The 115,343-nt window shown below is 59.4% G+C and carries 102 protein-coding genes (2 of these 102 cut by a window edge); 37 read left to right on the forward strand and 65 right to left on the reverse strand.

The window, feature by feature from the left end; genetic code table 11:
• The 14 genes from ACR3E0_RS14175 to ACR3E0_RS14240 all read right to left on the reverse strand — a co-directional run.
• Window positions 1-40 carry the start of a hypothetical protein gene (locus tag ACR3E0_RS14175; protein WP_480479456.1) on the reverse strand. 110 nt of this gene lie to the left of the window's left edge, so the window shows 40 of its 150 coding nt (coding positions 1-40); it begins with the start codon at window positions 38-40; its stop codon lies beyond the left edge, outside the window.
• Window positions 40-174: a hypothetical protein gene (locus ACR3E0_RS14180; RefSeq protein WP_480479457.1), complete on the reverse strand. Its 135-nt coding sequence runs from the start codon at window positions 172-174 to the stop codon at window positions 40-42. The genes ACR3E0_RS14175 and ACR3E0_RS14180 overlap by 1 nt, the downstream gene beginning before the upstream one ends.
• Window position 175: 1 nt before the next feature.
• Window positions 176-349, reverse strand: coding sequence for a hypothetical protein (locus tag ACR3E0_RS14185; RefSeq protein ID WP_170433422.1), 174 nt, complete (start codon window positions 347-349; stop codon window positions 176-178).
• Complete coding sequence (locus ACR3E0_RS14190) at window positions 349-954, reverse strand: NADH-quinone oxidoreductase subunit C (RefSeq protein WP_480479458.1); 606 nt, start codon at window positions 952-954, stop codon at window positions 349-351. Before ACR3E0_RS14190 ends, ACR3E0_RS14185 begins: the two co-directional genes overlap by 1 nt.
• A gap of 11 nt (window positions 955-965) precedes the next feature.
• Complete coding sequence (locus tag ACR3E0_RS14195) at window positions 966-1,499, reverse strand: NuoB/complex I 20 kDa subunit family protein (RefSeq protein ID WP_480479459.1); 534 nt, start codon at window positions 1,497-1,499, stop codon at window positions 966-968.
• Window positions 1,490-1,855 (reverse strand): NADH-quinone oxidoreductase subunit A, encoded by a 366-nt coding sequence (locus ACR3E0_RS14200; RefSeq protein WP_480479460.1) that lies wholly within the window; start codon window positions 1,853-1,855, stop codon window positions 1,490-1,492. The genes ACR3E0_RS14195 and ACR3E0_RS14200 overlap by 10 nt, the downstream gene beginning before the upstream one ends.
• A 151-nt stretch (window positions 1,856-2,006) precedes the next feature.
• Window positions 2,007-3,089 (reverse strand): hypothetical protein, encoded by a 1,083-nt coding sequence (locus ACR3E0_RS14205; RefSeq protein ID WP_480479461.1) that lies wholly within the window; start codon window positions 3,087-3,089, stop codon window positions 2,007-2,009.
• Between the two features lie 3 nt (window positions 3,090-3,092).
• A complete protein-coding gene (locus ACR3E0_RS14210) occupies window positions 3,093-3,881 on the reverse strand; it encodes a crotonase/enoyl-CoA hydratase family protein (RefSeq protein ID WP_480479462.1) in 789 nt (262 codons plus the stop codon).
• Window positions 3,882-3,890: 9 nt separating this feature from the next.
• Entirely contained in the window at window positions 3,891-4,745 is an 855-nt protein-coding gene (locus tag ACR3E0_RS14215; protein WP_480479463.1) for a hydroxymethylglutaryl-CoA lyase, read from the reverse strand.
• 31 nt (window positions 4,746-4,776) lie between these two features.
• Window positions 4,777-5,442 carry a glutathione S-transferase family protein gene (locus ACR3E0_RS14220; protein ID WP_480479464.1) on the reverse strand — a complete coding sequence of 222 codons (666 nt, stop codon included), beginning with the start codon at window positions 5,440-5,442 and terminating at the stop codon, window positions 4,777-4,779.
• The gene (locus tag ACR3E0_RS14225; RefSeq protein ID WP_480479465.1) at window positions 5,435-7,372 is read right to left on the reverse strand and encodes an acetyl/propionyl/methylcrotonyl-CoA carboxylase subunit alpha; all 1,938 of its coding nucleotides are present in this window, start codon (window positions 7,370-7,372) and stop codon (window positions 5,435-5,437) included. The genes ACR3E0_RS14220 and ACR3E0_RS14225 overlap by 8 nt, the downstream gene beginning before the upstream one ends.
• Entirely contained in the window at window positions 7,372-7,800 is a 429-nt protein-coding gene (locus tag ACR3E0_RS14230) for an ASCH domain-containing protein (protein ID WP_480479466.1), read from the reverse strand. The genes ACR3E0_RS14225 and ACR3E0_RS14230 overlap by 1 nt, the downstream gene beginning before the upstream one ends.
• 1 nt (window position 7,801) lies before the next feature.
• A complete protein-coding gene (locus ACR3E0_RS14235; RefSeq protein ID WP_480479467.1) occupies window positions 7,802-9,409 on the reverse strand; it encodes a carboxyl transferase domain-containing protein in 1,608 nt (535 codons plus the stop codon).
• Window positions 9,410-9,757: 348 nt separating this feature from the next.
• Window positions 9,758-11,299, reverse strand: a complete 1,542-nt coding sequence (locus tag ACR3E0_RS14240) for an AMP-binding protein (protein WP_480479468.1) — start codon at window positions 11,297-11,299, stop codon at window positions 9,758-9,760.
• A 134-nt stretch (window positions 11,300-11,433) separates the two neighbouring features.
• Here ACR3E0_RS14240 and ACR3E0_RS14245 point away from each other — a divergent pair, with 134 nt between their 5' ends.
• The gene (locus tag ACR3E0_RS14245; RefSeq protein ID WP_480481051.1) at window positions 11,434-12,039 is read left to right on the forward strand and encodes an OmpW/AlkL family protein; all 606 of its coding nucleotides are present in this window, start codon (window positions 11,434-11,436) and stop codon (window positions 12,037-12,039) included.
• Window positions 12,040-12,092: 53 nt separating this feature from the next.
• Here ACR3E0_RS14245 and ACR3E0_RS14250 read toward each other — a convergent pair whose 3' ends face one another.
• From ACR3E0_RS14250 to ACR3E0_RS14260, 3 genes are all read right to left on the reverse strand, one after another.
• Entirely contained in the window at window positions 12,093-13,256 is a 1,164-nt protein-coding gene (locus ACR3E0_RS14250) for an isovaleryl-CoA dehydrogenase (protein WP_480479469.1), read from the reverse strand.
• A 170-nt stretch (window positions 13,257-13,426) separates the two neighbouring features.
• Window positions 13,427-14,617 (reverse strand): DegT/DnrJ/EryC1/StrS family aminotransferase, encoded by a 1,191-nt coding sequence (locus ACR3E0_RS14255; RefSeq protein WP_480479470.1) that lies wholly within the window; start codon window positions 14,615-14,617, stop codon window positions 13,427-13,429.
• 39 nt (window positions 14,618-14,656) lie between these two features.
• A complete protein-coding gene (locus ACR3E0_RS14260) occupies window positions 14,657-15,328 on the reverse strand; it encodes an HAD-IA family hydrolase (RefSeq protein ID WP_480479471.1) in 672 nt (223 codons plus the stop codon).
• 133 nt (window positions 15,329-15,461) lie between these two features.
• Here ACR3E0_RS14260 and glmU point away from each other — a divergent pair, with 133 nt between their 5' ends.
• From glmU to ACR3E0_RS14285, 5 genes are all read left to right on the forward strand, one after another.
• The gene (gene glmU / locus ACR3E0_RS14265) at window positions 15,462-16,817 is read left to right on the forward strand and encodes a bifunctional UDP-N-acetylglucosamine diphosphorylase/glucosamine-1-phosphate N-acetyltransferase GlmU (RefSeq protein ID WP_480479472.1); all 1,356 of its coding nucleotides are present in this window, start codon (window positions 15,462-15,464) and stop codon (window positions 16,815-16,817) included.
• Between the two features lie 3 nt (window positions 16,818-16,820).
• On the forward strand, window positions 16,821-18,644 hold the full coding sequence (glmS, locus tag ACR3E0_RS14270) for a glutamine--fructose-6-phosphate transaminase (isomerizing) (protein WP_480479473.1): 1,824 nt from the start codon (window positions 16,821-16,823) through the stop codon (window positions 18,642-18,644).
• A 16-nt stretch (window positions 18,645-18,660) separates the two neighbouring features.
• On the forward strand, window positions 18,661-19,023 hold the full coding sequence (locus ACR3E0_RS14275) for a hypothetical protein (protein ID WP_480479474.1): 363 nt from the start codon (window positions 18,661-18,663) through the stop codon (window positions 19,021-19,023).
• 66 nt (window positions 19,024-19,089) lie between these two features.
• Window positions 19,090-19,632, forward strand: a complete 543-nt coding sequence (locus ACR3E0_RS14280) for a pyridoxamine 5'-phosphate oxidase family protein (protein ID WP_480479475.1) — start codon at window positions 19,090-19,092, stop codon at window positions 19,630-19,632.
• Between the two features lie 6 nt (window positions 19,633-19,638).
• Window positions 19,639-20,325: a DNA alkylation repair protein gene (locus tag ACR3E0_RS14285; RefSeq protein WP_480479476.1), complete on the forward strand. Its 687-nt coding sequence runs from the start codon at window positions 19,639-19,641 to the stop codon at window positions 20,323-20,325.
• Here the strand turns inward: ACR3E0_RS14285 and ACR3E0_RS14290 are convergent.
• The gene (locus tag ACR3E0_RS14290; RefSeq protein WP_480479477.1) at window positions 20,313-20,726 is read right to left on the reverse strand and encodes a hypothetical protein; all 414 of its coding nucleotides are present in this window, start codon (window positions 20,724-20,726) and stop codon (window positions 20,313-20,315) included. The genes ACR3E0_RS14285 and ACR3E0_RS14290 overlap by 13 nt on opposite strands.
• Window positions 20,727-20,816: 90 nt before the next feature.
• On the opposite strand from ACR3E0_RS14290, the gene moaA reads away from it, so the two are divergent.
• On the forward strand, window positions 20,817-21,824 hold the full coding sequence (gene moaA / locus ACR3E0_RS14295) for a GTP 3',8-cyclase MoaA (RefSeq protein ID WP_480479478.1): 1,008 nt from the start codon (window positions 20,817-20,819) through the stop codon (window positions 21,822-21,824).
• 1 nt (window position 21,825) lies between these two features.
• On the forward strand, window positions 21,826-23,154 hold the full coding sequence (locus ACR3E0_RS14300) for a 3-deoxy-D-manno-octulosonic acid transferase (RefSeq protein WP_480479479.1): 1,329 nt from the start codon (window positions 21,826-21,828) through the stop codon (window positions 23,152-23,154).
• A 52-nt stretch (window positions 23,155-23,206) separates the two neighbouring features.
• Here ACR3E0_RS14300 and ACR3E0_RS14305 read toward each other — a convergent pair whose 3' ends face one another.
• From ACR3E0_RS14305 to ACR3E0_RS14325, 5 genes are read right to left on the reverse strand one after another with little or no spacing between them, the layout of a single operon-like run.
• On the reverse strand, window positions 23,207-24,370 hold the full coding sequence (locus tag ACR3E0_RS14305; protein WP_480479480.1) for a M20 aminoacylase family protein: 1,164 nt from the start codon (window positions 24,368-24,370) through the stop codon (window positions 23,207-23,209).
• A gap of 19 nt (window positions 24,371-24,389) precedes the next feature.
• On the reverse strand, window positions 24,390-25,553 hold the full coding sequence (locus ACR3E0_RS14310) for a M20 aminoacylase family protein (protein ID WP_480479481.1): 1,164 nt from the start codon (window positions 25,551-25,553) through the stop codon (window positions 24,390-24,392).
• Window positions 25,554-25,568: 15 nt separating this feature from the next.
• The gene (locus tag ACR3E0_RS14315) at window positions 25,569-26,735 is read right to left on the reverse strand and encodes a M20 aminoacylase family protein (protein WP_480479482.1); all 1,167 of its coding nucleotides are present in this window, start codon (window positions 26,733-26,735) and stop codon (window positions 25,569-25,571) included.
• Between the two features lie 43 nt (window positions 26,736-26,778).
• Complete coding sequence (gene argE, locus ACR3E0_RS14320) at window positions 26,779-27,945, reverse strand: acetylornithine deacetylase (RefSeq protein WP_480479483.1); 1,167 nt, start codon at window positions 27,943-27,945, stop codon at window positions 26,779-26,781.
• Between the two features lie 5 nt (window positions 27,946-27,950).
• Window positions 27,951-29,771, reverse strand: coding sequence for an ABC transporter ATP-binding protein (locus tag ACR3E0_RS14325; RefSeq protein ID WP_480479484.1), 1,821 nt, complete (start codon window positions 29,769-29,771; stop codon window positions 27,951-27,953).
• 283 nt (window positions 29,772-30,054) lie between these two features.
• Between ACR3E0_RS14325 and ACR3E0_RS14330 the strand changes: the two genes are divergently transcribed.
• From ACR3E0_RS14330 to ACR3E0_RS14340, 3 genes are all read left to right on the forward strand, one after another.
• Window positions 30,055-31,761 carry a peptide ABC transporter substrate-binding protein gene (locus ACR3E0_RS14330; RefSeq protein ID WP_480479485.1) on the forward strand — a complete coding sequence of 569 codons (1,707 nt, stop codon included), beginning with the start codon at window positions 30,055-30,057 and terminating at the stop codon, window positions 31,759-31,761.
• Between the two features lie 96 nt (window positions 31,762-31,857).
• Window positions 31,858-32,865: an ABC transporter permease gene (locus ACR3E0_RS14335; RefSeq protein WP_480479486.1), complete on the forward strand. Its 1,008-nt coding sequence runs from the start codon at window positions 31,858-31,860 to the stop codon at window positions 32,863-32,865.
• Window positions 32,858-33,838: an ABC transporter permease gene (locus ACR3E0_RS14340; protein ID WP_480479487.1), complete on the forward strand. Its 981-nt coding sequence runs from the start codon at window positions 32,858-32,860 to the stop codon at window positions 33,836-33,838. Before ACR3E0_RS14335 ends, ACR3E0_RS14340 begins: the two co-directional genes overlap by 8 nt.
• 8 nt (window positions 33,839-33,846) lie before the next feature.
• Here the strand turns inward: ACR3E0_RS14340 and ACR3E0_RS14345 are convergent, their stop codons facing one another.
• From ACR3E0_RS14345 to ACR3E0_RS14365, 5 genes are all read right to left on the reverse strand, one after another.
• A complete protein-coding gene (locus tag ACR3E0_RS14345; RefSeq protein ID WP_480479488.1) occupies window positions 33,847-34,983 on the reverse strand; it encodes an MFS transporter in 1,137 nt (378 codons plus the stop codon).
• A gap of 70 nt (window positions 34,984-35,053) precedes the next feature.
• On the reverse strand, window positions 35,054-36,331 hold the full coding sequence (locus ACR3E0_RS14350) for a DUF3422 family protein (RefSeq protein WP_480479489.1): 1,278 nt from the start codon (window positions 36,329-36,331) through the stop codon (window positions 35,054-35,056).
• Between the two features lie 295 nt (window positions 36,332-36,626).
• Window positions 36,627-38,081, reverse strand: coding sequence for an NAD(P)(+) transhydrogenase (Re/Si-specific) subunit beta (locus ACR3E0_RS14355; RefSeq protein ID WP_480479490.1), 1,455 nt, complete (start codon window positions 38,079-38,081; stop codon window positions 36,627-36,629).
• A gap of 13 nt (window positions 38,082-38,094) precedes the next feature.
• Window positions 38,095-39,666 carry a Re/Si-specific NAD(P)(+) transhydrogenase subunit alpha gene (locus ACR3E0_RS14360; RefSeq protein ID WP_480479491.1) on the reverse strand — a complete coding sequence of 524 codons (1,572 nt, stop codon included), beginning with the start codon at window positions 39,664-39,666 and terminating at the stop codon, window positions 38,095-38,097.
• A 129-nt stretch (window positions 39,667-39,795) separates the two neighbouring features.
• Complete coding sequence (locus ACR3E0_RS14365) at window positions 39,796-40,245, reverse strand: methyltransferase family protein (RefSeq protein ID WP_480479492.1); 450 nt, start codon at window positions 40,243-40,245, stop codon at window positions 39,796-39,798.
• A 171-nt stretch (window positions 40,246-40,416) separates the two neighbouring features.
• Here ACR3E0_RS14365 and kynU point away from each other — a divergent pair, with 171 nt between their 5' ends.
• On the forward strand, window positions 40,417-41,610 hold the full coding sequence (gene kynU, locus ACR3E0_RS14370) for a kynureninase (RefSeq protein ID WP_480479493.1): 1,194 nt from the start codon (window positions 40,417-40,419) through the stop codon (window positions 41,608-41,610).
• On the opposite strand, the gene ACR3E0_RS14375 is transcribed toward kynU, so the two are convergent.
• A complete protein-coding gene (locus tag ACR3E0_RS14375; protein WP_480479494.1) occupies window positions 41,603-42,181 on the reverse strand; it encodes a TetR/AcrR family transcriptional regulator in 579 nt (192 codons plus the stop codon). The genes kynU and ACR3E0_RS14375 overlap by 8 nt on opposite strands.
• Window positions 42,182-42,279: 98 nt before the next feature.
• On the opposite strand from ACR3E0_RS14375, the gene ACR3E0_RS14380 reads away from it, so the two are divergent.
• Complete coding sequence (locus ACR3E0_RS14380) at window positions 42,280-42,744, forward strand: (2Fe-2S)-binding protein (protein ID WP_480479495.1); 465 nt, start codon at window positions 42,280-42,282, stop codon at window positions 42,742-42,744.
• A gap of 3 nt (window positions 42,745-42,747) precedes the next feature.
• On the forward strand, window positions 42,748-44,988 hold the full coding sequence (locus tag ACR3E0_RS14385; protein WP_480479496.1) for a xanthine dehydrogenase family protein molybdopterin-binding subunit: 2,241 nt from the start codon (window positions 42,748-42,750) through the stop codon (window positions 44,986-44,988).
• Window positions 44,989-45,028: 40 nt separating this feature from the next.
• Here ACR3E0_RS14385 and ACR3E0_RS14390 read toward each other — a convergent pair whose 3' ends face one another.
• From ACR3E0_RS14390 to ACR3E0_RS14400, 3 genes are all read right to left on the reverse strand, one after another.
• Entirely contained in the window at window positions 45,029-45,808 is a 780-nt protein-coding gene (locus ACR3E0_RS14390; protein WP_480479497.1) for a gamma-glutamyl-gamma-aminobutyrate hydrolase family protein, read from the reverse strand.
• Between the two features lie 206 nt (window positions 45,809-46,014).
• A complete protein-coding gene (locus ACR3E0_RS14395; protein ID WP_480479498.1) occupies window positions 46,015-46,440 on the reverse strand; it encodes a GlcG/HbpS family heme-binding protein in 426 nt (141 codons plus the stop codon).
• A gap of 72 nt (window positions 46,441-46,512) precedes the next feature.
• Window positions 46,513-48,648, reverse strand: a complete 2,136-nt coding sequence (locus tag ACR3E0_RS14400) for a malate synthase G (protein WP_480479499.1) — start codon at window positions 48,646-48,648, stop codon at window positions 46,513-46,515.
• Between the two features lie 217 nt (window positions 48,649-48,865).
• Between ACR3E0_RS14400 and pepN the strand changes: the two genes are divergently transcribed.
• The 6 genes from pepN to ACR3E0_RS14430 all read left to right on the forward strand — a co-directional run bounded on the left by pepN (window position 48,866) and on the right by ACR3E0_RS14430 (window position 56,685).
• Window positions 48,866-51,418: an aminopeptidase N gene (gene pepN / locus ACR3E0_RS14405; RefSeq protein ID WP_480479500.1), complete on the forward strand. Its 2,553-nt coding sequence runs from the start codon at window positions 48,866-48,868 to the stop codon at window positions 51,416-51,418.
• A complete protein-coding gene (locus ACR3E0_RS14410; RefSeq protein ID WP_480479501.1) occupies window positions 51,415-51,843 on the forward strand; it encodes a hypothetical protein in 429 nt (142 codons plus the stop codon). Before pepN ends, ACR3E0_RS14410 begins: the two co-directional genes overlap by 4 nt.
• 129 nt (window positions 51,844-51,972) lie before the next feature.
• A complete protein-coding gene (locus ACR3E0_RS14415) occupies window positions 51,973-53,232 on the forward strand; it encodes a hypothetical protein (protein WP_480479502.1) in 1,260 nt (419 codons plus the stop codon).
• A gap of 100 nt (window positions 53,233-53,332) precedes the next feature.
• On the forward strand, window positions 53,333-54,844 hold the full coding sequence (gene gatB, locus ACR3E0_RS14420) for an Asp-tRNA(Asn)/Glu-tRNA(Gln) amidotransferase subunit GatB (protein WP_480479503.1): 1,512 nt from the start codon (window positions 53,333-53,335) through the stop codon (window positions 54,842-54,844).
• Window positions 54,845-54,931: 87 nt separating this feature from the next.
• Window positions 54,932-56,188: a peptidase T gene (gene pepT / locus ACR3E0_RS14425; protein WP_480479504.1), complete on the forward strand. Its 1,257-nt coding sequence runs from the start codon at window positions 54,932-54,934 to the stop codon at window positions 56,186-56,188.
• Window positions 56,189-56,268: 80 nt separating this feature from the next.
• Entirely contained in the window at window positions 56,269-56,685 is a 417-nt protein-coding gene (locus ACR3E0_RS14430) for a DUF4177 domain-containing protein (protein WP_480479505.1), read from the forward strand.
• A 108-nt stretch (window positions 56,686-56,793) separates the two neighbouring features.
• Here the strand turns inward: ACR3E0_RS14430 and ACR3E0_RS14435 are convergent, their stop codons facing one another.
• Window positions 56,794-57,714 (reverse strand): hypothetical protein, encoded by a 921-nt coding sequence (locus ACR3E0_RS14435; RefSeq protein ID WP_480479506.1) that lies wholly within the window; start codon window positions 57,712-57,714, stop codon window positions 56,794-56,796.
• A 209-nt stretch (window positions 57,715-57,923) separates the two neighbouring features.
• Between ACR3E0_RS14435 and ACR3E0_RS14440 the strand changes: the two genes are divergently transcribed.
• From ACR3E0_RS14440 to ACR3E0_RS14470, 7 genes are all read left to right on the forward strand, one after another.
• On the forward strand, window positions 57,924-58,529 hold the full coding sequence (locus tag ACR3E0_RS14440) for a methyltransferase family protein (RefSeq protein ID WP_480479507.1): 606 nt from the start codon (window positions 57,924-57,926) through the stop codon (window positions 58,527-58,529).
• Window positions 58,530-58,677: 148 nt separating this feature from the next.
• Window positions 58,678-59,664 (forward strand): cobaltochelatase subunit CobS, encoded by a 987-nt coding sequence (gene cobS, locus ACR3E0_RS14445; protein WP_480479508.1) that lies wholly within the window; start codon window positions 58,678-58,680, stop codon window positions 59,662-59,664.
• Between the two features lie 13 nt (window positions 59,665-59,677).
• Window positions 59,678-60,379 (forward strand): aspartate/glutamate racemase family protein, encoded by a 702-nt coding sequence (locus tag ACR3E0_RS14450; RefSeq protein ID WP_480479509.1) that lies wholly within the window; start codon window positions 59,678-59,680, stop codon window positions 60,377-60,379.
• The gene (cobT, locus tag ACR3E0_RS14455; protein ID WP_480479510.1) at window positions 60,376-62,253 is read left to right on the forward strand and encodes a cobaltochelatase subunit CobT; all 1,878 of its coding nucleotides are present in this window, start codon (window positions 60,376-60,378) and stop codon (window positions 62,251-62,253) included. Before ACR3E0_RS14450 ends, cobT begins: the two co-directional genes overlap by 4 nt.
• A gap of 304 nt (window positions 62,254-62,557) precedes the next feature.
• Window positions 62,558-63,724 (forward strand): alpha/beta hydrolase, encoded by a 1,167-nt coding sequence (locus ACR3E0_RS14460; RefSeq protein ID WP_480479511.1) that lies wholly within the window; start codon window positions 62,558-62,560, stop codon window positions 63,722-63,724.
• Between the two features lie 77 nt (window positions 63,725-63,801).
• Window positions 63,802-65,592: an aminopeptidase P family protein gene (locus ACR3E0_RS14465; RefSeq protein ID WP_480479512.1), complete on the forward strand. Its 1,791-nt coding sequence runs from the start codon at window positions 63,802-63,804 to the stop codon at window positions 65,590-65,592.
• Between the two features lie 63 nt (window positions 65,593-65,655).
• Window positions 65,656-65,997 (forward strand): DUF427 domain-containing protein, encoded by a 342-nt coding sequence (locus tag ACR3E0_RS14470; RefSeq protein WP_480479513.1) that lies wholly within the window; start codon window positions 65,656-65,658, stop codon window positions 65,995-65,997.
• A 204-nt stretch (window positions 65,998-66,201) separates the two neighbouring features.
• On the opposite strand, the gene ACR3E0_RS14475 is transcribed toward ACR3E0_RS14470, so the two are convergent.
• The 3 genes from ACR3E0_RS14475 to ACR3E0_RS14485 all read right to left on the reverse strand — a co-directional run bounded on the left by ACR3E0_RS14475 (window position 66,202) and on the right by ACR3E0_RS14485 (window position 69,523).
• Entirely contained in the window at window positions 66,202-67,452 is a 1,251-nt protein-coding gene (locus tag ACR3E0_RS14475; RefSeq protein ID WP_480479514.1) for an alpha/beta hydrolase, read from the reverse strand.
• A 179-nt stretch (window positions 67,453-67,631) separates the two neighbouring features.
• On the reverse strand, window positions 67,632-68,378 hold the full coding sequence (locus tag ACR3E0_RS14480) for an outer membrane protein (RefSeq protein WP_480479515.1): 747 nt from the start codon (window positions 68,376-68,378) through the stop codon (window positions 67,632-67,634).
• Between the two features lie 71 nt (window positions 68,379-68,449).
• Window positions 68,450-69,523: an AraC family transcriptional regulator gene (locus tag ACR3E0_RS14485; protein ID WP_480479516.1), complete on the reverse strand. Its 1,074-nt coding sequence runs from the start codon at window positions 69,521-69,523 to the stop codon at window positions 68,450-68,452.
• 422 nt (window positions 69,524-69,945) lie between these two features.
• Between ACR3E0_RS14485 and ACR3E0_RS14490 the strand changes: the two genes are divergently transcribed.
• The 5 genes from ACR3E0_RS14490 (at window position 69,946) to ACR3E0_RS14510 (ending at window position 75,434) form a co-directional block, all read left to right on the forward strand.
• Window positions 69,946-71,004, forward strand: a complete 1,059-nt coding sequence (locus ACR3E0_RS14490) for a DUF1214 domain-containing protein (protein WP_480479517.1) — start codon at window positions 69,946-69,948, stop codon at window positions 71,002-71,004.
• Window positions 71,005-71,033: 29 nt separating this feature from the next.
• Window positions 71,034-72,920: an alkyl sulfatase dimerization domain-containing protein gene (locus ACR3E0_RS14495; protein ID WP_480479518.1), complete on the forward strand. Its 1,887-nt coding sequence runs from the start codon at window positions 71,034-71,036 to the stop codon at window positions 72,918-72,920.
• A gap of 166 nt (window positions 72,921-73,086) precedes the next feature.
• The gene (locus tag ACR3E0_RS14500; protein WP_480479519.1) at window positions 73,087-74,091 is read left to right on the forward strand and encodes a DUF1254 domain-containing protein; all 1,005 of its coding nucleotides are present in this window, start codon (window positions 73,087-73,089) and stop codon (window positions 74,089-74,091) included.
• Window positions 74,092-74,131: 40 nt separating this feature from the next.
• Complete coding sequence (locus ACR3E0_RS14505) at window positions 74,132-74,920, forward strand: transporter (RefSeq protein ID WP_480479520.1); 789 nt, start codon at window positions 74,132-74,134, stop codon at window positions 74,918-74,920.
• A 49-nt stretch (window positions 74,921-74,969) separates the two neighbouring features.
• On the forward strand, window positions 74,970-75,434 hold the full coding sequence (locus ACR3E0_RS14510) for a phosphate-starvation-inducible PsiE family protein (RefSeq protein ID WP_480479521.1): 465 nt from the start codon (window positions 74,970-74,972) through the stop codon (window positions 75,432-75,434).
• A gap of 461 nt (window positions 75,435-75,895) precedes the next feature.
• On the opposite strand, the gene ACR3E0_RS14515 is transcribed toward ACR3E0_RS14510, so the two are convergent.
• Window positions 75,896-77,134, reverse strand: coding sequence for an IS91 family transposase (locus tag ACR3E0_RS14515; protein WP_480479522.1), 1,239 nt, complete (start codon window positions 77,132-77,134; stop codon window positions 75,896-75,898).
• Between the two features lie 9 nt (window positions 77,135-77,143).
• Entirely contained in the window at window positions 77,144-78,016 is an 873-nt protein-coding gene (locus ACR3E0_RS14520; RefSeq protein ID WP_480479051.1) for a tyrosine-type recombinase/integrase, read from the reverse strand.
• A gap of 378 nt (window positions 78,017-78,394) precedes the next feature.
• Here ACR3E0_RS14520 and ACR3E0_RS14525 point away from each other — a divergent pair, with 378 nt between their 5' ends.
• Window positions 78,395-79,231, forward strand: coding sequence for a class I SAM-dependent methyltransferase (locus ACR3E0_RS14525; RefSeq protein WP_480479523.1), 837 nt, complete (start codon window positions 78,395-78,397; stop codon window positions 79,229-79,231).
• A 168-nt stretch (window positions 79,232-79,399) separates the two neighbouring features.
• Window positions 79,400-80,767 carry a DUF3179 domain-containing protein gene (locus ACR3E0_RS14530; protein WP_480479524.1) on the forward strand — a complete coding sequence of 456 codons (1,368 nt, stop codon included), beginning with the start codon at window positions 79,400-79,402 and terminating at the stop codon, window positions 80,765-80,767.
• Between the two features lie 4 nt (window positions 80,768-80,771).
• Here the strand turns inward: ACR3E0_RS14530 and ACR3E0_RS14535 are convergent, their stop codons facing one another.
• The 16 genes from ACR3E0_RS14535 to ACR3E0_RS14610 form a co-directional block, all read right to left on the reverse strand.
• Entirely contained in the window at window positions 80,772-82,457 is a 1,686-nt protein-coding gene (locus tag ACR3E0_RS14535; protein ID WP_480479525.1) for a chloride channel protein, read from the reverse strand.
• A 90-nt stretch (window positions 82,458-82,547) separates the two neighbouring features.
• A complete protein-coding gene (recN, locus tag ACR3E0_RS14540) occupies window positions 82,548-84,197 on the reverse strand; it encodes a DNA repair protein RecN (protein WP_480479526.1) in 1,650 nt (549 codons plus the stop codon).
• A gap of 36 nt (window positions 84,198-84,233) precedes the next feature.
• Window positions 84,234-85,097 carry an outer membrane protein assembly factor BamD gene (locus ACR3E0_RS14545; RefSeq protein ID WP_480479527.1) on the reverse strand — a complete coding sequence of 288 codons (864 nt, stop codon included), beginning with the start codon at window positions 85,095-85,097 and terminating at the stop codon, window positions 84,234-84,236.
• Between the two features lie 127 nt (window positions 85,098-85,224).
• Window positions 85,225-86,145, reverse strand: a complete 921-nt coding sequence (gene lpxC / locus ACR3E0_RS14550) for a UDP-3-O-acyl-N-acetylglucosamine deacetylase (RefSeq protein WP_480479528.1) — start codon at window positions 86,143-86,145, stop codon at window positions 85,225-85,227.
• A gap of 213 nt (window positions 86,146-86,358) precedes the next feature.
• Entirely contained in the window at window positions 86,359-87,966 is a 1,608-nt protein-coding gene (gene ftsZ / locus ACR3E0_RS14555) for a cell division protein FtsZ (RefSeq protein WP_480479529.1), read from the reverse strand.
• Window positions 87,967-88,313: 347 nt separating this feature from the next.
• A complete protein-coding gene (locus tag ACR3E0_RS14560; RefSeq protein ID WP_480479530.1) occupies window positions 88,314-88,733 on the reverse strand; it encodes a hypothetical protein in 420 nt (139 codons plus the stop codon).
• Window positions 88,720-90,054 (reverse strand): cell division protein FtsA, encoded by a 1,335-nt coding sequence (gene ftsA / locus ACR3E0_RS14565; protein WP_170433634.1) that lies wholly within the window; start codon window positions 90,052-90,054, stop codon window positions 88,720-88,722. Before ftsA ends, ACR3E0_RS14560 begins: the two co-directional genes overlap by 14 nt.
• A gap of 8 nt (window positions 90,055-90,062) precedes the next feature.
• Window positions 90,063-91,070 carry a cell division protein FtsQ/DivIB gene (locus tag ACR3E0_RS14570; protein ID WP_480479531.1) on the reverse strand — a complete coding sequence of 336 codons (1,008 nt, stop codon included), beginning with the start codon at window positions 91,068-91,070 and terminating at the stop codon, window positions 90,063-90,065.
• Window positions 91,058-91,975 carry a D-alanine--D-alanine ligase gene (locus ACR3E0_RS14575; RefSeq protein ID WP_480479532.1) on the reverse strand — a complete coding sequence of 306 codons (918 nt, stop codon included), beginning with the start codon at window positions 91,973-91,975 and terminating at the stop codon, window positions 91,058-91,060. The genes ACR3E0_RS14570 and ACR3E0_RS14575 overlap by 13 nt, the downstream gene beginning before the upstream one ends.
• A gap of 111 nt (window positions 91,976-92,086) precedes the next feature.
• Window positions 92,087-93,016 carry a UDP-N-acetylmuramate dehydrogenase gene (gene murB, locus ACR3E0_RS14580; protein ID WP_480481053.1) on the reverse strand — a complete coding sequence of 310 codons (930 nt, stop codon included), beginning with the start codon at window positions 93,014-93,016 and terminating at the stop codon, window positions 92,087-92,089.
• Window positions 93,017-93,805: 789 nt separating this feature from the next.
• Window positions 93,806-94,054: a DUF2484 family protein gene (locus tag ACR3E0_RS14585; protein WP_480479533.1), complete on the reverse strand. Its 249-nt coding sequence runs from the start codon at window positions 94,052-94,054 to the stop codon at window positions 93,806-93,808.
• Window positions 94,051-94,299, reverse strand: a complete 249-nt coding sequence (locus tag ACR3E0_RS14590) for a DUF2484 family protein (protein WP_480479534.1) — start codon at window positions 94,297-94,299, stop codon at window positions 94,051-94,053. The genes ACR3E0_RS14585 and ACR3E0_RS14590 overlap by 4 nt, the downstream gene beginning before the upstream one ends.
• A gap of 76 nt (window positions 94,300-94,375) precedes the next feature.
• Window positions 94,376-95,785: a UDP-N-acetylmuramate--L-alanine ligase gene (gene murC, locus ACR3E0_RS14595; RefSeq protein WP_480479535.1), complete on the reverse strand. Its 1,410-nt coding sequence runs from the start codon at window positions 95,783-95,785 to the stop codon at window positions 94,376-94,378.
• Window positions 95,782-96,879 (reverse strand): UDP-N-acetylglucosamine--N-acetylmuramyl-(pentapeptide) pyrophosphoryl-undecaprenol N-acetylglucosamine transferase, encoded by a 1,098-nt coding sequence (locus ACR3E0_RS14600; protein ID WP_480479536.1) that lies wholly within the window; start codon window positions 96,877-96,879, stop codon window positions 95,782-95,784. The genes murC and ACR3E0_RS14600 overlap by 4 nt, the downstream gene beginning before the upstream one ends.
• Window positions 96,879-98,042 (reverse strand): putative lipid II flippase FtsW, encoded by a 1,164-nt coding sequence (ftsW, locus tag ACR3E0_RS14605; protein WP_480479537.1) that lies wholly within the window; start codon window positions 98,040-98,042, stop codon window positions 96,879-96,881. The genes ACR3E0_RS14600 and ftsW overlap by 1 nt, the downstream gene beginning before the upstream one ends.
• A 136-nt stretch (window positions 98,043-98,178) precedes the next feature.
• Window positions 98,179-98,865, reverse strand: a complete 687-nt coding sequence (locus tag ACR3E0_RS14610) for a hypothetical protein (protein WP_480479538.1) — start codon at window positions 98,863-98,865, stop codon at window positions 98,179-98,181.
• A 191-nt stretch (window positions 98,866-99,056) separates the two neighbouring features.
• On the opposite strand from ACR3E0_RS14610, the gene ACR3E0_RS14615 reads away from it, so the two are divergent.
• The gene (locus tag ACR3E0_RS14615) at window positions 99,057-100,250 is read left to right on the forward strand and encodes a BaiN/RdsA family NAD(P)/FAD-dependent oxidoreductase (protein ID WP_480479539.1); all 1,194 of its coding nucleotides are present in this window, start codon (window positions 99,057-99,059) and stop codon (window positions 100,248-100,250) included.
• Here the strand turns inward: ACR3E0_RS14615 and ACR3E0_RS14620 are convergent.
• The 10 genes from ACR3E0_RS14620 to mraZ form a co-directional block, all read right to left on the reverse strand.
• Entirely contained in the window at window positions 100,232-100,606 is a 375-nt protein-coding gene (locus tag ACR3E0_RS14620; RefSeq protein ID WP_480479540.1) for a glycine zipper family protein, read from the reverse strand. The genes ACR3E0_RS14615 and ACR3E0_RS14620 overlap by 19 nt on opposite strands.
• A 108-nt stretch (window positions 100,607-100,714) precedes the next feature.
• On the reverse strand, window positions 100,715-102,112 hold the full coding sequence (gene murD, locus ACR3E0_RS14625) for a UDP-N-acetylmuramoyl-L-alanine--D-glutamate ligase (protein WP_480479541.1): 1,398 nt from the start codon (window positions 102,110-102,112) through the stop codon (window positions 100,715-100,717).
• Window positions 102,109-102,654: an AAA family ATPase gene (locus ACR3E0_RS14630; RefSeq protein ID WP_480479542.1), complete on the reverse strand. Its 546-nt coding sequence runs from the start codon at window positions 102,652-102,654 to the stop codon at window positions 102,109-102,111. The genes murD and ACR3E0_RS14630 overlap by 4 nt, the downstream gene beginning before the upstream one ends.
• Window positions 102,651-103,733: a phospho-N-acetylmuramoyl-pentapeptide-transferase gene (gene mraY / locus ACR3E0_RS14635; protein ID WP_480479543.1), complete on the reverse strand. Its 1,083-nt coding sequence runs from the start codon at window positions 103,731-103,733 to the stop codon at window positions 102,651-102,653. The genes ACR3E0_RS14630 and mraY overlap by 4 nt, the downstream gene beginning before the upstream one ends.
• 36 nt (window positions 103,734-103,769) lie before the next feature.
• Window positions 103,770-105,164, reverse strand: a complete 1,395-nt coding sequence (locus tag ACR3E0_RS14640) for a UDP-N-acetylmuramoyl-tripeptide--D-alanyl-D-alanine ligase (RefSeq protein ID WP_480479544.1) — start codon at window positions 105,162-105,164, stop codon at window positions 103,770-103,772.
• The gene (locus ACR3E0_RS14645) at window positions 105,161-106,642 is read right to left on the reverse strand and encodes a UDP-N-acetylmuramoyl-L-alanyl-D-glutamate--2,6-diaminopimelate ligase (protein WP_480479545.1); all 1,482 of its coding nucleotides are present in this window, start codon (window positions 106,640-106,642) and stop codon (window positions 105,161-105,163) included. The genes ACR3E0_RS14640 and ACR3E0_RS14645 overlap by 4 nt, the downstream gene beginning before the upstream one ends.
• 22 nt (window positions 106,643-106,664) lie before the next feature.
• Window positions 106,665-108,452: a peptidoglycan D,D-transpeptidase FtsI family protein gene (locus tag ACR3E0_RS14650; protein WP_480479546.1), complete on the reverse strand. Its 1,788-nt coding sequence runs from the start codon at window positions 108,450-108,452 to the stop codon at window positions 106,665-106,667.
• A complete protein-coding gene (gene ftsL, locus ACR3E0_RS14655) occupies window positions 108,449-108,817 on the reverse strand; it encodes a cell division protein FtsL (protein ID WP_480479547.1) in 369 nt (122 codons plus the stop codon). The genes ACR3E0_RS14650 and ftsL overlap by 4 nt, the downstream gene beginning before the upstream one ends.
• Window positions 108,814-109,809: a 16S rRNA (cytosine(1402)-N(4))-methyltransferase RsmH gene (rsmH, locus tag ACR3E0_RS14660; RefSeq protein ID WP_480481055.1), complete on the reverse strand. Its 996-nt coding sequence runs from the start codon at window positions 109,807-109,809 to the stop codon at window positions 108,814-108,816. Before rsmH ends, ftsL begins: the two co-directional genes overlap by 4 nt.
• A gap of 4 nt (window positions 109,810-109,813) precedes the next feature.
• On the reverse strand, window positions 109,814-110,281 hold the full coding sequence (mraZ, locus tag ACR3E0_RS14665; RefSeq protein WP_480479548.1) for a division/cell wall cluster transcriptional repressor MraZ: 468 nt from the start codon (window positions 110,279-110,281) through the stop codon (window positions 109,814-109,816).
• 946 nt (window positions 110,282-111,227) lie between these two features.
• On the opposite strand from mraZ, the gene ACR3E0_RS14670 reads away from it, so the two are divergent.
• Window positions 111,228-111,452, forward strand: a complete 225-nt coding sequence (locus tag ACR3E0_RS14670; RefSeq protein WP_480479549.1) for a DUF1127 domain-containing protein — start codon at window positions 111,228-111,230, stop codon at window positions 111,450-111,452.
• A 404-nt stretch (window positions 111,453-111,856) separates the two neighbouring features.
• Here the strand turns inward: ACR3E0_RS14670 and ACR3E0_RS14675 are convergent, their stop codons facing one another.
• Entirely contained in the window at window positions 111,857-114,253 is a 2,397-nt protein-coding gene (locus ACR3E0_RS14675; protein ID WP_480479550.1) for an ATP-dependent helicase, read from the reverse strand.
• 236 nt (window positions 114,254-114,489) lie between these two features.
• On the opposite strand from ACR3E0_RS14675, the gene ACR3E0_RS14680 reads away from it, so the two are divergent.
• Window positions 114,490-115,343 carry the 5' portion of a sensor domain-containing diguanylate cyclase gene (locus tag ACR3E0_RS14680; protein WP_480481057.1) on the forward strand. The gene runs 886 nt beyond the window's last position, so the window shows 854 of its 1,740 coding nt (coding positions 1-854); it begins with the start codon at window positions 114,490-114,492; its stop codon lies off the right edge, out of view.

Raw genomic sequence — 115,343 nt, forward strand, 5'->3', positions numbered from 1 at the left:
CGGTCACAAGCTCGACAATTTCAACCCCAAAAGGCAGCATCAACGCCGTCCCCGTTTCTTCTTCGCATCGGCCCGAACCCGGACCTTTTCAGCTTCCGCCGCTTTGGCGGCCGCTCCGGCCAGCAGGACCCCCAGCGCACCCAAAGCGATCAGTTCCCCCAGCAGCATCAGCATCTCAGCGGCGCTCCAGCTCTTGCAGTTTCAACCCGACCCACCACAACAACGCGATCGTGCCAAACGGGATCAGGCACAGAAGGCACCAGTATTTGTTGATTCCGAAGAACGGCAGAATTTTTACCATCGGGATGATGGTCAGAGCGGAAAGGATCAGCCACCAGATACCACCCATTACTCGGCCTCCTGCTTTTCGTCCCCCGGCAGAATGTAGGTCGCACCTTCCCAAGGGGACATGAAGTCAAACTGCCGGTATTCCTGGACCAGCGAAACCGGTTCGTAGACGACCCGCTTCTGCGCTTCGTCATACCGGACCTCGGTGTAACCCGTGGTCGGGAAGTCTTTGCGCAGCGGATAGCCGCGGAACCCATAGTCGGTGAGGATGCGGCGCAGGTCCGGATGCCCCGAAAACAGGATGCCGAACATGTCGAACACTTCCCGTTCGAACCAATTGGCCGAGGGGTGCACGTCGGTGATCGACGGCACCATGTCTTCTTCGCGGATTGAGACCCGCAGGCGGATGCGCTGGTTCTGGTACATCGACAGGAAATGATACACCACGTCGAACCGCTTGGCGCGTTCCGGATAATCAACACCGGTGATGTCCACCAGGGTCGAGAATTTGCAGCTCGGGTCGTTCTTGAGGAATTCGATGAACTCCACCAAGTTCGACAGGGCGACATCGACGTTCAACTCGTCATGGGTGACGTCCCAGGACAGAACACAATCCGTCCGCTTGATCTCAAGTTGCGCGCCGAGTTCGTTGAGTGCTTCGTTCATCTGCCCTCTCCTCAGCGCACGATGGTGCCGGTGCGGCGGATTTTGCGTTGCAACTGCATCAACCCGTACAACAGAGCCTCTGCCGTCGGCGGGCACCCGGGGACATAGATATCCACTGGCACGATGCGGTCACACCCGCGCACAACCGAGTAGGAATAGTGATAGTACCCGCCTCCATTAGCGCAGGAGCCCATCGATACAACGTAGCGCGGCTCGGGCATCTGGTCGTAGACCTTGCGCAGCGCTGGCGCCATTTTGTTTGTGAGCGTGCCGGCCACAATCATGACGTCCGACTGGCGCGGGGAGGCTCGCGGCGCGATCCCGAACCGTTCCGCATCGTAACGCGGCATCGAGGTGTGCATCATCTCAACGGCGCAGCAGGCCAGACCAAAGGTCATCCAGTGCAGCGAGCCGGTGCGGGCCCAGTTGATGATGTCCTCGGTTGAGGTCAACAGGAAACCCTTGTCCTGCAACTCGGCATTCAGGGCCTGCGTGGCGACCTCTTTGTCAACGTCGGCGGTGTTTGCCCCTGTCATCACTCCCATTCCAGCGCCCCTTTCTTCCACTCATAGGCAAAGCCAATGGTCAGAACGCCGAGGAACACCATCATCGACCAGAAGCCCACATCGCTGATGTCCTTGAAGCCGACGGCCCATGGAAACAGGAAGGCGATTTCCAGATCGAAGATAATGAAAAGGATTGCGACCAGGTAGAATCGAACGTCGAATTTCATCCGCGCATCGTCAAACGCGTTGAACCCGCATTCATAAGCACTGACTTTTTCCGGGTCAGGATTGCGGACGGCCAGGACGACAGCGGCCAGAATCAGTACGCTTCCAAGGCCAACAGCAACGGCCAGAAACACCAGGATCGGGAGGTATTCCCGCAGCAGGTCTTCCACTAGTAGCTCCTTTCCTGCGCGCCTCTTGTCCGAGTGCGCCGTCAATTGGCGAGTTGACTGGACATTCTCTATCCCCGCGGGGTCAGAGGGTCAACGGCAACCAGCCGTTCAAAAAAGGTTCATTTTTGATTTAGCTTGAAGACGGCACAACTCAAACGGTACTGGCACTAACCGAGACCGAGTAGGGTTTGGTCTCATCTGCCCTGTAGTAAACTTCAAAAGACATGCCATAGGCCATCAATGAGAAGACTTGTCCAAGTGGCGTCTTTGCGTGATACAACGGGGTGTAGATATAGGTGTCACCTTCCGATCTCCGGACTGTTCGCCCCGCACTAATGCGGAAATCGCCATCTCTTCCTTTGTTGAATATCGTTAGGGTGCCGTCAGCGGTGTCTCTGCTTACTCTCAATCCTTGTAGGACAAGCCAGTCCGCCGCTTGTTCGATATCATTCGTCAGTTGCAAGATGCGGAAGATGCATATTTTGGCCTCGTTAGAATTGCGGATGCGGGACCAGTCGATATCGGGCACTGCCTGATCAGCCTTTCCGGCGTCCGCGCAAGTCTCGACTGTCGTAAAACGGCGCGTTGCTTTTAGCTCTGCAGAGGACAATGGGCGAAAGAACTCATCCTGAAAGGCGGGATTCGCGCGATCTTCGGTGAAGACCATGTTTTCAACCCGGCCTATCAATGCGGTGCCGAGAAAAAGCAGCCCAAAGACTACAAATGCCGTAGAAATCAGTTTTTCCGACCGCTGACTCGCGAGAAAATCTGGGCCGCCAACATCCGACGAGCGTCTGACCCGCCCGAGCAGAAACCAGAACGTCAGCCCTGCAAGCGCACCAATTGCGGCCGCTATCACGATAGTTTGAACGCCACTTCGCAAGCCCAGCATACCCACGCTGAGGAGCGTCCATAAGACCAAACTCCCCGGCAACGCCCAACTGGTTCCGCGAAACACGCCCCCCACCAGGAAAACCGCGACGCAAAAGCCGATCACCGGAACAAAATACAGAAAGAAAGCCACAAAGATGCTGGATGTCATGGACATTATGGCTTGCCCGGAATCCGGCATCACCCACAAGGCCCCGGCTGCAACGATGTTGAGGCACAAAAGCGTTGTCAAAACAGTGCGGTTGACAACAACAAATGCTCGAAACGCCAGCCTCAAGGGTGCTGTTGGCATGATCCTCTCCTGATGGGCGCATTCAGGATAAGTGGTTACTTTTGTTGCCAATAGTCAGGAATTCTGTACCCATACAGGTTTTCGCTTTTCAAAGAATGCGGCTATCCCTTCACGCGCTTCTTCGGTTTCCCAGCGCGCAACCAACGACTGAATAGTTTGGTTGATAACAGCGTCATCAACCCGCGGCCCAAGCGAGCGAACCAGTTCCTTGGCGGATGCCACGGCCCCAGGCGCGCAGGACAGATAGGGCAGAGTTTCGGTCTCGACCGCGTCCTCCAATCCATCCCGGGACACTGTCTTGGACAACAAACCAAGCTCGACGGCCTCTGCCGCGTCGAACAGTCGCGCAGACATGAAGACACGGCGGGCCCGTGCCTCACCCATGCGCGCAATCACATAGGGACCGATGGTGGCCGGGATCAGGCCCAGCCTTGTCTCGGTCAGCCCCATTTTCAGGCTGTCGACGCCGATTGCAACGTCACAGACCGATGCCAGCCCGACGCCCCCACCAAATGCATTGCCCTGCAGCGCGCCGATCAGGGGTTTGGGCAGCGTGTTCAGGGCCTGCAGCATCTCAGCCAGCTTGCGGGCTTCTTTGAAACGGGTGGCCGGCTCTGCCGCCATCTGGTCCCGCATCCAGCCCAAATCGCCCCCGGCGCAAAAACTCTTGCCACTGCCGGTCAAAACAACGGCGCGTACAGCCGCGTTGTTGCCGAGTTGATCTGCGGCTTGTGTCAATTCTGCAATCATCTGGGCCGACATGGCATTGTGCTTGTCTGCGCGGTCCAGCAAGAGCGTGGCAACGCCGCGCGTGTCAGTCGTCACTTTGATCGTTTCAAACATGCCTGCCTCTTAGCCTTTTCGCATGGCTCGCGCCATTTGCGCCGCTTGGTCCAGAATGTCGGCATCCAAACCGGTTTCATATCCCAGCCGCTCCAGATGTGCGGTCACGACCTCGGTCGCCACATTGCCTGCAGCACCCGGTGCGTAGGGGCAGCCGCCCAGACCTCCGACCGCCGCATCAAACACCCGAACACCCAGCGCCAGCGAGGCGTCGATGTTATCTATGGCGCGGCCATTTGTGTCATGAAAATGCCCCGCCAGCCGGGTGACGGGAACCCGTTCCCGCACTGCCAGCAGCATATGAGCGATCTTGTCCGGAGTGCCCTGCCCGATCGTGTCCCCCAACGAGATCTCATAGCAGCCGTGGGCAAACAATGCGTCGGCCACCTCTGCCACTTTCTCGGGCGGCGTCGGACCATCATAGGGGCAGTCGGTGACGCACGAGACATAGCCGCGCACCGGCAGATCGATATGCCGCGCCGCTTCGAGGATCGGCACAAACCGTTCAATGGATTCGGCGATGGTCGCATTGATATTTGCCTTCGAAAACCCTTCGGAGGCGGATGCAAACACAGCAACCTCATCCGCTTTGGCAGCCAAAGCATCCTCATACCCGCGCATATTTGGGGTCAAAGCCGCATAGCGCACATGATCCGCGCGCTTGATCCCGGCCAGAACCTCGCCGCTGCCTGCCATCTGCGGCACCCATTTTGGCGACACGAAACTGGCCACTTCTATACGGTTAAACCCTGCCTTGCTGAGGCAATCGACCAGCGCCACCTTCTCGGCCACAGGAATCTCGCGCTGTTCGTTCTGCAGCCCGTCGCGCGGCCCAACTTCGAATATCTCTACACGATCCGTCATAGAAACCCTTCCCTGCACTGTCGCTGATGTCTCAATTCCGCGCGCCCTTCGATGATCCTTCACCGCCCTCATCAAGGGATGTGAACGTGTCCGACACCGTGCGCCGCGTGGACAGGGCTGTCCACCAATCATTCAGCGTCGGTCTGGATTGAAGCACCGCCTGTGCACCCGGCGCTCGGCGAAACGCATCGATCATTGGGAACAAGAGCCAATCCGCCGGTCCAAAGCTTTTGCCGTTGAGCACCACGGCCTCGCACGCAATCTCTTCCAATGCGTCCAAAACCCGATCCGCGCGTGCGAAACCGGCGACGATCTCATCCGGGATTGGTGTTTCGCCCTTTGCCGGAGCAAACACAGCATTTACGTAAACCTGCCGCACCAACGGCCAATACACGTGGGCGTTGACGATGCCTGCCACCTGAGCGGCTCGCGCAAGACGCAGAGCCTGATCGGGGTCGGGTTGGGATTGAGTATCACCGTAACAGGCATCGAGATAGATCAGGATGGCCCAGGTTTCGTAGATCCGAAGACCATCAGCCACCAGAACCGGAACCTGCCCGAACGGATGCAGCGCAACCTCTTGCTCAAACGGGTCTGCCTCTTGCCAGTGATAGTCCAGCGCCAGTTCGGCTAATGCAATCCGCACCGCCCGCGTATAGACGCTGTGGCTATACCCGATGAGGAGGAGATCACTCACTTCCTTCTTCCAACCGAACCAGTGCGACCCCGGCCTCGACCTGTGCGCCCGCCTCAGCCAGCACCTCGGCCACAACGCCATCCCGGGCGGCCAGCAAGGAGTGCTCCATTTTCATGGCCTCCAATATGGCGAGCCGGTCGCCTTCCTTGACCGCTTGGCCGGTCGTGGCAAACACCGCTTTGACAAGCCCTGGCATAGGCGCTTCAACCACGTTCGTATCACCAGCAGCGCTGGCATCGCGGTCCAGCGGGTCGGCGATTTCAAAGACCTGCCCATAGTCTTCGAACACGGTGATCTGCGTACCGGCAATGGCCACACGCGGCATCGGTTTGCCATCGATGGTCCATGTTCCGCCGCGGTGCTGCGCCAGGATTTGAGTGTCCTTTACCTGCCAAACCTGCCGATCTTGTCCTTCGACCTGTACATCCAGGTCGATGGCCTCGCCGTTTCGGATCAGTTGCACCGCCCGGTGCAGCGGCGCCCACAGTGTAAAGCCGGTCTCGGGCTTGGTCCCGACCAGACCGAGTGCAGTCATCGCCGCCGCGACAAACGTGCGGGGGCTCGGGGCGGCGTCCCGAACCGACCCGTCGAGATCCCGCCCGATCAGACCGGTATCGACATCGCCCGAGGCAAATCCGGCATGCCGCGTCAGAGCCCCAAGAAACGACAGATTGGTGACCGTCCCGGCAACCTCGGTCTGCCGCAAGACCCGGTGCAGGTTTTCAAGCGCTACGGCGCGCGTTGGCCCATGCACCACAACCTTGGCGATCATAGGATCGTACCAAGGGCTGATCGTATCCCCTGCCCGCACGCCACTGTCGGCACGACATTGGGATGGAAACTTTAAATGCGTCAGTGTGCCGGTTGCTGGCAAAAATCCTTTGGGCACGTCCTCGGCATACAACCGGGCCTCGAACGCATGGCCGTTGATCGTCAGGTCGCCTTGCTGCTGCGGCAAGCTCTCCCCAGCGGCCACACGCAATTGCCATTCCACCAGATCAATACCGGTGATCGCCTCGGTCACAGGGTGCTCGACCTGCAGCCGTGTGTTCATCTCCATGAACCAGAACCGGTCCGGCCGCAGCCCGTCCGACGCATCGACGATGAACTCAACCGTTCCTGCGCCCTTATAGCCAATCGCCTCGGCCGCCCGAACACCGGCCTGCCCCATCGCCGCGCGCATCTCGGGCGTCATGCCGGGGGCCGGAGCCTCTTCGATCACCTTCTGGTGGCGGCGCTGCAACGAACAGTCGCGTTCGAAGAGATGCACGGCATGGGTGCCGTCACCAAACACCTGCACTTCGATATGACGCGGTTTGGCGACGAATTTCTCGACCAGGACAGCATCATTCCCGAATGCGGTGCGCGCTTCACCCCGGGCACTTTCCAGCGCCTCGGCAAAGGTATCGGGTGTGTCGACCAAGCGCATCCCCTTGCCGCCGCCGCCAGCAACAGCCTTGATCAGTACCGGATAGCCGATAGTGTCCGCAGCCCCCGCCAAATGGTCAGGGTCCTGATTGTCACCATGATAGCCCGGCACCACCGGCACACCCGCCTGTTCCATCAGCACCTTGGCCGCGTCTTTGAGGCCCATCTTGCGGATCGCATCCGCCGATGGCCCGATGAAGGTCAGGCCTGCGGCCTCGACGGCATCTACAAAATCAGGGTTCTCTGACAGGAACCCGTACCCCGGATGGATCGCCTGCGCGCCCGTATCCAGCGCAGCCTGAATGATCACATCGCCCTTCAGATAGCTCTCGACCGGGGCAGCGCCTCCGATGTGAACGGCTTCATCCGCCATCTGTACATGCTTGGCAGTGGCATCCACATCCGAATAGACGGCCACGCAGGACACACCCATCTTTTGGGCCGTTTCCATCACCCGACACGCGATCTCGCCCCTGTTGGCAATCAGGATCTTGTTGAACATCAGCGCTGTTCCTCCGCCAGATCTTCGACCATACGAAACCGTTCACACACCAGCTCCATTTTCAGATCGAATCCGCCATTTCGCTCGAAATACCGGCGGTGATCTTCGCGCCATCCCTCAAGCGTCTCGTTCTCGCCCTCGGCCAGCGCAAACTCTTCGGTCACATCGCAATATCGGCAGATGGTGACCTCGACGGTTTCAATGACCAGAGCCGGTGAATCATCCCAGTTCAGTGCAATGTCGCGACGGCCAGGTTCCGGCATTCCCGCGCTGCCTTCGGGATAATCCCGCAGCGCGCCGCAGGTGGCGGTTTTAACTCCCGCACGTACCAATGTCAGCAACTCTGCACTCAGGACTGCATTATCGCCAAACTTGAAAGTCTGCGCACCGGGGTATCGGGTTTTCACTTTTTCGAGAATGCTGCTCATCTCACATCCTGAACACGCCGAAACGTGTCTCCTCGATCGGGGCGTTCAACGCGGCACTAAGAGACAGGGCCAGCACATCGCGCGATTTGCGTGGGTCGATGATCCCGTCGTCCCACAACCGCGCCGACGCATAGAGGGGATGCGATTGCTCCTCAAACATATCCAGCGTCGGGCGTTTGAACTCAGCCTCTTCTTCGGCCGACCACGAGCCACCCTGCCGCTCAATGCCGTCGCGTTTGAGTGTCGCCAGAACGCCCGCAGCCTGCTCTCCGCCCATCACAGAAATGCGGGAATTCGGCCAGGTCCATAGGAACCGCGGCTGATAGGCGCGGCCTGCCATGCCGTAATTCCCGGCCCCGAACGAGCCGCCCACCAACATGGTGATCTTGGGCACCGAGGTCGTGGCAACCGCCGTGACCATCTTAGCCCCATGTCGAGCGATGCCTTCGTTCTCGTATTTCCGACCGACCATGAAGCCGGTGATGTTCTGCAGGAACACCAGCGGGGTTTTGCGCTGCGAACAGAGCTCAACAAAATGCGCGCCCTTCTGTGCGGCCTCAGAGAATAACACACCATTGTTGGCGATGATCCCGACCGGGCAGCCTTTGACGTGGGCAAATCCCGTCACCAGCGTTTCGCCAAAGCGCGGTTTGAACTCGTCAAAGCGCGAGCCGTCGACCAACCGCGCGATCACCTCGCGGATGTCATAGGGCGTGCGCAGGTCAGCGGGGACAACGCCGAGGATTTCATCGGGGTCATAAGCCGGCTCTTCCGGCGCTTCGAACTGCAGGCCAGGCTTCGGCCCTGCCCCGCCCAGCGACCCGACCGCCCGACGCGCCAAAGCCAGCGCATGGGCATCATCTTCGGCCAGATAGTCCGCCACGCCGGACAGGCGGGTGTGCACGTCGCCACCGCCCAGATCCTCGGCAGTCACGACCTCGCCTGTCGCGGCCTTGACCAGCGGTGGACCAGCCAGAAAGATTGTGCCCTGCTCTTTCACAATGATCGTCACATCCGACATCGCGGGCACATAGGCCCCGCCCGCCGTGCACGAGCCCATCACGACCGCGATTTGAGCGATCCCCTTCGCGCTCATCCGCGCCTGATTGTAAAAGATGCGGCCAAAGTGATCTCGGTCGGGGAAGACCTCATCCTGATTGGGCAAGTTCGCACCGCCGCTATCAACCAGGTAGATACAGGGCAGATGATTTTCCTCGGCAATCTCCTGCGCGCGCAGGTGCTTCTTGACGGTCATCGGATAGTACGTGCCACCCTTCACGGTGGCGTCGTTGCAGACCACCATGACCTCGCGCCCCTGCACCCGGCCAATCCCCGCAATGACCCCGGCACAGGGCGCGGCATCGCCGTACATCCCATGCGCCGCCGTTGCCCCAATTTCAAGGAATGGGGAGCCCGGGTCCAGCAGGTTCGCCACCCGTCGCCGCGGAAGCATCTTGCCGCGCGAGACATGGCGGTCCCGAGATTTCTCACCGCCCCCCATGCGGGCGGCCTCGGCAGCGGCTGAGATTTGCGCCAGCGCGCCGAGATGAGCCGCACGGTTTGCCTTGAAGCCCTCGGAGGTGGACATAGCTTTGGAAGCGAGTTTCATTTGCATACCTCTATTTTCAAGGACCGATTGGCAACTGGAAGCGCAATGAAAACCACGGCAATACCAAACAATATTGATTTTCCCAATAATCCGATCGGCACCCAACTTGGGAACAAAGACACCCCATCGACGCCGAACAATCCCATCATTCCAAAGGCGAACCAAAAGACGGTCACGAGGGTGCAAGCTACTATTGCATGGATGAGACCAGAACCGCTCGCAACTCTGAGCTTCTCATTGCATTTTCCACATTCAACGAAAGGTATGTAGCCCTCACTGCCCTTCGCTGTATTTGCGACATTCCACGTGACAGGTGCGTCGCAACAAGGGCATCGGAGCCCACTAATCTTATCGAATATTTTCATTCCCCAACACCTCCCCCGCCGCTCGCGCCTTAAGTTCTTTCCGGATCACCTTCCCCGTCACCGTCATCGGCAATTCCTCCAGAAACGCCACTTCACGCGGGTAGGAATACTGCGCCAGACGGTCTTTAACCCAATCCTGCAGCTCCGGCCCTGTCGCCTCTGCCTCCGGTTTCAACACCACATAGGCCTTCACGATCTCGGTTCTCAACGGATCGGGCTTGCCGACCACGCCCACCGTTGCCACCGCCGGGTGGGTCAGCAGACAATCCTCGATCTCGGCGGGGCCGATGCGGTATCCGGCAGAGGTGATCACATCATCATCGCGGCCCACGAAGCGTAGATAGTCGCCCTCCCAGACGCCCCGATCCCCGGTGATCAGCCAATCGCCCCGGAATTTCTCAGCCGTGGCCTCCGGCCGGTTCCAGTATTCCAGCATCATTGAGGCCGAGCCACGTCGGATGGCCACATCGCCTTCGTCGGTCGTAGGCGTGCCCTCTTCATCAACTACAGCCACCTCATGCCCCGGCACCGGTTTGCCGATACAGCCGGGCCGGACCGGGAAATCCTCAGCACAGGAAGAAACGACCATATTGCATTCGGTCTGGCCGTAAAATTCGTTGATCGTCAGGCCAAATGCCTGTTGCCCCCAGGCCAGCATCTCGGCCCCCAGTGGCTCCCCGCCGGACGCAACCGAGCGCAGGCCCGGTATCCGCTGATCCGCCGCCTTGAGCATGCGCAGCGCCGTCGGCGGGAAAAATACGTTCCGCACCGCTCCGCGTGCAACGATGTCGGCACAGGCTTCGGGTGTGAACTTGTCCAGCCGGGCTGCCACGACGGGAATACCCAGCGCCAATCCGGGCATCAGCACATCGAACAGCCCGCCGATCCAGGCCCAGTCTGCGGGGGTCCAAAGGCAATCGCCGTCACGCAGGTGGTTGTGGCTGATCGAGACCCCCAGCAGGTGACCGGTCAAAACCCGATGACCATGCAGCGCGCCCTTGGGGCTGCCGGTGGTCCCCGAGGTGTAGATCAGGACTGCCGGATCCTCCGGCCCTGTTTCCATATATGGCAGCGGCGCACCGGGCTCACCGATCTCGGACGCAAGCAATGGCAAGGCAAGACCGCCGAGAAGCTCCGATCCTTCGGTATCTGTCAAAACGACCTGTGCGCCCGCATCCTGGATGCGCGACCGCAGCGCATCCTGTTTGAACAGCTTGAACAGCGGCACCGAAATCGCGCCGATCTTCCAGATGGCCAGATGCGCGGCGGCGCACCATGGTGACTGGCTGAGCAGGACCCCGACCCGATCCCCGGCTTGCACCTTTGACAAGAGCACGCGGGCAATCCCATCGGTCATATGCACCAATTGCCCATACGTGACGTTTTGCCTCTGACCTCCTGTGAGATCAACCAGAGCCACCCGATCCGAGGGATGCTCAAGGCACTGACGCGCCATATTCAGGCGGTCTGGCAGGTCCCAGCCACAATCAGGACGCAAACCCGGTATGCGTCCGGCGCCTAGCACGGCAAATTTTCCTTGTTTTCGGCACGTTTCCCGGCGGTTCGAGCGGCGGGTTTCACGGAAATTTGATGCAGATCAGTGTGAGCACGATCCGGGTCTGCGAAACGGGAGGCATCAACACAACAGAAGGCACGACAATGACCAAGACACTCGCCGCTTTGACTCTTTCCACTGCTTTGGTGGCGCTCGCCGCGCCCGCTTTTGCACAATCGCAGGGTGATTGGACCCTGGGTATCGGTGTTGGCTATCTGGACCCGAAGTCCAATAACGGCACGGTTGCGGGCTTTGACGCGGACGTCGATTCCGACACCCGCCCGATTTTCACCGCCGAATACTTCATTCGCGACAACCTGGGCATCGAATTGCTGGCCGCAACCCCGTTCAGCCACGACATCACCCTGGGGGGCAGCGTGGATGCCGGCAGCACCAAGCACCTGCCGCCGACCCTGTCGCTGAACTACCACTTCCCGACCAACAGCGCCTGGAAGCCTTATGTAGGTGCCGGTCTCAACTACACGATCTTCTTTGACGAGCAATCGCCCCTGGGTGATCTGGAGCTCGACAACTCCTTCGGCGTCGCATTGCAGGCCGGTCTGGACTACATGGTCACGGACAAAGGTGCTGTGCGTCTGAACGTCCGCTGGTTCGATATCGACTCGGACGTGACGCTGAACGGCGCCGATATCGGCACCGCCGAAATCGATCCCTGGCTGATCGGCGTATCCTACGTCCATCGCTTCTGATCCTTATAATCAAACGCCCTGCAGGTCATTTGACGGCAGGGCGTTTTCTGTGTTCAGAGCATTTCGTTCATCATCTCACGACCCACCAGCATCCGGCGGATTTCGCTGGTTCCTGCTCCGATCTCCATCAGTTTCGCATCCCGGAAGATCCGGCTGACCGCCGAATCCGCAAGGAACCCCGCCCCACCCATGGCCTGAACGGCCTGATGCGCCTGCACCATCGCCTGTTCCGAAGCATATAAACAGCACGCTGCCGCATCCTGTCGGGTCACGTCGCCACGGTCGCACGCCTTGGCGACCTCGTAGACATAGGCCCGGGCCGAATTCATCGCGGTGTACATATCCGCGATCTTGCCCTGCATCAGTTGAAAGCTTCCGATCGGTTTGCCGAATTGCTTGCGCTCGGCCAGATACGGCATGATTTCGTCCAGGCAGGCGGCCATGATCCCGGTTCCGATCCCGGCCAGCACAACGCGCTCGTAGTCCAGCCCCGACATGAGAACGGCAACACCCCTGCCTTCTTCGCCCAGCACGTTTTCAAAAGGGACTTCGACGTCTTCAAAGATCAGCTCGGCGGTGTTCGAGCCGCGCATACCCAGCTTGTCGAAATGAGGTGAGGTCGAGAACCCGGTCATCTCTTTCTCGATCAGAAAGGCCGTGATCCCCTTGGAGCCGGCATCGGGATCGGTCTTGGCATAAACAACCAACGTGTCCGCATCGGGCCCATTGGTGATCCAGTACTTGTTCCCGTTCAATCGGTAGTGATCGTTCCGCTTTTCGGCCCGCAACTTCATCGAAACAACATCGGATCCGGCGGACGCCTCGGACATGGCCAACGCGCCAACATGATCCCCGGATATCAGGCGCGGCAGGTATTTCCGTTTTTGCTCGTCGGTCCCATTCAGTTTGATCTGGTTGACGCACAGGTTCGAATGCGCCCCATAGGACAAAGAGACCGAGGCAGAGGCGCGTGCAACCTCTTCGACCGCGATCGTGTGCGCGAGATAGGACATCTCCGCGCCGCCATATTCTTCAGGGACCGTGACCCCCAAAAGGCCAAGCTCGCCCATCTCTTTCCACAACTCGTTCGGAAAGGCGTTGGACTGGTCGATTTCGGCGGCCATCGGTTTGATCCGCTCCTGCGCCCAGCGATGCACCATCTCGCGCAGCGCGTTCACATCTTCACCCAGATCGAACTGCATCGTCGCCGTGAACATACGCGCTCTCCTCCTTCGCGTTAATGAACAACTGTTCAATAACTAAGTAGCAGCGAATCTCCACCCGGTCAATCATTGCTGGCGACTGCGGACAGAAACGCAAAACGCCGCCCGGGTCGGGCGGCGTTTTCCAAACTGTCGAGCGTGCGCCACAGGCGCACTCATTTGGATTACGACTGATACACGGCTCCGACCTCTGCACGGATGATACGCGCGATCAGCCCGCAGTCGGCCAGAGAAAAAGTCAGCGGGACACGCATGTCCATGATCCCGGCCAACACACGATCACTTTTCGGCATCCTGTCGCTGTCGACGTAACGCCAGCTGTCATAGCGAGACGTGAAGCCGGTGGGTTCAGCACCACCAAACCATTTCAGTTCCACACCTCGTTTTGCGCAGCGGGTGATGACCTCGGCAATGCGCGCGGGTGACCAATCCAGCAACAGGAACTGAATCGACGACCCGACATAGGTCTCAGCTTCGGGCCGCTCGACAAGTGTCAAACCGGGCGTTCCGCGCAGGCCGCTTTCAATCTCGTGATACCGCTCATTCCAGCGCTGCACCTGGCGGTCCAGATCCTTCAACTGTGGGCGCAGGATTGCGGCGCGCAGATTGTCCATTCGGCCCGATACATTGGGCGTCGTGTACTTGATCTGTTCAAACACGTCCGGCCCGGGCGACGCCAGATGCCGTTCAAACAGCATGTATGACCCGGACAGCATGGTTGCCTTGGCCGCCAGTATCTCGTCATCCGTGACCAGCAAACCGCCTTCGCCCGAGTTGACATGCTTGTAGGTCTGGCAGGAATAGCACCCAATCGCTCCCTGACATCCGGACAGCTGCCCTCGCCATGCCGCACCCATCGTATGCGCGCAATCCTCGATCACCGTCACGTCGGCCGCGTCGCACATCTCCATCAGCCGATCCATGTCGCAAAGATGACCGCGCATATGGCTGAGCATCAGCACGCGGGCCTGATCCAGCTTGGCCCGAAGATCGTCGAGATCGATGGTAAGGTCCTCTGTTACCCCGACAAAAACCGGTTTTGCCCCTACGGAGGCAATCGCGCCCGGCACCGGTGCAAGGGTGAAGGCATTGGTCAGCACCGGTTCGCCCGGCTGAACATCAAGCGCCCGCAATGCCGTAGCCAACGCATAGCCGCCCGACGACACGGCCAGACAGTATTTCGCGCCCATTTGCGCGGCGAATTCCTGTTCCAGCAATGCAACCTCGCCCAGTTCCCCCGGCGCAACGTTGTACCGGTGCAACCGCCCGTGGCGCAGAACGGCCACAGCGGCCTCGATTGCCTCTTCGGGGATGGGTTCCTGCTGCGTGAAGCTGCCAGTGAATGTTTCGGTCATGGCTTTGTTCTGGGTCTCTCAAAGGGTCAGGTCAAGCGGTCACGCTGCCGCTCCGATTAACTCGGATACAATCTCGGGCAAATCACCAAAATGATGCAGTAATGCGTCTGGCTCCAAGGCCGCCATGTCTGCGCCGGACGGACCAAACGTGACCAATACGGACGGCACGCCCGCCGCCCGGGCTGTGTTGCGGTCCGTATCCGAGTCGCCAATCAGGACACACATCTCGGGATGACCCCCTGCCCGCCGTGCCGCCTCGCGCAAGGGTTCGGGATCCGGCTTGCGCACCGACAGCGTGTCTGCGCCCACGAGCGAGGCAAACCGGTTCCGCACACCCATCCGCGTCAGCAGCAGATCGGCAAGCGCCTCAGGCTTGTTGGTACAGATGCCTATGCCATAGCCAGCGTCTGCAAGCACCTGAACCGCTTCCAGCGCACCCGGGTAGAACTGAGTGTGGGTATCGATGTCCTGGGCATAAGCCTCCAACAGCATGGGATAGTAGGCTTTGATTGTACGTTCGTCATGTGCGCCGACCCGCTTCAGACCGTGGCTCAGCATCATCCGCCCGCCGCGCAGGGCCACGGCGGCATCCTGTTCCTGAACCAGCACATCGCCATGTCCCATGTCCCGGAAACAGTGGTTGGCCGCAGCCAGCAGATCACCGGATGTATCCGCCAAAGTGCCGTCCAGATCGAAGATGACCGTGCGCATTCTGTCTCCTTGCTCGGCAGGATTCCGCCATATCGTGTTGCAAACGGCAATCTTGTTTGATTGGCGAACCGCTTGCGCCTTTGCCCTCAGCGGATAAAACGGACGACAACAAAACAAAAGAGAAAATGATTTCATGACCACTGCCCTTGTCATCCTTGCCGCCGGAAAAGGCACCAGGATGAATTCGGATATTCCAAAAGTGCTGCATCCTATCGCGCAAACACCGATGCTGGTGCACGCCATGCGGGCCGGTGCGGCGCTGTCGCCTGAACACATCGTCATTGTGACGGGCCACGGGTCCGAGGCGGTGGCCAAGGCCGTTGCGGAAGAGGATGAAACGGCGCAGGTCGTGGTTCAGCAAGAGCAACTCGGTACGGCGCATGCGGTCGCACAGGCCCGCGACGCTCTGTCGGGTTTCGACGGCAACGTGATTGTCCTCTACGGCGATACGCCCTTCATTGATCCTAAAACCCTGCAACGAATGACCGAGGCCAGAAAGTCATTTGATCTGGTCATGCTGGGTTTTGACATTGCCGAAGTTCAGCCACGCTATGGCCGGTTGATCATGGACGGTGAGCGCCTGGTGGAAATCGTCGAGTACAAGGACGCAACAGAAGAACAACGCGCCATTCGGTTTACCAACAGCGGTCTTCTGGCCTGCGACGGGAGTCTTTTGTTCGATCTGATCGATGAGGTCAGCAATCAGAACGCATCAGGCGAATACTATCTGACCGAACTGCCCGCATTGGCCAATGCGCGTGGGTTGTCCGCGACGGCAATCAAGTGTGACGAGGCCGAAACGCTCGGCGTCGACTCGCGCGTTGATCTTGCGGCCGCAGACAAAGCCTATCAGTCCCGCGCCCGCACCGCATTGATGCGGCAGGGTGTGACACTGATGGCGCCGGACACGGTGTACTTGTCAGCCGACACAGTGATCGGGCGGGATACGGTGATTGAACCCAACGTTGTGTTCGGACCCGGAGTGACCGTGGAAAGCGGCGCAACGATCCGGGCGTTTTCGCATCTGGAGGGATGCCATGTCAGCCGTGGCGCCATCATAGGCCCCTACGCCCGGCTGCGCCCCGGCGCGGAACTGGCCGAGAATACCCGTATTGGCAACTTCGTCGAGATCAAGAACGCCGAGATTGCCGAGGGCGCCAAGGTCAACCACCTCAGCTATATCGGCGATGCCTCCGTTGGTGCGGCCACGAATATCGGGGCCGGTACAATCACCTGCAACTATGACGGGGTGATGAAGCACCAGACGACGATTGGCGAGAACGTGTTTATCGGCTCGAACACCATGTTGGTGGCTCCGGTCACGCTGGGCGACGGCGCGATGACTGCGACCGGAACCGTCGTGACCCGCGACGTTGAGCCCGATGCGTTGGCGGTTGCCCGTGCGCGTCAGGACAACAAGCCGGGCTATGCACGCAAGCTGTTTGACATTTTGAAGGCGAAGAAGGCTCGCCGGGACAAAGGAGCCTGAACCATGTGCGGAATTGTGGGCGTTCTGGGGCAGCACGAAGCAGCCCCCATTCTGGTCGAAGCGCTGAAGCGGCTCGAATACCGCGGGTACGACAGTGCGGGGATTGCAACCGTCAACGATGGCGCGCTGGGCCGTCGGCGTGCGGTCGGCAAGCTGGTTAACCTAAGCGATCTGCTGGTGCATGATCCCCTGCCCGGCAAGTCCGGCATCGGCCATACACGCTGGGCCACCCACGGGGCACCGTCGGTCAACAATGCGCACCCGCACAAGGCGGGCCCGGTTGCCGTCGTGCACAACGGCATCGTTGAAAACTATCGCGAATTGCGGGCCGAATTGTCTGAACACGGGATCGGGTTCGAAACCGAAACCGATACGGAAACCGTGGCCTTGATGACCGAGCACTTTCTCAACTCCGGGCTCTCACCGGTCGAAGCGGCGTTCAAGACCATCGACCAGTTGCAGGGTGCCTTTGCGTTGGCTTTCCTGTTCGATGGCCAGGATGATCTGATCGTGGCCGCGCGCAAAGGGTCGCCGCTGGCCATCGGACACGGTGACCAGGAAATGTACGTGGGGTCCGACGCCATCGCACTGGCTCCGCTTACCGACAGGATCACGTATCTCGAAGAAGGCGACCGGGCTGTCCTGACCCGCACCTCGTTGGAAATTCGAAACGAATCCGGCGAGCTGGCCAATCGTGAAATGCGCAAGATCAAACTGGACCATGCGCGCACGGACAAAGCTGGCCACAAGCACTTCATGGCCAAGGAAATCACCGAGCAACCCGTCGTGGTGGCCGAAGCGATCCGGTCCTACCTGCCGGCTGCCGGGGACCGGGTTGTTCTGCCTGACACCGATCTGGATTTTGCCAAGCTGGACCGGCTGACAATGGTGGCCTGCGGCACGGCCTTTTATGCCTGTCTCACCGCCAAATACTGGTTCGAACAACTGGCGCAGATGCCCGTCGAAGTCGACATCGCCAGCGAGTTCCGCTATCGCGAACCTCCGATCTCGGACCGTACGCTGGCCCTGTTCGTCAGCCAATCAGGCGAGACTGCCGACACGCTGGCGGCGCTGCGTTATTGCGAAGGCCGGGCGGACAAGATCGTGTCAGTCGTCAATGTCCCCGAAAGCTCGATTGCCCGGGAAAGCGATATCGCCCTGCCGATTCATGCGGGTGTGGAAATCGGCGTCGCGTCGACCAAGGCGTTCACCTGCCAACTGAGCGTGTTGCTGATGCTCGCGCTCAAAGCCGCTGCGGACCGCGGAACCCTGAGCGAAGAGGAGCTGGCCGATCATGCCGCCGCGCTGCGCGGCTTGCCTTCTGTGCTGAACACGGCCCTAGATCAGAACCGGGCCATCCGCAGAGCCGCCCAGCGCCTGTCCGAGGCCCGGGATGTTCTGTTTCTTGGGCGCGGCCTGATGTATCCGTTGGCTATGGAAGGCGCGCTGAAACTCAAGGAAATCAGCTACATCCACGCCGAAGGGTATGCGTCAGGCGAGCTGAAACACGGCCCCATCGCCCTGATCGACAAACACATGCCGGTGGTGGTCATGGCGCCGCGCGACGCGGTGTTCGACAAGACCGTTTCCAATATGCAAGAGGTTATGGCCCGCAAGGGAAAGGTCATCCTTGTCTCGGATGACGATGGCATAGCCGAGGCCGAAGATGGTGTCTGGAGCACAATCCGAATGCCGCATGTCCATCCCAACCTGGCCCCGATCCTCTATTCGGTTCCGGCACAGCTGTTGGCCTACCATACGGCAGTTGCAAAGGGCACGGATGTGGACCAGCCGCGAAATTTGGCAAAATCCGTCACGGTAGAATAGCAGCGGAGCGCCCAGGGTGAGCACACGCGAGATAGATGGCGAAATGCGGCGGCTGCTGCTCCTGCTGCAGGGATCGAAAGAGCGTTATCAACTTTACTTGGCGAACGGCAAAACGTTCCGCCATGCAAAAACGCTGCGAGAGAATAATCAGAAAATCCTAGACCTCATAAACGGGGCGGATTTTGATACGGACCCGGACCTGACTTCGGCCCTTCGGGACCTTGCCGACCATTTGCGGGATTGGTCCGGTTGCTGGGACAGAGAAAGTGATGCCCGATCGCCAGAAGATGACGATGTATTCGTGTTCACAGGTTACAAAACCTACCCCAGACATCTCGACCCGTTGCTGCAAGCCCACATGACTTCGAACGACACGTGAGACTGGACCCGGCACCAGTGGCACCGTAGATTCTGCCGCAATGCACAACAGTTCTTGGAGCCATGCATGGCCAAGCAATTCTCGGAAATCGACCCGGCACACCAGAGCTTCATCGAAGATCAACACATGTTCTTCGTCGGCTCGGCCGCAAAAGATGGCCGCGTCAACATCTCGCCCAAGGGAATGGATTCGCTTCGGGTTTTGGGGCCGAACCGGATAGTCTGGATGAACCTGACCGGCAGCGGCAACGAAACAGCCGGACACCTGCTCGACGTCAACCGCATGACCCTGATGTGGTGTTCCTTCACCACCCGCCCCCTGATCCTGCGCACCTATGGAACCGCACGCACGATCTATACCGAAGACAACGATTGGAACACGCTGAGTACACTTTTTCCAAGCCATCGCAGCGCTCGGCAAATCTACGATGTCGACATCGATCTGGTGCAGACGTCCTGCGGCTACGCCGTGCCTTTCATGGAGTACCAGTCGGAGCGTGACACCATGCAGAAATGGGTGGATGGAAAGTCGGACGATGAAATCCGCAGCTATTGGACGGGCCGGAACCAGCATACCATCGACGGCAAACCCACAGGCGTGCCGGTCTAGGTCGCCATGTTGCAGGACTATCTCGATCAGATCAAAGCGCATGCTGACCCCGAACGCGCCACCCAGATGGCGTCTTATCACAAGGCAGATCGCCCATACCTCGGAGTGCCAAACCCGGTCCTGAACGATCTGACCAAAGCGTGGCGGCGCCAACTTGACGTGCCCGGCCGGGTCAGATTGGCGGACGCTTTGTGGCGGACGAACATCCACGAGGGGCGTCTGGCCGCGGCAAAACTGCTGACGCAGGCCCGCATCCGGCCCGATATCGCGGTCTGGGATCTGCTGCAAAGCTGGCTGCCCGATTTCGATGCATGGGCGGTGGCGGATCACGCGTGCATGGCGATGCAAAAACGGTTGTCCGCCGACCCGTCGCGGCTGGATCAGGTCGAAACCTGGACAACATCAGACCATATGTGGACCCGGCGCGCTGCGTTGGTGGCCACCCTGCCCTGGACCAAGCAAAACCATCCCAAGCCCGAGGACCTGCAGCGCCGCGACCGGATACTCGGCTGGGCCGCCGGGTACGTACCGGACCGCGACTGGTTCATTCAGAAATCCATCGCATGGTGGCTGCGCGAACTGTCAAAGCATGATCCCGAACGCGTCCTTGCGTTTCTGGCAGCATACGGAGACGCCATGAAACCGTTTGCGCGCAAAGAAGCGGGCAAATACCTCAAAGGTCAGTTGGCGTAGACCTCAACCTCGACCAACTCGTCAAACGGTATCAACAAAGCCCGCATGGCATCCAGCGACAACCGGCTGCCGCCACCCTCGGGGCCCGACGCCGGTATCAGTGTGATGTAGGCCTGCGCGCCGGTTCTGGGCACGACTACGCGCCCCGTGAATTCGGTATCGACCAGTGGTGTCTGCATCCACCGCCCGGGCGTCGTCGGATCGCCCAATCCTGCAACCGTTGTCTTGGCGCCGGCCCATCCCGCACCCGCCGCAACGGGCTCGAGCTCCGGGGTTTCGTCGACAACCGCGGGCTCGGTCTCGGCGGGCGCCCTAGCGCCGCCAAACACGCGATCCGTCGTTGATCGTACAGCATCGCAGCCAGCCACCAGAATACACATGATCACAAGCACATATCTCATGGGTCGAGCCTATAGGCCTGCGCGCATCTGCACCAGCCCAAAGCACAGTTCACCCTTGTCGCGGGCCTGTTCCAGCTTTACCTATGTCGCATGACAGCCCCGCTTATCGATCCATTCGCCCGCGCCATCACGTATCTCCGCGTTTCCGTTACGGATCGCTGTGATTTTCGTTGTGTTTACTGCATGTCCGAGAACATGACGTTTCTGCCCAAAAAAGAGCTGCTGACGCTGGAAGAACTGGATCGGATGTGCTCGACCTTTATCAAAATGGGTGTCGAAAAGCTGCGAATTACCGGTGGCGAACCCCTTGTCCGCCGCGACATCATGACGTTCTTCAATGCGATGACGCGGCATCTGGACAGCGGCGCGCTGAAAGAGCTGACGCTGACCACAAACGGGTCACAACTCAGCCGGTTCGCCGACGACCTGTATGCTGCCGGCGTGCGCCGGATCAATGTCTCGCTGGATACACTGGACGAAGACAAGTTCAGCGCGATCACCCGGTGGGGCCGCCTGAAACAGGTGCTGGCCGGTATCGATGCGGCGCAAAAGGCAGGTTTGCGGGTCAAGATCAATGCCGTTGCCCTGAAAGACTTTAACGAAGAGGAACTGCCCCGGATCACCGAATGGTGCGCCGAACGGGACATGGACCTGACCTGGATCGAGGTTATGCCCATGGGGGATATCGGCAACGAGAACCGGCTGGGCCAATACTGGTCGCTCAAGGACGTGCGGGCGGAATATGAAAGCCATTACACGGTCACGGATCTTGCTGAACGCACAGGTGGGCCCGCGCGCTATGTCCGCCTTCATGAAACCGGACAAAAGATCGGGTTCATCACACCGCTTTCACATAACTTCTGCGAAAGCTGCAACCGGGTGCGCCTGACCTGCACCGGCGAGTTGTATATGTGCCTAGGGCAAGAGGATATGGCCGATCTGCGGGGCCCGCTACGCGATCACCCGGACACTGAAGAACCGCTTGAGAACGCGATCCGCGCTGCGATCAACCTCAAACCCAAGGGCCATGATTTCGACTATTCCCGCCAACAGATCGACGGTCAGGTCAGCCGTCACATGAGCCACACAGGCGGCTGACATGCCGGACCAATCTGGCCGTCCGACGCTGCTGTACCGTTTGTACTGCGGCCTGGCAGCCATTGCCGCGCCGATTGCCTGGCGCGCGGTGCAGAGAAAGCTGGCGGCCGCAGATGTGTCGGACATTCGGCAGAAGGAAAGGCTGGGTCATGCCAGCCTGCCGCGACCATCCGGGCGGTTGATCTGGTTTCACGCTGCGAGCGTTGGTGAAAGCCTGTCTGTACTCAGCCTGATCACACGTCTGGGCGAGCGCTTGCCGGATGCCGAATTCCTGATCACCTCAGGCACGCCCACGTCTGCCGCCTTGATCCAAAAGCGATTGCCGCCCCGCACACGCCACCAGTATCCGCCACTGGACACGGCTCGCCCGGTTTCCCGGTTCCTGAGACACTGGAGGCCGGATGCCGGGATCTTTGTCGAAAGCGAAATCTGGCCCCGCCTGATCGTCGAAAGCGCCAACAGCGGCGTTCCACTGGCTCTTCTCAACGCGCGCCTGTCCGACAAATCCGTCGCTGGATGGAAAAAAAGACCCCGAACCGCACGGTTCATTCTGACTCATTTCCGGCTGTTTCTGACCCAAAACGAAAGAACCGCCACAAATCTGACTGCCATGGGCGCACCTGCCGACCGGGTGCATCCCGGCACCAATCTGAAGGCAATGTCCGATCCTTTGCCGGTGGACGCGGCGACGCTTGAAGAGGTCCGGAAACAAGTCCCCAATCGGCCGGTCTGGGTTGCCAGTTCCACCCACGCTGGCGAAGAGGAAACCGTTCTGAGCGCGCACAAACGACTGTTGGACCGCTGGCCCGACCTGCTGCTGCTGCTGATCCCGCGCCACCCGGACCGGCGCCGGGACGTTGCGGCGGTCCTGGACAGTGCCGGTCTGGCGGCTGCTTTTCGCGCTGCAGGTGATCAAATCTCCGGGGACACGCAGGTCTATGTGGCTGATACTCTTGGGGAAACCGGCACATGGTATGCCTTGAGCCCCATTGTTTTTCTGGGGGGATCCCTGAAAGAGATCGGCGGCCACAACCCCTTTGAACCTGCACAGGCCGGGGCTGCCGTGATCACCGGGCCGGGTTACTTCAATTTTGCCGAAACTTTCGCGCCGCTGATCACAACCGGCGGCGCTATTGAAGTCCGCTCGGCACAAGACCTGGCCGAGGCCGTCCAAACCTGGCTGGCAGATGACACCGCCCTGGCGCAAGCGCGCAGCGCGGCCCGATCCTGCGTTACCACTCAGAAAGACGCACTGAACACGGTCACAGACACGCTCTGCAGGTCTCTCAACCTCGCCGGATCGACATCGGATCCCTCTTCATCTGGCTAAAAATACCTCGGGGAGCGCGAGGGGCTGGCCCCTCGCCCGTAGACGCCCTTAATCAGGCTGCAGGCATCCGTTGCTCGACGATCTCAGCCCACCAACTGCACCCCGCCGGAATGGTCTCGTCATTAAAGTCGTACTCGGGATGGTGCACCATCGCCGTATCCCCGTTGCCGACCAGAATGTAGGCACCGGGGCGCTCTTCGAGCATAAAGGCAAAATCCTCGCCGCCCATGACAAGCGGGGCCTCTTCGCAATCACCGGACACCGATCGCGCAACATCTGCGGCAAAGTCCGTCTGCTCGGTGCTGTTCACCATTACCGGATAGCCTCGGATATAGGTGACATCCGCCGTGCCCCCGAACGTGGCCGCTATTCCATTGCAGATCTCGTTGATCCGCCGTTCGGCCAGATCGCGCATGTCCTTGCTCATGGTCCGCACCGTGCCCTTGATCTGAACCGTCTGGGGGATCACGTTGAACGCCTTTGACGATGTCTCAAACGACGTCACCGAAACCACGACCTGATCGATCGGGTCTGCGTTTCGCGACGCGATCGTCTGCAACGCCAGCACGGCCTTGGCGGCAATGATGGTCGTGTCCACGGTCTCATGCGGTTTGGCGGCGTGGCCGCCATGGCCTTCGAATGTGATGTCGAACTGATCGGTGGCGGCAAAGAACGCACCGGGGCGGATCGAGAAACTGCCGACCGGCTTGCCAGGCCAGTTGTGCATTCCATAGACCTCCTGAATGTTCCAGCGGTCCATCATCCCGTCGTCACACATTTCACGACCCCCGCCGCCGCCTTCCTCGGCGGGCTGGAAGATCACCACAACGGTACCGTCAAAGTTACGGGTCTCCGACAGGTATTTCGCAGCCCCCAGCAGCATCGCCGTGTGACCGTCATGGCCACAGGCATGCATGGCGCCGGGTGTTTTCGAGGCATAGTCCAAGCCGGTTGCTTCGTGGATCGGCAGCGCATCCATGTCGGCACGTAGCCCAATGACCTTTCCATTGCTGTCAGCCTTGCCTTTGATGACACCCACGACGCCGGTGCGGCCTATGCCGGTGACCACCTCGTCGCAGCCGAACTCTTTGAGTTTGTCGGCGACCAGAGCGCTGGTGCGATGGGTATCGAACAGGATTTCCGGGTTCTCGTGAATGTCACGTCGCCACGCGGTGATTTCATCCTGCAGCTCGGCAAAGCGGTTTTTGACTGGCATGTGTTCTCTCTCTCCTACGTCAAGCCGCCGGCATCCGGCGCTCGACCATTTCCGCGAACCACGAGCATCCGATCGGGATGATCTCGTCGTTGAAGTTGTATTCGGGGTGGTGCAGCCCGGCGCTGTCGCCGTTGCCCAGCACGATAAAGGCACCCGGACGCTCCTCCAGCATGAAGGAAAAGTCCTCACCCCCCATCACCATGGGGGCCTCGGCGCAGCTGCCGCCGACCGAGATCGCCACCTCTTCGGCATATCCCGTCTGTTCCTTGGCGTTGATCGTTACGGGGACACCATGTGTGTAGGTCACCTTAACCGTGCCGCCCATGGTGGCCGCAACCCCTTCGGCAACCTCCGTCAGACGCGTTTCGATCATGTTGCGCATGTCATTGGAATGGGTGCGCACCGTCCCTTTCACGCTGGCCGATTGCGGGATCACGTTGAATGCGTTCGAGGAGGTCTCGACCGAGGTCACCGACAAAACACCCTGCTGGATCGGGTCGGCGTTGCGCGAGATCACGGTCTGCAAAGCGACAACCAACTGGGACAGCATCACCGTTGTGTCGACAGTATCATGTGGTTTGGCCGCGTGGCCGCCATGCCCTTCCAGATGGATCTCGAACTCATCCGCCGCGGCCAGCAACGGCCCGGACCGAATTGCGAATTGCCCCGTGGGAACGCCCGGGACATTGTGCATGGCATAGACTTCCTGAATACCGAACCGGTCCATAAGACCGTCTTTGCACATCGCCTCGGCGCCATTGCCGCCTTCTTCGGCGGGCTGAAAAATCACAACTGCGGTGCCGTCGAAGTTTCGGGTTTCCGCCAAATACTTCGCAGCCCCCAGAACCATCGCTGTGTGACCGTCATGCCCGCAGGCATGCATCGCATTTGGTGTCTGTGACGCATACTCAAGACCTGTCTGCTCCTGCATCGGCAGAGCGTCCATATCGGCCCGCAATCCGATCACCCGGTTTTGCGTATCCGTCTTGCCGCGAATGACACCCACTACACCGGTCCGGCCAATGCCGGTGACTACCTCGTCACAGCCGAACTCTTTCAGTTTCTCGGCCACCAAGGCGCTGGTGCGATGGGTGTCGTACAGAATTTCCGGATGCTGGTGAATGTCGCGCCGCCACCCGGTGATCTCTTCATGCATCTCTGCGAGGCGGTTTTTTATCGGCATGTCATTCTCCCTGTATCAGGCGACGGGCATTCGTCGTTCCACAAGCTCGGCAAACCAACTGCAGCCGGCGGGAATCGCGTCGTCGTCAAAATTGTATTCCGGGTGGTGGCACATGGCCGTGTCCCCGTTGCCAACAAAGATGTAGGCTCCGGGCCGTTCTTCAAGCATGTACGCAAAATCTTCGGACGGCATGATGGGATCGGTGTTCTCGGTCACTTTGCCCGCGACCGCGGCCGCGGCCTCAGCCGCATGCGCTGTCTCCGCTTCGGAATTTACCGTTGCCGGATATCCCGGTGTCCAAACAATCTCGGCCCTGGCCCCAAACGCCGAGGCCGTGTCTTCGGCAATTCTGCGCACCCGCTCTTCCGCGACCGAACGATACTCAGGATCAAGTGTCCGGACCGTGCCTTGCAGGCGCACCGTATGTGCAATCACGTTGGAGGCGGAACTGTCGGTCTCAAAGGTGCCGACCGTCAGAACGACCCGCTTGATCGGATCGACGGTGCGCGACACAACCGACTGCAGCGCCACAACGATGTGCGCGGCCACAAGCGTGGTATCGACCGCGTCATGGGGTGCTGCCGCGTGCCCACCCTTGCCGGTTACGACGATCTCGAACTCATCGGACGAGGCCAGTAACGCGCCCGACCGGATCGCAAATTCTCCGACCGGAAGACCGGGCATGTTGTGCATTCCATAGACTTCCTGAATGCCCCACCGATCCATCAGCCCGTCCTGACACATGGCGAGCCCCCCTGCGCCACCCTCTTCTGCCGGCTGAAAGATCAACACGACCGTGCCATCGAAATTCCGCGTCTCGGCAAGATACTGAGCGGCACCGAGCAGCATCGAGGTGTGCCCGTCATGCCCGCAGGCATGCATCTTGCCGGAAACGGTCGAGGCGTAGTCCAGTCCGGTTGCCTCTTCGATCGGCAACGCATCCATATCGGCGCGCAATCCAACCACGCGCCCTTGGGTGTCCTCGCGCCCCCGGATCACCGCGACAACGCCGGTTTTGCCAATCCCCGGCGTGATCTCATCCACGCCGAACTCGCGCAGGCGATCCACGACAAAGGCAGCGGTTTCGTGGACGTCATACATCAGTTCGGGATGGGCGTGCAGATGACGGCGCCATTTGGTGATTTCGCTGTGCATTTCCGCAAGCCTGTTCTTAACCGGCACTCCAAAACCTCCCTCTAAACATCTGACACGTCGTTGAAACGGGTCAGCCGGACAGCTTGTCCACCAGACGTTCCATGAATCGATGCCCGGCATCGAACTGGGCAGCCGAAATAAACTCGTTGGGTTGATGCGCCTGCGCAATATCACCCGGTCCGCAGATGACAGCGGAATACCCTGCCTCCTGAAACTGGCCCGCCTCGGTGCCGTAGCTCACGACATGGCTGGCATTGTCCCCGGTCAGGGCGCGTACCAACGTCTCAGCCTCGCCATCCTGTTCCGGAACGAGCGCCGGCACCGCGAAACTTTCAGAGACCTCGATTCGGGCTTCCGGGTGAACCGCTTGCATCTGCGCCTCGGCCTTGCAGACTTGCTGCAGATAAGCATCGCGCCACTGTGCGGCCTTTTCCCCGGGTACGACACGAAAATCCATCATGAACCGACAGTCTTTTGCAGTGATGTTATGGGCCGTGCCGCCCTGAATCATGCCGACATGGCAGGTGGTCCAGGGGGGGTCGAAAACCGCTGCAATATCACTTGGCTCAGCGGCCCGGTTTTCGACGTTTCGCGCGTTGGCCCAGTCGATCAGGGGGGCGGCTTCCATGATCGCATTCACGCCCGTATGCATGATCGAACTGTGAACTTCGAACCCGATGATATGGGTGCCGTAGCCAAAGCCACCTTTGTGACCAGTGACTGCCTGCATCATCGACGGCTCGCCGACAATCACGGCCGACCCCTTCGGCAGCACGCCCTGCATCGCTTCGATCATCGGAGGCGCGCCCGTGCACCCGACCTCTTCGTCAAAACTGAGCGCCAGCTGTAAGGGGCGTTTCACTCCTGCATGCTGCGCTTCGACCAGAGCCCAGATGGCCAAGGCATCAAAGCCCTTCATGTCACAGGTCCCACGCCCGAAATACTTACCGTCCTTTTCGACCACTTCAAACGGGTCGGTGTCCCACGGCTGGCCATCAACAGGCACCACATCCGTATGGCCCGAAAGGACGATTGCGCCATCTTCCACCGGCCCGACATGGGCGAACAGGGCCGCCTTGTGCGGTTGATCCGGATCGGGCCAGCGGTGAGGTTCGATACCATGATCGCGCAGGTAACCTTCGACCCAATCCACCAGCGGCAGGTTGCTGTCGCGGCTCACCGTCGGGAATGAGATCAGCCTGGTCATGATCTCCAGCGGCGTCAGACGCTGTGGCATCGGCGTTAGTACCCGCTGTCGTTGGTCAGGATAAAGTGACCCGGTTCAACCTCGCGGTATTCCGATGGCTCGGGTACGTAGCCGATCGGATGGATCGGGGACGGGATCGGTTTGAAATTCAAATCCTTTTCCGACTTGCGTTTGTTCGGGTCCGCGATCGGAACGGCCTTCATCAATGCCTGCGTGTACGCGTGCTGTGGGTTTTCAAAGACCCGTGCGCGTGGCCCAAGTTCGACGATCCGGCCCAGATACATCACGCCAACATAGTGGCTGACCCGCTCGACCACCGCCATATCGTGGCTGATGAACAGGTAGGACAGGCCCAGTTCGGACTGCAATTCCATCATCAGGTTCAGAACCTGCGCCTGAACCGAAACGTCGAGCGCGGAAACCGCCTCGTCCGCAATGATCAGTTTGGGGTTCAGGGCCAATGCGCGGGCAATCGCGATGCGCTGCCGTTGACCACCGGACATTTCGTGCGGGAAACGGCGCATAAAGCTGCGCGGCAACTGCACCTTGTCGAACAGTTGTGCGACACGGTCCTGCAGTTCCGATCCAGACGCAACGCCGTAGTTGCGCATCGGTTCGGCCACCTGATCGACCAATTGCATCTGCGGGTTCAGCGACGCAAAGGGGTCCTGAAAGATCATCTGCATGTCCAGACGCGCCTTGCGCAACCCGCTCTGGTCCAGCTTCATGATGTCAACGCCGTCCAGATCGATCTCACCCGACATCGGCTCCACCAGCCGCAGGATGGACCTGCCGGCCGAGGATTTGCCACAACCGGATTCACCCACAAGGCTCAGCGTCTGCCCCCTGTTCAGGTCAAAGGACACGTCCTCAACCGCATGTACATTGGAAATCGTGCGCCGCAGCAGGCCGCCTTTGACCGGGAACCGCGTGGTCAGGTTTTTGACCGACAGCAGGACCTCTTCGGTTCCCGGGATCGGAGCAATGGTCTGATCCTCTTCCCCCAGCAACTTCATCGGCTCGGGCGCAGATTTACCCTGCATTTCGCCCAGCTTGGGCACGGCGGCAAGCAGGGCTTTGGTGTATTCGTGCTGTGGGTTCTCGAAGATGTCCTTGACCGGCCCTTCTTCGACCTTGTTGCCGCGGAACATGACCACCACGCGATCAGCCATCTGCGCGACCACTGCCATGTCATGGGTGATAAACATCACCGCGGTCCCGGTTTCCCGCTTGAGGCGATCCATCAGAGCAAGAATTTCGGCCTGAATGGTCACATCCAGCGCAGTTGTCGGCTCATCCGCGATCAAAAGCCGTGGCTCGCAAGCCATCGCCATGGCAATCACCACGCGCTGACGCATCCCACCGGACAATTCGTGAGGATACTGCTTGAGCCGCCGCTCAGGTTCCGGAATGCGAACCTGACGCAGCAACTCCAAAGCACGGGCCTCGGCCTCGGATTTGGACATGTCCTTGTGAATCCGCAACCCCTCGGTCAGTTGACGGCCGACAGTAAAGACGGGGTTCAGAGCGGTCATCGGCTCCTGAAAGATCATGCCGATCTCGTTGCCGCGAATCTGTTTCATCAGATCCTGATCCGCCTGAGACAGGTCCATCTCATCGCCGTCGCGGCGGTCAAAGAGCAACTCTCCACCCGCGATTTCGCCTCCACCGAACTCGACAAGACGCATCAGGGACAGCGAGGACACCGATTTGCCCGAGCCGGATTCACCAACGATACAAACGGTTTCGCCCGGATTCACCTCGAACGAAACATCTTCGACCCCGACGACAGGACCGTCCTTGGTCTGAAACTCGACGCGAAGTTTTTTTATCTGGGCAATAGGTTGGTCCAGCACGCAGGCGCTCCCCTTGGCATCTTTTTGTTCGAATGCCTGACGCTAAGGCGGCAACGCCCGAAAAGTCAAACCCGTTGCCATTTTTCGCAGCGGCAGCCCTTGCATTTTTCTAAAGTTCTGTTTCGATAACCTGCGTAACCGTATTGGGGAGAGTACGGCATCACAGCAGGGCCACCTGATTTTGCGATTCAAAATCAGCACCTTACCCCAGCGCGGCAACGCCAAATCCGCAGGCCTTGCGGAGATACATTGAGACACACAAGTGTCCAACATGGAGTGTATGATGAAAATCAAAACCCTTTTGCTTGGCGCGATCGCAAGCACGGCGATGGCCCCGGTGGCCTTTGCCGAGCGTGGATCGGACGGCAATGTCAGCATCATTTACTGGCAGGCGCCATCGATCCTGAACCCGTTCCTGTCGGGCGGCACAAAGGATGTGGAAGCGTCTTCGCTGGTGATTGAACCGCTAGCGCGCTACGACCAAGACGGCAACATGGTTCCGTTTCTGGCCTCCGAGATTCCGACGGTTGAAAACGGTGGCGTCAGCGAAGATCTGACCACGATCACCTGGAAAATCGCCCCGGGAATAACGTGGTCGGACGGCACACCGTTCACCTCGGCTGATGTGAAGTTCACTGCGGAATACTGTATGCACCCCGAAGGCGGCTGCGCGCAGGTGACAAAGTTTGAAGGCGTGACCTCTGTCGAGGCTGTGGATGACATGACCGTCAAGGTCACCTTCGACGCACCAACCCCTTTCCCCTATGGCCCCTTCGTCGGCGGTGAAAGCCCGATCATCCAGGCCGCGCAGTTTGCCGATTGCGTGGGCGCAAAAGCTCCCGAATGCACCGAGCAGAACTTCAACCCAATCGGCACCGGTCCGTTTGTTGTCACCGAGTTCAAACCGAACGACGTCATCACATTCAAGGCCAATGACAACTATCGCGATCCGGCAAAACCGGCATTTGCAACCGTAACGTTCAAAGGCGGCGGCGACGCAACGGCGGCTGGCCGCGCGGTCATGGAAACCGGCGAGTTTGATTATGCCTGGAACCTGCAACTGGCGCCCGAAGTGATCGCGCAGATGCAGGAAGGTGGCAAAGGTACACCGGTGGCTGGCTTTGGCCCGCTGGTTGAGCGTATCATGCTAAACCAAACCAACCCATCGCCTGATCTGCCGGAAGGTGAGCGCTCAACCGCTGCACATCCGCATCCGTTCCTGACGGACCCGGCGGTTTACAAGGCAATGTCGTTGGCGATCGACCGCCCGCTGCTGGTGGAAATCGGATATGGTCAGGCAGGTCGCGTGACCTGTAACTGGGTTCCAGCTCCGGCTGCGTTCAATTCAACTTCGATGACCTGCGACACTCAGGATATCGAGGGCGCCAAGAAACTGCTGGACGATGCGGGCATCGTCGACACTGACGGCGATGGCGTGCGCGAAAAAGACGGCGTTCCGCTGAAAATCGTCTATCAGACCTCGACCAACGCCGTTCGTCAGGACTTCCAGGCACTGATCAAGGAATGGTGGAGCCAGATCGGTATCGAATCCGAACTGCGCAATATCAACGCATCGGTCTTCTTTGGTGGGGATCCGGGCTCGCCCGATACCTTCCAGAAGTTCTATGCCGACGTTGAGATGTACGCCAACACCTTCAACGGCACCGACCCGCAATCCTATCTGGGCAACGGTCTGTGCGATAAGGCTCCGCGTCCTGACACGCAGTGGCAGGGTGAAAACATCAGCCGCTTCTGCAACGCTGAGTATGACAAGCTGCACGCACAACTGGCCGAGACAGCTGGTCTGGAAGCTCGCGCCGAAATCGGCAAGCAGTTGAATGATATCATTGTTCAGAACGGCGGTATGATCCCGTTGGTGCACCGTGGTCGTCTGTCGGCGCACGCAAACACCCTGGGTGGTGTTATCCTGAACGTCTGGGACAGCGAGCTGTGGAACGTCGCTGACTGGTACCGCAAGACCGGTTCCTAACCGTTAGCTATGCAAAAACCGCGCCCCGATTCCTGTCGGGGCGCGGTCTTTCGCATTTTCCACCAACAAGAAGACGCATATAAAGGCGCCTTGTAAATGCTCAACTTCACCATCAGACGACTGATACTGGCCGTACCCACGCTGCTGTTCATCAGTCTCGTTATCTTCCTGCTGCTCGAACTCGCACCCGGCGATCCGATGGCGCAGGTTCCCCTCACCGTTCCGCCCGAAGTCAAAGAGAAGATGCGCGAGGCCCTTGGCCTTGGCCAGCCGATGCATATCCGGTTCTGGAAATGGATCGTGCAGTTCTTCTGGATTGAACCGCAGGTTCTGATCGATCACATGTTCGGCACAACCTTCTCCGAAGGTGACTTGCGTGTGATTTCGTGGCAGACCCGCTCACCCGTCATGGACATCGTCGTTCAGCGTATCCCGCAGACCCTGTGGGTTGTCGGCACCGCCTACGTGGTCGCCATCCTGATCGCCCTGCCCATCGGCATCTATTCCGCCTACCGCCAGTATTCCTGGTTCGACCAGATGGGCACTTTCGTGTCGATGGTCGGCTTTTCGGTTCCACCGTTCTTCTCGGGGGTTCTGGTGATCGTGATCTTCTCGGTCCAGTTGGGTTGGTTCCCGTCGATCTATGACACCACCCATGTGGTCAACAGTTGGGACAGCTTTGTCGTGCAGCTCAAGCAGATGATCATGCCGGTCATGGTTCTGGCGCTGCAGATCACCGCACAGCTCAGCCGCTTCATGCGCGCCTCGATGCTGGATAACCTCAATCAGGACTACGTTCGCACTGCTCGCGCCAAGGGTCTGAGTGAATATACCGTGGTCATGGTGCATGTTCTGCGCAACTCGATGATCCCGGTTGTCACCGTGATCGCGTTGGGGATTCCGGCCATCTTTGGCGGCGCGATCATTACCGAGCAGGTGTTCAAGGTAAACGGCATCGGCCAGTTGCTGATCGGGGCCATTCAGGCCAACGACCTGCCCATGGTGCAAACCCTGACCTTCATCTTCGCCGTGCTGATCGTTCTGTTCAACCTGATCGCTGACGTGCTTTACGGCATTCTGGACCCGAGGATTCGCTATGACTGATCATGATCGTACCGATACGCTGGTCCCTGACGAAGGCCTCGCCCCCGCCTCGACGGCCTTGCCAACATCCGACGTGATGGAAGAACTGGCCACCCCGCCACGCAGTCAATGGCGGGATGTCTGGGATCAGTTCAAAACCCACAAAGGCGCGATGATCGGAGCCGTCCTGTTCATTTTCATCGTCGCCGCAGTCTATCTGGGGCCTTACATCTGGACGATTGATCCCACGCAGATCGATATCCGGTCCCGAAATCAGGGACCAAGTCTGGCGCATCCGTTTGGCACCGACCAGCTAGGCCGGGACATTCTCGCCCGGATGATGTCAGGTGGCCAAACCTCGGTCTCCGTTGGCATCACCGCAATGCTCTTGGCCCTGTTCCTTGGTTCGTTCATCGGCGTCGTCGCCGGCTTTTTCAAACGCCTTGATGGCCCGCTGATGCGCCTGACGGATCTGTTCCTGGCGCTGCCTCTGCTGCCGCTGCTGCTGGTCATGATGCTGCTGTTCCGCGAGCCTTTGTCGGCGGCCTTTGGCTTGGAACGCGGGATCTTCATCCTGATCGTCTGCGCCATCGGCATCACGTCGTGGATGCCCACCGCGCGGATCGTTCGGGGTGACGTTTTGGCCATCAAAGAGCGTGAGTTCGTCCTGGCGGCCCGATCCATCGGGACCAGCAACGGACAGATCATCACGCGGCATATCCTGCCCAACGTGCTGTCACCGATCATGGTGTCGGCCACGCTGGGCATTGCCACGGCAATCATCACGGAAAGTGCCCTGTCCTTCCTGGGGTTGGGCTTTCCGCCTGACTTTCCGACATGGGGCCGCTTGCTGTTCGACGGCGTTGACTATCTGCAGCAATACCCCGAGCGTGTGTTCTGGCCCGGACTTGCGATTTCGCTGACGGTGCTGAGCGTCAATTACTTGGGTGACGGTCTGCGCGACGCGCTCGACCCGCGCATTCGCGGGCGCTGAACCAGCAATCAGTCGGCGCGCTGTAGCGCGCCGGCGCACAGTATGATCAGAACAGCCAATGGCAGCAGGACTGCGAAGGCCATCCGCAGGGTCAGAAGCTCGGCCAGAAATCCGATCATTGGCGGGCCGATCAGCAATCCTCCATATCCCAACGTGGCGACACTGGCGATTGCCTGACCCGGTGGCACATGCGGGTCACTTGCGGCTCGGCTGAACGCCAGCGGCATGATGACTGCATACCCAACCCCCATGAGAGTGAAGCCCGCCAGAGCCACCGGCGCGTTTCCCGACGACACAACACAGAACACACCAATCGCCGCGCAAACACCGCCGAAACGGGCCGATGCGACAGGCCCAAACCGGGCGATTGCAACGCCACCTGCCAGTCGGCAGACCACCATGGCAACGGAAAACACGGCATAGCCCAGTGCGGCCACGCGTTCGGCCGCACCCGTGACATCCCGCAGGAAAATCGCGCTCCAATCGGCGACCGCGCCTTCACCCAGAGCGCCGCAAAGGGCAGTGAAACCAACGAGGATCAGCGCGCCTGAAGGCAGTGCAAATACAGAAGCCTGCGAGGACACAGACTGCCGCGATGTCCATGGTACCCAGGACAGGACCAATGCGAAGATGACCACCGCACCGCCGGCCAGCAGGAAATGCTGCATAACGGAAAGCCCAAAGCTTACAGCGGCAAAGCCGCTGACCGCACCCAGACCGGCTCCAAGGCTCCACATCGCGTGAAAGGACGACATGAGCGGTTTGTCGTAGGATTGCTCAACTTCCGCCGCCCAGGCATTCATCGCCACATCCATTGACCCATGAAACGCACCAAAGAGAAACAGAAAGGCTGCAAGTGCTGCAAAGGTCCCTGCAAGGGGCAACAGAACCAGTGAAAACGTGTAAAGGACCGCAATGATGCGGGTCACTGAAACAGCCCCAAACCGATCCGTCAGCCGTCCGGTCACGGGAAAGGAACAGACCGCCCCTGCGGCCATGAACAGCAGACCATAGCCCAGATCTTCATGGCTGAGATTCAGGTGATCGCGCACGGCGGGGATGCGAGAGGCCCAGATGCCAAACAAGGCACCGTTCAGGATGAACATGGCGGCCACGGCCCGCCAGGCAGAAACTACACCGATCACTGGAACCTCTGGTCGCAAATGTCCAATGGCGGCCAGTTCTACTAAGGTGCCCGCCCGTGGCAAGCTATTCTTACTCCAGTCGGCGACGGATACGGCGCACCGCAAACCAAACGGCCAGAACAACGGGGATCGTGACGACGGCGGTTAGCATGCCTTTGCTGATCCCGGCCTGCGTCAACGGGTACAACAGATAGCTGACAAGCGAGACCGCATAGTAGCTGATGGCAACCACTGACAACCCTTCGACCGTATGCTGAAGCCGCAGTGCCAGATCCGCGCGCCGGTCCATGCTTTCCAACAAGGCTTGGTTCTGCGCGCTGCGTTCCACATCGACGCGGGTACGTAGCAACTCTCCGGCCCTGATGGCCCGGTCCGACAGCGTCTGCAGGCGTTTCTCGGTCGATTTGACGGTTCGAATGGCGGGATCATATCGGCGCATCATGAAGTCGGCAAAGGTCTGCCCGCCGTGAAACCGCTCTTCCCGCAGAACCTCGATCCGCTGATTCACGATGGCTTCGTAGGCGCCCGTTGCGCCAAAGCGGAAGGCGCAGCGGGCCGACAATGTCTCCAGCTCGGTCGATGTTTTTAGCAGTTGTGGCAAAAGATCATCCGGATGGTTGTCGCCATCGGTCATTTCCACCATCAGTTCCGTGAGGCGTTTGTCCAGCTCACCGATCCGCGGCATCAGGCTTTTGACACGGGCAAACCCGAGCATCGACATGGCCTTGTACGTCTCGATCTCACACAGGCGCTGTATGACGCGACCGGTTCGCCGCCGGCCCGTGCCCTCTGACACGAACACTGCAAATCGCATATGGCCTGCAGGATCGATGCGAAAGTCACTGGCGCAGATCACTGAATCGTCCAGCACGTTGGCCACGGCCAGGCTTTCCGGTTCGAACCATTCCGCCAATTCAGACATAATGGCATCGTCGTCGTCGCGCGGGACAACGCGCAGCATGGCCGAGGTGACTCGCTGTCCGGGACTGGCCAACAGCCAATCCTCGGGAAACACTTCGAAGTCGGCCGGATTGAAGGCGCGGTCGCTGACGTTTTGCGTGATGGCCGTGTAGGTCACAAACTCTGTATGCTGCTCCCATTTCAACCAGTGCCGGCCAATCTGGCCGGAATAATGCGTCGCGTCCGGCTGTGGGTACTGAGCACCGTGCCGATCCAGCAGATCGATCAGGTGGGCAATATCTTCACCGCGATCGCGCGCAACGGCCTCGACCGGTTTCTTGATCGCCAGAAAGACGACTGTGCAAGGCGCCTTGGCAACCGGAAAAGGGCGCGCGTGCAATTCATTGGCCAAAGCATAGCGCAAAGGATGGTCGTCAATCGGCGTCATTCTTGGGTCCCTTTCATCCGGGGGACTATACGCTATATGCGCATGACATCAATTCTCTTTTTATTTCAGATACTTACAAGGATACAACGGTATACAAGTCCGCTATCTCATTGATTTGGCTTCCAGAGCTTGGGCGGATTGATTTGATTTGCGTGAAGCGAAGCTTGGTTTCCTGAGACATCAATCCAACACACCTTCTTTTCAGCCAATTCTTTTTCCGTCAGACAACGTCGATGCGTGAAGAAACAAAAAAGGCGCCCACTTGAGGCGCCTTTTCGTTTTACCAACGCTGAGATCAGTCGATCATGGGCAGCAGCTTGTCCAGCGACTGTTTGGCGTCGCCATAGAACATGCGGGTGTTTTCCTTGAAGAACAGCGGATTTTCGATGCCCGAGTACCCCGTACCCTGACCGCGTTTCGAAACAAACACCTGCTTGGCCTTCCAGCATTCCAGAACCGGCATGCCGGCGATGGGGCTGTTGGGGTCTTCCTGTGCCGCAGGGTTCACGATGTCATTGGACCCGATCACAATGGCCACATCCGTATCCGGGAAATCCTCGTTGATCTCATCCATTTCCAGAACGATGTCATACGGCACCTTGGCCTCGGCCAGCAGAACGTTCATATGGCCCGGCAGACGACCCGCAACAGGGTGGATCGCAAACCGGACGTTCTTGCCCTGTGCACGCAGCTTGCGGACCAGTTCGGACACGGATTGCTGCGCCTGCGCGACGGCCATACCGTAGCCGGGAATGATCACAACACTGTCCGCATCGTTCAGCGCCGCCGCCACACCGTCTGCCTCGATGGCAATCTGTTCACCCTCAACGGCCATTTGCTCACCCTGAGGGCCACCAAAGCCGCCCAGGATCACGCTGACAAAGTGACGGTTCATCGCCTTACACATGATGTAGGACAGGATCGCACCGCTTGAGCCCACCAGCGCACCGACGACGATCAACAGGTCGTTGCCAAGGCTGAAGCCGATTGCCGCAGCTGCCCAGCCCGAGTAGCTGTTCAGCATCGAAACAACCACCGGCATGTCGGCGCCACCGATGCCCATGATCAGGTGATACCCGATGAACAGCGCCGCCAGAGTCATCAGGAACAGCGGGAAAAAACCGCCCGAGCTGGTGTACCAGATCAGACAGATGAACGACAAAGCCGCCGCACCAGCGTTCAGCGCGTGGCCGCCCGGCAGTTTGGTTGCCGCCGAGGTCACTTTGCCCGCCAGCTTTCCATAGGCCACGACAGAGCCGGTAAAGGTGATCGCACCGATGAAGATACCCAGGAACAGTTCGACATGCAGGATAGCCAGTTCCGCCGGTGTCTTCTTGGCAATCAGCTTGGCAAAGGCACCCAGATCGGACAGGTCAGCCTGACTGGCAGAATCCACAATTGCCATGACCTGTGCCACGTTTCCGATCTCGAAATGCGCGTTGAAGCCGACGAAGACAGCCGCCAGACCGACCAGCGAGTGCATCGCGGCCACAAGTTGCGGCATCTCGGTCATCTGCACACGCTGTGCGACGTACTGGCCGATGAAACCGCCGCCCGCGATCAGCAGCAGCGACAGCAGCCAAAGGCCGGATCCCGGGCCGACCAGCGTTGCAAAAACCGCCAGCGCCATACCGACGATGCCGTACCAGACCGCGCGCTTGGCGCTTTCCTGGTTCGACAGACCGCCGAGGGACAGGATAAACAGAACAGCCGCAACGACATAGGCGGCGGTGGTGAAGCCAAATTCCATGTGCCCGGCCTCCTTAAGATTTCTGGAACATGGCAAGCATGCGCCGTGTTACAAGAAAGCCGCCGAAGATGTTGATCCCGGCCATGAAGACGGACAGCGCCGCCAGCAGAATGACCAGGAATGACCCCGACCCGATCTGCATCAGGGCCCCAACGATGATGATCGACGAGATCGCGTTGGTGATCGCCATCAACGGAGTGTGCAAGCTGTGCGAGACGTTCCAGATCACCTGGAAGCCGACAAAGATTGCCAGCACGAAGACGATGAAGTGCTGCATGAAGCTGGCCGGTGCGACCAGCCCCACCAACAGCATCAGCGCCCCGCCGACACCCAAAAGAGTGAACTGCTGCTTGGTCTGCGCCTTGAAGGCAGCGACTTCCTGCGCCTTTTTCTCTTCCGGGGTCAGTTCCTTGACCTCGGCCTTGGGCTGCGCCGCGATCGCCTGAATCTTGGGTGGTGGTGGCGGATAGGTGATCTCGCCCTCGTATGTGACTGTCGCCCCGCGGATCACGTCATCTTCCATGTCGTGATTGACCTGACCGTCCTTCTCGGGTGTCAGGTCTGACATCATGTGGCGGATATTGGTGGCGTAAAGCGATGAGGACTGCGATGCCATGCGGCTGGCGAAATCGGTGTAGCCGATGATGGTGACGCCATTGTCGGTTACAACCTTCTCATCTTTCACCGTGCCTTCCACGTTGCCGCCGCGTTCCGCCGCAAGGTCGACGATGACCGATCCCGGCTTCATCGCCTTGACCATATCCTCAAGCCACAGCTTGGGTGCCGGGCGGTTGGGGATCAGGGCCGTCGTGATGACGATATCAATTTCCGGAGCCAGCTCACGGAACTTGGCCAACTGGGCATTCCGGAATTCTTCCGATTGAACCGACGCGTACCCGCCGGTCGCCGCACCGTCCTGTTGCTCCTCTTCGAAGTCGAGGTAAACAAATTCGGCGCCCATGGATTCGACCTGCTCGGCCACTTCGGGCCGCACGTCAAAGGCGTATGTGATCGCACCCAGCGAGGTTGAGGTCCCGATGGCAGCCAGACCGGCCACACCGGCGCCGACGATCAGCACCTTGGCCGGCGGTACTTTACCCGCGGCCGTGACCTGACCGGTGAAGAAGCGCCCAAAGTTGTTGCCCGCCTCGATCACCGCACGGTAGCCTGCGATATTCGCCATCGAGGACAGTGCGTCCATCTTCTGCGCCCGGCTGATCCGCGGCACCATCTCCATGGCGATCACATTCGCGCCTTTGGACTTGGCCAGTTCCATTCCGTCTTCATTCGCAGCTGGATTGAAGAAGGAAATCAGCGTTTTGCCCTTGGTCAGACGCTTCATCTCGGTCTCGGTCGGTATCCGGACCTTGGCGATGATGTCAGAATTCTTCCACAGAGACGCTGCGGTCTTGACGATTTCGACGCCCGCCGCCTTGTAGGCTTCATCCGAGAAACCGGCGGCCTGTCCGGCGCCCTTCTCAATGGCGCAGTCATAGCCCAGTTTCTGCAGTTGCACGGCAGACTCTGGGGTCATCGCAACCCGGTTTTCGCCGTCCAGTACTTCTTTTGGTGTGCCTATTTTCACTGGCAGTCCCCCTAATTCTCACTCGAACCGAGCGGGTGGTCGGTATTGTTTGTTAAGCAAAGATGTATCCTGCGCAAGATTATTTCGCAAGCGCAGCATTTTTGACGTGATGTCATGGTCCGTCGCACCTTAAATCCACCGGCGTGTTTTGCGTTCGTAGCGGGCGAAATCCGCGCGAAACGTTCGGCGCAGCCGATCCTCTTCGGGCAGGATGAAGCGGCGCTCCAGAACCCAGACGAATATCGGCACCAGCACAAGCGACAACACGGCGTCAAACCGCAGGATCAGACCCGCGAGGATCAGGACATCCCCTAGATAGATCGGATTACGACTGCGCTTGTAGACGCCCGATTGCACCATGGCGGTCGGCGTTTCATGCGGGATAACCGTTGTCCGGTGACGCCGGAATTCGACGATGGCCAGAACGGCCAGCAGGATACCGCCCCCGATCAGAACACCGCTGAGCAGCCCCGTAAGACCCCCTTTCAGCGAAAGGTCGAAACTCAGATAGCGCCCCTGCAGCCACGCCAGCATTATGAACCCCAACAGCCAGACAGGTGGTACGTCAATCCGGCGCATGTTCGATCCTCGTCTGACGACACGCAGTGGCACATGTCGTTTCTGTGCGACGTCCTACCGCTTTCGAACCGGAATGGCAAAACCTCAGTATGTCGCATCAATGGACAGGCCAGTGGTGATCAGATAGGCCATGGACAAATGGCGATCCACAATACGAGGTAGTTTGCCCTTATGACTGATTTCTCTGCGACAAAGGCCATGTTCGAATTGCCGGAAGGTGTGCTGTATCTGGACGGTAACTCTCTGGGCCCATTGCCAAAGGCAGCAGGCGACCGGGTTCACGCCATGATGCGCGACGAATGGGGTCAGATGCTCATTACCGGGTGGAACAAGGCCGGGTGGATGGGCCTGCCCACCGGGCTGGGGGATCGGATCGGGCGCCTGATCGGTGCCGAGGCCGGCAGCGTCGTGGTCGGTGATACCTTGTCGATCAAGGTCTACCAGGCGGTTGCCTCGGCTCTGGAGCTGAACCCTGGGCGCAAGGTCGTCCTGTCGGACAACGGCAACTTCCCATCCGACCTGTATATGGTTGACGGTTTGTTGCGCTCTCTTGGCTCCGAGTATGAACTGCGCGTCGTCGATCCCGAAGACGTGGCAGACTCCGTCACCGAAGAGACCGCGGTCCTGATGCTGACCGAAGTGGATTATCGCACTGGGCGCATGCACGACATGAAAGCCCTGACAGAGCTGGCCCATGCCAATGGCGTTGTTACAGTCTGGGATCTGGCGCATTCCGCCGGAGCAGTTCCGGTCGATCTGGCCGGTTGCAACGCCGATTTCGCAGTGGGCTGCACGTACAAATATCTCAACGGCGGGCCCGGTGCGCCGGCCTTCATCTACGCGGCGCCGCGGCTTTCCGAAAACGTGCGTCCGGCATTGTCCGGCTGGCTGGGACACGAGGCCCCGTTTGCCTTCGATCTGGACTATCGCCCCGGGTCGGGAATTGAACGAATGCGGGTTGGCACCCCGCCGGTGATCCAGATGACCGCGTTGACGGCGGCGATGGATGTCTGGGATAGGGTCGAGATGGCGGATGTTCGCGCCAAATCCATCGAACTCACAGAGTTGTTCGTGGCGCGGGTCGAGGATTCCTGCCCGGGCTTGATACTCGCGAGTCCGCGCGACCCAGAGCAGCGCGGCAGTCAAGTCTCATTCCGGTTCGAGGACGGCTATGCGGCAATGCAGGCTTTGATCGCGCGCGGGGTGATCGGCGATTTCCGCGCGCCGGATATCATGCGGTTTGGATTCACGCCTTTGTATATCGACGAAGCCGATGTCGAGCAGGCTGCGGATATTCTGGCGGACATCATACGCAACAGATTGTGGGACAGACCCGAGTATAAAGTCCGACAGCGGGTTACCTGACCTCAAGCCCCGCACCGATCAGAGCAGCCAACCGCGCTGTGCAGTTTTCGAACTCTTTGGCCCCAGAGGCGGTCATTTTGATCCCTATGAGTGTGCTTGTGATGGTTTTGGCAACGTCTGCGGGCTTGTGTTGCAAGCGTGCCCGGCCAGCATCTGCTTCGCGCGCCAACCACGCCGTATAGAGATCGGTCAGCCTTGCCTCACCCGTTTCGACAATATCGGTGGACATGGATTTGGACATGTCCAGCATCTCCAGCCCGTGCGGAGACGCCAGAATCGCGGCCATGCCATCCGTCTGGGCGTGAATGGCCTTGGCCAGAACATCTGAAACAGGTCCATCACCGGCCAGCGCCGCTTCAACCGCGCTGATCTTCTCATCATAGTGCAACTGCGTGAGCCTGCGAACAATGTCCTCTTTGTTCCTGTAGTGCAAATAGACCGCAGGGCGGGACATCCCCGCACCGCGCGCAATGTCGTCCATCGACGTTTTGCGGAATCCGTAGGCGGCAAATGCTTGAAAAGCCGAAGTCAGAATTGCCTTTTGCCGGGTGTCGTCAGCTGAATCTTTCATATGTGGATCACTGACATTTTTTGTTAATTTTGTCAATTGACACACTGACACTTTTCAACAATTATGTCAGGGCAAGCCACAACCAAGAGAGGTGCGCCATGGCGACGACCCTGAAAATCAACGGAACGTCTCATCAGGTTGACCTTCCGGACGATGTTCCCCTGCTTTGGGTTCTGCGAGATGAGGTCGGCCTGACCGGTACCAAGTTTGGCTGCGGCGTGGCTGCCTGTGGCGCCTGCACGGTTCATATTGACGGTGAGGCTGTGCGCTCCTGCCAGGTTGCGCTGTCGGATGTGTGGGGCGACGTGACAACGATTGAGGGCATCGGAACCCCGGAGGCGCTGGCCACCATTCAACAGGCCTGGGTGGATCATCAGGTTGCGCAATGCGGGTACTGCCAGTCGGGGCAGATCATGCAGGCCGCTGCCTTGTTGGCAGAAAACCCGGCCCCGACCGATGCTGATATCGACGAGGCGATGCAGGGCAACATGTGCCGGTGCGGCACATACCCGCATATCCGCGCCGCGATCCAGGACGCCGCTGCCAAGCTGAAGGAGGCATAAGCCATGGCACGTATTGGTAAAATCCTCCGCCGTACATTTTTGATTGGGTCTGCCGCAGTCGTCGGCGGCGTGGCATTCGGCGCCTATTACGTCAGCCGCCCGGCCCCCAATCCGCTGAAACCCGGAGAGGGCGAGGCCGCGCTGAACCCCTTTGTCCTGATTGATCAGAACGGCGTCACGCTGTTTGCGCCGCGCGCGGAGATGGGACAGGGCGTCAAGACCACATGGGCGGCCCTGATCGCCGAGGAACTGGACGTCGATCTGGATCAGATCACGGTTCTGCATGGCCCGGCAGCGGCGGCCTACTACAATTCCGCATTGGTCGGAGAGGGGCTGCCCAACAAGGGATATGACATCACGAATTTCCAGCACAATCTGGGTGAGGCACTGGGCGTGTTGGGCAAAGTGCTCAGCCTGCAGGTCACCGGCGGCTCGACATCGATGAAGGACGGGTTTGAACGAATGCGTCAGGCCGGCGCATCGGCCCGCGAAACGCTGAAACGTGCCGCTGCGGACCGGTTGGGCATGGACCCGTCCGTTCTGCAGACCGCATCGGGACATGTCATTGCACCCGGCGGGGAAAAGATCGCCTATACGGATCTGGCGGTGGCCGCCGCAGATCTTGAGCCTGTCGAGGTGCCGCTGCGCGATCCGTCCGAATGGCGGTATCTTGGCCAGACCCAGCCGCGTCTGGATATGGTTGAAAAGGCCACGGGAACCGCCGAGTTCGGAGTCGACGTCCGTCTGCCCGGCATGAAATTCGCCAGCGTCCGCATGAACCCGAAACTTGGCGGCGCGATGAACGGCTATGATGACAGCGCCGCAGCCTCCATGCCGAGCGTCGAGAAAGTGGTCGATCTGGGCACCGGTGTCGCAGTGATTGCCAACAACACATGGCTGGCCAATCAGGCGGTCGAGGCGATCGACGTGGATTGGGGGGATGCCCCCTACCCGCCTGACACGGACGCGATCTTTGCCAAGATTGCCGAGGCGTTCGACGACGCGCCCAATTCGACAATGCGCGATGACGGGGATGTCAGCGTCACGCCCGAGGGCGCGACGGAAATCACGGCAGAGTACCAAGTGCCCTATCTGGCTCACGCCACCATGGAGCCTATGAACGCAACGGCCCTCTATACCGGAGACGCGCTGGAACTGTGGTGTGGGAACCAAGCCCCGACGCTGATCCAGTTCCGCGTTGCAAATACCGCCAATCTCGACACCGAGGCGGTTCAGATACATACCACCTATCTGGGCGGCGGATTTGGCCGGCGGGGCGAGCTGGATTTCGGCGAGATCGCCACAAAGGTTGCCATGGCCATGCCCGGCACTCCCGTCCAGACGACCTGGAGCCGGGAAGAGGACATGCGCCATGACTATTACCGACCCGGCGCAATGGCCTGGATGCGTGGCGCGGTTCAGGATGGCAAGGCGGTTCTGATCGACGGCAAGCTCGCCGCTCAGTCCTGCACGCAGCAGGCGGTAGAGCGCTATACGGGCTTGCCCGGAGCGGGGCCAGACAAAGTTCTGGTCGAAGGCTTCTTCAACCAACCCTACGCCGTGCCGAACTATCGCATGAGCGGGCATATCGCCGATCTGGCGATTCCGGTCGGGTTCTGGCGATCGGTCGGCAACAGCCATAACGGTTTTTTCCACGAGACCTTCATGGACGAAATGGCCCACGCCGCAGGCCGCGACCCGCTGGAATTTCGCCTTGAACTGATGAAAGACGAACATGCCCCCTCTGCGGGTTGCCTAGAAGCCGTGCGAGAAATGTCGGGCTGGACCGGCGAGACGCCTGCGGGCGTCGGGCGCGGCGTTGCGTTCGCCTACAGCTTTGGCACGCCGGTCGCTCAGGTGATCGAGGTTGTGGACGAGGACGGCACGATCCGCATCACCAAGGCTTGGATTGCTTGTGACATGGGGCTTGCGCTGGATCCGGACAACGTCAAGGCGCAGATGTTCGGGGGCATGGTGTACGGTCTGTCGGCGGCCTGCTACGGTGAGATCACCTTTGCCGAGGGTGAGGTCCAACAGTACAACTTCCCTGACTACGATGCGCTCCGCATGCATACGGCCCCGCAGGTCGAGGTACGCGTGCTTGAAACCAACCGTCATATGGGTGGCGCAGGTGAGCCCGGAACACCGCCCTCGATGCCGGCGTTGGGCAATGCGCTGTTTGACCTGACCGGGAGGCGCGCGCGCACTCTGCCACTGATCAATCAGTTCAATCTGCTGGTCTGATCCCCGCCCACCGGTCCTGGCATATGGGCCGGTGCCGCGTTCAGGCGGATTTCTGGATCAATTGCGCATCCGATCCGGTCGACCAGGCCCGAACGGCTGCTCCAAACGCTTCGAACAGCGGGCGTGACACCGGATCGTTGATCGCGTCCCATTCAGGGTGCCACTGCACCGACAGCGTAAAGCCCGGCGCATCCTTGATATAGATCGCCTCGGGGGTCCCATCTGGCGCATGGCCGTCAATGACGACACGCTGCCCCAGCGACTTCAGGCCCTGACCGTGCAGGGTGTTTGTCATCACCTCGGTCGCACCGAACATCTGATGGAAAACGCCATCTTGCGACAAAGTCACCACATGGCGCAGCGCGAATTTCTCCTCAAGCGTTCCGTCAGGCGGCATACGATGGTTCATCCGACCCGGCAGATCACGGATTTCAGGATACAGCGTGCCGCCCATGGCCACATTGACCTCTTGAAACCCCCGGCAAATGCCCAGGAAAGGTTGGCCGCGTTCCACGCAGGCCCGCACCAGCGGAAGGGTAATTGCGTCCCGCGCGCGGTCGAACTCGCCATGCGCATCCGTGGCCGGTTCGCCATATTCCTCGGGATGCACATTGGGGCGCCCGCCGGTCAGCAGAAACCCGTCACAAACCTCCAGCAATTCCTCAACCGAAACATAGCGCGGGTCGGCGGGGATCAGCAGCGGCAGGCATTGCGAGACATTTGCCACAGCATCGGAATTCATCGTCCCACCGGCATGCGTCGGGTATTGATCGTTCATGAGATACGAGTTGCCGATAATACCGACGACGGGTCGACGCATTCAGTTATCCTTGCAGTTCACTTTGTTACAAAGAAGCTATCCGGAGCGGTAAGAACGTGCAACAGAACACGCCCTGCATGACAGCGCAAGGACATGTTCAGAGGTGCACAAGCCCGAGCGGGCAAAAATCCCGCTCAGATTTCACGTTCGTTCATTTTTTAGGCGGCTTCCGAACATCCGGCCGTTAACCAGAGTTGTGGCGGCTGTCACATCTCTCCGACCAGTCCGGCAGCCTCGATACCCGCTATGGCCGCAGCCGCATCGTTGTCGGATGTATCTCCAGTGACACCGACCGCACCAATCACGGCGCCTTTGCGATCACGTAACAAGACACCACCCGGAACCGGGATGACCTGGCCCCCATAAACGCCGTTCACGGCCGCCATAAAATACGCCTGATTCTCTGCCCTTTGCATTTGAGCGGTTCCTGCCATGCCCAACATGACCGAGCCATAGGCTTTGCCCTGGGCAATCGCAAACCGACCTGGGGCTGCCCCATCCTCGCGTTCAAAAGCAATGACGTGACCACCTGCGTCCAATACAACCACAGAAAGCGGCTTCAGTTCCATCTCATGTCCCTTGTCCAGGGTTTTTCGGATGATTGTGCGCGCCTTGCGTAGCGAAATGGACATCAGACTTTCCTTTAACATTATGGATGTTGGATATGACCGGCGGGCCGCCTGCCCGCCAGTTTGTCTCATTGTTCAGGCTTGGCTGGCTTTGAACTCCAGCCGACGGGCATGCAGAACGGGTTCGGTGTACCCTGAGGGTTGGACCCGGCCTTTGAACACAAGATCGCATGCGGCCTGAAACGCAATACCGTCAAAACCCGGTGCCATTGGCACATATGCGACATCACCTTGGTTTTGACGGTCCACGACGGCGGCCATCTTTTGCATGGCGGCCATAACTTGTGCCTCATCGACCACACCATGATGCAGCCAGTTCGCCAGCGCTTGCGACGAGATCCGACATGTGGCGCGATCTTCCATCAGGCCAACATCGTGAATATCCGGCACTTTCGAACAGCCAACACCCTGATCAACCCAGCGCACGACATAGCCCAGAATGCCTTGCGCGTTATTTTCGATTTCGCGGACGATTTCGTCATCGCTCAGGTTGCGACCGCCCAGCAGTGGAATGGTCAGCAGATCACCCAGAGTACCACGCGCGCCACCGGCTGCGATCTCGCCCTGACGCGCCAGCACGTCGACCTTGTGATAATGGGTCGCGTGCAGCGTCGCCGCTGTTGGCGACGGCACCCAGGAACAGTTTGCGCCTGACATCGGATGACCGATCTTGGCCTCAAGCATGTCGCCCATCCGATCCGGCATCGCCCACATGCCCTTGCCGATCTGAGCTTTGCCTTTCAAACCGCAGGCCAGGCCGATATCGACATTTCGATCCTCGTAAGACGCAATCCACGGCGTATCCTTGATGTCGCCTTTGGGCAGCATTGGGCCAGCCTCCATCGAGGTGTGGAACTCGTCCCCAGTCCGATCGAGGAAGCCCGTGTTGATGAAGGCCACGCGCGATTTCGCGGCCCGGATGCATTCCTTGAGGTTAGCCGACGTTCGGCGCTCTTCATCCATAATGCCAAGCTTCACCGTATTGCGTGGCAACCCGAGAATATCCTCGACCATGTCAAAGATCTCCACCGAGAACCCGACTTCTTCCGGCCCGTGCATCTTGGGTTTGACCACATAGACCGACCCGTGGACCGAGTTGCCGCCGTCGCGTTTCAGATCATGCATCGCGATCAGCGTGGTGCACATCGCATCCATCAACCCTTCGCCGATCTCACGACCCTCGGAATCCAGCACTGCGGGGTTTGTCATCAGGTGGCCCACGTTGCGGACCAGCATCAGCGAACGACCCTTCAGCGCCGCCTGTTCGCCTGTCGCATCGGTATATGAAATGTCTTCTGCCAGCTTGCGAGTAAACGTGCGGTCGGCCTTGGTGACCTCTTCGGTTAGGTTGCCTTTCATCAGACCCAGCCAGTGGCTGTAGGCAACAACCTTGTCAGCCGAATCCACGCAGGCAACCGAGTCCTCGCAATCCATGATGGCCGACAGGGCCGATTCCAGTCGGACATCCGAGATACCGGCCGGGTCGGACGCACCAATTGTGCTGGTTGCGTCGATCATGATCTGGATATGCAATCCATTGTTTTTCAGCAGAACAAAATCCGGCGCGGCCGGTGTTCCGCCGAACCCGACAAACGCGCCGGGGTCCGCGAGCGCCGGCACCAGCGCGCCCTCTTGGACGGACAGCCCGGTTACCTCCGCCCATGACCCTTTGACCAATGGAACCGCATCGTCCAGAAACGCCTTGGCCCAGGCAATTACCCGGTCTCCCCGCGCGCTGTCATACCCTCTACCGGCGGGTAGATCACCCATTGCGTCTGTTCCATACAATGCATCATAGAGGCTGCCCCAACGTGCATTGGCGGCATTCAATGCAAAGCGGGCGTTGGTGATCGGAACAACCAGTTGCGGGCCGGGTGTCAGGGCAATCTCGGGATCGACATTCGCGGTTTCGATCTGGAACTCAGGGCCTTCTTCGACCAGATACCCAATTTCACGCAGGAACGCCGTGTAGGCGTCCGGATCATGCGGCTGCCCCTTGCGGGCCAGATGCCAACCGTCAATTCGGCTTTGGATGTCGGCTCGTTTCGCAAGCAAATCCCGGTTCCTGGGTCCCAACTCGTCCACGATGCGCGCGAGACCGGTCCAGAACGTTTCGGGCGCGACCCCAGTTCCCGGCAATGCCTGGCGTTCGATGAAATCCACCAGTTCCCAAGCAATTTGCAGCCCTTTCCGGTTCTCTCTACCGCTCATGTTCCGATTCTCCAGCTTTGTGTGCGATTGTATGCGAGCACCAATTAGGGGGAAAGTTTCCGATAGGCAACTTCCACAACCGACTTTCTGGTCAGGGCGTCAGATACTCGCAACTTTGCAGTTCCTGCACCGAGTAATTGGATTTCTCCGGCTGTGCTTGCAGCCAACCTGCGATGCTCATAACGTCCGACCAGATTTGAACTGACGCGAGAGCCCGATGCGTGACCCTGCCCCCACCACGATTTATCTGAAAGACTACACGCCGTTCGGCTACCTGGTGGACAGCGTGCATCTGACTTTTGATCTTGCACCTCATGCAACACGGGTCACCTCGCGGATTGCCTTCCGCCCGAACCCGGACGCGACGGACAAGACGTTTTTTCTGCATGGCGAAGATCTGACACTGATCCGGGCCGCCATTGACGACCGCGAAATCTCACCCGAGACAACGGATAAGGGTCTGACAGCCGATGTGCCTGACGGCCCATTTGCGTGGGAGGCCGAGGTCGAGATCGACCCTGGCAACAACACCGCATTGGAAGGGCTTTACATGTCCAACGGCATGTACTGCACCCAGTGCGAGGCCGAAGGGTTTCGTAAGATCACCTATTACCCGGATCGGCCCGATGTGATGTCCACCTTCACCGTGCGCATCAACGGGGACCTGCCGGTGCTGTTGTCCAACGGCAACCCATCCGGCAAAGGCGATGGCTGGGCCGAATGGACCGACCCGTGGCCAAAGCCCGCCTATCTGTTTGCGCTGGTTGCGGGTGACCTGATTGCGCACTCAGACGCATTCACCACCCGGTCGGGGCGCGATGTGGACCTGAACCTCTGGGTGCGTCCCGGCGACGAGGGCAAATGCGACTTCGGCATGGAAGCCCTGAAAAAGTCGATGAAGTGGGACGAGGACGTCTATGGTCGCGAATACGATCTGGACGTCTTCAACATCGTGGCCGTCGACGATTTCAATATGGGCGCGATGGAAAACAAGGGGCTGAACATCTTCAACTCCTCCGCCGTCCTGGCCAGCCCGGAAACCTCGACCGACGTGAATTTCGAGCGGATCGAGGCGATAATTGCCCACGAGTACTTCCACAACTGGACCGGCAACCGGATCACCTGCCGCGACTGGTTCCAACTGTGCCTGAAAGAAGGCCTGACGGTTTTCCGCGATGCGCAGTTTACATCCGATATGCGCTCGGCTCCGGTAAAGCGCATCCACGATGCCATCGACCTGCGCGCGCGCCAGTTCCCCGAGGATAACGGCCCCCTCGCCCACCCGGTGCGGCCCGAAAGCTTTCAAGAGATCAATAACTTCTACACCGCCACCGTCTACGAGAAAGGTGCCGAGGTCATTGGCATGCTCAAGCGGCTGGTGGGCGATCAGGCTTATGCCGAGGCGCTGGATCTCTACTTCGCGCGTCATGACGGGCAGGCCTGCACCATCGAGGACTGGCTCAAGGTGTTCGAGGATGTGACCGGCCGCGACCTGAGCCAGTTCAAACGCTGGTATGCTCAGGCGGGCACGCCGCGCGTCAAGGTCGACGAGGCCTGGGCGGACGGGACCTACACGCTGACCCTCTCGCAATATATCCCCGACACGCCGGGTCAGACCGACAAACAGCCTATGCACATCCCCATCGCCGTGGGGCTTCTGGGGCCCAACGGCGACGAGGTACGCGCGACCGAAACGCTGGAACTGACCGAGGCGCGCCAAAGCTTCACCTTCGGTGGCCTCACCGCAAAGCCCACCGCCTCGATCCTGCGCGAATTCTCGGCCCCGGTTATTCTGGAACATGATGTCACCCGCGCCGAGCAGGCCTTTCTGCTGGCCCATGACACTGATCCGTTCAATCGCTGGAGCGCGGGGCGGGATCTGGCCACTCAGACGCTTCTCGCCATGACCACCGAAGACGCGGCGCCGCACGCGGATTATCTCGACGGCGTGTTGAGCGTGCTGCCCAGCGATGATCTGGATCCGGCTTATCGCGCGCTGATGCTGTGGCTACCTACGCAATCCGAACTGGCAGGGATGCTGGCCGAGCGGGGCGTTACGCCAGACCCGATGGCGATCTGGACCGCGGGCGAAACCTTACGGCAGGCGATGGCGCAACACACGCAGGACCTGCTGCCGCGCCTGCACAGCCAGATGAAGGTCGATACCGCCTATCGCCCCGACGCCGAGCAATCGGGCAAGCGCGCACTTGGATCGGGCGTACTATTCCTGACCACGCGCCTCGATGGCGGCGCCCTCGCCAAGCGCGAATACGCCGAGGCCAACAACATGACCTTGCAGCTCGCGGCGCTGAACGCGCTCTTGCGCGCAGGCCAAGGGCAGGAGGAACTGGCTGCCTTCTACGATCAGTGGAAAGAGGACCGGCTGGTCATCGACAAATGGTTCGGCCTGCAAGTGGCGATGGCCGCGCCTGAGGCAACGCCCAAGGTTGCCCAAGAACTGTCTGAACATGCTGATTTTAATTGGAAAAACCCAAACCGATTCCGCGCTGTGATGGGAGCTCTGGCCATGAACCACGCGGGGTTTCACCAGGCGGACGGCGCGGGATATCAACTGCTGGCCGATTGGCTGATCCGGCTTGATCCGGTCAATCCGCAGACCACCGCGCGCATGTGTTCGGCCTTCCAGACCTGGAAACGATACGATGCAGATCGGCAGGCCCTCATGCGGGCCCAACTGGCTCGCATTGCCGAGACGTCAAATCTGTCGCGCGACACGACCGAGATGGTGTCGCGCATCCTTGGCGCATGACGCCGTTTACGTTTGTCCGGCGGAACCGGAACGCGCGAACCATTGGCATTCTGATTGGTGTCTATGGCGCGCTCCTCGCGCTGTTGATCGTTTTCGATGCTGTCTGGTGGCTGGTGGGTTTGCTGTCTCTGGCCACTTTGCCGGCCGTCTGGGATGTGGTTCAGGACAGCAGCGCAGGGCTCAGTCTGGATCAGCACCACTTGCGCTGGTTTTCAGGCAAGCGTCAGGGTGAAGTCTCCAGCAACGACATAGACTTCTTCCGGTTTGACACACGCTGGGATTTTTCCGTGCGAATCTCGCTGGTTTTGCGGTCCGGCAAACGCGTAAGGCTGCCGGATGAGGCTTGTCCACCTCATCGGCAGTTCGAACAGGTCTTGCAAGAGGCCGGATACCGCGTCAAACGACACCATTTTACGGTTTTCTGAAACGATCCGCGCCTTCGGATCGGATTGATCAGGCTATTTCCAGAATTAGCAGCAATTAACTTGAAATGGGCGCAAATAGCAGCCAGACTTTGGCTTCAGGTTACGAGTTTTACAGTTTCGAGTTCCGCCATGTTTTGGTTTTTCAGGGCGATTTCCGCCCGTTTCTCAGCTTATCCGACGCAGATCGCGCCCGAATCGTGTGTGACAGAGGCCGCTTTGGCGAAAGCGTTGCCCGATCAGGGTCGGCTGAATATCCCTATCGCACAACTGGGATCCGAAGATCTGGTTGGTCGCGCATCCATCGAACATGGTCGCCATCTCGCCCGGCAGGACCGGTGGATCGAACTCGCAGACGAAATGCGGGCTGCTGATGACGCGCGGATTACAGCGCCGGATGGAATGCCGATTGCGGATCTGTTGGCGTTTGGCGCACGGTCCGATGTGGTTCTCGCGGCGGAACATGCGCTGTCTGATGGCAAGGCAATCTCGGATTATGACCTTTTGGGCGGTATTGCCGAGCTTGAAAGCGAAATGTCCGAGCATGCCGACGACCCGATGATCGCCGCCATTGTGGCCCTGGCGCATATCGACTTGGCCTGGGCGTGGCGCGGGACCGCGATGGACGCCACTCTGCCGCCCCTGCATCGATCACGCTGTGCTGCGCACTTTGACCGGGCCGCGGCTATCCTGCCCGATTGCCGCGCGGCGGCGCCCGACAGCCCATTGATCGCTGCCGCCGGTTGCGCGTTACTGGCGGGCCAACGAAAGGCAACGGCACGGGTTTCGGACGAGTATGAGCGCCTGATCACACTCGATCCCCAGAACCATCGACATATGCGCGCGATGGGCAGTCATCTGCTGCCGCGCTGGTTCGGCAGTTATGAAGAGCTAGAGGTTCAGGCCCTGCGCAACGCGGCACGGACACAATCCGACTGGGGCGCCGGCGGTTACACCTGGGTCCAGTTCGACGCGATCGCTCTGGACGAAGAGGCCTGTGCCCGCGTGGATGTCGCGTATTTCCTGGAGGGTCTTCGCGACATCGCGCGGCGGCGACCCGACCAGCAGACGATCAATATGCTGTCGGCCTATTGTGCAATCACGCTGCAGAACGGATTTGGTCTGAACGAAAAAGCGGATCTTGTTCGCAGCCAGATCCGCGAGGCAGCAAACTGGCTGATCCGCGATCATCTGACCGAATTGCATCCGTTGATCTGGGCCCATGCCGCCAACGGGTTCAACAACAGTGTCCGCATCAACTCGCCCGAACGGTTCGCCGCGCGGGGTCACCGGCATGCCATGCGCGCGATTGCCGATCTGTTCCGCGAGGAACTGGGCAGTGGCAAGGACGTCACTTTCACGCCCACCGGATTGCGGTTCACCACGCATTGAACGACGCAGGATTTGCGCGTTTCGCCGCCGTACCCCCTTGCCCCTTTGGCGTGCCACGCCTAATACGCAGGCTTAGACTTCTGCGGATATGAGGCGCGCCATGCTCGACCTGACATACGAAATGCCCAAAACCAAAACCATTGCCGGGGCCAAGCATGATTGGGAACTGGTGATCGGGATGGAGGTGCACGCTCAGGTCTCATCCAATGCCAAACTGTTCTCGGGCGCCTCGACCCAATTCGGGGCCGAGCCGAACTCGAACGTGGCCTTCGTGGACGCGGCAATGCCGGGGATGCTGCCGGTGATCAACGAATATTGCGTGGAACAGGCCGTGCGCACGGGTCTGGGCCTGAAAGCGGATATCAACCTGAAATCGGCTTTTGACCGCAAGAACTATTTCTACCCTGACCTGCCGCAGGGCTACCAGATTTCCCAGCTGTACCACCCCATCGTGGGCGAAGGTGAAGTGCTGGTCGAGATGGGCGACGGCACTGCGCGTATGGTGCGGATCGAACGTATCCACATGGAGCAGGACGCGGGCAAATCGATCCACGACATGGACCCGCATATGTCCTTTGTCGACCTGAACAGGACTGGCGTTTGCCTGATGGAGATCGTCAGCCGACCCGACATTCGTGGCCCCGAGGAGGCTGCCGCCTATATCGTCAAGCTACGTCAGATCCTGCGCTACCTGGGCACCTGCGACGGCAATATGCAGAACGGCAACCTGCGGGCGGACGTGAATGTCTCGATCTGTTTGCCGGGTGCGTATGAGAAGTATCAGGAAACACAGGATTTCTCGCATCTGGGCACCCGGTGCGAGATCAAAAACATGAACTCGATGCGCTTTATCCAGCAGGCGATCGAGGTCGAAGCCCGCCGTCAGATCGCCATCGTCGAAGGTGGCGGCAAGGTCGAGCAGGAAACCCGCCTGTATGACCCGGACAAGGGCGAGACACGTTCGATGCGGTCCAAAGAAGAGGCGCATGATTATCGCTACTTCCCCGACCCGGACCTGCTGCCGCTGGAGATTGAGCAGGCATGGGTGGATGATATCGCCGCCAAGCTGCCCGAGCTCCCGGATGATAAAAAAGCGCGTTTTATCAGTGAGTTCGGCCTGACGGACTATGATGCTTCTGTCCTGACCGCCGAGGTGGAATCGGCGGCCTATTTCGAGGAAGTCGCCAAGGGTCGCAGCGGCAAACTGGCTGCAAACTGGGTCATCAACGAACTGTTTGGTCGTTTGAAAAAAGAAGACCACGACATCACCGAGTCTCCGGTGTCTCCGGCCCAACTGGCCGGCATCATCGACCTGATTTCGTCAGACGCCATCTCGGGCAAGATCGCCAAGGACCTGTTCGAAATCGTCTATACCGAAGGCGGCGATCCGGCGCAGATCGTCGAAGAGCGCGGCATGAAGCAGGTCACCGACACCGGTGCCATCGAGGCCGCTTTGGACGAGATCATCGCCGCCAATCCGGCGCAGGTCGAAAAGGCCAAGGTGAACCCGAAGCTTGCCGGTTGGTTTGTTGGTCAGGTGATGAAAGCCACCGGCGGCAAGGCCAACCCCAAGGCCGTCAACGAGTTGGTGAGCAAAAAGCTGGGTTCGTAATCCACCAGTCGCAGAGTTGGGCGGAGTCGGGCCATCGGCTTGACTCCGTTTTCCTTTGCACCCTTTCTTCCGCTCAGGAGAAGTGCCATGGCCAAACAATTCGATCAGGAACTTGAAGACCGTCTGATGCGCTACGCAGCCATCGACAGCCAAAGCGACGAGACGTCCCCTTCAACGCCCAGTACGCCCATTCAGTTCGACATGCTGAACCTGTTGCAGCAGGAACTGACGGATATCGGGGCGCAGGATGTCGAGGTGACCGGCGACAGCGTCGTTGTGGCGACCATTCCCGGCACCGCCGAAGGGCCGACCGTTGGATTTTTGGCCCATGTCGACACCGCCCCTCAGTTCAACGCAACCGGCGTCAAACCACGGGTCATCAAGGGTTACAACGGGGGCGAGATCACCTTTCCGGATGATCCCGAACTGGTCCTTTCACCGGACGCACACCCTTATCTGGCCGAAAAGATTGGCCATGATCTGATCACCGCCTCGGGGACGACCCTGTTGGGGGCCGACGACAAAGCCGGCGTGTCGATCCTGATAACCATGGCGCGACACCTGATCGAAAACCCCGACATCCCGCACGGCCCGATCCGTATCGCCTTCACTCCGGACGAAGAAATTGGACGCGGCGTGACGGAGCAGCTTCCCAAGGACCTGAAGGCCGATTTCGCCTATACGCTGGACGGGCAGGAACTGGGCGAGATCGAATACGAGAGCTTTTCTGCCGACCGCGCGGTAATCCGGATCGAAGGCGTGTCGATCCACCCGGGACTGGCCAAGGACAAGATGGTGAATGCCACTCATCTGGCCGCCAAGATCGTGCAGACCCTGCCGCAGGCGACGATGACGCCCGAGGTCACCGACGGGCGTCAGGGATTCATCCATGTAACCGACATGAATGGCGGATCGTCCGAGATGGAGATCAAGCTGATCCTGCGCGATTTCGAGATGGACGGTCTTGAGGCGCAGCGCGATCTGGTGCGCAAGGTCTGCGACGCGGTACAGGCCTCGGAACCCCGCGCGACAATCACCTGCGAGATTTCTCACCAGTATCGCAACATGCGCTATTGGCTGGAAAAAGACATGACACCGGTCGATCTGGCGCGCGAGGCGTGCCGTGAGATGGGGATTGAGCCGCTGTCCGTTCCGATCCGAGGTGGTACGGACGGATCCCGCCTGACCGAGTTTGGCACGCCCTGCCCCAACCTGTTTACCGGCATGCAATGCATCCACGGACCTTTGGAATGGATCTCGGTTCAGGATATGGCTCAGGCCACCGAGCTGTGTCTGTCGGTCGTGGCCAAGGCGGCGCAGAGCAAAAGCAACACTCAGGGCTGAAATCCGATGGTAAGGCGACTTTTCTTTCGTCCCGGGGCCAAAATGGTAAGTTGGCCCGAACAGGCATTTAGGAACGTTTGATGCAACGCTACGAATACAAGGTTGTTCCCGCCCCTCAAAAAGGCGCCAAAGCCAAGGGCGTAAAAACGCCTGAGGGACGGTTTGCAACATCGGTCGAACAGTTGCTGAACGAAATGGGCGCGGATGGTTGGGAATATCAACGCGCCGAGCTTCTGCCCAGCGAAGAGCGATCAGGCCTGACCGGGTCGACCACAAACTGGCGGAATGTTCTGGTGTTCCGGCGCGTAATTGAAGCGGACGAGATTGTGTTACCCACCCCCGGCCCGACCGAAACGCCTGAGGGTGTGCCGCTTGCGCAACCCGTTCCCGGTCCGGACACGGTGACCGCCCCAGCGCCAATTGCAGAAGAGGCCAAAGACCCGCCCCTGACGCTGAAGGATGCAGAGACCGAAGTGGACAAGTCGGAAAAAGCCTGAGCCACGGACGCCATCACCAGGCGGGATTGCGAGGGCAACCAATGACCTCGGGGAGTTTGGAACAATGAATACCAAACCCTCGGCAGTCTTGAGCTGGCGTCCAGCCCTTTAAGCAGTACCGGCAGCACCCTTGGGCTTTGCCCCCGTGCCACGCACCTTAACAAACCGGCTCAGTACATCGAACCAGAACGGCGCGCCCAGAATGGACGCAAAGGCGGCAAGAAGCCATCCCGGAATGTGGTAGTGAATCGGCGGACCATCCTCCTGCCACCCAATACCGAGTTTCTCCAGGTCTCCATAAAGTTTTGATAATTTGTCCAAATTCTCTTCGGGCGTAGGTGATGAGGCTCCGCCAGCGGGGTCGGGTTGCTCGTGTGCGCTGATAAAGGCTTCGGCCTCGGCAACCAGACGCGCCCGCAGGACATCGTCCTGATACAAATCCGACGAGAGCCGCACAACGTCGAGGTTGAACGAAACGGCAAGCGCGAATCCGACGACAAACGAAACCCACTGCTGATAGCGTTTGAACCGGCCGGACAACCGGTCCATGGATCCGTCAAACCAGTTCTCAATCGCAGCTTCCAGATCGCTGGCGCTCTTGATCGACTCATCCACCAATCCGGAGAGAAGGTTTCTGAGTGGCTCCAGCCTGATTTGGGATATGACACCACGCAAGTCACTGAACGTCGTGTCACTCCATGATTTGTCTTCGCCTTCGGCCTTCAAAACGGTCAGAAGGAGCGCGCGGGAGAACATGGGGCCGGAAATGTAGGACGGATGGTCGATCACGTTCGGTTCGTCAGACGTAGGTTGGCCGTTTTGCTTTGCGTTCCAACCAATTAGCAGCCTCTGACCGTAAAAGTGTTTTCGGTATTCCGGGTCGGAAACGATCTCGGAAATAGCCGCCTTCAGAACTCTTGCTCGTAATCGAAATACGGACGCGATCAGCTCCGTAACAGCTGTAGCAAGCAGACTTAAAATGAGAAAAACAAATACAATTGCGATGCCAATTTCCAAGTATACAGACATAATAATCCCCCAGAAAATGCAACAAATTTAACATAATTTCTTAGCACCTCAAAGCGTGACAGCCTTTGCAGCCATTCTGCCTGCCCTGCCCAGCGCAGCTGAGGCCGCGTTTCCTCAACCTGTTACAAACACCCGTTACGGCGTGTTACATGGGCCGGCCAATGCGCCCATATCAGACCCAAACGTGACACGATCCAACGGACCTCGATATGGAACACCTCTTCTCCCAAGTTCATACGATTGCCCTGGTTGTTGCCCATTGCTCAGCCGTTCTGCTTTGCACCTACCTCACCCTGAACCTGCGCCAGCCACAGCTTGGGCTTTGGCCCAGCGCCAGCGGATGGCGCCATCACGTTGCCTTTGGCCTGTTCCGGTTGTTTTGCGGTGCGACTGTCGTGTTTGCCTTCAGCGAGGTTTGGGTGAACGGTTGGGGATACTGGGTGCGCTATGCCATCGGCGTGCCGATCATGGTTCTGTCTTTCGCCATCACGCTGTGGGGGTACCGGTTTCTGGGCCTCGACAACACCTATTGCGAAAGCGAGGGGCTGGTGACCGGCGGCATGTATGCCTATTCCCGCAACCCGCAATATGTGACGTCCGTTCTGGCCACGGTGGGTCTGGGCATTGCCAGCGGCTCCGTCATGACCCTGATACTGGCGGCGATCCTGTTCGCGATCTACTTTCTGTTCGTTCTGAACGAGGAACGGTGGTTGTTGCAGGGCTATGGCCGCGCCTTTCAGGACTATATGCAATCCACGCCGCGTTTCGTAGATGAACGCAGCCTGATCCGCGTGCGCGACGCCATTCTGGATTGAGCCGTCTTTCGCGCCGATAAGGCCAGTTTCAAAGAAAGATCCCGTCAGCGTTTGGCGCGCGCGGCTTTCCCTTGCCCTTGCCCGCAATATGTTGCACCACACACGGGTTCAGACCCGGCTTACGGGGCAAAGGATAAGGACAAGGCGCATGGCTGACGGATCGATCGATATCAACGCAAAACCAACCGAAGAGATCTCGGTCCGTGAAGTGTTTGGCATTGACAGCGAGATGGCCGTCAAAGGCTTTGCCGAGCGTGTTGATCGTGTGCCGGTGATCGACCCGACCTACAAGTTCGATCCCGAGACGACATTGGCCATTCTGGCGGGTTTTACGCATAACCGCCGTGTGATGATTCAGGGCTATCACGGAACGGGCAAATCGACCCATATCGAACAGGTCGCCGCCCGCCTGAACTGGCCCGCCGTGCGTGTGAACCTGGACAGCCATATCAGCCGGATCGACCTGATCGGCAAGGACGCGATCAAGCTGCGCGACGGCAAGCAGGTGACTGAGTTCCACGAGGGCATCCTGCCCTGGGCGCTGCGCAACCCTGTCGCCATCGTCTTCGACGAATATGACGCGGGCCGCGCCGACGTGATGTTCGTGATCCAGCGTGTGCTGGAGCATGACGGCAAGCTGACCCTGCTGGATCAGAACGAGATCATCACGCCGAACCCAAATTTCCGCTTGTTCGCCACGGCGAACACGGTCGGTCTGGGCGACACCACCGGCCTCTATCACGGCACGCAGCAGATCAACCAGGCGCAGATGGACCGCTGGTCTCTGGTCTCGACGCTAAACTATCTGAGCCATGATGCCGAAACGATGATCGTGCTGTCCAAGGCACCGCTGTATAACACCGAAAAAGGCCGCAAAACCGTGAGCCAGATGGTCACTGTCGCCGACCTGACCCGGACCGCCTTTATGAACGGCGACCTGTCCACGGTGATGAGCCCGCGAACCGTGATCAACTGGGCCCAGAATGCCGAGATCTTCCGCGATGTGGGCTATGCTTTCCGCCTGTCCTTCCTGAACAAATGCGACGAGTTGGAGCGCCAGACCGTTGCCGAGTTCTATCAGCGCTGCTTTGACGAGGAACTGCCGGAGAGTGCGGCGAGCGTCAGCCTGGGGTGACAGGGGGTCCGCGATGCATATCGGCTTGATTGGCGGGATTGGAGTTGCGGCGACGGTGGTTTATTATCAGCGGCTGAGTGCGGCTGTGACCGCGCGCGGTAAACCGTTGGAGCTGACCATTGTCCATGCGGATGTGCAGGAGTTGATCCGCAACAATCTAGCGGATGAACGGGACGTACAGGCGCAGGTTTACGCCGGACTCATTGATCGCTTAGGGGCGGCAGGTGCGGATTGCGCGGCGATCACATCGCTGGGCGGGCATTTCTGCTATGACGAGACTGTACCGCTGTCTTCGTTGCCGCTTGTTTCGGCTGTGAAACCTTTGGATGCGTATTTCGCCGCGCAGGGATTTGGCATCGTCGGGTTGCTGGGGACGCGGGTCGTGATGCGGACCAAGCTCTACGGTCAGCTGACGCAGACCCGGGCGGTTGCACTGGAAGACGAGATTGAAACGCTGGGGCAGACCTATCAGGATATGGCGGTTGCCGGGGTTTGTACCGATCGGGATCGCGCGCTGTTTCTGGACGCAGGCCGCCGGATGGTGGATGATTTGAACGCCGACGCCATTGTGTTGGCCGGGACCGATCTGAATCTTGCCTTTGACGGGCAGGAACCGGGATATGCCGTTGTTGATGCGCTGGATGTGCATGTGGATGTACTGGCGCGTCTGGCAAGTGATGAGTTGACGCTTGAAGAAGCAGGGGCGGACAGATGAGCAAACCCAACGACAACCCCGCTGATCCGTTCAAGAAGGCGCTGGCCGAAGCCACCAAGGTGATGGCCGACGATCCTGAACTGAACGTCTCGTACACGGTCGATCCCTCGGGTCTGTCGGGCGAGTCGATGCGGCTGCCTCAGGTCTCCCGTCGGATGGCCCGTGAAGAGGTTCTGTTGGCGCGTGGGACAGCGGATGCTCTGGCCTTGCAACGTCGCTATCACGATGACGCGACCCATGCGCGCTATGCGCCTCCGGGTGATATGGCACGCGATCTGTATGAAGCGATGGAGACTGCGCGCTGCGAGGCGATGGGCGCGCGCGACATGCCCGGAACGGCGTCAAACATTGATGTAAAGATCGGGCATGAGGCAATCCGGCGCGGCTATGATCAGTGCAAGCAGCCTGCGGATGCGCCTTTGGCTGTGGCGGCGGGCTATCTGATCCGGCACCTGGCGACCGGGCGCGACATGCCCCCGGCGGCCGAGAATGTCATGAACCTGTGGCGCGGGTTTATCGAGGAACAGGCCGGCGGGACGCTGGAAAACCTCGACGAAATCCTTTCGGATCAGGCGGAATTCGCCAAATTCGCGCGTCAGATGATCAAGGATCTGGGATATGGCGACCAGCTGGGCGACGACCCAGATGAGTTGGACCAGGATCAGGAAGATCAGGCCGAGGACGATGCCGAGGAACAACCCGATCCCGACAGCACCGGTCAGGACGATCAGGACGAACAGGACGCCGACGCCACACCCGAGCAGACGCAGGAAGAGCAGCAGGATCAATCTCAGGCACAGGTCTCGATGGATGAGATGGCCGAGGATGAGATGGGCGACGAGGCGGAGATGCCCGAAGGCGAGGCCCCGCTCGAGCCGCCTGCCCCGCCGCCTGCCTCCGAGGCCGATCCGGACTATAAGGTCTACCTGAACACCTATGACGAAGAGATCGCGGCCGAGGATCTGGCAGAGCCTGCAGAGCTGGAACGCTTGCGAGCCTATCTGGATCAGCAGTTGGAGCCCCTGAAAGGGGCGGTCAGCCGGCTGGCGAACAAGCTGCAGCGCCGGTTGCAGGCGCAGCAGAACCGCAGCTGGGAATTCGACCGCGAAGAGGGCATTCTGGACGCGGGACGTCTGGCACGGGTCGTCGCGAACCCGACCACGCCGCTGAGCTTCAAGGTCGAAAAAGATACCGAGTTCCGCGATACCGTTGTGACGTTGTTGCTGGACAATTCAGGCTCGATGCGCGGGCGTCCGATTTCCATCGCAGCAATCTGTGCCGATGTTCTGGCGCGGACGCTGGAGCGCTGCAACGTGAAGGTCGAGATTCTGGGCTTTACCACCCGGGCGTGGAAAGGCGGTCAGGCGCGTGAGGCATGGCTGAACGATGGACGGCCGCAACAGCCGGGGCGTCTGAACGATCTGCGCCACATTATCTACAAAGGCGCGGATGCCCCGTGGCGGCGCGCGCGGCCCAATCTGGGCTTGATGATGAAGGAGGGTCTGCTGAAGGAGAACATTGACGGCGAAGCCCTGGAATGGGCGCATCGCCGGATGGTGGCGCGGCGCGAGCAGCGCAAGATCCTGATGGTGATCTCCGACGGGGCCCCGGTCGATGATTCAACGCTGAGCGTGAACCCGGCAAATTATCTGGAAAAACACCTGCGCGACGTGATTGCGATGGTTGAGAAACGCAAGATGGTGGAGCTGCTGGCCATCGGCATCGGCCATGACGTGACCCGGTATTATGACCGCGCTGTGACGATTACGGATGTGGAGCAACTGGCCGGAGCCATGACCGAGCAACTGGCAGCCCTGTTTGACAGTGACCCGCGGGCGCGGGCGCGGGTCATGGGCATGAAAAAAGCCAGCTAACCGCGCAGGCGGTGCCGGATTTGCAGTGTGGAAGACGGCCTGATAAGGTGACGCAGTATCCATCGGAATCCGCGCAGGGGTTTGGTTGACCGTCCGCGCGGTGGTGACGTTTGAAATCGCCGCGCCGAGTGGCGAAGCAATGCGATGTCGAATGGCGGCATCATGAAAAAACTCCTTTCCTTGCCCTGTATTATGCCTGCCGCTGACCCGACGCGCTTGAAGGGTTTCTTGAGAAACTCCTGAGAAACCCCTGAGATTGTTGTTGAACCTTGTGGCTGCCGTTCAAACGAGGTGTATTTGCCCCATGCGCTATGAATTTGCAGATTGTGTACTGGATGTGGATCGGCACGTGCTGTTGCGCGGCGGTGAAACCGTGCCGGTTGAACCTCAGGTTTTTGACCTGTTGGAGTTGTTGGCCCAGCACCCCGGCAAGCTGGTCGCGCGTGACGAAATTGTCGAACGGGTTTGGGACGGTCGCTTTGTTTCGGACTCGACAATCAGCGCCCGGATCGCGGCGGCCCGGAAAGCCGTGGGTGATGACGGCAAGGCGCAGCGCATCATTCGGACGATCGTACGGCGCGGGTTTCAGCTGGCGACCGAAGTCCACCAAGTTGCCGATACGACCTTATGCGAAGACAGGCATACGCAGCAGTTGCGATATGCCCGGGGCCGGGATGGCCGGGCCATTCCCTACACAGTGTCCGGAGAGGGGTTGCCCGTTCTGCGTATCGGGTCCGTCGTACATGATCTGGAAGCAGAATGGCGCCTGTCGTCTGAACGCACGCGGCTGATGGATATGGCAAACCGTTTTCATCTTTTGCGGTACAACAAAGATCACGCTGCCATCTCGAACACTGCCAATCAATCCGTTTTCGAACACAGAATAGACGAAATCCTGACCGTAACTGAGGCTGCAGGCTTTGATCGGTTCTCAATCATCGGCGAACTTGGCGGGACCTTTACCGCCCTGCATTTTGCGACCCGATACCCCGAGCGGGTTTCCAAACTTGTGATCTCGGGTGGATGGGCCGAGGGGCGGGATCACCGGGCAGGTTCAAACCAACCCGATGCAATCCGAACGCTTATTGCCGAAGGCTGGCAAACACCCGGTGGCGGATATGCACTGGGTTCGACGCTCAGCTACTTTCCCGACGGTCCGTTGGAGAGCGTGCGGCACCTGGTGACCGAGATGCAGGCGCTCTATTCACGCGAGCAGAAGCTGCAGTATCGGGACATTGCCAACAGCACCTCGGTTCTGGACCTCTTGCCCAAGGTTGATTGCCCGACGCTGGTTCTGCATGGGCGTCACGCCGCCGTTCATCCTTTGTCCGAGGCGCGAAAACTGGCGGCGGGCATTCCCAATGCATCCCTGGTGATCCTTGAGACGGGGAACCAGATTCCGCTGCCCGGCAATGATGCGTATGCCATCTATATTCAGACCATTCAGCGTTTCCTGGATGAGACCCCTTGATCGACCGCAAGTCGGCGTCTGGACATTTGGTACCCGCCACCGCAAGTTTCGGCGAAATCGCAACGCACGAGGCCCTCATGTTCCAATCTTTCCAAGTCACCGCGCGCCCGGAACAGGGACCGCCCCGGCTGTTGGCCTTGCGGGAAGAACTCAGGCATGAGGGGCTGAACGGGTTTCTGATCCCGCGGGCGGATGCGCATCAGGGAGAGTATGTGGCGCCACGGGATGAGCGGCTGGCGTGGCTGACCGGGTTCACCGGCTCGGCGGGGTTTTGCGCTGCGCTGACCGACGTGGCGGGCGTGTTTGTCGACGGGCGCTATCGCACTCAGGTCAAGACGCAAGTGGCCGAGGATTTCACACCGGTGCCATGGCCGGATGTCAGCCTGAGCGCGTGGCTGAAGGAGCAGTTGCCGAATGGCGGGAAAGTCGGCTTTGACCCGTGGCTGCATGCGGCAGGCCAGATCTCAGGAGCCATGGACGAACTTGCGGGCAGCGGCATCGAATTGGTGCGATGCGCCAATCTGGTGGACCGGATCTGGGATGACCAGCCCGCCCGCCCGATGAACCCTGTCAGATCGCATCCGATTGAATTTGCAGGAGAAACGGCAGAGAGCAAGATTGCGCGACTGGCAGACGGCTTGCGCAAGTCAGGGTGTTCGGCAGCAGTGATCACCTTGCCGGATTCGATCATGTGGCTGTTGAACATCCGCGGCTCGGACATCGCCTATAACCCGGTGGCACATGGCTTTGCCATTCTGCATGACGATGGCCGGGTGGACCTGTTCATGGCCTCTGAAAAGCTGACAGAGATCGGCGATCACCTGGGCGCCAGGGTATCGGTGCTGGACCCAGCGGCGTTTCTGGACTGTGTCAGCGCGCTGGAGGGGCGCATTCAGGTCGACGCCAGCACCGTACCGCAGATCGTGGCGGATGCCTTGGACGACCGGATGGTCGACGGGGGCGATCCTTGCGCTTTGCCCAAGGCCTGCAAAAACGCGGCCGAGATATCGGGCAGCGCCGAGGCGCATCTGCGCGACGCCGCCGCTGTTGTGGAACTGCTGTGCTGGCTGGACGCGCAACCGCCCGGCAGCCTGACTGAAACGCAGGTGGTGACGCGGCTGGAAGAGAGCCGCCGCCGCGACAACGCTTTGCAGGACATTTCGTTTGATACCATCGCCGGAACCGGACCAAACGGTGCCATCATGCATTACCGCGTGACCGAAGAGACGGATAGCCGGTTGGAAGAGGGTCACCTGCTGGTGCTCGACAGTGGCGGCCAATATCTGGACGGCACGACCGACATCACCCGCACAATCACGATCGGCGAGGTGGGCGATGAGGAAAAGGCCTGTTTCACCCGGGTGCTCAAAGGCATGATCGCAATGTCGATGCTGCGCTGGCCGGTTGGTCTGGCCGGACGGGATATCGAATGCGTTGCGCGCATGCCGCTCTGGCTGGCCGGGCAGGACTTCAATCATGGGGTCGGGCACGGGGTTGGCACCTATCTGAGCGTCCATGAGGGACCCCAGCGCCTGTCCCGGGTCAGCCATGTGCCGCTGAAGCCCGGCATGATCCTGTCGAACGAGCCTGGCTATTACCGTGAGGGGCATTTCGGTATTCGCATCGAAAATCTGGTTGTGGTGCAGGACGCCCCCCTGTTGCCCGGCGGCGACGCCGAGCGGGCGATGCTGTGCTGGCGCACGTTGACCTACGTGCCGGTTGATCGGCGGTTGATCGTCGCCGACATGCTGACGGCCGAAGAACGCAAATGGCTGAACGCGTATCACCGCGATGTTGCGAAAAAAATCCGGCCAAGGCTGGGCGACGCGGCGCAACTGTGGTTGGATGCCGCCACCGCGCCGGTCTGACACCGCGCTGTTACACGGAAAGGGCAAAGGAAAGGCCCAAAGACGACGAGGGAAGGAGCAGGAATGACTGAAATCAAGATCCAAAAGGCACCGGGCAAATGGAGTGTCCGCTCGGGCGGTGCGATTCTGGGCGAAACAAGCGACGCGCTGGAGCTGCACGAAGGCGATCTGGACCCGGTGATCTACTTTCCGCGCTCGGACATCGCGATGGCCTTTCTGGACCGCACTGATAAGGTCACCCATTGCCCGCACAAGGGCGACGCCGCCCATTTTTCCATCGTGAACAAGTCCTCGGTGACTGAAAACGCTGTCTGGAGCTACGAAGACCCGATCCCGGCGGTGGCCGAGATCAAGAGTCATCTGGCGTTTTATCCACTGGACTCCGTGAAGGTCGAACAGATCTAGGCGGCGTTAGTCTTCGCCGGTTCACGCTGTTCCGCCAAGAGCAATCGGTTGCCAATCGTCGATGACTGGATTGAGCCCACTTCAACCGATGCTGCGCGTTGCTCGAACGTCAGCTTTGCGTTGAGCATTCTAGGTGCGTTGTCAGGCTCATAGATTAAATCCAGAAACTGGTTCTAATGGTTCTGACCCACTGGAGTCCCAGTACTAGCTGCCATTTCGAAAGCGTTGCAGTGTCTGCGGATAATTCGATGGAAAACTCCAGACAGCTTCGCCCGGAGCACGCACAAGCCCGCGCGCTTGAGGATCTCGGTCTGTAAGCAGAGAAATGAACAGGTCACTGCTGGCCCAGGGCGAAGACCGAAAGTACCAATGCCCGTTTCCTGTATCGGCTGCTTCGGCCTCGGTCACATCGATGATATGTAGGGTTTTCATCTCAGACAGTCGGCGCTGGAACAGAGACCCATTTATTGCTTCATCGGAAACTTGACCCAGACGGTCGCGGCCGAAGACCAACCGTGACATCGCCAGCGCTGAATCGGTCTGCGATTGATAGAGTGTCGCACCTATAACGGCATCCAGAAGGCCGTCTTCAATTGATTGCAAGAAATAGCTTCGATCAAGATCGCTGCTGATCAGGATCAACTGCCCCAGCCGCGGCTTTGGCCCAGGCCGCAAAGCAATCTGATAGGCGGCTTCAAATGCGAGCCTTGAGCCTGCGCTGTATCCTATAAGGTGAATGCGCCGGGCGTTGGTGTTTGCCGACAAGTATTCGACAAGAGACCGCAAATTGCGGCGCGTCGCCAATGCAGATTCCTGATCCCGAAAATACGCCAAGCGATTGGGTGTAGCGGGCCAGTTGTAGCTGATGAAGGCGCCCTGATAGCCCAGAAAGTGTTGCAACTCTTTGGAGACAAGGGTCGAGTAATCAAAATCGACATTGTAGCCATGGACATAGATGAAAATGTCATTGTTGCCTGAGGCTGCAAGCTGATCGTCAACCTGTTGGGCAAACTGACGGCCGGCTGCCTGCATCTCTTGTGGCGATGGTGGATCGTCTATGTAGCGCGTGGTGCTGAAAGGCATAACGCCTATTTCTTGTACGTCAGATACGCTGAGCGTGTAGTCCCTGGCGCGTTCGCGTGTCATGGTAATACGGCGGAGATCTTCCCATGAACTCAGCGGCGGGTCGCTTTGTACATCGACGAGTCCAGCGCGCAGAACATGACCGCGCTCATTGTTATAAAAGGCTTGTGGGTCGCCGGGAACCACGGGCAGCCGATCTGTGGCGTAGAATAGCTGCGAACGTTGCACAAAATTGTCTGCCGTGATGTCCTTGTAAGGGTCAAAAGCAGCCTCGGTATAGACCGTTGGGGACGGCATCAGGTCAATATCGTCATAGATATTTGGCCCGCAGGCAGCGAGAACACAGAACGAACACACGGTTGCCGCAGGCAAAGCTCTGGCAATCAGCCGCCTCGTCGTTACTTTCCTCAATTGCCTTTGTCCGACTGTTAGCATCCGGCTGCAATTGTCTGTCCCAAGCATGTCGGCACTGCTGCTCGCGCCTTGGCGCGACTTCGGTACTTCAAACCTGTTTGTGTTCGGCATGGCTACCTCTCGCATCATGCCCGTATTCAGAAGCCGTAAGTCACGCCCAACACAGGTCCGGATTGTGAGAGCTTGAACCTGTTTTGACCTTCACCCTTGTCGACCATGATATAGCGATAACCTGCGCGCAAATTCCACTTTGGAGAGATGGCATAACCTATCGTTGCCAAAAACTGTGCGGTTTCGCGATCTGAGCGAAATCCACCGTAGTCTGCCAAGGCAATGGCCGACCATCGGTCATTGATCTGATACCGAATACGGGCCGCAATCAGAGGATCTATCCAATCGTCGCTGGCACTGGAACTTGGTGCTGGGGTGGGACCGCCGACCAGCGTGATTGTGCTGCTCGTCTCAAACCAGCGAAACCCACCGCCCAGATCGACGGCCAGGTTTTGATCCTGATAGGCCGTGTAAGCGGCATAGCCACTGAAGAACTGCGTCTTCAGACTGGTTTCGGCGCCGCTGAACACCGGGCCGGGAGTGTCACCGTCAAAGGACAGGTCTGTGCGCATGTAGTCCGCGATCAGCGACCACCGGCCATTTCGCGCTTCAATCGTACCCATGAATGCCAAATCAAGGTTTTCAACCGCCTCACTGAAGCTGAGTTCTGACTCTAGCGAGCCAATGGTTGTCTTGGTGTCCGCGGCGTAGATATAGAAGCTGCCAAAAAAACTCCGGTCGGAGTCCTGCGCCACTGCTGTTGATCCACCGAGCAGCGTCGTCGCCGCAACCAGAAAACTGCTTGCGATACACCGTATTTTTAAGCACTCCATGGCCCGCTCCCCCCCTTTTTGCCTATCCCGAGTTTGAGGTGCGGCAAAAGATGGGCCGCGCCGTAGTCCTGTTACGTTTCACAATCGCATTCGACCGGGTCGAGTATCGGAACAGATGCCGTGTGGCTATTCAGCTCGTTTGCGCGATATTCGGAAGGTGTCTGACCGGTCCATTTCTTGAAGGCCCGTGTCATAGCGGTCGCGTCAGAGTACCCCAACTGATCTGCAATATCGGCCACCGACTTTTCGGATTTGGCTAGCAGATGTTTGGCGCGATCACATTTGGCTTCGATCACTATACGAGAGAGTGATGTCCCATAAGCCGCAAGCTGGCGATTGAGAACGGCGCCACGAGCACCGCATGCTCTGGCAAGCGTCGCAACCGACAGGTCACTTCGCCCAACCATAGAGTTGGCAACGCTCTGGATCGATCTCAGCAAGTCTGTCGGAACTGGGTTTTTGTCGTCTTGAAGTGTTGACGCAGCCAAGGTCGCAGTTCGGTTGGTTACTTTGAACAGAAGCCAGGCGCTTGGGAAGCGGACGGAATATCCGTCTGGCCCGGCACCGACGGCCCGGATACCGAAGAAGTATGACGGGAGCAGATCGGGGCGGTTCACCCGAACAAGAACCTTGTTGGCTTCCCAATGTGGACCGGCGGTTTCATGCAACAACGTGGCCCACCGACTGATCTGAAACGCATCCATATAGGCAGGAGAGCAGCGCGGCGTGAACCTGCGTTTGGCAGAAAGCACGGCGTAGTCTCCGGAGACATCAAGTGCCATCGTGACCGCATTTGTATTGTTTCCCACATGAACGCAGAACCTGGCGATGAAACCGGCCAGGGAGTTTGCGGCGCGAAAGGCCTGCCCGAATGGGGATGAAACGGTCGGATCAGACGTCTGGCCGACGAGTGCCGGAAAGTCCGGCGATGTATTTTGCGCGACGGCCTCGAACACGGCATAGACCGTATCGTGTGGAATGAAGCAATTCGGTGCTCTTAGTTCCGGAAACGAAAGGTCGAAACCTGCAAGAAGACTGTCTACCGATCGACCGGATTCCCGATATGCCATCAACAGCGGCAGAAGAACCCGCCCACGTGCCAGCGGCGGTGTTTTGTGGTGAGCGTTTCGGTCCTGCCCCGTCATCATACATCCTACAAGTACTGAAATGGAACGATTGAGCACACCAAGCATAGCCCGGCGCGGCTTGGTGTCCCTGACCTGTGTCAAAGCCGAAGTCACTTTTTGAAGCGAAAAAGTCAGGTTCCCGCTGGTTGAGCCTTGCTAGAACTAAGCGCCTCTACCTGCTGATCGCAAAAGGAGAAGAATCTCTGGCAGGGTGGTCAAAGCATTTTTGAAACCTGTCATTTTGAACCAGTTTTCGAGCGCGGTTGTTCCAATCTGTCAGGGCTTACATTCGAATTCTGTGTTTTGTTGAACGGCAATGACCATGGTTCCAATTGTAGAGTTTCTGCAAACCGCAAAGTGAGAGGCGTGAGAATGCGCGCCTGATCAGGTGTCGGGATCATCACGCAATGCACTTCTTTAGTTAGTTGGTGGAACAGCAAATGATCAATCACTTGCACAAACGATGGAAACTTGCGGCCTTGGCTGCTGTGCTTGGCGGCTCAGCAACCGCTCAGAGTTTTGATACAACAGTCGATGCGCTGGCCGATGAATATGAGGTACCGATTACAATCAGCAACTTCGTCCGAGCCGCGACAGATAGTCAGTTGATGACCTATAATCGGCTGGCTGGCGGCGTAAACCAGTTCTTTCACTTCAAAGAACCTACCCCCATCGACAATCAGCCCACTATTCGAATGAACCGAGACACGCTCTATAGCACGGCGGTTGTCGATATCAGCAAGGGCGCAACCCTGACCCTGCCTGATGTAGGCGATCGCTACATGACGACGATGATTGTCAATCAGGACCATTTCCTCAATGAAGTGTTTGACGGCGGCGGTGTGTTTCAGCTCGACATGGATACGTTCCATACCCCTTACGTACTTGTTTTCATGAGAATACTGGTGGATGCCGAAGACCCGGAGGATGTCGCGGCGGTCAACAGCATTCAGGAGGCATTCACCATTGAGGCTGCCTCGGCAACACCCTTTGAGATGCCCAATTATGACTCGGAAGGCCTCGAAACCGCGATTCAGGCCGCAATTGAGTTGGGCAGGTTCGCCTCAGACAGTGTTCGAACCTTTGGCACAGCAGATCGCGTCGATCCGATACGCCATTTTCTGGGCACCGCAGTCGGCTTTGGCGGTCTGCCCGAAGAAGAAGCCATCTATCTCAATATTGAGCCCGGCCTGCCGGTCGGTGAATACAAAATCCAGGTGCCAGCCGATGTGCCCGTAAACGCATTCTGGTCCGTAAGCCTCTACAATGCTGACGGGTTCTTTGAACTCAATTCCCTCGACTCCTACGTGATCAATTCGGTCTCGGGCACCAGGAATGACGACGGCAGTGTGACCGTGCATTTCGGCGGCTGCGACGATGGCCGTACAAATTGCCTCCCGATCATGGAGGGCTGGAATTACACCGTGCGCCTTTATCAACCCAAGCCAGAGGTCATTGACGGCAGCTGGACTTTCCCAGCTGTCGAAGCGTCAAACTAAAAATCCCCTAAAATCAGATAGATAGTTACATGCCAGTCAAACCCAATCGCCGCGAACTCCTTTTATCCGGTACCGCCCTTGTGGCCGCAAGCGCTGCGGGAGGCGTTGTTCCATCCGCTGCCAACGCGCAGACCGACCAATCAGGCGCGGCAGCGAACATTTTTGATATCCCTCTGTCCTACCGGGGCGATTTCGATGATATCATCGCAGAGGCATCGAACGGGGCAATCGCCAACGGCGACTACCTCAACCACCTGGCATCCCAGCCTCAGGAAGCGACGTTCTTTGAGCCGATACCGGGCGTCTGGTCCATTGTCGGATACATGCTGGGGAATTTCACTTTTGTGCAAGGCGAAAACGGGCTGATCGTCTTTGATGTTGGCACCAATATCGGTATGGGGCGCGCGGTTCTGGAGCTGATCAGAACCAAGACGGATCTGCCGATTGTCGCAATCATCTATTCGCACCATCACTATACGGGCGGTGCACGCGCCTTTGCAGAAGACAGCGGCGGTGATCTGCCGGTCTATGGCCACCCCGATGTCGATAGGAACCTGCTACTGACTGCTGGCGCGCTTGGTCCGATGCAGTTCCGCCGGGCCAGTATCCAATTGGGGTTCTACCTGCCGCATGACGGGCCCGACGCCTATGTCGGCCCGAATGAGCCGACCTTTGACGATCCCGATCTTCAGGCCAACGGCCACCTGCCCGTGACATATCCGGTGGCGGACGGTGAAGAGGTCGAAATCGACGGGCTGAAGGTCGTGTTCCATCACGCTGTGGGGGATACTCGCGATAGCCTTATCGTGCAATTTCCCGAAAAGGACCTGATCCTTCACAATACAAACGTCATTCCAATGGCGTTTCCCATGTACACGCTGCGCGGAGATTTTTACCGCGCGCCGGATGACATGATCGCATCCATCGACAAGATGCGCGCCATTCGTCCTGCGGTGCTGATTGGGTGCCACGGCGTCCCGCTACAGGGAGATGAAGCCTATGAGGTCATGACAGCACATCGTGACTACTATTCCTTCATTTACAATCAGTCTGTCCGGGCTATCAACCGCGGCATGACGCCCGACGAAATGGTTGCATCTATCCAGTTGCCGCTACATCTGGCCGAACACCCCTGGCTGTATCCGGGCTATGTGGAACACGAGTACAACGTGCGCGGCGTCTACAGGGGTATCGTCGGCTGGTTCCACGAGGACACCGCCGATCTGCACCCGCCAACGGATGCTGAGCTGGGCCACGTCATGATTGAAGGCTTCGGGGGTGTCGATGCGGTCATCGGCAAGGCGCGCGATGCATTCGAGGCGAAGCGATACAATCTGACGGCGAAACTACTGAGCTTTGTCATCGCTGCGGACCCAGACAACACAGAAGCACCGCAACTAAAGGCCGACGCCCTGCGAGCCATGGGGCAAGCTGCTCGTGCCGGCATTCAGGCCCGCAACTTTCTATTGACGAGCGCCCTGCATCTGGAAGGAAAGCTGGACTGGACAGCACCGCCCGAAATCGGGTTTTTCACGCCGCCTGCGCTTGACATTGTTCTCGCATCCCCATCCGGCACGTATCTGAAGCTCCTGGAGTTCAACGTGGACCCCGTCGGCAGTGCCGAGGTCGAGGCCGTGGCTCGGATGGCATTCACCGACCTTGATGAGTCCTGGGCCATTCATGCGCGGCGTGGTGTCGTTGAAGTGACGGGCGTTGTCCCGGACGCGGCAGATGTGGGGATCGAGCTCGACCGCAGCACCTGGGGTCGCATCGCACTGCGCGAGTTGACGCTTGCCGACGCGGTTGCGGCGGGGGATGCGGTCGTCACAGGTGACACCTCCGCAATGGAGGCGATCCTCAACTCATTCGATCAGCTCCCGACAACGCAGCCCGAGCCGGAGATGATGAATTTGTAACCGTGTTGGAACAGCGACGGCCAAGCTTGTCGGTCATTTTGACCGCTATGTGCCGGAAACGAACAATATGGTGCTGTCGGCCACAGGGCTCGACAGCGGCAAAAGATGTGTAAGCGTTTGAGGTCCGCCCCGGCCTCGACATTCAAAAAATGAAGGAAAAAGTATGATGCGCTCTCTGATCTTCGCACTCTGCGTCCCAACCCTCGCCTTTGCCGGGGACATGGTTGATGTCACCATTCCCAATCTCGTACGTGCCGAGACCGACCACATGATGCGTACCAACATGGCCAATCTTGGCGTGGCCGTCGGTGAGCTTGGGCATGTGCGCGAGCCCACAACACCGGATAATCAACCGGTGATCCGCATGAACCAAGACACGCTGTATTCCGCTGCCCTTTTAGATCTGAGTGAACCCGTCGAAGTGACGCTCCCTGACGCAGATGGGCGTTATATCTCGATGCATGTCATCAATCAGGATCATTTCATGTACGCCGAGGTAGAGCCCGGCACCTATCAGATCACTCAAGAGGACCTCGGCACGCGCTTTGCCTACCTTGCTTTCCGCACTTTTGCCGACGTGACGGACCCGGAGGATATTGCCGCCGCACACGCGGCGCAGGACAAAATCGTCGTCAGTGGCGGTGGATCGGGCCCATTTGACGCACCCAACTGGAACACCGAGCAACTCGCCGTTGCGCGTCAGGCGATCAGTGATCTGTCGCTGTTGGGCGTCGATTCAACTCTTGCCTTTGGCAGGAGCAAGGAGGTCGTCGATCCTGTTGAGTTTGTAATCGGAGCCCTTTCCGGTTGGGGTGGTCTGCCTGCTGAATCCGCGATTTACGGGTTGGGCGCGGTCGATGAGAATGATGGCGAAACACCGCATGCCGTTACGATCAGAGACGTGCCGGTTCGTGCATTCTGGTCGGTGACTGTTTACGGTGATAGCGGTCGTATGGAAGCCAATGAGCTGGGTGTAAACAGCTTCAACGACCACACCGCCGAGACCGCAGAAGACGGCTCGGTCACGCTGCATTTCGGCGGCTGCGACGACGGTCGCGTGAACTGCATTCCGATTACGCCGGGCTGGAACTATGGCATCCGCCTCTATGAGCCGGAGGACGCAATCCTGAACGGCGATTGGGAATTCCCGAGCATCGAACCGGTGAACTAAGCCAAGCGTCCAATCATCCCTCAACAAGGACCAAACTCAGATGCAACGACCCCTTGCTTATGCAGGCTTGCTTTGCGCGATCTGCACCGGAACTTCCGCCTTAGCTGATGAGGCTTCCGATTTGGCTCAGGAACTCGCCAACCCGCTTGCGGCAATCGTCTCGGTTCCGTTTCAGCTGAACTACGACGACAATCTGGGCGTTTCCGATCAGGGATCGCGCACCACGCTGAATTTTCAGCCGGTCGTGCCCTTTGAGATTAACGATAATCTAAACATGATCACCCGCACGATTATTCCTTACATCTGGCAGGAAGACATTGTCCCCGGGACGCGTCAGGAAGGGATCGGTGATGTTCTGTTCTCTGCCTGGTTTTCTCCTACAGGAACAGGGGACGTGACCTGGGGCGTTGGTCCGGTTGTGCGGTTCCCGACCTTTAGCGATGTGTCAAGCGATACCTGGGCCGCCGGTATCACCGGCATTGCCCTGCGTCAGACCGGGCCGTGGACCTATGGCGCGCTGGCCAATCATCTTTGGGATCTGGAAAGCAACCCCGAAACCCCAACGAATGTGAGTTTCGTCCAGCCTTTCCTGGCGTACTCCACCGAAGGCGCCTGGACCTATTCGCTGCAAAGCGAAAGCACCTATGACTGGGAAAATGAAGTCTGGGCCGTACCGATAAACGCTTCGGTTTCAAAACTGGTCCAATGGGGGGCGGTGCCGGTCAATCTGCAAGCCGGGGTCGGCTATTGGCTGGAGGCACCCGAAGTCGGCGCAGATGGCCTTAGATTACGCTTGCAGGCCCAGGTCGTCTTACCCAGAAGACGCTGATGTTTGGCGCAGGCCTTGCGTAACAACCGCAGAGATTAGGGAGGTCTGGATGACCGAACAGACGCAACGCAATGGGCAAGCGCATGTTGAGCTTGATCCTGATCATGAAGACCCGATCGTCAGAAGCTGCAATCGCCTCATTCGACATGCCGTTAGGGTGATGTCTTTGTTCATGGTCGTTGTGATTGGGTTCGCCGTTATTGATGCCGGGTACTCGTTCTACATCAAGCTTGTAAGCCCGCCGGTTCTTATTCTTGATGTCAGTGATCTGCTGGACGTCTTTGCCGCCGCTTTGGTGGTTTTGATCGCCATCGAAATCTATACCAATGTCACACTCTACCTGACTGCCGATGTCATCCATGTGAAATTGGTTGTTGCAACGGCTCTTATGGCGGTTGCCAGAAAGGTCATCACACTCGACACGTCGGACTTGGAACCGCTCTATTTCGTTGGGTATTCGGGTCTCGGCCTGGCATTTGGTGTCACGTATTGGCTGTTGTGGCGTGGCAAGTAGGTATTTCACAGAGCGCTTCTATCGACGCTTTCATAAGCGAGATCGCCGACATTGGTGTTTTTTGGACGCCGCAATTGCCTATTTATTCAGCCAAAGAAAAAACGTTCGAGGATCCAAAAAATCCAGAAGCGGACCTTGGCACTTGTCCGACGAAAGGTCGCTTTGTCCAAGGTTTGTGGCTGCTGTCAGCGTGAGCTGCAGCGGCGACAAACCTGACAAGGAAGAAAGCGCGGGAGGATTTTGGTGCTATGGGGATTGTGCGTTACGGGCTTCTGCAATTGAAGCGCAGCACAGTATCGCCTTTGGCGACGTGTAGTGCTGGCCGATCGGATTCGGCAGCGCATGTCATTGATCGGTCTCGATTTTGATCTTCGCACGCCGTTTTGGCACGCTTTTCAGGAATTTGAGCGCACAGACTGGTCCGGTGCCTCCGGATGGTGGGGCCGGGTTTGATTTTTGGCTCATGCGGCATCCTCCCATGGCGGGGCGCGGGATTTTGGGGTTTGGCCACGGGTGAAGATCTCGACCACACGCATCGTGCTGCCGCATTTTGGGCATGTGTGTTTCAGGTCTTGTTCCAGTGCTTCGGCGTGCGCTTCTTTGTCGGCCATTGGGTCAGGTTCGCCTGTTTGATCCAACAAACGCCTGATCTTCTCGATCCTGTCGCGGCGGATACCGTTAGCGAGGAAGCCCGCGTGGCGGATGCGGTGGAAGCCGGGAGGCAGGACATGGATCAGGAAGCGGCGGATGAACTCACCTGTGGGCAGGCGCATGACCTTCATCCGATCCCCGCGCTTGATGCGATAGTCTTTCCACCGGAAGGTAACCGTGTCCGCGTCGGCAGTGACCAGGCGGTGGTTCGAGATTGCCACACGATGGGTGTATCGGCTGAGATAGGCAAGCACCTGTTCGGGCCCTCCGAAGGGCGGCTTGGCATAGACAACCCAGTCGGCTTCGCGCAGCGGGGCGAGGTGCGCAGCGAAGATATTCGGGTCTGCCAGCCCCACCAGATTGCCAAAGAAGCGCAACCTGCCTGCCTTGTGCAACCGGAGCAGCCCTTCCAGGAACAAACGCCGGAACAGCCGCGACAGGACTTTCACCGGCAGGAAGAACCCTGGGCGGCAGCCGATCCAGCTGGTGCCATCCGTTGACACTCCGCCGCCGGGGACCACGACGTGGACATGCGGGTGATGCGTCATCGCTGATCCCCATGTGTGCAGCACGCTGGTCATGCCTATCCGCGCGCCCAGATGCTTCGGATCGGCGGCGATGGTCAGGAGCGTCTGGGCTGAGGCTCTGAACAACAGTCCATAGACCGCCGCCTTGTTCTGGTACGCCATGTCCGCGATTGGCGCAGGCAGCGTGAACACCACATGGAAGTATTCGACCGGCAACAGGTCTTCCATCCGCGCCTGCATCCAGTCGCGGGCGGTTGCCCCCTGGCACTTTGGGCAGTGTCGATTGCGACAGGAGTTGTAAGCGATGTGCTGGTGATCGCACTTTGTGCAAGACGCCACGTGCCCGCCAAGCGCGGCGGTGCGGCAACTCTCGATCGCGGACATCACCTTCAACTGCTGCAGGTTCAGATGTCCTGCATGTTCGCGGCGATACGCAGGCCCATGGGCGCGGAAGATATCCGCGACCTCCAGCTTTGGTCCATTGCCCGACAGTCGCTGCTTGCAGCGATGAGAGGGGGGCATGGACCGGGATTAGCCGGGTGCCGCCTCTCGTCTCACCAACAGATCGAGCGGACTGGTCACATCCTGAATCATCTTGGTCGCCACCTTCGTGTAGATCGTTGTGGTCTCCAGTTTGGCGTGACCGAGCAGGACCTGGATCACCCGGATATCCGTCCCGCCCTCCAGAAGATGCGTGGCAAAGCTGTGCCGCAGCGTATGGGGCGAGACATTCTTCCTGATCTCGGCGAAGTCGCAGGCCACCCCGAACGCCCGGTTGAACTGCCGTGTCGAGATCGGGTCGATCCGGCTGCGGCCGGGGAACATCCACCCCCTCGGGCGCGCCTCGCGATAATAGTCGCGCAGCAGTTCGAGCAAACTGGGCGACAGCATCACGTGACGATCCTTGCGGCCCTTGCCCTGGTCGACCCGGATCAGCATCCGGTCGCTATCGATATCGCCGACCTTCAGATGCGTGACCTCGCTGGCGCGCAGCCCGCCACCATAGGCAACACTGAAGGCAGCACGATATCTGAGCCCCGGTCCCGGCGCAGCTTCGAGAATACGCGCGACTTCCTCGGCGCTCAGCACCACCGGGATCTTCTTGGCCGCCCGCTGATAGCGCATATGCCGCTTCATCTCAGGGCGCGGGCAGGTCGTGGCGAAGAAGAAGCTCAGCACGGTCAGCCGGTTGTTGAAGGTCGGCGCACCAACGCCGCGCGCCTTCATGTCGAGCTGGAACCCCCGCAACTCCTCCGGTGTCGCACTGTCTGGCGCATGCCCCAGAAACCGCGTGAAATCGTGCATCGCCCGCAGATACATCGTCTGCGTCTTGGGCTGCAGCCCCTTGATCCGCATGTCTTCAAGAAAACGCTGGCGTAGCTTCGGCACATATTGGTCCGTCATCGGAACCTCCTGTCATCAGATTGAGAAGGTCCAAATCGTCAGACAGGCGCGTCAGTTCGCCAAATCCACTGTTGAATTAATGCGCAGTCATTGCCCCAAGCGCCAATACCGCGAGAGCGGTTTCGTCCATGTCCGCATTCCTGACCTCGATCCCGGCTGAGCCAACGCGGTGGCCTACTGAAACCGTCAGTTGACCGCTGTGAGTCAAAATGCGTCAAATGCTGCGGCGAATGTGAGCGGCTGTTTCCGAGGCCGGTGTACGAGAGTTCGTACGAAGGCTAGATATCTCAGAACGATTATCAGTCATTCCCTCACGCACGATCGGGGCTTGGTATGATATCGAAGCGGTTCCGAATCCTGATTGTGGAAATGACCCCTATGTTTGAAGAACTATCCGAAATCCACCGAAAACCGGTTTTGTTTTCCGTCTACACGGCGGAGACATTGTGGACGAAGCCACACTTGGCTCAGCAAATGCTCAAGACGCATCTGGACCAGACGACGCCGCTGGCATCGCGTCCCCTGCATAGTATCGATCAAGCAGTGCAGTGGCTTGATCAGGAATTTGGTTTGAACGGCAAAAAAGTTTGCGATTTGGGCTGCGGTCCGGGTTTGTACGCAGAACGATACGCGCAACGTGGGGCGCAGGTTGAGGGCTTGGACTTTTCCGCCAGTTCCATCGAGTACGCCACCTTCAACTCCGATCCAGGCTGCGGTTCAGTTGCATTTCGACAAGCCAATTACCTTACCGACGCGCTTCCGGCACAGCAGGATTTGATAACACTCATATATTGCGATTTCTGCGTCCTTTCCCCTTCTCAACGCAGGACCTTGTTGGACAAGGTGCGCCGCTCGCTCAATTCTGAAGGCGCTTTTGTCTTCGATGTGCCTTCAATGAAGGCTTTTGAGAGGGTCTCTGAGGGAATTGTCTTTGCGCGCAACTACATGGATCGGTTCTGGACGGCCGATGAATGCTACGTCTTTCATAGCACTTGGAAGTACGAAACTGCTGCTGTTTCCCTAGATCTCTTCACCATCGTAGAAGAGCAAGAAACATGGCGTGTTTACAATTGGTTGCAGCACTTTTCCCAAAGCACCCTCGAGGCTGAGCTGAAATCAAGCGGCTTTGAAATTGACGACATAAGCAGCAAACTTGATGCGACTGACACAGAGTGTCATTCGTTTACAGTCGTTGCCAGACGATCCGGAAGCTGACGTCGGAACCGACGTGACCAATGGCCGCTTTGCCAGCAATGCGGACCTTGCTGCATCTCACCTGTCAACACCGACAAAACAACTTCATGTATCCCCGCTCACGCGGCTGTGGAGTGCATGTGAGCGAAACAGCAGGCAAACTGGGCATGGATGCGAATGGAGAATGCCATGCCTGTTTCACGCCGCGGTTTTACCGGATTGGTGGGCGCCGGTGCGCTGATGCCAACTGCGCTCTGGGCGCAGCAGGACCCGGTTCTGGAGGCGCTGCGCAGTACGCTGCATGCCCGCAGGACCGAATTCGAAGCGCAGATGGCGTTCCTGACGGATCGAGGAAACCCGGATGTCGTCCCGGCCCTGCTGACGGCCATGCGGTTCTCGAACCGGCGAAGCGACGATATTGCCGAAGTGATGGAAGCCCTGACCGGAGAGCGGCATGGAACCGACTGGTTCGAGTGGATGCTTTGGCAGGAGCGTAACCCGCAACTGGTGCCTCACCCGTCGCTGATCCCGTTCAAACGCGAGGTCCTGCTGCGGATGGATCCGAACTTCGACGTGTTCCTGCGCCATGAATACCTGCAGCGCGACAGGATGAAGATCCGGCTGGAAGAGATCGCATGGGGCGGTGTGCTCAAGGATGGGATCCCCTCGCTGGACAATCCGGCCCTGATCCCAGCTGCCAGCGCCGATTATCTAAAGGGCGACGATCTGGTGTTCGGCGTGGCGATCAATGGGGATGTCCGCGCCTATCCCCTGCGGATCATGGGCTGGCACGAGATGTTCAACGAGGTGATTGGCGGTGTTCCGGTTGCGTTGGCGTATTGTACGCTGTGCGGGTCCGGCATCCTGTTCGAGACACGGGTTTCTGATCGGTCGGAGCCGTTTGTCTTCGGTTCGTCAGGGTTCCTGTACCGCTCCAACAAACTGATGTTTGATCGCGAGACCCATTCCTTGTGGAACCAGTATACCGGCAAACCGGTGGTCGGACCTCTGGTGGACAGCGGGATCGAGCTGAAGCAGCGCCCTGTGGTCATTACCACGTGGGGCAGCTGGAAAACCTCACATCCCCGCACGCGGGTTCTGTCCCTCAACACCGGGCACCGACGCAACTACGGTTCTGGTGTTGTCTACCAGCAGTATTTTGCGTCCAGCGAGTTGATGTTTCCGGCACTGGTGGACCAGTCGCAACATCGGCAGAAAGACTATGTTTTTGCGATCCGCCAGTTTGGGGCCGCACGGGCCTGGCCATTGGATGCTTTCCGCACCAAACCGGTGATCAACGATGCAATTGCCAACAGGCCATTGGTCCTGTTGGGCGATGCGGCGGAACGCAGTGTCCGGGCCTATGAGCGGCAGACGCACCAATTCAAGGCGACAGGTGATGGCCTGCAGGATACGGCGGGCACCATCTGGACCGTAACCGAGGAGGCCCTGGTCGCACCGGATGGCACGCGGTTGCCGCGCGTGGCGGGGCATGTGTCATACTGGTTTGCGTGGGACAATTATCTGGGCGATGCGGCGAGCGTGTACAGCAAGTGAAACCTCAAGAGTGTTCTTCGGCCGCCGTTGCCGCCAGAGCCCGGTTGTACGCCTTGAGCGCATCCACATGGTAAAGCGCACCAACCGGAGTTTCGCTCCCGTCCTCATCCATCACAATCACCGGAATGCAGGGAATGTCGTCGCGGTCGAAATAGGGCATCGCGGCCTCCAGCGTCGCGCTGGCCTTGACGCAAAGACCCTGGTCGATCAGCGCCTGTGCCTCGTCCCTGGTGATTGATCGCGCATCACCGATGGGCCTCATCACCGCACCTGCGCGCAACATCGCCAGCAGGTAGGCTTGCGGCCCGGCCGCCAGGTGGACGTTGCGACGCTCAAGCTGCGTCAGGAAGAAGGACCGGTCCACCAACCGCGATGCCAGCGCGGTGGACATCGAAACCGAGACCATCACCGCCAGACCGATCTGCCAGTCTCCGGTCAGTTCAAATACGATCAGGGTGGTCGAAATCGGCGCCCCCAATACGGCCGCGGCCACGGCTCCCATCCCCGCGAAGGCATAAAGCGTGGGCGTGCCGGATACATCCGGTAACAGTCCCGTGGCAATCAGACCAAAGGCCAGCCCGGTCAGCGCGCCGATCATCAACGACGGCGAGAACACACCGCCCCCCATACGACCGCCCATGGTGATCGCCACAGCCACGGTTTTGACAACAGCAAACAGGATTGCCGTCGTCAGAACCAGATCCCCTGCAAGAGCCCGGATCGTGGTTTCATAGCCGACACCGATGATATGCGGGAACCAGATGGCCAGCAGGCCCAGCATCGCCCCCGATACCGCCGGGCGCAGCCAGCGTGGCAGGGACAAGCGGTTCTGGATGTGGCTGCCGATATCCTCGGCAAAAAAGATCGAACGCATCAAAACAAGTGCAACAAACCCGCAGATCAGCCCAAGGATAAGAAAGGCCGGCAGTTCGACGTAAAACTGTAGCGAGCCGGGCGTCTCAAGCGTGAATTCTGTGACATCGCCATATTCAAGCCGGTTGATCACCGTCCCAGCAACCGACGCGATCACGATCGGAGCAAAGGCATGTACGGCAAAGTGGCGCAACACCACCTCAAGCGCAAAAAGCGCGCCGGCAATGGGCGCGTTGAAGCTGGCCGAGACAGCCGCAGCCACGGCGCAGCCCAGCAGGTCGCGCCCCGTGATCCCGTCGGCATGGATGCGGTTGCTGACCCAGGTGGAGATGACACCCGCCATATGCACCACCGGTCCTTCGCGGCCCGTCGATCCACCCGTGCTCAGCGTGATAAGCGAGGCGAAGAACGAGGCAACACCTGCCTTGGTTTCGACCCGGCCGTCGGTTACCGCGGCCCCCTCGATCACATCGGCCACCGAGCGAACGCGCCCGTCATCGGTGAACTTGTGCAGAATGACACCAACAACCAACCCACCGATCACCGGGGTGATGAAGACCCACAGCCAGGGCAGTTTTTCCGCATGGCTGTGCAGCAGAAAAATGTCTTCGGTCTGGTAGATATAGGCCTGCAATCCGCGAATGGCCTTGCGGAAAGCCAGTGCCATAAACCCCGCTGCGATGCCGATGGCCAGTGCGATGAACCAGAACTGAATCTGGCTGGGACCACGTCGCAGCATTACCCGCCATGCGTCCTTGACCGCGGCCAGAGCCTGATTCAACTGGTTGCGCAATACGGTGCGGGTCGATTGGGTCATTGGCCCTCGGGGATCATATCATACCCCTTAGTAAGCCACGGACGCCTCATATAAAAGTAGGATAGAGGCAGGCCGGAGTAGCGATATGTTTCAGGCTTGCAGCAATGCACGCGCTGCCGCGCGGGCCTCGTCCGTGACCGTGTCGCCCGCAACCATGCGCGCGATCTCGTCCACCCGGTCCGGGTCGGCCAGAGGGACCACGGTGGACAGGGTCTGCCCGTCGGTCACGTGTTTTTGCACACGCCAGTGATGCGCGGCGCGCGCGGCGACCTGCGGCGAGTGGGTGACCACCAGGACCTGCCCCCCCTGCGCGAGCGCCGATAGGCGCCGCCCAACCGCATCCGCAGTTGCACCGCCAACGCCGCGGTCGATCTCGTCGAAGATCATCGTGCGGACGCTGTCATCACCGGACAGGCACACCTTGAGCGCCAGTAGAAAGCGGCTGAGTTCGCCACCCGAGGCAATCTTGTTCAGCGGACCCGACGGTGCGCCCGGATTTGTGGCCACGGTAAAGGCAACGGCGTCGATACCATCCGGTCCGGCATCAGCGGCAATGATTTCGGTCTGAAACACCGCACGCTCCATCTTCAACGGGACCAGTTCGGCCATGACAGCCGCGTCCAGCTTTCCGGCCGCCGCCTTACGCGCCATGCTCAGAGCGTTCGCGGCCTGGTCGTAAGCAGCCTGCGCCGCCTCAACGGCCTTGCGCCTTTCAGCAAGTTCTGCATCCCCGGCCTCAAGCCGGGTCAGGCGGTCTCGCAAGGTATCGGCAAATGCGCCCAGATAATCCGGCGCGACATCGTGTTTTCGGGCCAGCGCACGGATTGCAAAAAGCCGTTCTTCGGCGGCTTCCAGTTCAGCCGGATTGAAGTCCAGCGCCTGAAGGCAGGCATTGACCCCATCCTGCGCTTCGCCCAGTTCGATCATGGCCCGGCCAAGCGCTGCGATAGGGTCCTCCAACTGCCCGCCGGCTGTATCCGAAACCCCTTCGAGCCATCGCGTGGCGTCGGCCATGGCACCTTCGGCACCCTCGCCGCCCAGCAGTTCAAACGCCCGGGCCACATCATCGCGGATGCGCTCGGCCCCCTGCATCATGCGGCGGCGGGCGTCGAGTTCCGCATCCTCTCCGGGCTGTGGATCCAGTTGATCCAGTTCGGAAACCGAGTGGCGCAGATACTCTTCTTCGCTGCGCACAGCGGCCACCGCAGCTTCGGTCTCGGCGAGGGATTTACGGGCGCGGGACATCTCGGCCCATGTGGCGCGCACAGCAGCAGCGTGGTCGCCCAGTTCCGCATAGGCATCCAGCATGGCCCTGTGCCCGCGCGGGTTCAGCAGGCCGCGATCATCATGCTGCCCGTGCAATTCAACCAGGGTTTCTGACAGCGCCCGCAGCACCTCACCCGAACAACGCCGGTCATTGACCCAAGCTGTTTTGCGCCCTTCAGCGGTATTGACGCGCCGCAGGATCAGTTCCGCACCGCCGGGCAGGCCAGCCTCGGCCAGCACCGCCTGCGCCGGGTGATCCGTGGAGAGTTCGAACTCGGCGACGACCTCGCCCTGGGCAGCTCCCTGACGGACCAGTTCGGCACGCCCGCGCCAGCCCAGAACGAAACCCAGGGAATCCAGCAGAATCGACTTGCCCGCGCCGGTTTCACCGGTCAGCGCGTTCAGGCCCGGCTGAAAGGTCAGTTCCAGCCGGTCAATGATCAGCATGTCGCGGATATCAAGGGCGCGCAGCATCGGGTCTTTAGCGTCCCAAGCCTGTCACCATCGCAGTTACAACCACTCACCCTTGATCGTCTGGCGATAGATCGTGTTGAGCCAGTTGTTGCCCCGGCCCTTGAGGTCGAGCCCGCGCGATGTCAGCAGCCTGTAGGCGTCGTCATACCATTCCGAAGACTGGTAGTTGTATCCCAGGATTGCGCCAGCCGATTGTGCCTCATCAAACAGACCCAGCGAAAGGTAAGCCTCGACCAGCCTGTAGAGCGCCTCGGCCGTGTGCGACGTGGTCTGGAAATCCTCCACCACCACCCGGAACCGGTTGATGGCAGCGATATAGTGGTCCTGCCGCAGATAGTAGCGCCCGATCTCCATTTCCTTACCGGCCAGATGGTCGAAGGCCAGATCGAATTTCAGAACGGCAGACGTTGCGTATTCACTATCGGGATAAACCTCGATCACGGTACGCAGCGATTGCAAAGCCTGAAACGTGAGGCCCTGATCGCGGCCAACTTCGTCGATCTGGTCGTAATAGCTGAGCGCCAGAAGGTACTGCGCATAGGCCGCATCTTCGTCGGTGGGATAGAAATCGATATAGCGCTGCGCGGCGGCGCGGCTTTCTTCGTAATTCTGATCGGAATGGAACGAAAACGCCTGCATGATCAGCGCGCGTTTCGCCCAGTCGGAGTAAGGATACAGACGCTCGACCTCGGAGAAGTACCATGCCGCGTCATCCGAGCGATTCTGCGACAGTTCGTACTCACCACGGGTATAAATCTGTTCCGGCGTGAAACCTTCGAGGTTCTGATCGCGGTCCGCGCCCCTATTGCCGAACAGCCCGCCACCATTACCGCATGCGGTCAAAACTGCTGTCAGAAGAATCGCGCCCGCGAACCTGACTGCCGCTTTGCTGCCAACCATACCGCCCATCCTTGTCGTCTTATCTTAATGGGGTTCGCCCCGAATTGAGCCTTGGTCTAGCACAGATATTTCCGGTGCAAAACGCCTTATCCGCGCTCTGGCGCAATTGTCGGCAGAGTTGATGGGTTCAGGCGACTTCGGGAATCTCGGCCACGATGAGGCCCTGCCCCGGCAGCCGCGCGGCCTGTTCCGGCGTGCACAGAATCGGGCGCACCGCACCGGGCGTCTCGAACAGCTTGCGCAGCAGCGTGTTGGTCATCGAGTGGCCGGACTTGTCACCGGTAAAATGGCCCAGAATCGGACCGCCTGCCAGATAGAGATCGCCCAGAGCGTCCAGCATCTTGTGCCGAACGGCCTCATCCGTACGGCGAAACCCGCCCGGAGTCAGAACGTCCCGCCCCTGTACAACCACTGCGTTTTCCAGCGTTCCACCCAGGGCAAGGCCGTTTTCGCGCATCGCCTCGACATCGGTGCGGCGGCAGAAAGTGCGGCAATCGCTCAATTCCCGTGCAAAGGAGCCATTGCGCATATCCAGCGTTTTGGTCTGGTTGCCGATTGCTGCGTCTTCGAAATCGATGTGAAAATCGATGATCAACCCATCCGCCGGTGCAATCGACGCACTGGCCCCTTCGCGCGAGGCGGTGACCGGTTTGAGCACTTCATAAGCCAGAACCGGGCTGGCCTGACGCCGCACGCCCTTGGCCATGATCCCGCGCACGAAATCGATGGAGGACCCGTCCATGATCGGAACCTCGGGCCCGTCGATCTCGATCAGCGCATTGTGAATGCCACATCCGGCCAGAGCGGCCATGATGTGTTCAACCGTCGACACCGAAACACCTGCATCGTTCACCAGACGGGTGCAGAGCGGCGTGCGTTCAACGACATCGTAGATCGCTGGGACGAGGGCATTGCCAAGCTCGATATCCGTCCGTTTGAACCAGATCCCGTGACCGGCGGCAGCCGGTTTCAGGACCATGATTGCAGGCTTGCCGCTGTGCAGCCCGATGCCTGTAAACGTGACCGGAGATTTGAGCGTATGTTGCAAATTCGACCTCAGTGAGTGGTGTACGGCCTGAGCGGGCCGCGTTGGCCATTCAACTAAGCAAGCCGTCGTCAAGGCTCAACTCACTCTTTGTAACTGAATGAAACATGCATGTGACAGATCGGCAAAACCCTGCTCACCGCGTCACAAAGCAATGAAATACAACAAAAAAGAGCCGCCAAACGGCGGCTCTGTGTGGTGAATTTGTTACCGCGATCAGTTGGCCTGGCGGCGCAGGAAGGCGGGAATTTCGATGCGCTCCTGCTCCGGGTCCGCCTCGTCATGGGCCGGTGCCGTAGCGTCAGCCTGGCGCATGGCGGGCTGCTGGCGCGCCGGTTGAGCCGGTGTGTCCGCCGCGTGCCCGGTCATCCGGTCGATCAGCCTGTTGAAGCCAAAGCGGGGGCGCTCTTCGGGTTCGGACTGCGGCTGCGCAGCCGGTTCCTGAGGCCGCGATGCGGTCAGGCGCTGCTGCGCCGAGGGGACTTTTTGAACGGCGGCCTGCAGGCGCTGCATCGCTTCGGGTGAGGGGGTGCCAGCGGTGTGCCCACGCGGTGCAAACTCTTCCGGGGCCATGTCGACAGGGTCCGGCTGTGGCTCGAACTCCGCGACCTGCGGCTGGTATGCCGGTGGAGGCAACCCGTCGTCTTCGCGCTCTTCCCGTGGCTGGAAATGCGTTGGTGCGGGTTCCTCTGCCGCTTCGAACAGCGACGGCTCGCGGTTCTCTTCGGCCTGCGCTACGGGCTCCGCGATTTCGGCGGCAGCCGGAGTTTCCTCTTGCATCGGTTCTTCGGCTGACACGGTCCGGGTCAGCGGCGCAGACATCGATCGGCGCGCAACCGGGACATCCGCATGCGCCTCGGTCGCGTCAATACCGGTGGCCACGACCGAAACCCGCATGCCGCCTTCCATCGCCGTGTCGAGAGTCGAGCCAACGATGATGTTCGCCTCGGGGTCCACCTCTTCGCGGATGCGGTTGGCGGCTTCGTCCAGTTCGAACAGGGTCAGATCATGCGATCCGGTGATATTGATCAGAACGCCCTTGGCGCCCTTGAGGCTGATTTCGTCCAGCAGCGGGTTGGCGATGGCTTTTTCCGCCGCCTGAATCGCCCGGTCTTCGCCGGTGGCCTCGCCTGTGCCCATCATCGCCTTGCCCATCTCGTCCATCACGGCACGAACATCAGCAAAGTCGAGGTTGATCAGGCCCGGACGGACCATCAGGTCGGTTACACCTTTGACGCCCTGATAGAGGACGTCATCGGCCATCGAAAACGCCTCGGTGAAGGTGGTCTTTTCATTGGCGAGGCGGAACAGGTTCTGGTTGGGAATGATGATCAGCGTATCGACAACCTGCTGCAGGGAATCAACGCCGTCTTCGGCCTGACGCATCCGCTTGCCCCCTTCGAACTGGAAGGGTTTGGTCACGACACCAACGGTCAGAACACCCAGTTCACGTGCGGCCTGCGCGATGATCGGTGCGGCCCCGGTTCCGGTCCCGCCGCCCATTCCGGCAGTGATGAAACACATATGTGCGCCCGCCAGATGGTCAACGATCTGTTCGATGCTTTCTTCGGCAGCCGCGGCACCCACGGTCGGACGCGCCCCTGCCCCCAGACCTTCGGTGACTTTCACGCCCAGCTGCACCCGCGAGGACGAGTGGCTTTGCTGCAGAGCCTGCGCGTCCGTGTTCGCCACAACGAAATCGACTCCGTCGAGCTGTTTTTCAATCATGTTGTTGACAGCGTTGCCACCTGCACCACCAACGCCAAATACTGTAATCCGAGGCTTCAGTTCTTCGTGCCCGGGCATCGAAAGATTCAATGTCATGCTCTGTCCGCCTGTTTTTATTGTCCGCCAAAGCGGTGTTTTTCTTACCTATCCGCGTATGATTCTACCGTTCGAACGCGCAAAGGTCACGTCAAAAATTGCGAGAATCCACAAAATATGGAGGAAACAAGGCAGCAAACGGCAGTATTTCGCAGGCTCCGCCAGATGTTGCGGATTCCCGCCGCATGGCCACAAGCCAAATGACACTGCCGCCGGAATGTTATCCCTGCGTTGCGCCCTTATCTGCCTTTACGGTTGCGGAAAACTGCTCAAAGTCCTGCCGCGGGGCCTCTGACGGGCCTTGTGGATATCTTTAGGGATAATTCTGGGCGCTGCAACCCGTTTCTTCAGCTAATCGGGGTACTTGGACAGTCCACACCTGCCTCTATAATGCTGCGGACCTCCTGAATTTCGCCGTCAGAAAGAGACGCGAGGCGCACCATGAACCGGTCTTTGTGAAGAAACGGCCACCAGCAAACCGGAATGCCATCCACATCATTGTCATAGAGAAAGCAGATCTGACCGTTTGGAGTGGTGATCTGACCGTAAACACAGCCCCTGCCTTCTTCTCGCCAGACCGATGTCGCACGGGTCAGGAACTGCTCGGTGCCGACAAGATCACCGCTGCGTATTTCGTAGAATTTCAGCGTTTTACCAACAACGGCGTCCAGGAAGGCCTCGGGCGTGATGACAGTCTGAGCTGACGCCAAGCCCGGTGCAAGCGCGGCGCCGAGAGCGGCCAGGCGCAGCGTTTCACCAATTGTCACGGAACCACCGAACAGCGCGTTTGAATGGGCGGGCCGCATGGGTGTCGATCGGGATTTCAAAATCCCACCATTCGTCCTGCGGATGCGCCGCAAACAGGCTGAGGCCCACAACCGAGGAAAAGCCCGGTCCGGTGGCCGATTGCGGCAAGCCGTGGACTCGCAAGGGGCGGCCCAGTCGAACCCGCTGACCAAGGATGCGCGTCGCCAGCCCGTCCAGCCCCATGATCTGGCTACCGCCGCCGGTCAGAACGATCTGCTGACTGGGCATGTGCTCGAACCCGGCCGCATCCAACCGGACGCGGACCTCTTCGAGGATTTCCTCGACACGGGGGCGCATGATGCCAATCAGTTCAGCGCGGCTGACGGTGCGGCGGTCATGCTCCCAGTCGCCCGTGTCGCCGCCGATATCAATCAGGTCGCGATCATCGGCACCGGTGGCGTGGACCCCGCCGTTAAAAGTCTTGATCCGCTCGGCCACCGCCGCCGGGACGCCCAAGCCCATCGAGATGTCCGCCGTCACGTGATCCCCACCCATGCGCACGCAATCGGCATAAATCATGTGCTTTTTCATGAAGATGGATACGCTGGTCGTTCCGCCGCCCATGTCGATACAGGCAGCACCCAGTTCCTGTTCGTCCTCAACCAAGGCCGAGATGCCGGAAACATAAGCCGAGTTCGCGATACCAGCGAGTTCCAGATCGCAGCGCTTGATGCAGCGCACAATGTTCTGAATGGCGACCGCATCAACCGTCAGCATGTGCATGTCCACCGCAAGCGACTGACCCAGCTGCCCACGTGGGTCAATCAGGCCCGAGCGGTTGTCGAGCGCGAAATTCACCGGCTGGGCATGCAGCACTTCGCGCCCCACGCCATAATCGGGCACGTCACAGGCATTCAGAACACGCCCCACCTCGGCCTCCGTCACAAGCTGGCCGTCCAGATCCACCTGCGCATCCAACCCGTAAGAGCGCGGATTCGCACCCGAGAACGAGGCAATCACATGATCGACACGGATATCCGCCATTTTCTGTGCCGCTTGCAGCGCGGTCCGGATGGCCCGTTCGGTTTCCTGCATGGCGGTGACTTCGCCGAACTGCACCCCGCGCGAGCGGGTGGTGGCCGCGCCGATGACACGGAACCCGGTCTGGCCAGCCATGGATCCGATGGTGTTGTCGTCACTCAGCCGGCCCGTCCCATCGAACCGCAGCACAAGGCAGGCGATCTTGGAACTGCCGACATCCAGAATGGCGACAACGCCCCGCTGCATGGCTTGTCTGCGCATTTGCCGCATGGCGCGCTGGGACTGATAAAGATCGGTCATCATGGTCGTTACTGCCCGCTACTCACATCTGTTTTTGTGTTCCACCAGTCTTCGCTGGCGGCTTTGGTCATTCTGATGGTCGGCCGCTGCCCGAGGCGCATGTCGACCACTGCAACGTCGCGTTCCAGAAGGTCCTGAACCTCGTTCACCGCGAGGACGCGTTCCAGCGCGCGTACCGGTCGCTCGGTCGGCAGCATGATCCGCTGACCGCGATCCAGCACCAGATCCCAGCGCCGCTCACCCACGCGCACCAGACCGCGCACCCGTTCGCCAAGGCTGCGGGAGGTCTGGAAAAGCTCAAGCGCTTGGGGCACATGTTGGTCAGCCCCTGCGCCCGCAATCAGCGGAAGGCCTTTGTGATCCTTGCGCGAGGTCGCATGATCTATGTGAACACCGGTTTCATCCAGCAACTCGACCCCGTTGCGAGTGCGCCAGAGGATGACGGGCTGCCGTTCAACAACGTCGACCTGAAGGATGCCGCCGGGACGGATGCGCACCGTTGCGGATTTCACCGGGTCCAGACCGGTGATCGTGTCGCGCATCTGCTCGACATCCAGATCCCATGAACTGATCGGAAAATCGATAGGGACAACTTCGCGAATGTCATCCGCCAAACCCGTGCCCGCGCCATCAATCGCCATCAGATTGACCATGAACTCCGGTCGTTCCTGAATCGACGTGCGGATATCTGCGATATAGGCGCTTACCGCTTCGCGTCGGTCGTCGGACGCGAAATATATCCCAATCGCCCCGGCAATGGCACAGATCGGCAAGCCAAGCCTGACCCCGAGGCGAATGCCCGGCGTTAGCATCCAGCGCTGGAACCGGTAGCTCAGCCGCGACGGAGCGGGATCCGAACGCCGCGCGGTTCGCCGGAAGACTTTTGCCCCGCTCAAGCGTAGTACTGGCTCCACCTCGTGCGCGTCGGACTGACCTGCGTCGAATTCCGCGTCGGGCCCTGACAATGCTTTGGTCCGGTGGATCACCGGGGCGCGGGTGGCTTTCAACGGTCGCATGACGCGTCCTCCACCATCCAGGCGCAAAGCTGGCCGAAGGTCATTCCGATATGCGCAGCCTGTTCCGGCACCAGCGAGGTCGGCGTCATGCCAGGCTGCGTGTTGGTCTCCAACAGGAACAGGCCGTCCGCACCCATGCGGTCATCCCAGCGATAGTCCGTTCTGCTGACACCCCGGCACCCGAGCGCGTTGTGGGCCCGCACGGCATACTCCATGCAGCGGTCAAAGATATCGGCCGGGATATCCGCGGGCAGCACATGCCACGACCCGCCGGGCTTGTACTTGGCGTCGTAATCGTACCAGCCGCCATTTGTCATAATCTCGGTCACGGTCAGGGCACGGTCACCCATAACCGTCACCGTCAGCTCGCGACCTGCCACGTATTTCTCGACCATGACATGTTCGGGCATGTCGTCGGACAGTTGCGGCGGGCCGTTGGCGTTTTCATGCACGATGTATATGCCGACGCTGGAGCCTTCGTTGTTGGGCTTGGCCACATAGGGCGGCTCCATCACGTGAACCTCGATCACCTCAACCTTGGGCACGATCACGCTGGGCACAATCGGCAGGCCCTCGGTCTGGTAAATCTCTTTGCTGCGTTGTTTGTCCATCGCCAGCGCCGAGGCCAGCACGCCGGAATGGGTATAGGGAATGCACATCCATTCCAGTATGCCCTGCACACAGCCGTCTTCGCCCCAGCGGCCATGCAGGGCGTTGAAAACCACATCCGGCTTGATGTCCGTCAGGCGCGCATAAAGGTCGGGACCAGCGTCCAGCTCGACCACTTCAAAGCCTTCTCCCCTGAGGGCGGTTGCGCATTCGCGCCCGCTGCTGAGAGACACCTCGCGCTCTGCCGAGGGTCCACCCATCAATACCGCCACTTTGGGGTTTGTCCTGCTCGACATACCCACGTTCGTGCGCCTCAATGTCCCCGGACCTTATGTGGTGGTCCGTACTGCGTTATGCCTTTGATCCGCCGCCTGAAATTGCCTGTTTTTGGTCTGACGGTTAGGGCTTTATTCTGTCAGCGGATCACCGACCCGCATGATTTCCCACTCTAGCGTGATGCCGCTTGTTTCGTAAACCTTTTTTCGCACCTCTTCGCCCAGACCTTCGAGGTCTGCGGCAGTGGCGTTACCTGTGTTAATGAGGAAATTCGAGTGCTTCTCGCTCATCTGCGCGCCACCTTTGGTGGCCCCGCGCATGCCAGCGTCATCGATCACCTTCCACGCCTTGAGATCATGCACATCGTCCGCACGGCCCGTCGAGGAAAACCCCGCCGGATTGCGGAAGGTCGACCCGGCGCTGCGGTCCTTGGTGGGTTGGGTTTCGTCCCGTTTTTGAAGCTGCATCTCCATGCGGGCGTGGAGCTCGGCCGGATCGCCTGTGGCACCTTCGAACGTGGCCGAAACCAGCACGGCGCCCTCGGGCAGGTCGGACTGCCGGTAGCGGAAGTTGAGGTCTTGCGGCGTCAGGTCCAAAACGTCGCCCTGTCGCGTGACAATGGTCGCCCTTTGCAGCACATCCGCCGTATAGCTGCCATAGCAGCCCGCATTCATGCGCACCGCGCCGCCGATTGAACCGGGAATGGTGCGCAGAAAAGTCAGATCCACACCTGCGTCCGCTGCTTTACGCGCCACATGCGCATCCAGAGCCGCCGCGCCTGCGGTGACGGTATTGTCCTCTATTGAGATGCCGTTGAATCCACGCCCGAGCCGGATCACCACCGCACGCAGACCCCCATCCCGAACAATCAGGTTTGAACCAACGCCCATCGGGAAAACCGGGACACTCGCTGGAAGCTCGCGCAGGAAACTCTGCAGGTCTTCAATGTCCGCAGGTTGGAACAGGTAGTCGGCCGGTCCACCCACGCGGAGCCATGTCAGGTCATTCAGGAGTTTCTGTTCGGTGAGTTTGCCGCGTGGGGCGGCGAGCTTAATAGACATCGAGCCTTCGTAGTTCGATTTTGCGTGCTTGTCATCTTCTTGCATGGTGCTCTCGGTGCGCTTGAACAGGCGGTAACGTCGATAGCCTGTGCCGAGACCCACAATAAGCCCAATACCTAGAGGAATTGCGGAAAAAACTGCGAAGAGAGAATACATGTCCTGCGCACGCCAATGCATAGGCTTGAGCCATCCAATCTCTTCCGAAGCCAACCAACCATATGCGACGGACAGAACAAGAAACGCCAACAAGTATAGAGGGCAGCGGAATCGCCCTCGCTTCACAAGGTTGTGGGACGCCAAACCTGACAAGAAAACGGGGATCGCCATCGCCAAACCAACGCTGAGTGCATATCCTATGTACTGCAATGAAATCCCCATGCGTTGAATTGGCCGACAGAGCCAAATATCTCTTTTTCAAAGCTAAGCACTAGCGGCACCGCTGTTGATCCGATCAGACAGCCGTACGCTCGTTCGCGTCCGGACGCAGAAATACACGCAGAATTCGGTGGCAGCCTCCGGTCATGATACCAAGGCTGAGGCCTGGAACGAACTGCAAGATCACACACATAAAAAAGAAAAATGAAAACCATTGGACGTTGTTTCCGAGTTTGTCAGTTGCCACCGCCTCGAGAGGTGTGAGCGTCCACAACACAAAACTCAACACCAACAGTATCAGGAGGTACAACGGGCCTCTAAATTTGCCCTTGAGTGCTAGAGTATGCGAGGTCCACCAAATCAAAAGTGATGGCAGAAAAAGAGCTAACGAGTAGAACAAATAGTGGATCAAATTCAGTCTCCGACGTTCCGGCGCACCCACCGCCCTAGATAGATCACCGGCCAGCGCAGCATCGACATGCCTGCAGCCAGAACCAGCAGCCCGATCCAAGGCCCGTTCTCATAAGTGACATAACCCAAGATCGGAATGCCCACGGCAATCAGGACATAGGCGCGCGTCCAGTGGTTGTCCTTGCTGGGGATCATGGCCAGAAGGTTGGCGGCAAGGCCCCACAGGGCGGCCAGAGCAAGCGACCAGCTCATTCCACCACCTCACGCCCGAACCATTTGCGCCAGTAGTAGCGGATGGGATTGCGGAACATCGACACGAAGCCGGCAAAAGCGAGAACCGACCAGAACCAGCCGTGGTCATAGCCCAGCCAAACGATCAGAAACGGCGCACAAATCAACAAGGCGAAACCGGGCGGAAACTGCAGCCGCATCGGCAACAGCGCCACAATCGTGGCGCAAATCACCCAAAGCCCGGCAAAGATCATTGAATAGTCCATTCGCCCCTCCACGGGCTCGCGGTATCCAGTGAGACGTTATCACACCTTATGGTTGTGTCGCAATCAAGGATGATCGTCAAACTGCTTGTTTTCTTTGCAATCTCTCAGGCAAGCCATTGGCCCAGGCGCTGATCGTACCGGCACCGAGGCAGACAACCATGTCCCCCGGTCCCGCCTGTTCGCGCACAAGCCGTTCAAGGTCTTCTTCGTTCAGCAAGGCCCGCGCATGGCGGTGGCCGTGGCGGATCAGGCCGTCGACCAGATCGTCGCGGCTGGCGCCTGCAATCGGGTCTTCCCCGGCGGCGAAAACCTCGGCTATGGCCACAACATCGGCATCGTTAAAACAAGTACAGAATTCGTCGAACAGGTTGGACAGGCGCGAGTAGCGGTGCGGCTGGTGCACGGCGATCACGCGGCCTTCGGTTGCCTGACGGGCGGCCTTGAGAACGGCTGCGATTTCAACCGGGTGGTGGCCGTAATCGTCAATGATGGTGACGCCTTCCACCTCTCCGACCTTGGTGAACCGGCGGTTGACGCCGCCGAAATTGGCCAACGCCTCGCGGATTTCCGAGGCTTTCATGCCCAGATGCCGGGCAACCGCCACCGCCGACAGGGCATTCGAGACGTTGTGATCCCCCGGCATCGGCAGAGTGCAGCCCTCGATCACCGTATCTTCGTATTGCAGGTGAATGTCGAAATGGGCGACGCCGTCCTTGTAGGTCAGGTTCTCGGCCCGCACATCGGCCTGTGCGTTGAAACCGTAGGTGCGCACGCGGCGGTCAGTAATACGACCCACCAGTGTCTGAACTTCGGCATGGTCCGTGCAGCAAACGGCAAGACCGTAGAAGGGCAGGTTCGAGACAAACTCGTAAAAGCCGTCGCGGAGCGTATCAAAATCGCCCCAATGCTCCATATGCTCCGGGTCGATGTTGGTGACAATGGCAATGGTCGCGGGCAGACGGTTGAAAGAGCCATCCGACTCGTCGGCCTCGACCACCATCCACTCACCCTGCCCCATGCGCGCGTTTGAGCCATAGGCATGGATGATCCCACCATTGATCACGATCGGGTCGAAGTCACCTGCGACCATGAGTTCAGCCATCATGGTGGTCGTGGTGGTCTTGCCGTGGGTTCCGGCGATGGCGATGTTCGACCGCAGGCGCATCAGTTCGGCCAGCATGTCGGCGCGCCGGACAACGGGCAGGCCCTGCGCGCGCGCCTCGTCCAGTTCGGGGTTTCCCGGCTTGATTGCGGTCGACACAACGACCACGGCGGCGTTTTTGAGGTTTTCGGCGCGTTGGCCTTCGAATATCTCGGCCCCCAGGCTGGCCAGACGATCGGTGATTTTCGACACCTTCAAATCCGAGCCCTGCACCTGGTAGCCAAGGTTCAGCAGCACCTCGGCGATGCCAGACATCCCGATGCCTCCAATCCCGACAAAGTGGATCGGCCCGACATCCTGCGGCAGTTTGGTTGCTGGATTCATGTGGTCTCCTTTTGCGCCAGTTGTTCGACAAGGGCGACCAGACGCTCGGTGGCATCGGGTGCCCCGACCGACAAGGCGGCATGGGCCATTTTCTGTGCGGCTTCGGGGTTAGTCAGAACCGTGGTCATCTGCTCGGTCAGCGACGAAACGTCAAGGGCGTTTTCGGGGATCATGATTGCCCCGCCCGCCTGCACCAGACCACGTGCGTTGGCTGTCTGGTGATCGCCGGCAGCAGCGGCGAATGGGATCAGGATTGAAGGACGGCCGATGACCGAAATATCGGCAACGCTGGACGCGCCCGAACGCGAAATGACCAGTTGCGCCTCGGACATGCGGCGGGGGACGTCCTGAAAGAACGGTTGGACCTCAGCAAGGATACCATGGTCCGCGTAAAACGCAGTGACCCGTTCGCCATCTTCGTCGCGGGCCTGGTGGGACACGCGGATATAGGAACGGAGGAAGTCCGGCAGAGCGGCGATGGCACTGGGCACCACGTCACTGAGAACGCGCGCGCCCTGTGATCCGCCCATCACCAGGACAGACATCGGGTATTCCCCCGGCGGGATGTAAGGAGCCGCAGCCCGTTCCAGAACGGCGGCGCGCACCGGGTTGCCGGTGTGAATGCCGTTTGCGCCTTCGGGCAGATCCGTGGGCCAGACACCGCAGGCGACCTGTCCGACGCGGGTTGCAAAGAGCTGGTTCACACGACCCAGAACACCATTCTGTTCGTGGATCATGCGCGGAATCTTCAACATGGTGGCCGCACCCAGCGCCGGAATTGACGGGTAACCACCGAAGCCGACCACGACATCCGGCCTGTCCCGCATCATCTGGAGCGCCATACTGGTGACACCGCCAGCGATTTTTGGTCCGACAAGTGCCTTGGCGACCAAACCGCCGCGCGCGAAGGTCGCTGAAGAGGCCTCGCTGATCTCGGTCGAGTGTGGAAAGCCGCCGGTGTATCGCGCGCCGCGCGTATCGGTCGACAGGCGGACCCGCCAGCCTTTGTGCAGCATCGCCTCGGCCAGCGCCTGGGCCGGGAACATGTGGCCGCCGGTGCCGCCCGCCGCAATCAGAAGGTACGGTTTGCCCATCATCCTCTTCCGCGCAGAATATCGCCGAGTTCGCCCTGCGGGCGGGTCCGGGTAAAGGCCAGCAACATGCCGACCGCGATACCGCCCGCAATCAGCGATGATCCCCCATAGCTGACAAAGGGCAGCGTCATGCCCTTGGCGGGCAGAAGGCGCACGGCCACACCCATATTGATCATCGCCTGCACGCCGAACATGCAGGCCAGACCGGTACCCGCCAGTCGGATGAACATATCGCGTTCGCGCATCAGGCGCAGCAGCGAGCGCACCACGATAATCGAATAGAGCGCGATGATGATCAGCACCAGGATCAGGCCATATTCCTCGGCCGCGACCGCAATGATGAAATCAGTATGCGCATCGGGCAGAGACCATTTCACCTGCCCCTCACCCACGCCGACGCCAAACAATCCACCTTCTCGAATGGCGTTTGTGGCGTAGCCAAGCTGGGTGGTCGGGTCGACCTCTTGTGTCAGGAACCCGTCGATCCGACGGGCAAAATGCTCCGAGTTGGAATAGGCAAACATTCCGCCCAGCACGACGACCCCGGCCATTCCAACCAGCAGCAGCATGGGGGCACCGGCAACGAAATACATCACGCCCCAGCCGAACAGGATCAGGCAGGCCTGCCCAAAGTCCGGCTGCATCACCAGCATGCCAAATATTGCCATGCACAAAGCAAAGGACCACATCCGTCCCGGCGGGCCGTTGATCTCTTGTGACGCGGCCAAAAGCCACGCAGCCACCACGACGAAGCCTGGCTTCAGGAATTCCGACGGTTGCAGCGCCGCAAATCCCAGCGAATACCAACGCACGGCCCCTTTTCCGAAATCCGTGCCGAAGACAGGCAGGAAGGCCAGCGCCACGAAGGCCGCGACAAATCCCAGCACCGCCAGGCGCCGCACCAGAGTCGGCGACATCATCGACGTCAGCAACATGGCGACCAGCGCCAGCCCGCCGAACAAGGCCTGCCTCTCCACATAGTGGAACGGATCAAACCCGTTGCGCCCGGCCAGGGGCGGCGACGAGGCCAGCCCCAGCAACAGTCCGATAACAAACAGGATCAGCACGCAGGACATCGTCCAGCGATCAATTGTCCGCCACCACTTTGGTAGAATCGGTTCGCCGCGCTGGTCCTGAACAGCGCCATACACCATCTCAGTCATGAGATACCGCCACTATCTGCCTCGTAAACGCCCCGTTACCGGGGTCTGACTGAGACTCTACAGCGATTTTGGCGTTTGGGCTAGTAGGATGACGGTCCGTTTGGCAAATTGCCCCGCAATTCTGATCAATAGGCTTTTAGTGCCGGTCATCGACTGTGTTGAGGGGCCAGAAAGACCATTCCTTTATGCCAATAGCCTCCAACGCAGCGCGTGCTTCCTGTGTACACATGACTTCACGCGTATAAGCATCACGCCAAATTGGCGTTTCCAATGTAGCGCTAAGCTTTACGGCGCGCCTTGCGCCGGAAGAACCGTAGCTGCCCTTGTAACGTTCTGCTACGCCAGTGCTGGGCACCAAGTCAGAACGTTGCAAATCAAAGGAGGGGCGAAGCGGTAAAAGCGTCGCAATGTAGAATGCACCATCCCAAGGCGGGCAATCCCGCCCTCTATCCCAGACCTTTTCGTGCTGCACAAAGCTGAACAAGCGATCATCGAAAGCTGACGTCGCATCGACAAAAGATTGGTCGACAACCGTGTCAATCCAGGGCTGCGTGTCCGGTGCGCCGATCACGTGGCTGTCCCTCAGCGGCTCCTCGCGCCCGGTACCGATCCAGAAGTCTTTTAACCGTTCGACAGTCTCATCTGTCAAAGGCCCCGCAGCTCGCCAAGTGTTCCCACCGGTTTCGTACTGCAAGTCCTCCATCGGGGCCCACTTGTCCCAGTTTTCGTTTCGCCTGTGGATATACGGCCCGTCTTTTTCGGCCATCCACCCAACTGTGCTGTAGGTCGGCCCGAAATTGCCAACTATTCTATAGCAATTCATTTACGCAGCTCTTTTTCAGGTGTTGACGCTCAGAGCACAAGATCAAGCACTCCTGTTGGCGACAGTGTTTCCATGAGCATCCGAGGAGTTCAACCCAAGCGTTTGCTGGGATTGGATTTGCAGTCATTTCGAGTCCCCAGTATTGAAACCACCCCTTGCCTTCGCACTCAATCCTCGCCATCCCCCCGTTCATGACCTATGACACGATCATCCTTGGCGCCGGCGCGGCTGGCATGATGTGCGCTGTTCATTGCGGCGGGCGCGCATTGGTGATCGATCACGCCAAGGCACCCGGCGAAAAGATCCGCATTTCCGGCGGGGGACGCTGCAATTTCACCAACCTATACGCAGCGCCCGAGAACTTCCTGTCGCAGAACCCCCATTTCTGCAAATCGGCCCTGTCGCGCTACACCCAGTGGGACTTTATCGATCTGGTGAACCGCCATGATATCCCTTGGCATGAAAAGACGCTCGGGCAGTTGTTCTGTGACGGATCATCCAAGCAGATCATTGCTTTGTTGCTGGCCGAAATGGACCTTGCAGGAGCTGAGTTATGGCTTCAGTCCTCAGTGAAGGCGGCGCGCAAGACCGACCACGGTTTTACGCTGGAGGTGGAACGCGAGGGTCAGCGCCTGATCCTGAACTGTACCAACCTCGTGCTGGCCACCGGCGGCAAGTCGATCCCAAAGATGGGTGCGACTGGACTTGCGTACGACATTGCACAGCAATTCGGATTGAGAGTTACAGACACACGCGCGGCGCTGGTACCGTTCACCTTCTCAAATGGCCAATTCAAGGACTTGTCAGGCGTGTCCCTGCCCGTACGTCTGGCGAATGACCAGACAAGCTTTGATGAAGCCATGCTGTTCACCCATCGCGGGCTCAGCGGTCCTGCGGTACTGCAATTGTCGTCCTACTGGCGCGAGGGTGAGGCGATCCGGGTCAATCTGATTCCGGATGTTTCGTTGTTCGACTTGCTGCGCGAACAGCGGCAAGCCAGAGGCCGCAAGGCGTTGAAAACCGAGCTGACACGGCACCTACCCGCACGACTGGTCGAGCATCTGGGCCAAGAAGTCCAAATGGAGGGCACTCTGGGTGACCAATCCGACGCAAATCTGCGCGAACTGGTCACAGCCCTTACGGACTGGCAGTTGCTGCCATCGGGAACCGAAGGATACCGGACCGCCGAAGTGACGCTGGGCGGGATCGATACCGACGGGCTGTCATCCAAGACGATGGAGGCCAAGAATGTCCCCGGCCTCTACGTGATTGGCGAAGCGGTGGATGTCACCGGATGGTTGGGCGGGTACAACTTTCAATGGGCGTGGTCCTCGGGCCACGCCGCAGGAAAGGCAATCGCGGCCCGTCAGCCGACGACGTTGTAGCCGCGTCCGCGCATACAGTTGCGCACGATGACTTCCTGATTCTGGGTGTTGCTGATCGCACTGGCACCGGCGCCGATCAGCGCACCGGCTGCGGCCGCGCGACCCAGATCGCTGCCACTGTTGTCGATGATGGCGGTGGTGGCCGCGGCCCCCGCCGCGCCAATCGCGGCCGCACCCGCAGTGTTGCTGTCCAATGTCGGCTGAGACCTTGCCAATGCCTGACAATTCGCCAGATCGGACTGATAGTTCGGCCCGACCGGGCCATCAATGATGGGCTGATAATTTGCCCCGACATTCGTGCAGGCCCCGGCCAGAGCGAGTGCGGGAAGGACAAGAAGAAACTTACGTGCAGGCATAGTCGTAACCTCGTATCTAATCAAAGGAAGGCAGAGCCAATTCCTGTGGCGCGTCAAGACGATAGGGCCACAGCTTCTCTGAACCGGCGATCAATTGCAACCTGAGGTCTATGACAGCCGCTGTCGGACCTGCGTCGCAAAGTCTTCACCGCGCTGTTCGAAATTGTCATATTGGTCAAAACTGGCCGCTGCCGGCGCCAGCAAAACTGTTTCACCGGGCTGCGCGTCCGACATGGCCTGCTCAACGGCTGCTGCCATCGTCGTACAGACCTGCGCGTCCATATCCAATTGCATGGCAAACCCCGCCGCCTCTCGCCCGATGACATACGCCCGGCGCACCTCGGTCGCGGCCCCGTTCAGGGCTGCGATGCCGCCCTCTTTCTCGAGCCCACCGCAAATCCATAGGATGTTCTTGAAAGCGCTGAGTGCCTTCATCGCACTGTCCACATTGGTGGCCTTGGAATCGTTGACATAGGTCACACCCCCGGCCTCGGCGATGATCTGGCTGCGGTGAGGCAAACCCGGATAGCTGCGCAGAGCGTCCTCGACAACGCGCGGTGCAAGACCCAGTGAGCGGCAGGCGGCATAGGCGGCACAAGCGTTCTGATGGTTGTGGGTGCCGGGCAGCCCCTTGATGCCGCGCAGGTCAATCGATCCGGTCTGGCGCCCCTTGCGGTACTCCGACAGAAACCCCTTGCGCGAAAAGACCTGCCAGCCCGCGCCAGTCAGCTTGCGATCAACGGAAACGCGGATAACCCGGTCGTCGTTGGGCCCTTGGGCCAGTTCGTTGGCCAGAAATCTGCCTTCGGTTTCGTCGACACCAATGACCGCCCGATCCGGTCCGCCTTCGACGAACAGCCGCCGTTTGGCGGCAAAATACCCGCCCATACCGCCGTGACGGTCCAGATGATCCGGCGAGAGGTTGGTGAACACCGCCACATCCGGCGTCAGCGCGCGGGCCAGTTCGGTCTGATAGCTGCTGAGCTCCAGCACAACGACAGACCCGTTCTGCGCCGGGTCGATATCCAGCACCCCGCGCCCGATATTGCCGGCCAGCTGAGCCTCGCGTCCCGCTTCGGTCAGGATGTGATGGATCAATGCGGCGGTGGTCGACTTGCCGTTCGAGCCTGTCACCGCGATCACCTGCGGGGTCGTGTCGAAATGGTTCCATTCCGGTCCGGAAAACGACCGAAAGAACAGCCCGATATCGTTGTCCACTGGCACACCGGCGTCCAGCGCGACGGCCACGACGGGATTTGGGGCGGGGTAAAGATGAGGGATGCCCGGAGACACGATCAGCGTGGCGATCTCATCAAACGCGCCGTGTTTGCGCAGATCGGTGCAGGCGAAACCCTCATCTTCAGCAACCGCACGAGCAGCAGGGTTGTCATCCCAGCAAACCGGCTCGGCGCCCCCCGCACGCAAGGCGCGCGCCGCGGCCAGCCCAGACCGGCCCAGACCCAGAACGGCAACCTTCTGCCCCGAAAACCCTTTGACAGCGATCATGCCGCCCACCCTTTTCTAAGTTGCTCTTCCAGCCAATCTGCCCTGACATCAACAGCCGCTTTAGGGACAATCACCGTATGATACCCATAGTGAGGTAAGCGGTCGCACAATGCCTGGTATTCCGCAAGAGCCTCGCCAAACCCGTGCCTCCGATCCTCATCCCGTGTGAAAATCTCAGGCCAGGGCGGAAAAAGATACACCTGTTGATCATATCCGAGGTCGAGGATCATCTGTCGGGTCGTGTCGCTCAGCGCTTCGGCAGTCCGGTCGAACCAGATCAATGCGTCCAGAGCGGACCGGTCGAATATCACCAGATTACCGTTTGCCCCGCTGAAGTCTGCTGCCGCGGTTTCGATCACACGCAGACAAAAGGTTCGCGGATTTTCCCACGGCACCGCGTCCCCGTTGCCGTGGCGCGTCTGCTCAATCACCCGGCGTCCGGGTTCCGATACGGTCGCATAGCCACGCCGCGACATCTCATCCAACAAGGTGGACTTGCCGCCCCCCGAACACCCCGACAGAACGACCCGACGCGCTTTCACCGAACCTTCAGGGTGGCCAGACCGATCATGGCGAGGATCAGCGATATGATCCAGAAACGGATGACGATGGTTGGCTCGGCCCAGCCTTTCTTTTCGTAGTGGTGGTGGATCGGGGCCATCAGAAAGACCCTTTTTCCGGTACGTTTGAAATAGAGGACCTGAATGATGACGCTCAGTGCTTCAACCACGAACAGGCCGCCGACAACGGCCAGCACCAGCTCGTGCTTGGTGGCCACGGCAATCGCGCCCAATGCACCGCCCAGAGCCAGCGATCCTGTGTCGCCCATGAACACCGCCGCCGGCGGGGCGTTGTACCAAAGGAACCCGAGCCCGGCGCCAAAAAGCGCCGCGGTGAAGACAAAGATTTCACCTGTACCCGGCACGTAATGCACATCCAGATACTCGGTAAAGTCCACCCGGCCAACGGCATACGCGATCACGCCCAGCGTGGATCCTGCGATCATCGCGGGCATGATGGCCAGCCCGTCGAGCCCATCGGTCAGGTTGACGGCATTGGCCGCGCCCACGATGACGATCATTGCAAAGGGGATGTAGAAGATGCCCAGATTGATCAGCGTATCCTTGAACACGGGCACAGCCAGTTGGTTTTGCAAATCGTCGGGGTGATGCAGAGTGGCCCAGTATGCGGCCAAAACGGCAATAATGATCCCCAGGGCCATGCGCATTTTGCCCGACACGCCCTTGGTATTCTGCTTTGAAACCTTGGCGTAGTCATCGGCAAACCCGATGGCCGCGTAGGCCAGTGTCACAAACAGCACCATCCAGACATAGGGGTTGTCCCAGCGCGCCCAGATCAGGCTGGATGTGACCAGCGCGCCCACGATCAGCAAACCACCCATGGTCGGCGTACCGGCTTTGGAAAAATGCCCTTCGGGCCCGTCATCGCGGATCGGCTGGCCTTTGCCTTGTTTGCGACGCAACACGTTGATCAGGGGTTTGCCGAACAGGAACCCAAAGACCAGCGCGGTCAGAAAGGCACCGCCCGCGCGGAACGTGATGTAGCGGAAGAGGTTGAAAAAGTCCCCTCCGTCCGACAGCGCGGTTAACCAATAAAGCATTACAGTACCTTTCTCACGCTGAACTTGGAGGCTTGGTCACCCATCAGGCGCGCCCCCTTGCCCCATTTTCCGCAAACCGTCAACAATGCGGGCCAGCGCCATGCTTAACGAACCCTTCGCCAGAACGGCGTCGCCGCTGCGGATCAGTTTTGGCAGGTGCCCGGCCATCTCGGCGCTGGTTTCAGACCACATTCCGCGCTTGTCATCAGGTAAAGCCTTGTGCATGGCCTGCATCAGAGGGCCAATGCAGTGAACCTGATCGACACGCGCCATGGCCTCGACAGAGGCCATGGCGGCATGCATGGCCTGTTCCTGTGTCCCCAGTTCCTTCATGTCGCCCAGAAACGCAACGCGGCGCGCGCCCTCTGTCGCGGCCAGCACCTCCAGCGCGGCCTCCATCGACGTCGGGTTGGCGTTGTAGCTGTCGTCCAGCAACTGGACCTGCCCGCCGTCCGGCAAGGCGATGGTTTCGCGCACGCCGCGACCCGCGACCGGTGACCAGTCCTCTAGACCAGAGATTGCGCTGTCGAGATCGACGCCCAACTCAACGCAGGCCGCCACAGCACCCAAGGCGTTCATGGCGAAATGCGTGCCTGCGGATTGAACGTCAAAGGCGATGGGCGCATCGGCGACCCTCGCGGTTGCGTGGACTGAATTCGACAGCTGGCGGACATCGGTCAGCACGTAGTCTTTAGCGTCGCGGCCGAATTCAACGATTTTTGCATCATGGCTGCGCGCGTGCTGGCGCAGGATATCAGCGTGATCGACATCGGCATTGACGATGGCCGCGCCGCCGGGGACCAGTCCGTCGAAGATCGCGGCCTTTTCATGGGCGATACCGGCAACGGAGTCGAAAGCTTCGAGGTGAACGGCGGCAACAGTGGTGACCAGGGCGACATGCGGCTGTGTCTGCCGGGCCAGCGGAGCGATCTCGCCCGGGTGGTTCATGCCGATCTCGATCACCGCATATTCGGTATCTTGCGGCATGCGGGCCAAAGTCAGCGGCACGCCCCAGTGATTGTTGTAACTGGCCACGCTGGCATGAGTTTTGCCCTGCGTTTCCAAGATTTTGGCCAGCATTTCCTTGGTTGACGTTTTTCCGACACTGCCAGTGACCCCAACCACGCGTGCGGCGCAGCGTGCGCGTGCGGCTTGCCCCAACGCTTCGAGCCCGGCCAGCACATCGTCCACGATCAGCAGCGGGGCATCTTGCGCCACGCCGTCCGGAACACGCGAAACAAGCGCGGCGCCAGCGCCTTTTTCCAGCGCCTGTGCAACGAAATCATGCCCGTCGCGCGCCGCCTTGAGTGCTACAAACAGGTCGCCGGGTTGCAAACTGCGGGTATCGATGGAGACACCATCCGCCACCCAGTCGGTCGTCGCACGCCCGTTGGTGGCCGCGGCAGCATCGGCTGCGGTCCAGAGGGTCATACGACCCTCCCGTCCAGCGCAGCAACCGAGATGCTGGCCTGTTCCACGTCATCAAAGGGAAGGATTTGATCCCCAACCACTTGCCCGGTTTCGTGGCCCTTGCCTGCGATCAGCAGCGCATCTCCCGGTTGCAGCGCGTCGATCCCACGCAAAATGGCTTCAGCCCGGTCCCCGACTTCAGTCGCGCCAGGGGCGCCCTCCATCACAGCAGCGCGGATTGTAGCCGGGTCCTCACTGCGCGGGTTGTCATCGGTGACAAACACCATATCCGCGTGATTGGCCGCAGCTCTGCCCATCAAGGGCCGTTTGGCCACGTCGCGGTCGCCGCCCGCGCCCACAACGGCGATGAGACGGCCCATGACATGCGGGCGTAGCGCCTTGAGCGCCGTGGCGACCGCGTCCGGCGTGTGGGAATAGTCGACAAACACGGTGGCGCCATTCTCACGCGTTGCAGCCAATTGCATCCGACCACGCACGGTCGTCAGATGCGGCAGGGTGTCAAACACGCGTTCAGGGTCGTCGCCTGCCGCAATCACCAGCCCGCAAGCCAGCATAACGTTCTCTGCCTGAAACCCGCCGATCAGGTTCAGACGGGTTTGAAAGGTCTTGCCCTGCCAAGAGAAGCGCAAATCCTGCCCGGTCGCATCAAAGCGCTGGTTCATCAGGCACAGATCGGCATTGCCCAAACCCACGCTGAGGATGGACTGACCACGGGCTTCGGCAATCCGGCGCACCTGTGCGCCCTTCGGGTCGCTGAGGTTGATCACCGCGGTGCCGTCCTGCGGCAAGACGCGATCAAACAGACCGGCCTTGGCGGCGAAATACGCATCGAAAGTCTGGTGATAATCCAGATGATCCTGCGAAAAGTTCGAAAAACCGGCGGCGACCAGTTGCACCCCATCGAGGCGGCGCTGTTCCAGACCATGTGACGAGGCCTCCATCGCGGCGTGGGTCACGCCGTTCTCGACCGCCTCGGCCAGACACCGATGCAGGGTAATCGGTTCAGGGGTCGTGTGGGCCAGCGGCGCGCTCCAGGCGCCCTCGACCCCGGTGGTGCCCAGGTTGACGGCGATATGACCGAGTTCGGTCCAGATCTGGCGCACGAAAGTGGCAACCGAGGTTTTGCCGTTGGTTCCGGTCACGGCAACGATGGTCTGAGGCTGCGCGCCGAACCAGAGCGCCGCCGATCCGGCCAGCGCCTGGCGGGGGTCTTCGACCACGATCAGCGCGGCGTTGGAGGCGGCCAGCTCATCGGCCGCGATCTCGACCCCTTTTGCGTCGGTGAGAATGGCAGCAGCACCCATGCGGAGGGCATACTGAATAAACTCGCCCCCATGCACGCGGGTGCCGGGCAGCGCGGCAAACAGGTACCCGTCCTTTACCGCACGGCTGTCGACCGCCAGCCCGGTAATGTCCGGGTTTGTGCCGCCCCGCGCGGTCAGGGCCAGCTGGCTGAGTTTCTTTGACCGATTGCCCATCACCCACCTCGTATCCCGCGGCCTAGTTCGAGGTCAGGGTTATAGCAGCGCCCGCCTCAGGCTCAAGCCGGGGTCTGAGACCCAGCAAAGGCGCGATCCGACCGATCAGTTCAGCAGCGACCGGCACGGCAGTCCAGCCCGCTGACCGGCGTTTTTCGCCATAGGCGACGATGGACGGCTCATCCAGCGTGACGATCAGAACGTATTTCGGATCGTATTCGGGGAAAATCGTGGCGAAGGTCGCGATGACCTTGTCGTCGTAATACCCGCCGCGCGGTTTGGGCTTGTCAGCGGTTCCGGTCTTGCCGGCGACGCCGTAGCCGGCCACTTCACCAAAACTGGCCGTACCGTCGGTCACGACTTTACGCAGCATCTTCTGCGCCTGACGTGCGGTTTCCGCTGTCATCACGCGCGGCCCGTATTGCGGTCCGTTCCGGCGCAGAATGGTCGGGCTGACATAGTGCCCACCATTGGCAATCGCCGCATATCCCGCCGCCAGATGCATCGGGCTGGTCGACAACCCATGCCCATAGGAAATGGTCACCGTGCTCAGCTCGCCCCATTTTTTGGGTTTGAGGGGTTCGCCACCTGCGGCCTCGACAATCTCGAAAGGCGTCGGTTCGAACATACCCAGCGCGTCGAGAAAATCCTGCTGACGCTGCGCACCGATCTGCAGAGCCAGTCGTCCGGTGCCCCGGTTCGAGCTGTTGACGATCACGTCGCTGACGCTGATCTTTCCATAGTTCTTCCCGTTGAACTCGCCAATCGGGAAGCGGCCGATCTTCATCGGACCCGAGGCATCGATGATCGTTTCGGAATTGGCCAGACCCAGTTGAAGCGCCTGCGCCGCGGTAAAGATTTTGAAAACCGATCCCAGCTCGTACACACCCTGCACGTACCGATTGAACAAAGGGCTGTCGGACGGATCGAACCCCGAGGTCGGCGGGCGCGGGCGGTCATTGGGATCAAAGGACGGCAGCGACGCGGCCGAGACGACCTCACCCGTATGGGCATTCATCAACACCGCCGAGGCACCTTTGGCGTTCATGATTTTCATGCCGCCGTACAGCACCTGCTCGACCGCAGCCTGAATGGTCAGATCCAGGGACAACTGCAGTGGCTTGTTACCGTTCGCCGGGTCCCGCAGATAGTCGTCGAACTGCTTTTCAACACCCGCCACCCCGATGACTTCGGCCGCGGTCACTCCCTCGCGGCCAAAGCCCGACCCGCCCAGGATATGTGCGGCAAGACGCCCATTGGGGTAAAGCCGCATCTCGCGCGGGCCAAACAGAATGCCCGGATCGCCGATATCATGAACGGCCTGTTTCTGCTCTGGCGAGATACGGCGCTTGATCCACAGAAACTTACGATTTCCGGTGAAGTCCTTGACCAGACGATCCTTGTCGAGATCGGGGAAAATCGCCACAAGCTGATCGGCGGCCGCGACCGGATCGATCATCAAGGGCGGCTGCGCATAGACGGAGTAGGTGTCCAGATTGGTCGCGAGGATGCGCCCTTCCCGGTCCACGATATTGGCGCGTTGCATGGCAATCGACGCTCCCGGGGCACTGGCCAGCGGTTCCTTTGCTTCGGACGTTGCGAGCATCCCCATGCGAAAGCCCACAACCGAGAAGGCACAGAAGAAAAACAGGCCCAGCACCAACAAACGCCCTTCGGCACGGGCGCGGGCACGATCTTTCATGTCTTCGTGGCGTTGGCGGATGTTTTCGCGCTCGATGGTCTTCGGGTTTTCTCCGCGAGCGCGGGCATCCAGAACGCGCGCCAAAGGGCGAAGGGGGGTCCGTGTCATGGCAGTTGCACCTCACCTAGCGCCTGTGTGTCGGTGATCGCCTGCAACTCGATCGGGTCGAGGATAGGCAGGTCGGGGTCTTCGGCATAGGCGATTTGATCCGCACGCCCGAACTGTTCGGCGCGCAGTGGCAGCAGGCCAAGGCGTTCGAAGTTCAGATCCGCCAGTTCACGCAGGCGATCCGGGCGATTCAGATAGGCCCATTCGGCGTTCAACACGGCCAGCCGTACCTGTGCGGTACCGATCTGACGCTGCAGCGACTGGGTTTCCTTCAAAACCTGCTGGGTGCGGTAGTTTTCCTGATACGCCCACAAAGCCAGCCCGAAAACGGCCAGAGCGGTCAACACATACAAAACACTCTTCATCTCGCTCTGTCCCCTAGTTGCGGCATGCCGAGGGCGCGGGGTTCAATCTCTCCCGCCGTGGCATCCGTTCGTACAGCAACACGCAGTTTGGCCGACCGTGCGCGCGGGTTTTCCCGCAACTCCTGCTCATCCGGACCAATGGCCTTGCGGGTCTTCACTGTGAATTGCGGCTGTTCCTGTTCCATCTCGGGCGCGTAGCGATTGGCACGACCCGTCTTTCCGGCGCGTGCCTGAAAGAACCGTTTGACCATCCGGTCTTCGATGGAATGAAACGTCACGACTGCCAGCTGCCCGCCCGGTTTCAAGGCCCGCTCGGCGGCCATAAGCCCTTGGAACAGTTCTTCGTATTCGGCGTTCACGGCAATGCGCAGACCCTGAAAGCTGCGAGTCGCGGGGTGCGATTGACCCGGTTTGGAACGCGGCAGGCAGGATTCGACGATCTCGGCCAGACGCAAAGTCGTCGTTATCGGCGCCTCTACACGGGCTTTTACAATGGCCTTGGCGATCCGGCGACTGGCGCGCTCTTCCCCGTAGTGAAACAGGATATCGGCCAGGTGAGCCTCAGATGCCGTGTTGACCAGATCGGCGGCGCTCCCACCTTCCTGGCTCATCCGCATGTCCAGCGGGCCCTCCTTCATGAAGGAAAAGCCGCGTTCCGCCTGATCTAGCTGCATGGACGACACGCCAAGGTCCAGCACGACGCCATCCAATTCTTGCGCATATTCATCCATGCGCGAAAAAACACCGGGCTGCATCGCCAGCCGGTCGCCATACTGCCCCGCCCAGCCCGCCGCCATTTCAAAGGCCAAAGGATCGCGATCGACGGCGATCACCTTGTCCGCCCCGGCCTCCAGCAAACCACGCGTGTAACCCCCGGCGCCAAAGGTGCCGTCAAGCCATACGCCTGAAACCGGTGCGACAGCCTCCAGCAACGGACGCAGCAGTACAGGGACATGAGGTTTATCCGTTGGAGAGTGATCCGCGCCGGCCATGCCGTCACGCATCCCCGGACCCGTCGAGGAACTCCATTGGATCGAAGTCGTCCGGCAGGTCGTCCAGCCATTCTTCGGCGGCTGCCAGTTCCTCGGCGTCGTAGGTCTCGGGTTTCCAGATCTGGAACGTGTCACCGGCAGCGATAAAGAACGCTTCGGAATCAAGGTCGATCTTGGTGCGCAGCTTGGCGGGCAAAACCAGGCGGCCGGTTTCATCCACGTTGGTGGGAAAGGACTGGCCATGGAACATGCGTTGCAACATCCTGCGTTGCATCGACCCGCGCGGCAGCGCATCGATCTTGGCGTCGACCTCGTCGATCGCCTGCATCGTGTAGCATTCCAGGTATTTGCGGCGGTGATCCCCGTAGACAATCACCAGTTCGGGATTGTCGCCAGGCTGCCAGTTCGGGTCGGAGGCTTCAAGCACACGGCGAAAAGAGGCCGGGATCGAGACCCTGCCCTTAGCATCCACCTTGTGGTGGCTTTCACCTCTAAACCTGCGCGCCAAGACGACTGTCCCTTTCGCTTGCGCCCCACCTCAAATTCCACGTTCCCCCGGATGAAAAACGGCGGGTTGATCTGCTGCCACTGATCAACCCGCCGCATTGACCCGCTGTGCGGGATGTCCAGCTGCGCGCGCCACCTGGGGGGATGTCTGCTCGCCCGCGCGCCGGATCTCTTGGTTGATGAAAGCGAGATGCCTGTATGAAACCTGAATATTTTGGTCGGGGTCGTTTGGCGCCCCATGTGCCTCGTCCTCATCGGATGCACTAAGGGATGACATGGGAATTCATGGAAATCAATACCTTTTTTAGGCAGGTTTACCTCCAGTGGACACTTCGGCCACACGGGACAAGTCAAAAAAACACCACCGCTTACTGCATATTGATCAAATTAGAAGATCCAATACTACATATGTACAAGCTAGGTTCACTATTAACTTTTCCCATGAATTCCCGAAAAAATGACTGCACTCTGAAAATCAGCTCTAAACCGCTGGTTCACGCCGATGCGGGACAAGAATCATCGACGAAGATTCGGACCAGTCTTGCATTTTCAACAGGGGTCAGAACGCCCCGCCCATGGTTTCCCATGAAAAGGTAGGCCGGGATACTTCGCGATGGCGGCCCGAGTTTTCCGCTTTTACAGCGCCCAAATTTTAGCGCTTGCCGCACAATCAAGGTGCAACTGCTTGCGCTAACAAAAAATTTCGAAACCGTGTCGCACAAAAGGAAATGCTCAAACCCATATTTTTAAGGCGAAATCGCGCGCGAGCACTCAAGGTTTTGATATCTATGCATTTGCTGCATGGCAGCATTGACGATGTGCCTATTGTGCAATCGCAGCATTCACCTATCTTCAGTCTCAAGCAAACGCCGGACATCACCGGCAATAACATGAGACATCGGGTTATTCACATGGCAGTGGCAACCAACACATCGACGCTGAAAAGCACATCCAGCGGCGGACTGGCATCGCTGATCGAAACAGCAAAAACACGCTTTGCGCGGTACCGTATGTACCGCCAGACCGTCAGCGAACTGTCGGCCCTGTCGAACCGCGAGCTGGCCGATCTGGGCATGCACCGGTCGATGATCCGCCGCGTCGCGATGCAGGCGACCGAGGATTACACGGCGCGCTGAGCGCGGAACGCATAACAGAGATCAGACCCTTCCTCCTCCCTTTAGGGTCTGTAATCAGCGGCAGCATCTAACTCCTCCCTGATGTTGCCGCACCTTATACCGGCCACGGATGCCGGACACCGATACATCGGGGCTCTCCTCCTCCCTGCCTCGATGTTGAAAGCGCGCGGCGACGTCTACCTCCTCCCTGACGTCGCCGCGTCTTCCCCATACCGGGATCAGACCCGGGTTCAGATGCATCAGGGCTCTCCTCCTCCCTGCCTTGGTGTTGAAAAGAACGGCGGTTCCCTCCTCCTCCCTGGGAACCGCCGTTTTTCTTTTGTCGGACAGAGGAAGGGCGCCACGGTCACGACCGGGCGCCCATCAGATAATCGAGCATGTGCCGTCAGGCACATTCCTTTGGATCAGAACAGCACATCATCCTTGGCTGACAGGAAGCGAGAGACAACTTTCTTGACCCCGGCCTTGTCGAAATCGACTTCAACCTTGTCGCCTTCGATGTCGATCACTGCGCCATAACCGAATTTCTGGTGAAACACCCGCTCGCCCAAAGTGAAGCTGGCCACCGCCGTGGCATCGATCACAGTGTTCCGACTTTCGCGCGGTTGAGACATGCCATATTGCCCCTGCCGCGCCTGCAACCGCCTCCAACCCGGCGAGTTGTAGACATTCGCCTCAGCCGCGCGGGTTTCGATGCCGGCATTGGTCTGGCGACCGCCGTAGAGCCCCGGCGCCGTCAGCACCTCCACATGATTCTCCGGCAGCTCGTCGATGAATCGCGAGGGCATCGAGTTCTGCCACTGCCCGAATACACGACGATTGGCGGCGAAGGAAATCGTACAGACCTCTTCCGCACGGGTGATACCGACATAGGCCAGTCGCCGCTCTTCCTCGAGCCCCTTGATCCCTGATTCGTCCATCGACCGCTGCGAGGGGAACAGACCATCCTCCCACCCCGGCAGGAACACGGCGGGAAACTCAAGCCCTTTGGCCGCGTGCAGGGTCATGATCGAGACTTTGGCCCCGTCGCTCTCCTGTTCGTTATCCATGACAAGACTGACATGCTCCAGAAACCCCTGCAGGTTCTCGAAATTGTCCAGCTGATTGACCAGTTCCTTGAGGTTTTCCAGTCGCCCCGGAGCTTCGGGTGTTTTCTCGTTCTGCCAATGCGCGGTGTAGCCGGATTCATCCAGCACGATCTGCGCCAATTCAATATGCGAATGCTCCGGCGCGCCATAGCGGATCGGCGTCACCCCATCGTCGATCACTGAATCGTCATCGACCTCGATCCGAGGCCCACGAGTCATCGCATTCCAGCGCGCCAGCCCGTCGATCAGTTCGCGCAGCGCTTTGCCACCCTTGCCCTTGATCAGACCATTATCGACAGCGATCCGCGCACCGTCGACCAGAGACATTCCGTTCTCTCGCGCCACCATCTGGATCGTCTGCTGCGCCTTGTCGCCAAGGCCGCGTTTGGGCGTGTTTACGATCCGCTCGAACGCCAGATCATCCTCGGGGCTGACCACCAGCCGGAAATACGCCATGGCATCGCGGATCTCCATCCGTTCATAGAATCGCGGGCCACCGATCACCTTGTACGGCAATCCGATCGTCAGGAACCTGTCCTCAAACGCGCGCATCTGGTGCGAGGCGCGCACGAGGATAGCAATCTCATCCAGGGTCATCGGGCGAACGCCGCGCGTGCCACCCTGCATCGCGTCGATCTCTTCCCCGATCCAGCGCGCCTCTTCCTCGCCATCCCAGTGGCCGATCAAGCGAACCTTTTCGCCTTCTTTCTCAGCCGTCCAAAGTTCTTTCCCCAGGCGACCTTCATTGCCTCGGATCACATTCGACGCAGCCGCCAGAATATGCGGCGTCGAGCGGTAGTTCTGCTCCAATCGCACCACATACGCGCCGGGGAAGTCCTTCTCAAAGCGCAGGATGTTGCCCACTTCGGCCCCGCGCCAGCCATAGATCGACTGGTCGTCGTCGCCCACGCAGCAGATGTTCTTGTGCCCCCCGGCCAGCAGACGCAGCCAGAGATATTGGGCGACGTTGGTATCCTGATACTCATCCACGAGGATGTAACGGAACCAGCGCTGGTATTGCTCCAACACGTCCTGATGGGTCTGAAAAATCGTGACCATGTGCAACAACAGGTCGCCGAAATCCACAGCGTTCAATTCCCGCAGGCGGGTCTGATATTGGGCGTAAAGTTCAATGCCCTTGTTGTTGTAGGCCCCGGCATCCGCTGCCGGCACCTTGTCGGGCGTCACGGCCCGGTTCTTCCAGTCATCAATGATCCCGGCCAGCATCCGGGCGGGCCAGCGTTTGTCATCGATATTCGCAGCTTGCACCAGTTGCTTGAGCAGGCGCAGTTGATCATCGCTGTCGAGAATAGTGAAGTTCGATTTCAGATCGACAAGTTCCGCGTGGCGACGCAACAGCTTGACACAGATTGCGTGGAAGGTGCCCAGCCACGGCATCCCTTCGGCAGGCTGACCAAGAAGACGGCCTACACGCTCTTTCATTTCGCGCGCGGCCTTGTTGGTAAATGTAACCGCCAGAATCTCATTCGGACGCGTCGTTCCGGTGGTCAGCAGATGCGCAATCCGGGTGGTCAGTGCCTTGGTTTTCCCGGTTCCCGCCCCGGCCAGCATCAGCACCGGACCGTCCAGCCGTTCAACCGCTTCACGCTGCGCCGGGTTCAACTCGTCCAGATAGGCCCTGGGACGCACGGCCATCGCCCGTGCCGAAAGCGATGCGCCCTCAAAGGCGTCCATTTCGTCAAAACTGCTCATGTCGCCAAACTACGCTGGATGTGCAAAAAGGGAAAGGGTTTGTTCACGGCTTGTTCGCATAGATTTTCCCAAAATAGTACGCGTGCGTGGTTCAGTGTCCCGCCCGCGTACTCGGACTTTAACGAATTTTCAAAGAAATCCGTCGACCCTGCGGACAGAAGCACAAGGGGGTTGGTTCGGTGGACGGGCAAAAGAAAGAAACTCAGGGGCGGACTCTTGTGCGCCTGATTTCAGGCATGGGTTTGCTGTGCGTGGTCGGGCTGGCGGGATGGATATCCATCAAAGGGGCAGACCCGCTTGTCGATCGCATGATCGAGGCTGAGGTGCGTCATCGGGCCGAGGTTTGGGAAAGCCACATCTCGGTGTTGATGCCGGATTTTCACCTCGAATTCACGACCGGCAAGATCAACCCGGACGAAGCCGCCGTTCTCAAAAGATTTTTGGGCGCCACGGACGTGTTTCGAATGCAGGTCTACGACGCCACGGGGCGTGCCATCTGGTCCTCGGCCGGGCCGCACAGCCATGCGCCTGCGTTGTCTGAAAACCGCCGCAGCGAAACGTTGAAGGGGCGCATTTTCTACGCGCTTTCGCAGAAATCCGTACTTGAGGTGCTGCATTCGGAAACAGCCGCGCTGGACCGCTCTGATCAGGTTCGGGACGTGGCCGAGACGGTCGCTCCGGTCACCAATGGAGGCGCGTATCTTGGGGCCGTTCAGTTCTTCACTGACGTCAGCGATCTGCGTGTTGCCTTTCTGAGGCAGATCCGCCCGCTGCTGGCGCTTGTTGGTTGTCTGATGATCGGAACGATTCTGACCGTTGCCGCCGTGGTTTTTCGCAGCAACCGGCAACAGCTGCGCAGCGTCAAAAACCGCGCGTTGAAAGAGCGCGAGCTGATGGATGAACAGTTGCGCCTGGCACGTGAAGTCCGCCTTTTGGGTGAGCTGAACGAATGGCTGCAGTCCAGCCGGTCTCTGGATGAGTTGTTCGACATGGTCTCACGCTTCATGACGCATATCCTGCCCGCAGCTGAGGGCAGCGTGTATGTGTATTCCAACTCGCGCGATGTGCTGGATGGCTGCGCCAGTTGGAA

Source organism: Ruegeria sp. AJ12, from assembly GCF_056536245.1.

Excerpts from the sequence above, each read along its gene's own strand:
- ACR3E0_RS14180 (WP_480479457.1), bottom strand. The coding sequence starts at position 174 with ATGCTGATGCTGCTGGGGGAACTGATCGCTTTGGGTGCGCTGGGGGTC.
- ACR3E0_RS14185 (WP_170433422.1), bottom strand. The coding sequence starts at position 349 with ATGGGTGGTATCTGGTGGCTGATCCTTTCCGCTCTGACCATCATCCCG.
- ACR3E0_RS14190 (WP_480479458.1), bottom strand. The coding sequence starts at position 954 with ATGAACGAAGCACTCAACGAACTCGGCGCGCAACTTGAGATCAAGCGG.
- ACR3E0_RS14195 (WP_480479459.1), bottom strand. The coding sequence starts at position 1,499 with ATGGGAGTGATGACAGGGGCAAACACCGCCGACGTTGACAAAGAGGTC.
- ACR3E0_RS14210 (WP_480479462.1), bottom strand. The coding sequence starts at position 3,881 with ATGTTTGAAACGATCAAAGTGACGACTGACACGCGCGGCGTTGCCACG.
- ACR3E0_RS14215 (WP_480479463.1), bottom strand. The coding sequence starts at position 4,745 with ATGACGGATCGTGTAGAGATATTCGAAGTTGGGCCGCGCGACGGGCTG.
- ACR3E0_RS14225 (WP_480479465.1), bottom strand. The coding sequence starts at position 7,372 with ATGTTCAACAAGATCCTGATTGCCAACAGGGGCGAGATCGCGTGTCGG.
- ACR3E0_RS14230 (WP_480479466.1), bottom strand. The coding sequence starts at position 7,800 with ATGAGCAGCATTCTCGAAAAAGTGAAAACCCGATACCCCGGTGCGCAG.
- ACR3E0_RS14235 (WP_480479467.1), bottom strand. The coding sequence starts at position 9,409 with ATGAAACTCGCTTCCAAAGCTATGTCCACCTCCGAGGGCTTCAAGGCA.
- ACR3E0_RS14245 (WP_480481051.1), top strand. The coding sequence starts at position 11,434 with ATGACCAAGACACTCGCCGCTTTGACTCTTTCCACTGCTTTGGTGGCG.
- ACR3E0_RS14250 (WP_480479469.1), bottom strand. The coding sequence starts at position 13,256 with ATGTTCACGGCGACGATGCAGTTCGATCTGGGTGAAGATGTGAACGCG.
- ACR3E0_RS14255 (WP_480479470.1), bottom strand. The coding sequence starts at position 14,617 with ATGACCGAAACATTCACTGGCAGCTTCACGCAGCAGGAACCCATCCCC.
- ACR3E0_RS14260 (WP_480479471.1), bottom strand. The coding sequence starts at position 15,328 with ATGCGCACGGTCATCTTCGATCTGGACGGCACTTTGGCGGATACATCC.
- glmU (WP_480479472.1), top strand. The coding sequence starts at position 15,462 with ATGACCACTGCCCTTGTCATCCTTGCCGCCGGAAAAGGCACCAGGATG.
- glmS (WP_480479473.1), top strand. The coding sequence starts at position 16,821 with ATGTGCGGAATTGTGGGCGTTCTGGGGCAGCACGAAGCAGCCCCCATT.
- ACR3E0_RS14280 (WP_480479475.1), top strand. The coding sequence starts at position 19,090 with ATGGCCAAGCAATTCTCGGAAATCGACCCGGCACACCAGAGCTTCATC.
- ACR3E0_RS14285 (WP_480479476.1), top strand. The coding sequence starts at position 19,639 with ATGTTGCAGGACTATCTCGATCAGATCAAAGCGCATGCTGACCCCGAA.
- ACR3E0_RS14290 (WP_480479477.1), bottom strand. The coding sequence starts at position 20,726 with ATGAGATATGTGCTTGTGATCATGTGTATTCTGGTGGCTGGCTGCGAT.
- moaA (WP_480479478.1), top strand. The coding sequence starts at position 20,817 with ATGACAGCCCCGCTTATCGATCCATTCGCCCGCGCCATCACGTATCTC.
- ACR3E0_RS14300 (WP_480479479.1), top strand. The coding sequence starts at position 21,826 with ATGCCGGACCAATCTGGCCGTCCGACGCTGCTGTACCGTTTGTACTGC.
- ACR3E0_RS14305 (WP_480479480.1), bottom strand. The coding sequence starts at position 24,370 with ATGCCAGTCAAAAACCGCTTTGCCGAGCTGCAGGATGAAATCACCGCG.
- ACR3E0_RS14310 (WP_480479481.1), bottom strand. The coding sequence starts at position 25,553 with ATGCCGATAAAAAACCGCCTCGCAGAGATGCATGAAGAGATCACCGGG.
- argE (WP_480479483.1), bottom strand. The coding sequence starts at position 27,945 with ATGCCACAGCGTCTGACGCCGCTGGAGATCATGACCAGGCTGATCTCA.
- ACR3E0_RS14330 (WP_480479485.1), top strand. The coding sequence starts at position 30,055 with ATGAAAATCAAAACCCTTTTGCTTGGCGCGATCGCAAGCACGGCGATG.
- ACR3E0_RS14335 (WP_480479486.1), top strand. The coding sequence starts at position 31,858 with ATGCTCAACTTCACCATCAGACGACTGATACTGGCCGTACCCACGCTG.
- ACR3E0_RS14340 (WP_480479487.1), top strand. The coding sequence starts at position 32,858 with ATGACTGATCATGATCGTACCGATACGCTGGTCCCTGACGAAGGCCTC.
- ACR3E0_RS14350 (WP_480479489.1), bottom strand. The coding sequence starts at position 36,331 with ATGACGCCGATTGACGACCATCCTTTGCGCTATGCTTTGGCCAATGAA.
- ACR3E0_RS14355 (WP_480479490.1), bottom strand. The coding sequence starts at position 38,081 with ATGGAATTTGGCTTCACCACCGCCGCCTATGTCGTTGCGGCTGTTCTG.
- ACR3E0_RS14365 (WP_480479492.1), bottom strand. The coding sequence starts at position 40,245 with ATGCGCCGGATTGACGTACCACCTGTCTGGCTGTTGGGGTTCATAATG.
- kynU (WP_480479493.1), top strand. The coding sequence starts at position 40,417 with ATGACTGATTTCTCTGCGACAAAGGCCATGTTCGAATTGCCGGAAGGT.
- ACR3E0_RS14375 (WP_480479494.1), bottom strand. The coding sequence starts at position 42,181 with ATGAAAGATTCAGCTGACGACACCCGGCAAAAGGCAATTCTGACTTCG.
- ACR3E0_RS14380 (WP_480479495.1), top strand. The coding sequence starts at position 42,280 with ATGGCGACGACCCTGAAAATCAACGGAACGTCTCATCAGGTTGACCTT.
- ACR3E0_RS14385 (WP_480479496.1), top strand. The coding sequence starts at position 42,748 with ATGGCACGTATTGGTAAAATCCTCCGCCGTACATTTTTGATTGGGTCT.
- ACR3E0_RS14390 (WP_480479497.1), bottom strand. The coding sequence starts at position 45,808 with ATGCGTCGACCCGTCGTCGGTATTATCGGCAACTCGTATCTCATGAAC.
- ACR3E0_RS14395 (WP_480479498.1), bottom strand. The coding sequence starts at position 46,440 with ATGTCCATTTCGCTACGCAAGGCGCGCACAATCATCCGAAAAACCCTG.
- ACR3E0_RS14400 (WP_480479499.1), bottom strand. The coding sequence starts at position 48,648 with ATGAGCGGTAGAGAGAACCGGAAAGGGCTGCAAATTGCTTGGGAACTG.
- pepN (WP_480479500.1), top strand. The coding sequence starts at position 48,866 with ATGCGTGACCCTGCCCCCACCACGATTTATCTGAAAGACTACACGCCG.
- ACR3E0_RS14410 (WP_480479501.1), top strand. The coding sequence starts at position 51,415 with ATGACGCCGTTTACGTTTGTCCGGCGGAACCGGAACGCGCGAACCATT.
- ACR3E0_RS14415 (WP_480479502.1), top strand. The coding sequence starts at position 51,973 with ATGTTTTGGTTTTTCAGGGCGATTTCCGCCCGTTTCTCAGCTTATCCG.
- gatB (WP_480479503.1), top strand. The coding sequence starts at position 53,333 with ATGCTCGACCTGACATACGAAATGCCCAAAACCAAAACCATTGCCGGG.
- pepT (WP_480479504.1), top strand. The coding sequence starts at position 54,932 with ATGGCCAAACAATTCGATCAGGAACTTGAAGACCGTCTGATGCGCTAC.
- ACR3E0_RS14430 (WP_480479505.1), top strand. The coding sequence starts at position 56,269 with ATGCAACGCTACGAATACAAGGTTGTTCCCGCCCCTCAAAAAGGCGCC.
- ACR3E0_RS14435 (WP_480479506.1), bottom strand. The coding sequence starts at position 57,714 with ATGTCTGTATACTTGGAAATTGGCATCGCAATTGTATTTGTTTTTCTC.
- ACR3E0_RS14440 (WP_480479507.1), top strand. The coding sequence starts at position 57,924 with ATGGAACACCTCTTCTCCCAAGTTCATACGATTGCCCTGGTTGTTGCC.
- cobS (WP_480479508.1), top strand. The coding sequence starts at position 58,678 with ATGGCTGACGGATCGATCGATATCAACGCAAAACCAACCGAAGAGATC.
- ACR3E0_RS14450 (WP_480479509.1), top strand. The coding sequence starts at position 59,678 with ATGCATATCGGCTTGATTGGCGGGATTGGAGTTGCGGCGACGGTGGTT.
- cobT (WP_480479510.1), top strand. The coding sequence starts at position 60,376 with ATGAGCAAACCCAACGACAACCCCGCTGATCCGTTCAAGAAGGCGCTG.
- ACR3E0_RS14460 (WP_480479511.1), top strand. The coding sequence starts at position 62,558 with ATGCGCTATGAATTTGCAGATTGTGTACTGGATGTGGATCGGCACGTG.
- ACR3E0_RS14465 (WP_480479512.1), top strand. The coding sequence starts at position 63,802 with ATGTTCCAATCTTTCCAAGTCACCGCGCGCCCGGAACAGGGACCGCCC.
- ACR3E0_RS14470 (WP_480479513.1), top strand. The coding sequence starts at position 65,656 with ATGACTGAAATCAAGATCCAAAAGGCACCGGGCAAATGGAGTGTCCGC.
- ACR3E0_RS14480 (WP_480479515.1), bottom strand. The coding sequence starts at position 68,378 with ATGGAGTGCTTAAAAATACGGTGTATCGCAAGCAGTTTTCTGGTTGCG.
- ACR3E0_RS14485 (WP_480479516.1), bottom strand. The coding sequence starts at position 69,523 with ATGACGGGGCAGGACCGAAACGCTCACCACAAAACACCGCCGCTGGCA.
- ACR3E0_RS14490 (WP_480479517.1), top strand. The coding sequence starts at position 69,946 with ATGATCAATCACTTGCACAAACGATGGAAACTTGCGGCCTTGGCTGCT.
- ACR3E0_RS14495 (WP_480479518.1), top strand. The coding sequence starts at position 71,034 with ATGCCAGTCAAACCCAATCGCCGCGAACTCCTTTTATCCGGTACCGCC.
- ACR3E0_RS14500 (WP_480479519.1), top strand. The coding sequence starts at position 73,087 with ATGCGCTCTCTGATCTTCGCACTCTGCGTCCCAACCCTCGCCTTTGCC.
- ACR3E0_RS14505 (WP_480479520.1), top strand. The coding sequence starts at position 74,132 with ATGCAACGACCCCTTGCTTATGCAGGCTTGCTTTGCGCGATCTGCACC.
- ACR3E0_RS14510 (WP_480479521.1), top strand. The coding sequence starts at position 74,970 with ATGACCGAACAGACGCAACGCAATGGGCAAGCGCATGTTGAGCTTGAT.
- ACR3E0_RS14515 (WP_480479522.1), bottom strand. The coding sequence starts at position 77,134 with ATGCCCCCCTCTCATCGCTGCAAGCAGCGACTGTCGGGCAATGGACCA.
- ACR3E0_RS14520 (WP_480479051.1), bottom strand. The coding sequence starts at position 78,016 with ATGACGGACCAATATGTGCCGAAGCTACGCCAGCGTTTTCTTGAAGAC.
- ACR3E0_RS14525 (WP_480479523.1), top strand. The coding sequence starts at position 78,395 with ATGTTTGAAGAACTATCCGAAATCCACCGAAAACCGGTTTTGTTTTCC.
- ACR3E0_RS14530 (WP_480479524.1), top strand. The coding sequence starts at position 79,400 with ATGCCTGTTTCACGCCGCGGTTTTACCGGATTGGTGGGCGCCGGTGCG.
- ACR3E0_RS14535 (WP_480479525.1), bottom strand. The coding sequence starts at position 82,457 with ATGACCCAATCGACCCGCACCGTATTGCGCAACCAGTTGAATCAGGCT.
- recN (WP_480479526.1), bottom strand. The coding sequence starts at position 84,197 with ATGCTGCGCGCCCTTGATATCCGCGACATGCTGATCATTGACCGGCTG.
- ACR3E0_RS14545 (WP_480479527.1), bottom strand. The coding sequence starts at position 85,097 with ATGGTTGGCAGCAAAGCGGCAGTCAGGTTCGCGGGCGCGATTCTTCTG.
- ftsZ (WP_480479529.1), bottom strand. The coding sequence starts at position 87,966 with ATGACATTGAATCTTTCGATGCCCGGGCACGAAGAACTGAAGCCTCGG.
- ftsA (WP_170433634.1), bottom strand. The coding sequence starts at position 90,054 with ATGACCGATCTTTATCAGTCCCAGCGCGCCATGCGGCAAATGCGCAGA.
- ACR3E0_RS14570 (WP_480479531.1), bottom strand. The coding sequence starts at position 91,070 with ATGCGACCGTTGAAAGCCACCCGCGCCCCGGTGATCCACCGGACCAAA.
- ACR3E0_RS14575 (WP_480479532.1), bottom strand. The coding sequence starts at position 91,975 with ATGTCGAGCAGGACAAACCCCAAAGTGGCGGTATTGATGGGTGGACCC.
- murB (WP_480481053.1), bottom strand. The coding sequence starts at position 93,016 with ATGTCTATTAAGCTCGCCGCCCCACGCGGCAAACTCACCGAACAGAAA.
- ACR3E0_RS14585 (WP_480479533.1), bottom strand. The coding sequence starts at position 94,054 with ATGAGCTGGTCGCTTGCTCTGGCCGCCCTGTGGGGCCTTGCCGCCAAC.
- ACR3E0_RS14590 (WP_480479534.1), bottom strand. The coding sequence starts at position 94,299 with ATGGACTATTCAATGATCTTTGCCGGGCTTTGGGTGATTTGCGCCACG.
- murC (WP_480479535.1), bottom strand. The coding sequence starts at position 95,785 with ATGAATCCAGCAACCAAACTGCCGCAGGATGTCGGGCCGATCCACTTT.
- ACR3E0_RS14600 (WP_480479536.1), bottom strand. The coding sequence starts at position 96,879 with ATGGGCAAACCGTACCTTCTGATTGCGGCGGGCGGCACCGGCGGCCAC.
- ftsW (WP_480479537.1), bottom strand. The coding sequence starts at position 98,042 with ATGACTGAGATGGTGTATGGCGCTGTTCAGGACCAGCGCGGCGAACCG.
- ACR3E0_RS14610 (WP_480479538.1), bottom strand. The coding sequence starts at position 98,865 with ATGAATTGCTATAGAATAGTTGGCAATTTCGGGCCGACCTACAGCACA.
- ACR3E0_RS14615 (WP_480479539.1), top strand. The coding sequence starts at position 99,057 with ATGACCTATGACACGATCATCCTTGGCGCCGGCGCGGCTGGCATGATG.
- ACR3E0_RS14620 (WP_480479540.1), bottom strand. The coding sequence starts at position 100,606 with ATGCCTGCACGTAAGTTTCTTCTTGTCCTTCCCGCACTCGCTCTGGCC.
- murD (WP_480479541.1), bottom strand. The coding sequence starts at position 102,112 with ATGATCGCTGTCAAAGGGTTTTCGGGGCAGAAGGTTGCCGTTCTGGGT.
- mraY (WP_480479543.1), bottom strand. The coding sequence starts at position 103,733 with ATGCTTTATTGGTTAACCGCGCTGTCGGACGGAGGGGACTTTTTCAAC.
- ACR3E0_RS14640 (WP_480479544.1), bottom strand. The coding sequence starts at position 105,164 with ATGACCCTCTGGACCGCAGCCGATGCTGCCGCGGCCACCAACGGGCGT.
- ACR3E0_RS14645 (WP_480479545.1), bottom strand. The coding sequence starts at position 106,642 with ATGGGCAATCGGTCAAAGAAACTCAGCCAGCTGGCCCTGACCGCGCGG.
- ACR3E0_RS14650 (WP_480479546.1), bottom strand. The coding sequence starts at position 108,452 with ATGACACGGACCCCCCTTCGCCCTTTGGCGCGCGTTCTGGATGCCCGC.
- ftsL (WP_480479547.1), bottom strand. The coding sequence starts at position 108,817 with ATGAAGAGTGTTTTGTATGTGTTGACCGCTCTGGCCGTTTTCGGGCTG.
- rsmH (WP_480481055.1), bottom strand. The coding sequence starts at position 109,809 with ATGGCCGGCGCGGATCACTCTCCAACGGATAAACCTCATGTCCCTGTA.
- ACR3E0_RS14670 (WP_480479549.1), top strand. The coding sequence starts at position 111,228 with ATGGCAGTGGCAACCAACACATCGACGCTGAAAAGCACATCCAGCGGC.
- ACR3E0_RS14675 (WP_480479550.1), bottom strand. The coding sequence starts at position 114,253 with ATGAGCAGTTTTGACGAAATGGACGCCTTTGAGGGCGCATCGCTTTCG.